General features: G+C 47.6%; 99 protein-coding genes and 1 pseudogene (2 of these 100 only partly in view). 64 read left to right on the top strand and 36 right to left on the bottom strand.

The window, feature by feature from the left end; translation table 11 throughout:
• Positions 1–922 carry the 3' portion of a thioesterase gene (locus tag MJO46_RS10535; RefSeq protein ID WP_253989270.1) on the top strand. Its footprint begins 446 nt before the window's first position, so 922 of the gene's 1,368 nt are visible here — the last part of the coding sequence; its start codon lies off the left edge, out of view; its stop codon occupies positions 920–922.
• Between the two features lie 141 nt (positions 923–1,063).
• On the opposite strand, the gene MJO46_RS10530 is transcribed toward MJO46_RS10535, so the two are convergent.
• The 4 genes from MJO46_RS10530 to MJO46_RS10515 form a co-directional block, all read right to left on the bottom strand.
• Positions 1,064–2,692 (bottom strand): methyl-accepting chemotaxis protein, encoded by a 1,629-nt coding sequence (locus MJO46_RS10530; protein ID WP_253989269.1) that lies wholly within the window; start codon positions 2,690–2,692, stop codon positions 1,064–1,066.
• A gap of 202 nt (positions 2,693–2,894) precedes the next feature.
• Positions 2,895–3,509, bottom strand: a complete 615-nt coding sequence (locus tag MJO46_RS10525; protein WP_253989268.1) for a DedA family protein — start codon at positions 3,507–3,509, stop codon at positions 2,895–2,897.
• 181 nt (positions 3,510–3,690) lie between these two features.
• Positions 3,691–4,611, bottom strand: a complete 921-nt coding sequence (locus tag MJO46_RS10520) for a manganese-dependent inorganic pyrophosphatase (protein WP_253989267.1) — start codon at positions 4,609–4,611, stop codon at positions 3,691–3,693.
• A 143-nt stretch (positions 4,612–4,754) separates the two neighbouring features.
• Positions 4,755–5,216, bottom strand: a complete 462-nt coding sequence (locus tag MJO46_RS10515) for a YhcH/YjgK/YiaL family protein (RefSeq protein WP_253989266.1) — start codon at positions 5,214–5,216, stop codon at positions 4,755–4,757.
• A 227-nt stretch (positions 5,217–5,443) separates the two neighbouring features.
• Between MJO46_RS10515 and MJO46_RS10510 the strand changes: the two are divergent.
• From MJO46_RS10510 to MJO46_RS10500, 3 genes and pseudogenes are all read left to right on the top strand, one after another.
• Positions 5,444–6,412: pseudogene (locus MJO46_RS10510) on the top strand (alpha/beta hydrolase); the annotation flags it as partial.
• A gap of 144 nt (positions 6,413–6,556) precedes the next feature.
• Entirely contained in the window at positions 6,557–7,132 is a 576-nt protein-coding gene (locus tag MJO46_RS10505) for an LON peptidase substrate-binding domain-containing protein (RefSeq protein WP_253989264.1), read from the top strand.
• 52 nt (positions 7,133–7,184) lie between these two features.
• Entirely contained in the window at positions 7,185–8,105 is a 921-nt protein-coding gene (locus tag MJO46_RS10500) for a pseudouridine synthase (protein ID WP_253989263.1), read from the top strand.
• Here MJO46_RS10500 and MJO46_RS10495 read toward each other — a convergent pair.
• Positions 8,092–9,954 carry an alkaline phosphatase D family protein gene (locus MJO46_RS10495; RefSeq protein ID WP_253989295.1) on the bottom strand — a complete coding sequence of 621 codons (1,863 nt, stop codon included), beginning with the start codon at positions 9,952–9,954 and terminating at the stop codon, positions 8,092–8,094. The genes MJO46_RS10500 and MJO46_RS10495 overlap by 14 nt on opposite strands.
• A 164-nt stretch (positions 9,955–10,118) precedes the next feature.
• Here MJO46_RS10495 and MJO46_RS10490 point away from each other — a divergent pair, with 164 nt between their 5' ends.
• From MJO46_RS10490 to MJO46_RS10475, 4 genes are all read left to right on the top strand, one after another.
• Positions 10,119–11,033, top strand: coding sequence for an SDR family oxidoreductase (locus MJO46_RS10490; protein ID WP_253989262.1), 915 nt, complete (start codon positions 10,119–10,121; stop codon positions 11,031–11,033).
• Between the two features lie 8 nt (positions 11,034–11,041).
• Positions 11,042–12,331 (top strand): sensor histidine kinase KdpD, encoded by a 1,290-nt coding sequence (locus MJO46_RS10485; RefSeq protein ID WP_253989261.1) that lies wholly within the window; start codon positions 11,042–11,044, stop codon positions 12,329–12,331.
• Entirely contained in the window at positions 12,328–12,879 is a 552-nt protein-coding gene (locus tag MJO46_RS10480) for a response regulator transcription factor (RefSeq protein ID WP_253989260.1), read from the top strand. The genes MJO46_RS10485 and MJO46_RS10480 overlap by 4 nt, the downstream gene beginning before the upstream one ends.
• Before the next feature lie 103 nt (positions 12,880–12,982).
• Positions 12,983–13,459 carry a hypothetical protein gene (locus tag MJO46_RS10475; RefSeq protein WP_253989259.1) on the top strand — a complete coding sequence of 159 codons (477 nt, stop codon included), beginning with the start codon at positions 12,983–12,985 and terminating at the stop codon, positions 13,457–13,459.
• A gap of 53 nt (positions 13,460–13,512) precedes the next feature.
• On the opposite strand, the gene fliB is transcribed toward MJO46_RS10475, so the two are convergent.
• The 4 genes from fliB to MJO46_RS10455 form a co-directional block, all read right to left on the bottom strand.
• On the bottom strand, positions 13,513–14,694 hold the full coding sequence (fliB, locus tag MJO46_RS10470; protein WP_253989258.1) for a flagellin lysine-N-methylase: 1,182 nt from the start codon (positions 14,692–14,694) through the stop codon (positions 13,513–13,515).
• Positions 14,695–14,870: 176 nt separating this feature from the next.
• Positions 14,871–16,448: a cryptochrome/photolyase family protein gene (locus tag MJO46_RS10465; RefSeq protein ID WP_253989257.1), complete on the bottom strand. Its 1,578-nt coding sequence runs from the start codon at positions 16,446–16,448 to the stop codon at positions 14,871–14,873.
• A gap of 715 nt (positions 16,449–17,163) precedes the next feature.
• Positions 17,164–18,306, bottom strand: a complete 1,143-nt coding sequence (locus tag MJO46_RS10460; RefSeq protein ID WP_253989256.1) for a RelA/SpoT domain-containing protein — start codon at positions 18,304–18,306, stop codon at positions 17,164–17,166.
• A gap of 624 nt (positions 18,307–18,930) precedes the next feature.
• Entirely contained in the window at positions 18,931–20,034 is a 1,104-nt protein-coding gene (locus MJO46_RS10455; RefSeq protein WP_253989255.1) for a phosphoribosylaminoimidazolesuccinocarboxamide synthase, read from the bottom strand.
• A gap of 520 nt (positions 20,035–20,554) precedes the next feature.
• Here MJO46_RS10455 and MJO46_RS10450 point away from each other — a divergent pair.
• From MJO46_RS10450 to nrfD, 4 genes are all read left to right on the top strand, one after another.
• A complete protein-coding gene (locus MJO46_RS10450; protein ID WP_253989254.1) occupies positions 20,555–21,172 on the top strand; it encodes a pentapeptide repeat-containing protein in 618 nt (205 codons plus the stop codon).
• Between the two features lie 379 nt (positions 21,173–21,551).
• Complete coding sequence (phsA, locus tag MJO46_RS10445) at positions 21,552–23,834, top strand: thiosulfate reductase PhsA (protein WP_253989253.1); 2,283 nt, start codon at positions 21,552–21,554, stop codon at positions 23,832–23,834.
• Positions 23,835–23,846: 12 nt separating this feature from the next.
• The gene (locus MJO46_RS10440) at positions 23,847–24,413 is read left to right on the top strand and encodes a 4Fe-4S dicluster domain-containing protein (RefSeq protein WP_253989252.1); all 567 of its coding nucleotides are present in this window, start codon (positions 23,847–23,849) and stop codon (positions 24,411–24,413) included.
• Positions 24,414–24,415: 2 nt separating this feature from the next.
• On the top strand, positions 24,416–25,363 hold the full coding sequence (gene nrfD / locus MJO46_RS10435) for an NrfD/PsrC family molybdoenzyme membrane anchor subunit (protein ID WP_253989251.1): 948 nt from the start codon (positions 24,416–24,418) through the stop codon (positions 25,361–25,363).
• 142 nt (positions 25,364–25,505) lie between these two features.
• On the opposite strand, the gene MJO46_RS10430 is transcribed toward nrfD, so the two are convergent.
• A complete protein-coding gene (locus tag MJO46_RS10430; protein WP_253989250.1) occupies positions 25,506–26,249 on the bottom strand; it encodes a sulfite exporter TauE/SafE family protein in 744 nt (247 codons plus the stop codon).
• A 107-nt stretch (positions 26,250–26,356) separates the two neighbouring features.
• On the bottom strand, positions 26,357–26,671 hold the full coding sequence (gene metJ, locus MJO46_RS10425; RefSeq protein ID WP_198782166.1) for a met regulon transcriptional regulator MetJ: 315 nt from the start codon (positions 26,669–26,671) through the stop codon (positions 26,357–26,359).
• Between the two features lie 212 nt (positions 26,672–26,883).
• Between metJ and metB the strand changes: the two genes are divergently transcribed.
• The 3 genes from metB (at position 26,884) to metF (ending at position 31,582) form a co-directional block, all read left to right on the top strand.
• The gene (gene metB, locus MJO46_RS10420; protein ID WP_253989249.1) at positions 26,884–28,047 is read left to right on the top strand and encodes a cystathionine gamma-synthase; all 1,164 of its coding nucleotides are present in this window, start codon (positions 26,884–26,886) and stop codon (positions 28,045–28,047) included.
• 11 nt (positions 28,048–28,058) lie between these two features.
• On the top strand, positions 28,059–30,452 hold the full coding sequence (locus MJO46_RS10415; RefSeq protein WP_253989248.1) for a bifunctional aspartate kinase/homoserine dehydrogenase II: 2,394 nt from the start codon (positions 28,059–28,061) through the stop codon (positions 30,450–30,452).
• Between the two features lie 236 nt (positions 30,453–30,688).
• Entirely contained in the window at positions 30,689–31,582 is an 894-nt protein-coding gene (gene metF / locus MJO46_RS10410) for a methylenetetrahydrofolate reductase (protein WP_099457419.1), read from the top strand.
• 103 nt (positions 31,583–31,685) lie between these two features.
• Here metF and MJO46_RS10405 read toward each other — a convergent pair whose 3' ends face one another.
• Entirely contained in the window at positions 31,686–33,590 is a 1,905-nt protein-coding gene (locus MJO46_RS10405) for a methyl-accepting chemotaxis protein (RefSeq protein WP_253989247.1), read from the bottom strand.
• A 219-nt stretch (positions 33,591–33,809) separates the two neighbouring features.
• On the opposite strand from MJO46_RS10405, the gene slyA reads away from it, so the two are divergent.
• The 6 genes from slyA to MJO46_RS10375 all read left to right on the top strand — a co-directional run bounded on the left by slyA (position 33,810) and on the right by MJO46_RS10375 (position 39,984).
• Positions 33,810–34,289 carry a transcriptional regulator SlyA gene (gene slyA, locus MJO46_RS10400; RefSeq protein ID WP_253989246.1) on the top strand — a complete coding sequence of 160 codons (480 nt, stop codon included), beginning with the start codon at positions 33,810–33,812 and terminating at the stop codon, positions 34,287–34,289.
• Between the two features lies 1 nt (position 34,290).
• Complete coding sequence (locus MJO46_RS10395) at positions 34,291–35,349, top strand: HlyD family secretion protein (RefSeq protein WP_253989245.1); 1,059 nt, start codon at positions 34,291–34,293, stop codon at positions 35,347–35,349.
• Between the two features lie 15 nt (positions 35,350–35,364).
• Entirely contained in the window at positions 35,365–36,393 is a 1,029-nt protein-coding gene (locus MJO46_RS10390; protein ID WP_253989244.1) for a DUF2955 domain-containing protein, read from the top strand.
• Positions 36,394–36,548: 155 nt separating this feature from the next.
• Positions 36,549–37,169 (top strand): c-type cytochrome, encoded by a 621-nt coding sequence (locus tag MJO46_RS10385; protein ID WP_253989294.1) that lies wholly within the window; start codon positions 36,549–36,551, stop codon positions 37,167–37,169.
• A 10-nt stretch (positions 37,170–37,179) separates the two neighbouring features.
• Positions 37,180–38,247: a c-type cytochrome gene (locus tag MJO46_RS10380; protein WP_253989243.1), complete on the top strand. Its 1,068-nt coding sequence runs from the start codon at positions 37,180–37,182 to the stop codon at positions 38,245–38,247.
• Between the two features lie 1,107 nt (positions 38,248–39,354).
• Positions 39,355–39,984 (top strand): hypothetical protein, encoded by a 630-nt coding sequence (locus MJO46_RS10375; protein ID WP_253989242.1) that lies wholly within the window; start codon positions 39,355–39,357, stop codon positions 39,982–39,984.
• A 253-nt stretch (positions 39,985–40,237) separates the two neighbouring features.
• Here MJO46_RS10375 and MJO46_RS10370 read toward each other — a convergent pair whose 3' ends face one another.
• The gene (locus MJO46_RS10370; RefSeq protein ID WP_253987747.1) at positions 40,238–41,323 is read right to left on the bottom strand and encodes an IS91 family transposase; all 1,086 of its coding nucleotides are present in this window, start codon (positions 41,321–41,323) and stop codon (positions 40,238–40,240) included.
• Positions 41,320–42,210: a site-specific integrase gene (locus tag MJO46_RS10365; RefSeq protein WP_253987748.1), complete on the bottom strand. Its 891-nt coding sequence runs from the start codon at positions 42,208–42,210 to the stop codon at positions 41,320–41,322. Before MJO46_RS10365 ends, MJO46_RS10370 begins: the two co-directional genes overlap by 4 nt.
• A gap of 222 nt (positions 42,211–42,432) precedes the next feature.
• Between MJO46_RS10365 and MJO46_RS10360 the strand changes: the two genes are divergently transcribed.
• From MJO46_RS10360 to MJO46_RS10345, 4 genes are all read left to right on the top strand, one after another.
• Positions 42,433–43,380 carry an RDD family protein gene (locus MJO46_RS10360; protein WP_253989241.1) on the top strand — a complete coding sequence of 316 codons (948 nt, stop codon included), beginning with the start codon at positions 42,433–42,435 and terminating at the stop codon, positions 43,378–43,380.
• A gap of 437 nt (positions 43,381–43,817) precedes the next feature.
• Positions 43,818–44,174: a hypothetical protein gene (locus MJO46_RS10355; RefSeq protein ID WP_253989240.1), complete on the top strand. Its 357-nt coding sequence runs from the start codon at positions 43,818–43,820 to the stop codon at positions 44,172–44,174.
• A gap of 483 nt (positions 44,175–44,657) precedes the next feature.
• Entirely contained in the window at positions 44,658–45,875 is a 1,218-nt protein-coding gene (locus tag MJO46_RS10350) for a class I SAM-dependent methyltransferase (RefSeq protein WP_253989239.1), read from the top strand.
• 29 nt (positions 45,876–45,904) lie between these two features.
• Entirely contained in the window at positions 45,905–46,201 is a 297-nt protein-coding gene (locus MJO46_RS10345) for a cysteine-rich CWC family protein (RefSeq protein ID WP_253989238.1), read from the top strand.
• Positions 46,202–46,208: 7 nt separating this feature from the next.
• Here the strand turns inward: MJO46_RS10345 and MJO46_RS10340 are convergent, their stop codons facing one another.
• Together MJO46_RS10340 and MJO46_RS10335 are read right to left on the bottom strand one after the other, a co-directional pair.
• Complete coding sequence (locus MJO46_RS10340; protein WP_253989237.1) at positions 46,209–47,318, bottom strand: energy transducer TonB; 1,110 nt, start codon at positions 47,316–47,318, stop codon at positions 46,209–46,211.
• 178 nt (positions 47,319–47,496) lie between these two features.
• Entirely contained in the window at positions 47,497–48,318 is an 822-nt protein-coding gene (locus MJO46_RS10335; protein WP_253989236.1) for a hydratase, read from the bottom strand.
• 270 nt (positions 48,319–48,588) lie between these two features.
• Between MJO46_RS10335 and MJO46_RS10330 the strand changes: the two genes are divergently transcribed.
• Both MJO46_RS10330 and MJO46_RS10325 read left to right on the top strand, forming a co-directional pair.
• Positions 48,589–49,563 (top strand): DMT family transporter, encoded by a 975-nt coding sequence (locus MJO46_RS10330; protein WP_253989235.1) that lies wholly within the window; start codon positions 48,589–48,591, stop codon positions 49,561–49,563.
• Positions 49,564–49,593: 30 nt separating this feature from the next.
• Positions 49,594–50,202, top strand: coding sequence for an HAD family hydrolase (locus MJO46_RS10325; protein WP_253989234.1), 609 nt, complete (start codon positions 49,594–49,596; stop codon positions 50,200–50,202).
• 56 nt (positions 50,203–50,258) lie between these two features.
• On the opposite strand, the gene MJO46_RS10320 is transcribed toward MJO46_RS10325, so the two are convergent.
• The 5 genes from MJO46_RS10320 to uvrA all read right to left on the bottom strand — a co-directional run bounded on the left by MJO46_RS10320 (position 50,259) and on the right by uvrA (position 57,535).
• Positions 50,259–50,783, bottom strand: a complete 525-nt coding sequence (locus MJO46_RS10320) for a hypothetical protein (protein WP_253989233.1) — start codon at positions 50,781–50,783, stop codon at positions 50,259–50,261.
• A gap of 129 nt (positions 50,784–50,912) precedes the next feature.
• Positions 50,913–51,281 (bottom strand): hypothetical protein, encoded by a 369-nt coding sequence (locus tag MJO46_RS10315; RefSeq protein ID WP_253989232.1) that lies wholly within the window; start codon positions 51,279–51,281, stop codon positions 50,913–50,915.
• A gap of 159 nt (positions 51,282–51,440) precedes the next feature.
• Complete coding sequence (locus tag MJO46_RS10310; RefSeq protein WP_253989231.1) at positions 51,441–53,345, bottom strand: DEAD/DEAH box helicase; 1,905 nt, start codon at positions 53,343–53,345, stop codon at positions 51,441–51,443.
• A gap of 191 nt (positions 53,346–53,536) precedes the next feature.
• Entirely contained in the window at positions 53,537–54,595 is a 1,059-nt protein-coding gene (locus MJO46_RS10305; RefSeq protein WP_253989230.1) for a M28 family peptidase, read from the bottom strand.
• Between the two features lie 69 nt (positions 54,596–54,664).
• The gene (gene uvrA / locus MJO46_RS10300; protein WP_253989229.1) at positions 54,665–57,535 is read right to left on the bottom strand and encodes an excinuclease ABC subunit UvrA; all 2,871 of its coding nucleotides are present in this window, start codon (positions 57,533–57,535) and stop codon (positions 54,665–54,667) included.
• Between the two features lie 359 nt (positions 57,536–57,894).
• Here uvrA and MJO46_RS10295 point away from each other — a divergent pair, with 359 nt between their 5' ends.
• The 3 genes from MJO46_RS10295 (at position 57,895) to MJO46_RS10285 (ending at position 60,742) form a co-directional block, all read left to right on the top strand.
• On the top strand, positions 57,895–59,262 hold the full coding sequence (locus MJO46_RS10295; protein ID WP_253989228.1) for an MFS transporter: 1,368 nt from the start codon (positions 57,895–57,897) through the stop codon (positions 59,260–59,262).
• Between the two features lie 108 nt (positions 59,263–59,370).
• Positions 59,371–60,081, top strand: a complete 711-nt coding sequence (gene ssb, locus MJO46_RS10290; RefSeq protein WP_253989227.1) for a single-stranded DNA-binding protein — start codon at positions 59,371–59,373, stop codon at positions 60,079–60,081.
• Positions 60,082–60,202: 121 nt separating this feature from the next.
• Positions 60,203–60,742: a DUF1629 domain-containing protein gene (locus MJO46_RS10285; protein ID WP_253989226.1), complete on the top strand. Its 540-nt coding sequence runs from the start codon at positions 60,203–60,205 to the stop codon at positions 60,740–60,742.
• 576 nt (positions 60,743–61,318) lie between these two features.
• On the opposite strand, the gene MJO46_RS10280 is transcribed toward MJO46_RS10285, so the two are convergent.
• From MJO46_RS10280 to MJO46_RS10255, 6 genes are all read right to left on the bottom strand, one after another.
• Positions 61,319–61,705, bottom strand: a complete 387-nt coding sequence (locus tag MJO46_RS10280; protein WP_253989225.1) for a gamma-butyrobetaine hydroxylase-like domain-containing protein — start codon at positions 61,703–61,705, stop codon at positions 61,319–61,321.
• 228 nt (positions 61,706–61,933) lie between these two features.
• A complete protein-coding gene (gene hslU / locus MJO46_RS10275) occupies positions 61,934–63,262 on the bottom strand; it encodes an ATP-dependent protease ATPase subunit HslU (RefSeq protein ID WP_253989224.1) in 1,329 nt (442 codons plus the stop codon).
• 18 nt (positions 63,263–63,280) lie between these two features.
• The gene (gene hslV, locus MJO46_RS10270) at positions 63,281–63,805 is read right to left on the bottom strand and encodes an ATP-dependent protease subunit HslV (RefSeq protein ID WP_198782096.1); all 525 of its coding nucleotides are present in this window, start codon (positions 63,803–63,805) and stop codon (positions 63,281–63,283) included.
• A 151-nt stretch (positions 63,806–63,956) separates the two neighbouring features.
• Positions 63,957–64,538, bottom strand: coding sequence for a type II secretion system protein (locus MJO46_RS10265; protein ID WP_253989223.1), 582 nt, complete (start codon positions 64,536–64,538; stop codon positions 63,957–63,959).
• A gap of 191 nt (positions 64,539–64,729) precedes the next feature.
• The gene (locus tag MJO46_RS10260) at positions 64,730–65,011 is read right to left on the bottom strand and encodes a hypothetical protein (protein WP_253989222.1); all 282 of its coding nucleotides are present in this window, start codon (positions 65,009–65,011) and stop codon (positions 64,730–64,732) included.
• 388 nt (positions 65,012–65,399) lie between these two features.
• Positions 65,400–66,002, bottom strand: a complete 603-nt coding sequence (locus tag MJO46_RS10255) for a response regulator transcription factor (RefSeq protein WP_253989221.1) — start codon at positions 66,000–66,002, stop codon at positions 65,400–65,402.
• Between the two features lie 219 nt (positions 66,003–66,221).
• Between MJO46_RS10255 and MJO46_RS10250 the strand changes: the two genes are divergently transcribed.
• Entirely contained in the window at positions 66,222–68,030 is a 1,809-nt protein-coding gene (locus MJO46_RS10250) for a PhnD/SsuA/transferrin family substrate-binding protein (protein ID WP_253989220.1), read from the top strand.
• A 28-nt stretch (positions 68,031–68,058) separates the two neighbouring features.
• Here the strand turns inward: MJO46_RS10250 and MJO46_RS10245 are convergent, their stop codons facing one another.
• The 3 genes from MJO46_RS10245 to MJO46_RS10235 all read right to left on the bottom strand — a co-directional run bounded on the left by MJO46_RS10245 (position 68,059) and on the right by MJO46_RS10235 (position 71,931).
• A complete protein-coding gene (locus tag MJO46_RS10245) occupies positions 68,059–69,219 on the bottom strand; it encodes a putative sulfate/molybdate transporter (protein WP_253989219.1) in 1,161 nt (386 codons plus the stop codon).
• Between the two features lie 219 nt (positions 69,220–69,438).
• Positions 69,439–70,977, bottom strand: a complete 1,539-nt coding sequence (locus tag MJO46_RS10240; protein WP_253989218.1) for a tetratricopeptide repeat protein — start codon at positions 70,975–70,977, stop codon at positions 69,439–69,441.
• A 117-nt stretch (positions 70,978–71,094) separates the two neighbouring features.
• A complete protein-coding gene (locus MJO46_RS10235) occupies positions 71,095–71,931 on the bottom strand; it encodes a mechanosensitive ion channel family protein (RefSeq protein ID WP_253989217.1) in 837 nt (278 codons plus the stop codon).
• Positions 71,932–72,101: 170 nt separating this feature from the next.
• Here MJO46_RS10235 and MJO46_RS10230 point away from each other — a divergent pair, with 170 nt between their 5' ends.
• Positions 72,102–72,581: a hypothetical protein gene (locus MJO46_RS10230; protein WP_253989216.1), complete on the top strand. Its 480-nt coding sequence runs from the start codon at positions 72,102–72,104 to the stop codon at positions 72,579–72,581.
• Positions 72,582–72,917: 336 nt separating this feature from the next.
• Complete coding sequence (locus tag MJO46_RS10225; protein ID WP_253989215.1) at positions 72,918–74,093, top strand: type III PLP-dependent enzyme; 1,176 nt, start codon at positions 72,918–72,920, stop codon at positions 74,091–74,093.
• Positions 74,094–74,136: 43 nt separating this feature from the next.
• Here the strand turns inward: MJO46_RS10225 and MJO46_RS10220 are convergent, their stop codons facing one another.
• Positions 74,137–74,355 carry a YdcH family protein gene (locus tag MJO46_RS10220; RefSeq protein WP_198782110.1) on the bottom strand — a complete coding sequence of 73 codons (219 nt, stop codon included), beginning with the start codon at positions 74,353–74,355 and terminating at the stop codon, positions 74,137–74,139.
• Positions 74,356–74,768: 413 nt separating this feature from the next.
• On the opposite strand from MJO46_RS10220, the gene udp reads away from it, so the two are divergent.
• Positions 74,769–75,527 (top strand): uridine phosphorylase, encoded by a 759-nt coding sequence (gene udp / locus MJO46_RS10215; protein ID WP_253989214.1) that lies wholly within the window; start codon positions 74,769–74,771, stop codon positions 75,525–75,527.
• A gap of 99 nt (positions 75,528–75,626) precedes the next feature.
• Here udp and MJO46_RS10210 read toward each other — a convergent pair whose 3' ends face one another.
• Positions 75,627–76,379, bottom strand: a complete 753-nt coding sequence (locus MJO46_RS10210) for an outer membrane protein OmpK (protein WP_198782112.1) — start codon at positions 76,377–76,379, stop codon at positions 75,627–75,629.
• Positions 76,380–76,843: 464 nt separating this feature from the next.
• On the opposite strand from MJO46_RS10210, the gene MJO46_RS10205 reads away from it, so the two are divergent.
• The 3 genes from MJO46_RS10205 to MJO46_RS10195 are packed head-to-tail and all read left to right on the top strand — an operon-like array spanning position 76,844 to position 79,214.
• Complete coding sequence (locus MJO46_RS10205; RefSeq protein WP_253989213.1) at positions 76,844–77,314, top strand: NfeD family protein; 471 nt, start codon at positions 76,844–76,846, stop codon at positions 77,312–77,314.
• 11 nt (positions 77,315–77,325) lie between these two features.
• On the top strand, positions 77,326–78,261 hold the full coding sequence (locus tag MJO46_RS10200) for a slipin family protein (protein ID WP_253989212.1): 936 nt from the start codon (positions 77,326–77,328) through the stop codon (positions 78,259–78,261).
• Positions 78,261–79,214 carry an SPFH domain-containing protein gene (locus tag MJO46_RS10195; RefSeq protein WP_253989211.1) on the top strand — a complete coding sequence of 318 codons (954 nt, stop codon included), beginning with the start codon at positions 78,261–78,263 and terminating at the stop codon, positions 79,212–79,214. The genes MJO46_RS10200 and MJO46_RS10195 overlap by 1 nt, the downstream gene beginning before the upstream one ends.
• A gap of 192 nt (positions 79,215–79,406) precedes the next feature.
• Here MJO46_RS10195 and MJO46_RS10190 read toward each other — a convergent pair whose 3' ends face one another.
• The 4 genes from MJO46_RS10190 to priA form a co-directional block, all read right to left on the bottom strand.
• Entirely contained in the window at positions 79,407–79,631 is a 225-nt protein-coding gene (locus MJO46_RS10190) for a hypothetical protein (protein ID WP_253989210.1), read from the bottom strand.
• Positions 79,632–79,932: 301 nt separating this feature from the next.
• A complete protein-coding gene (locus MJO46_RS10185) occupies positions 79,933–80,640 on the bottom strand; it encodes an SPOR domain-containing protein (protein WP_253989209.1) in 708 nt (235 codons plus the stop codon).
• 3 nt (positions 80,641–80,643) lie between these two features.
• Complete coding sequence (argS, locus tag MJO46_RS10180) at positions 80,644–82,389, bottom strand: arginine--tRNA ligase (RefSeq protein ID WP_253989208.1); 1,746 nt, start codon at positions 82,387–82,389, stop codon at positions 80,644–80,646.
• Positions 82,390–82,522: 133 nt separating this feature from the next.
• Positions 82,523–84,718: a primosomal protein N' gene (gene priA / locus MJO46_RS10175; protein WP_253989293.1), complete on the bottom strand. Its 2,196-nt coding sequence runs from the start codon at positions 84,716–84,718 to the stop codon at positions 82,523–82,525.
• Positions 84,719–84,822: 104 nt separating this feature from the next.
• Between priA and MJO46_RS10170 the strand changes: the two genes are divergently transcribed.
• From MJO46_RS10170 to MJO46_RS10040, 27 genes are all read left to right on the top strand, one after another.
• A complete protein-coding gene (locus MJO46_RS10170; RefSeq protein ID WP_253989207.1) occupies positions 84,823–85,662 on the top strand; it encodes a FimV/HubP family polar landmark protein in 840 nt (279 codons plus the stop codon).
• 158 nt (positions 85,663–85,820) lie between these two features.
• Complete coding sequence (gene rpmE / locus MJO46_RS10165; RefSeq protein ID WP_063883331.1) at positions 85,821–86,033, top strand: 50S ribosomal protein L31; 213 nt, start codon at positions 85,821–85,823, stop codon at positions 86,031–86,033.
• A gap of 489 nt (positions 86,034–86,522) precedes the next feature.
• Positions 86,523–87,767 (top strand): malic enzyme-like NAD(P)-binding protein, encoded by a 1,245-nt coding sequence (locus MJO46_RS10160; protein ID WP_253989206.1) that lies wholly within the window; start codon positions 86,523–86,525, stop codon positions 87,765–87,767.
• A gap of 175 nt (positions 87,768–87,942) precedes the next feature.
• Positions 87,943–89,850: an RNase E specificity factor CsrD gene (gene csrD, locus MJO46_RS10155; RefSeq protein WP_253989205.1), complete on the top strand. Its 1,908-nt coding sequence runs from the start codon at positions 87,943–87,945 to the stop codon at positions 89,848–89,850.
• A 246-nt stretch (positions 89,851–90,096) separates the two neighbouring features.
• The gene (locus tag MJO46_RS10150; protein ID WP_253989204.1) at positions 90,097–90,975 is read left to right on the top strand and encodes an MSHA biogenesis protein MshI; all 879 of its coding nucleotides are present in this window, start codon (positions 90,097–90,099) and stop codon (positions 90,973–90,975) included.
• Entirely contained in the window at positions 90,975–91,574 is a 600-nt protein-coding gene (locus tag MJO46_RS10145) for a PilN domain-containing protein (RefSeq protein ID WP_253989203.1), read from the top strand. The genes MJO46_RS10150 and MJO46_RS10145 overlap by 1 nt, the downstream gene beginning before the upstream one ends.
• Entirely contained in the window at positions 91,571–92,221 is a 651-nt protein-coding gene (locus MJO46_RS10140; protein WP_253989202.1) for a type 4a pilus biogenesis protein PilO, read from the top strand. Before MJO46_RS10145 ends, MJO46_RS10140 begins: the two co-directional genes overlap by 4 nt.
• Positions 92,208–92,525 (top strand): general secretion pathway protein GspB, encoded by a 318-nt coding sequence (locus MJO46_RS10135; RefSeq protein ID WP_253989201.1) that lies wholly within the window; start codon positions 92,208–92,210, stop codon positions 92,523–92,525. The genes MJO46_RS10140 and MJO46_RS10135 overlap by 14 nt, the downstream gene beginning before the upstream one ends.
• Positions 92,526–92,539: 14 nt before the next feature.
• Entirely contained in the window at positions 92,540–94,222 is a 1,683-nt protein-coding gene (mshL, locus tag MJO46_RS10130) for a pilus (MSHA type) biogenesis protein MshL (RefSeq protein ID WP_253989200.1), read from the top strand.
• A 6-nt stretch (positions 94,223–94,228) separates the two neighbouring features.
• Positions 94,229–95,167, top strand: a complete 939-nt coding sequence (locus MJO46_RS10125; RefSeq protein ID WP_253989199.1) for an ExeA family protein — start codon at positions 94,229–94,231, stop codon at positions 95,165–95,167.
• Entirely contained in the window at positions 95,164–96,249 is a 1,086-nt protein-coding gene (locus MJO46_RS10120) for a tetratricopeptide repeat protein (protein WP_253989198.1), read from the top strand. The genes MJO46_RS10125 and MJO46_RS10120 overlap by 4 nt, the downstream gene beginning before the upstream one ends.
• Entirely contained in the window at positions 96,246–98,006 is a 1,761-nt protein-coding gene (locus MJO46_RS10115) for a GspE/PulE family protein (RefSeq protein ID WP_253989197.1), read from the top strand. The genes MJO46_RS10120 and MJO46_RS10115 overlap by 4 nt, the downstream gene beginning before the upstream one ends.
• A 2-nt stretch (positions 98,007–98,008) precedes the next feature.
• The gene (locus MJO46_RS10110) at positions 98,009–99,229 is read left to right on the top strand and encodes a type II secretion system F family protein (RefSeq protein ID WP_253989196.1); all 1,221 of its coding nucleotides are present in this window, start codon (positions 98,009–98,011) and stop codon (positions 99,227–99,229) included.
• A 42-nt stretch (positions 99,230–99,271) separates the two neighbouring features.
• The gene (locus MJO46_RS10105; protein ID WP_253989195.1) at positions 99,272–99,766 is read left to right on the top strand and encodes an MSHA biogenesis protein MshF; all 495 of its coding nucleotides are present in this window, start codon (positions 99,272–99,274) and stop codon (positions 99,764–99,766) included.
• Positions 99,767–99,842: 76 nt separating this feature from the next.
• Positions 99,843–100,460 carry a prepilin-type N-terminal cleavage/methylation domain-containing protein gene (locus MJO46_RS10100; RefSeq protein WP_253989194.1) on the top strand — a complete coding sequence of 206 codons (618 nt, stop codon included), beginning with the start codon at positions 99,843–99,845 and terminating at the stop codon, positions 100,458–100,460.
• 108 nt (positions 100,461–100,568) lie between these two features.
• Entirely contained in the window at positions 100,569–101,096 is a 528-nt protein-coding gene (locus tag MJO46_RS10095; RefSeq protein ID WP_253989193.1) for a type II secretion system protein, read from the top strand.
• A gap of 185 nt (positions 101,097–101,281) precedes the next feature.
• Positions 101,282–101,770: a type II secretion system protein gene (locus MJO46_RS10090; protein ID WP_253989192.1), complete on the top strand. Its 489-nt coding sequence runs from the start codon at positions 101,282–101,284 to the stop codon at positions 101,768–101,770.
• The gene (locus MJO46_RS10085; protein WP_253989191.1) at positions 101,760–102,308 is read left to right on the top strand and encodes a type II secretion system protein; all 549 of its coding nucleotides are present in this window, start codon (positions 101,760–101,762) and stop codon (positions 102,306–102,308) included. The genes MJO46_RS10090 and MJO46_RS10085 overlap by 11 nt, the downstream gene beginning before the upstream one ends.
• Positions 102,308–103,162 carry a PilW family protein gene (locus MJO46_RS10080; protein WP_253989190.1) on the top strand — a complete coding sequence of 285 codons (855 nt, stop codon included), beginning with the start codon at positions 102,308–102,310 and terminating at the stop codon, positions 103,160–103,162. The genes MJO46_RS10085 and MJO46_RS10080 overlap by 1 nt, the downstream gene beginning before the upstream one ends.
• The gene (locus MJO46_RS10075) at positions 103,152–103,601 is read left to right on the top strand and encodes an MSHA biogenesis protein MshP (RefSeq protein WP_253989189.1); all 450 of its coding nucleotides are present in this window, start codon (positions 103,152–103,154) and stop codon (positions 103,599–103,601) included. The genes MJO46_RS10080 and MJO46_RS10075 overlap by 11 nt, the downstream gene beginning before the upstream one ends.
• On the top strand, positions 103,591–107,325 hold the full coding sequence (locus MJO46_RS10070) for a DUF6701 domain-containing protein (protein ID WP_253989188.1): 3,735 nt from the start codon (positions 103,591–103,593) through the stop codon (positions 107,323–107,325). The genes MJO46_RS10075 and MJO46_RS10070 overlap by 11 nt, the downstream gene beginning before the upstream one ends.
• 343 nt (positions 107,326–107,668) lie before the next feature.
• Positions 107,669–108,718, top strand: coding sequence for a rod shape-determining protein (locus MJO46_RS10065; protein WP_007651015.1), 1,050 nt, complete (start codon positions 107,669–107,671; stop codon positions 108,716–108,718).
• 44 nt (positions 108,719–108,762) lie between these two features.
• Positions 108,763–109,797, top strand: a complete 1,035-nt coding sequence (mreC, locus tag MJO46_RS10060; protein WP_253989187.1) for a rod shape-determining protein MreC — start codon at positions 108,763–108,765, stop codon at positions 109,795–109,797.
• A complete protein-coding gene (gene mreD, locus MJO46_RS10055) occupies positions 109,797–110,285 on the top strand; it encodes a rod shape-determining protein MreD (RefSeq protein ID WP_253989186.1) in 489 nt (162 codons plus the stop codon). The genes mreC and mreD overlap by 1 nt, the downstream gene beginning before the upstream one ends.
• Before the next feature lie 2 nt (positions 110,286–110,287).
• Positions 110,288–110,872: a nucleoside triphosphate pyrophosphatase gene (locus MJO46_RS10050; RefSeq protein ID WP_253989185.1), complete on the top strand. Its 585-nt coding sequence runs from the start codon at positions 110,288–110,290 to the stop codon at positions 110,870–110,872.
• 143 nt (positions 110,873–111,015) lie between these two features.
• Positions 111,016–112,482: a ribonuclease G gene (rng, locus tag MJO46_RS10045; protein ID WP_253989292.1), complete on the top strand. Its 1,467-nt coding sequence runs from the start codon at positions 111,016–111,018 to the stop codon at positions 112,480–112,482.
• A protein-coding gene (locus MJO46_RS10040) for a YhdP family protein (RefSeq protein WP_253989184.1) crosses the window boundary here: on the top strand, positions 112,482–115,343 show its 5' portion. 1,155 nt of this gene lie beyond the right edge of the window; only the first 2,862 of its 4,017 coding nucleotides appear in the window; its start codon is at positions 112,482–112,484; its stop codon lies off the right edge, out of view. The genes rng and MJO46_RS10040 overlap by 1 nt, the downstream gene beginning before the upstream one ends.

The following is a 115,343-nucleotide window of genomic DNA, read 5'->3' as shown; positions in this document are numbered from 1 at the left end:
CATTTTGCAGCGTAAACGGGTCGCTAAACGTATAGGTCAGTTAGGTTTATCCCAACTATTGGATAAGCTCGATACGTTAGTTGCGCAGCATAAATTGCTGCGTTATACCGTGATAGGCCATAGCCTTGGCGGGGCTGTCGTTTTGCATGCGAGTAAAGATCGCATTAAAACGGCTATTGATAATCAACAGGATAACCCGAATTTATTCTTGTTGTTAAACCCTGCTGTCCCGGCGAAGGAGTACCGGCCATTAGATACGCTGGTGAGTGTTGATAGGCAAAAACCGAGCATGGTGGTATTGCAGTCTAAGGGGGATTTTGCGGTAAAAGAAGCCTTTAACTATATCAAAGACGGTGAGCGTGCCGTGGGCAACTCCTGGGCCATTACCCACGATATTGATAAATGTTCTGCAGGAAACTGTGATACTCCCATTAAGGTGCCATCGGCTTTAATGGCCCACGATCAAATCCCCGGTTGTATGATGACCTTGCCCCATTCGGGTTGGAAAATTCGTGCGCGCCTGCAGGCTCGCCGCAGTGTGCAAACTTGTCCCGATGCCAATATGCAGGCCGTGTGGGTGCTGGCCGTGTCCGATGAAATTGTCTCCGGGCACAATGGTATCTTGACGCCGGATCACGCTAAAGCCTTGTCCGAGGTGATGGGGATGATTGATTTGTATCGAAATCAATTACCTAAACATGCGGTGGAAAGTCCCGCTAACCAAGATCTCGGCGCCTTAGCACCGGAGTCTGATGCAGCAACATCTGCTGAAGGTGAAACGGCAGTGCCAGAAGAGCCCGTTGTTATTGTCGAGCCTTTACCGAATGAGCAAAATTCAGACTCTAAGCAAGGTGAGTCATCTATCTCCAAAGAACCACCAGCACCAATTGATCCTGAACCACGGCCACAGCCTGAGATTTAGCTAAAGGACAATCTTGAATCTCAACCAGAGGCTAAAGACATTTAAGTTATCTAGGAGAGGACTTAATCATTTAAAGATAGGGCGAATACCACCAGATTGAACTTGACGTTATCTGCCAATCTGGTGGTTGTTTTAACGAGATTATGCCGTTTTAAACTGTTTAACATTTTGCTCTAAGGTTTTTGCCAGTACCTCAAGCTTTTCACTTGCCATGGTAATTTTACTGGCTTGTTCCTCTGCGAGCGAAGCTGAATGGGTTATCTCGCTAAAGTTATGATTGATTTCTGAGGCTACAACGGATTGTTCTTCCGCTGCTGTAGCAATCTGGGTGTTCATATCACTTATTTTAGTGACTGATAGATTGATTGCATACAAGGAGTCTCCTGCAGATTTGGCTTGTTGGACGCTGATATCAGCCTGAACTTTACCTTCATTCATCACTGCTACTGCGTTCATTGAGTTGCCTTGCATCTTCCCGATAACCGTTTGTATTTGCCCTGTGGATTCCTGAGTGCGGCGGGCTAGATTGCGAACCTCATCGGCAACAACAGCAAAACCACGACCTTGTTCGCCGGCTCTTGCCGCTTCAATTGCGGCATTGAGTGCAAGCAAATTAGTTTGCTCTGCAATGCTTTGGATAACTTCCAATACTGAACCAATTTGACGGCTATCTTCCGACAGATTATTGATAACCTCAGCCGCTTCGCTGACTTTATCCGCGAGCTGATTAATGCTTGCTTGGGTTTTAGCGACTTCATTCTGCCCAGCCGTGAATTCATTCATGGCGGTTTGCGCTAACACAGCCGCATCGCTGGTGTGGTTTGCGACCTCGGAAACAGTCGAAGACATTTGATTAATTGCCGTTGCGCCTTGTTCTGTGGCAGCTTTTTGATTACCTATCAACTCCTCGTTGTACTGTGCGGTGAGTAATAATTCATTTGATGCGGCAAGTAACTCGCTGGCCGCTTTGATCGAATTTTTAGTGATCCCCGACATATGGTCAGTTAAATCTTTAAGTGCACTTAAAATACTTTCCGAAGTATGGAATTTGACTTGTGTGGTTAAATCACCAGATGCGATTTCTTTTATCACAGCAGCCGCATATTCAAGCTCGCCACCAACGAGTTTTTTTAATCGATTAACGGTACTCATAGCCACAAGGGAGCCGATAATAATCGCAATAGTGGTCACAACGAGCATAATCCACTGAAAACTGTTTGTTTGCTCACGGGCGGAGGCAACTTGATGTTGTATTGCTTCCTCTTGATAATCGATTAACTTATTAATTCGCTTAAGCCATTCGCTGTATGCAGGTGAAACTGTGGTAATTAAATAATCGGTTGCTTCGGCTTGGCGGCCATTGTTGACCATAGCCAGTAAGTTCTCAGTCAAAGATAAAGTTGAAGCCTCGGTTTCTTTAATTGACCGTAACAGGTTTTGTTCTTCTTGACTGTGCTTCACTCTGGCGTACATGTTATCTAATACAAGTGCCGCTTTCTGGTAGTACTCATTCAGACGAATAATGTCATTTTGGTGTAATTTTGATTTATCGCTATCTTTGGCTAGAACGACATCCCTAATAGAAATAGCCCTATCATGGACGCTACCACGGAAGTTGATGGCTTGGCGTTGTTCTACGGCGGTTTGCTCGGACAGTTCTGTCAAATTTTGATCTGCTATGCTGATTTTGAACAGGCCAAAGAGTGTGATACCAAGCATGATCAATAGCAGCACTGCGAAGCCCGAATACAAACGTTTTATTACATTCATTTATAACACCTTATTTTGATATTAGGTTTCTTGCTATTTGATGTTTAGTGTACGTTAACGTGACGATTTTAGATCACTCAACAACCATATTAATAGATTGATGTTTGCCGCTTCTGGTGAAACCTTCGCCACGTGCTCAAGCAGATTGGTTGTTACAATGCCAGTTCATGCTAGTCGTGCATTAAAATGCCTAATAAACAAGTTATTGCGAATTTTTTGTCTGCCACTTTCGCCAAGTGAGGATAAGCAAAAAGGCAATTAGCAGGCTCACTATCGCCCATGTGGGATATTTATGTTGATGATAAAACGCCAGCATTGGGGCGATTTCATCGCGGATTAACACTGGGCCTAAACCAAACAATGTGACCCAAATGCTGGTGGCGAGGATATTACCAACTACAAATTGCCGAAAGGGCATTTTCGCTAGGCCACAGCCGATAAACATAAATTGTTTTAATCCTTCAATAAAACGGCTAAGCACTAAGGCCACAATGCCATATTGGCCGATAATGCCGTGGATTTTGTCTTCGAGTTGCGGCTTTATCCAGCCTTTTTTAAGCAGCACATCGCCAAAACGCCAGCCGATCAAATACCCCAAACTATTGCCGGTTAAGGCGCCACAGGCCGCAATCATCAATACCAGCGGCAGTGACATTTGCCCTGTAGCGGCTAATAGGCTGGCGACAATCAGCAGAGACTGCCCCGGTGCAGGAATACCAAATCCTTCAAGAGCGATGGCGATAAATAGCAGCAGATAACCGTATTGCTGCAACCAAGGTGTCATTTCGGTGATGAGATGTTGTAGAACTTCGGGCATGGGATAAAGACAATATTGACGCTAGATTGGGCAATCATACTCGCCACACTAAACCTCTGGATAGGTTTATGGGCAAAGTTTCATCTAGGATTTTTAGCGCTAAAGCGGCAAGCCTAATGGTGAATATGGCGGGAATAAAAAAGGGCGAACTGAGTTCGGCCCTCAATATTTATTATCGTGCTTAAGCGAATGCGGCTTGCAGTTGTGGCACAACTTGTTTCTTACGACTTAATACGCCGTCTAACCACACTTTGCCATCGACAGGAGTCTTGCCATAGGCGCGATTGATCAAGTCGGCATCGTCAGAAACCACTAACAGTTCTGAGCCTTCTTTCATGATGTCAGTCAGCAGTAGCAATACGCTGTGGCGGTTACCTTCCACTTTTAGTGCTTTGATATCGGCTTCTAATCCAGCTTTGATATCATCAAATACTGACAGATCAATGACTTCTAACTGGCCGATACCCACTAAGTTACCGTTCATATTGAAGTCTTTAAAGTCGCGCATAACCAGATCGCGTGCTGGTGTGCCTTCAACGGCAGATTTGACTTTGAACATTTCCATGCCCAGCGCTTTAAAATCCTCAATACCGGCGATTTCGGCTAAGGCTTCAACGCAGCGAATGTCGGCTGTGGTGCAAGTCGGTGATTTGAAAATCACGGTATCGCTGAGGATGGCGCACATCATAATGCCAGCGATGTTTTTAGGGATAGCCACTTGGTAGAAGTCATACATCATCTTGATAACAGTGTTGCTGCAACCGACTGGGCGGATCCAACATTCTAATGGTGTATCTGTGGTCAGATCGCCAAGTTTGTGGTGATCGACAATCCCGACGATCGTTGCCTTAGCGATATCGTCCGGCGCTTGGGTCAGCTCTGAATGGTCAACGATATACACTTGCTCGCCAGCGTAGCTGGTTTTGTATTCTGGCGCTTCAAAGCCGAAACGCTCTAAAATAAAAGCAGTTTCTGGCGATAACTCACCTAAACGTGCGGCAATGGCTTCTTCACCGATTTGGTTTTTTAAATAGGCTAACGCGATAGCACCGCAGATTGAATCAGAATCGGGGATCTTGTGACCGACAACGTAAATAGGCATTTCAGGGACTCTCCTTTAAATTTATGGCAATTTTAACAATATTTGACCCGATTCGGAAATAGCCAAAGCGCATATCACTGCGCCCTTAAGTCGCTATTAGGCTAAAAATACTGAGCTTAGGTTCGGCAAGTATTGTTTCAGGCTTAAATCTTGACTTTTATGACGACTTTACGCACCGCAGTGGCAATATCGCCCGTGCCCGGCATATGCATATCGCCGGGGAAAAAGATCGCAAACATGCCTGCTTTGAGTTTGATATACGAGGCATTGGCTCTGTTTGACTCATAATCGAACTCGGCGTAGTCGTGTTTTTCAAAGTAGGGTTTTGATGGCGTCTGGCCGGCTAAGGGTAGATAACCAAACTCTTCCTCACCGCTGAACACATATTGTACATCGATATATTTCTGATGAACTTCAAAGGGTTCTGTCGATCTGTGTTTAGTGTGGTAGTCATTGACTATCACAAAAATATTGTCGCCATCGAGGGGATAATTACCCACGGGCAATTGGCTAAAATCTGTGGTCGCTAGGTGCGTTAAGGCTGTGGCTAGGCGTGGGTTTAAGGATTGATAAATATCACGATTAGCTAAAGTGTCGACGATCATAGGTTACTCAATATGAAGACGTGAACGGTGAGAATAGACAAGATTATAAGCAGATCTCGATCGTTTACACACGGGAATTAGCGATAAACCCCCGCAGCGACTAAGCATCGGCTTATGCCTGAAGGCGGTTCTGCGGTTTATGGGTGGCGGTTGTCGTGGTTTAATGGGGTATTTTCATCGAGATTGGACTCGTTTAAAGGACTGCAGATTTGTCAGCATTACGCTTTCTCGCCGCATCCGGTGGCCCTAAATGGCTGGGTATCGCAGGGCTTGATAAGTATCTTTTTACGGAATTTTTTAAAGACAGACAAACGCCGCTATACACCTTTGGGGCATCCTCCGGCGCCTGGCGTTTAGCCTGTTTGGCACAGCAAGATCCACTAAAAGCCTACGCGCGTTTAGAGGATTATTATATTGGTCAGCGTTATGAAACCATGCCGACTCCGCAGGAGGTAAGCGAGCAGGTTAAGGGGATAGTTCGAGGCATTCTTGGCGAAACGGGTGGGCGCGAGATAGTCAACCATGCTTATATTCACAGTCACTTAATTGCATGCCGTGCTAAGCACATAAATTGTTTTAGCCATAAACTGCCACTGGCGACAGGTCTTGCTATCGCGGCGGCAACTAATTTATTCAGCCGCAAAACCTTAGGCTGGCATTTTGAGCGTGTGGTGTTTAGCCAACAAGTTGCGGCATCGCCTTTTTTACAACTTAAGGATTTACCTAGTCAGCAAGCGCAACTCACCGAGACTAATATGGATGCGGTGATGTTGGCTACGGGGTCAATTCCACTGGTGCTTGCGCCTGTATCTCAGATTGATGGCGTGGCCGCTGGGCAATACTACGATGGCGGCATTACCGACTATCACTTCGATTTGCCGCTATCCCATGCCACCGGATTAACCCTGTATCCGCATTTTTATCCCCATATGAGCCCAGGATGGTTTGATAAGTCGTTAACTTGGCGCCATGCTCACGCCAATTATCATAACGCCTTAGTGCTGGCGCCAACGGCGGAGTTTGTCGCGTCGCTACCCTTTGGCAAAATCCCCGACCGCGAGGACTTTAAGCAATTAGATACGGCGCAGCGCATCAAATATTGGCGAACCTCAGTCGCCTTGAGTGAGCGCCTAGCCGAGGAGTTTGCCGAAGTGTTCGCGAAGGGGAATTTGATGGAAAGGCTAGAGCATTTTTAGGCCTGCGAGCGGACAGTACACAAAATTCTTTTTTGTACTCAGCGGCTTTAGGAAGGAAATAATTTCTCCTGCTACACTCTAAGTTAATAGGGAATACGAGCGAGCGGATGGCCGTTTCCTTCTATTTGAGGGCAGGAGGTTGCTATGCAAACACGAGAAATGGCGTTACTTATGCGCGATGCCTTGTTACTGCCACAGGGAAGGATTGAAGTCCGCGTGGTCGAACCTGGGCATCTACGAATGGTCGCGGATGTGTTAAAAGGTCGATACGATTTGGCCTTTGCGGCAATGAGGCCGCGGGGCAGCCCTCCCTGTTATCCCACCGCCACCCAATGCGATATTATCGATTTTAACCAGCTTGAAGATGACTCCCTCAGCATAGTGCTCGAAGGGCGGCAGCGCGTCAGTATACTTTCGGCGGCACAGGCTAAGGATAAACTGTGGATGGCGCGCACTTTACCTTGTCGTAACTGGCAGGAAGAGCCCATTCAAGGCGAGTTCGAATTGATCAGCGCTGCACTGGAGCAATTCTATGAAGTAAACCCGGATTTGCTCGAACTCTACTCCCAAGTGCATTTAGAGGATGCCGCTTGGGTTAGTCAGCGCTGGCTAGAGGTTTTACCTATGTATAACAAGGATAAACTCTTACTCGTAAACCAACCCGACTGTCATAAAACCATGGATTTTGTGCTGCAACTGATCAAGTCCCATGTGGACTGAAAAACCGCATAGGGGCTAGAATAGCGGCTATATTTGGCCGCTATTTTTCTATATGACTCAAACCGCCCGCGCAGCTCAGCCTTCCTATGTGGTCCTTCCTCGGGAAATCACCGATAAATCAACCGTGTTTGCCTTTCTCGCGAGCCATTTTGCCCGTATGGGAGAAGAGGTATGGCGGCAACGGATCCTCGATGGCAAAGTGCATTGGCAGGATGGCAGTGTGATTACATTAGACACGGCATATCGGCCTACGGCGCGGGTCTATTATTACCGTGAAGTGCCAGTGGAAACTCAGGTCCCCTTCGAAGAGCAGATCCTCTTTCAGGATGAAAATGTCATCTTGGCCTACAAACCCCATTTTTTACCTGTGACCCCAAGCGGTAACTATGTCAATGAGTGCCTAGTGCACAGATTAAGATTACGCACAGGTATCGAGACGATCGCGCCAGCCCACAGATTAGATCGTGAAACCGCAGGAGTGATCCTGATGACCACGCGGCCACAAACCCGGCATCTATACCACCAACTCTTTGTCGACGATGCTATCCGTAAAGACTATCAAGCGATGGCCAAACTGACCCCCGATATTATCGAGCGATATCGAAAGGGCTGTCTGTCGTTGCCACTGCATTGGACGGTGAAAAACCGTATGCAGCCGAGTGAACCGAGTTTTATTATGCAAGTGGTTGAAGGGGAAGCGAATACCCACTCTGAGATCAGTTTGGTGGCAATCGAGGGGGATGTAGGCTTATTCCACCTAAGCCCGATTACGGGAAAGACCCACCAGTTGCGCGTGCATATGCTCAGTCTCGGTATGCCATTATTAAATGACAGATTTTATCCAACTTTATTACCTAAAGGGCCGGATAACTTTGCCACACCCCTGAAGCTGATGGCGCAGCGTTTACGTTTTATCGACCCTGTGAGCGGGATTCACCATGATATTCAATGTGAAGGATTTACGCTTGTTTAGGAGGCTCGAATAGGGTTTCACTCATATCGCCATGTAAAACGGCGATTTTTGTCGGCGCACCATTGTCTGCCAAGGTCAAGATGCCGATACCACTTCGATTGACTAGACGTTGGCTTCGCTCGCCATTGGGGCGTCTCCCCCGGATCAACAGGCGTTTGCGTTTCGTCAGTAGGTTTAACGGTGAAAAATGGCCATAAAACCAACCGTTGAGCTTGTCGAAAAGTGGCAGTAACTTTTCAGGAAATTGGTTTTTAATCCCGCTGCAGGTAATTTGATAAATATTTGGGCTGCTACGGCGAAAGCGAATGCTGATGTCGTAGGCAAAGGAGTAGTGCACATCCCCCGAGAGGATCACAAATTCCTCTGGGGTTTTACGGTGCATAAAAATACTCAGTAGGCTGTTAGCGGCGCCCGGGTGGGCCATCCAGTTTTCGGCATCCACTAATAGGGATGCTCCCATCAACGTGGCTGTGCGCTGCACCGCTTCAATTAATTTGACCCCAAACATAGGTGCCGGTGAGACAATAATGACCTTAGACTGGCCGAGCAACTCCTGTTGTAAATCCATTAGGGCTTCCCAATCCATTAGCCCAGAGGGTTTAGCCAAATTGGATTCACTGCGCCAGCGGCGGGTGCGGATATCGAGCACGACGAGTTTGGGAGAGGTGTCTAGGGTGTAATGCCATTGCTCAAATTGCAGCAGTTTATCGATAAGTTCATCCTGTAGTTTGGCCTGCGGCTGCTTAAAAAAAGCATCCAATAGAGGCCTTACCTCTTTAGAAAACTTATCCGGTGCATTGCCTAGTCCTTGAAATAAAACATAGCCAATCAAAGCATTGCCAATAATACGCTTCGAAAATGCATGCTCGTATGCGGCTTGCTCCCATTTGGCGGTGAGGTTCCAATCGTCCGTGATGTCATGGTCGTCAAACATCATATAAACCGGAATGTGCGCCATAAAACGCCTGACTTGTTTCAGCCCCGCTTTAAAGGCGAGTAAGTGTTGCCATTCCTTGCGCCAGCGTGCGCTATTGGCGGGTGTTAAACCTTCGATATCCTTGGGCAGTTCGACTAAATCCCATAGCTCGGGTGACCAAGTAAGTAAATACAGGGCGATCATTTCACTCAGGCTGACTAAGTGATTTTCGGCGATGGATGAAGTGAAAATCGGATGATTGCGATACCAACGCCAGAGTGCGGTTTTGGCAGGATACTGGGTATGGGGCAGCAGGTTTTTATGCCGCTGATATAGTTCCATCGGTTGGTAGCGAATGTCTTGGCTGCCTTGGATATTCGCCCCTTCAAATAACTCATGGTTAAGACCGAGTAGTGTGATCACTTGGCCGATCGCACATAGCATGGGGCCTGCAACATCATCCACATAGACCTGATCGCCACTGAGCATAATCAAGGCTGGGCGCTCGTCTAAATTGCTGTCATCTAAATTGCTGTCGATTATCTGTGATAATCGTGCATCTGCGGCGACTAAGGCATCGTCACTATGGTGATGGGGATTACGGCAAGAGCCATGGTAAATATGGGTTAATTGGGGCGTGAAACGCAGGTTTGGCGTATCGGCTTGGCCGTAGTTCAGCTCGCTTAGGTGGGCAAAAATATCCCCATGCTGGCTGGCCAACACTCGGTAGCTTGTGACGCTATTGGGCGTGAGCAACTCGGAGCGCGACAGGGTAATAAGGTATTGATGGGCATGCTGTCCGAGTGGCACATAATGCAAATCAGTATCTTGCAACGGATATTCTTGCTCACCTAAGTGTAATTTAAGCTCAGTCAAAGGCTCGCTGCTAACAAACCACAGGGTAAAATGCGAGGCATCGCAGTGGCGCAGCATTGGCCCCGCCAATATTAAGGGAAGTGTTGAACTCAAATTCAGCCTTTCTTATATGGGATTAACTTTTATGGGATTAACTTCGGCAAACAAGAGTAAACAAGTGCGTTGAATATGAAAAGCTTTTAGAATCATAAGCCAAATTTCAGCGCGAATGGTGATGGCATATGGCGAAGATCATGGTAACGGGGGCGACTGGGCTACTCGGCAGGGCTGTCATAAAACAGCTTGAATTAACAGGGCATGAGGTTGTCGCCACGGGTTTTAGTCGCGCCAGTGATAGCGTGCATAGGCTCGATCTTACCCTCCCTAATGCAGTCGCCGACTTTGTCTCCCACCACAGTCCTCAAGTGATTGTCCACTGTGCCGCAGAACGCCGCCCCGATGTCTCGGAGCAAAATCCGCAGGCGGCCTTGGCGCTGAATTTATCCGCCAGTCAAGCTTTAGCTCAGGCTGCCAAAGCTAATCATGCGTGGCTTATTTATATTTCCACCGACTATGTTTTTGATGGCACACAACCAAAATATGCCGAAGATGCCGCGACCCACCCCGTTAATTTTTACGGCGAGTCAAAGCGTAGGGGCGAAGAAATAGTGTTAAATACTAGCCCCGATTTTGCGGTGCTGCGCTTGCCAATCCTCTATGGCCAAGTCGAAAAACTCAGTGAGTCTGCGGTGTTAGTACTGATCCAGCTGCTGATGGATAAGCGCCCGCAGGGGATCGATAATTGGGCGGTGCGCAGCCCGACCTCAACCGCCGATATTGCCAATGCCATAGATAAACTGATTGCACAGCATATTGAGCGCTCAATTGTTCAGGGGATTTATCACTTTAGCGCCGCAGAGACTATGACTAAGTATCAAATGCTGCTGACCCTAGGGGAGATTTTACAACTCAGTACGGCGCACCTAACGCCTGAATCTACGCCGACGGATAGCGCCAAAAGGCCGAGGGATTGTACTTTAAGTTGTGCTCGTTTAGCGGCGCTCGGTATTCGCTCTGACATTCATTTCGCCACTGGCGTGCGCCAAGCATTAACGCAATCGAGTGGTGCACTTGCCGCACTTGGACTCACTCTGTAGGAATGGCTATGACTAAGATATTAGGCACCAGTCTGCAGGCCGCCGACCAAGTTGCATTGTTACGAACCTTAGGCCTATTGCTGCAAATTGGCTTGACTACGTTTGCCGCCGATACCTTTGGCCTTAGCCTGCAAATGGAGCCATTAGTCCATGTGCTTGTGCTGGAAATCCTATTCCTATCACTCACACTGGCATTGCGTAAACCTTTGTTTGCCAAAGAGAGTGGCCTCTTTATTGCCCTCAGTCTAGACACTTTATTTTGGATATCTTGGTTGCACTTTTCCGGTGGCGCCACCAATGCGTTTATCTCGTTACTATTGCTGCCCATCGCGCTTGCTGCAGTGACTTTACCTATATGGGCTCCTTGGGCGCTGACGGCTATTTCAACCTTAGCCTACAGTCTGATGATCTTTACCGTGCCCGAATCGCCGATGCAGCACCATGGCATGGACATGAGTTCCCACTATTTGGGCATGTGGTTTAATTTTGTGATTTCAGCTTTGGTGATGACAACCAGCGTGGCGTTAATCACTAAACGTATGCGCCGGCAGGATGCGCAATTGGCATTTATGCGCGAGGGGCAATTGCGGCAGGAACAACTGTTGGCATTGGGTACCGCCTCGGCGCAAATGGCGCATCAATTGGCCACGCCGCTATCCACCTTAAGGCTATTACTCGATGAAGTGAAAGAGGAAAGTGGCGATGCTTCAGCGTTAGTAGAAGAGATGGAAACTGCCCTAGGGCGCTGCGAGCATACGCTTGCCGAATTGCGTTTAGCCACCGAATCGATTCGTGATCGCCGCCAACGCCCATTGTTATTCGGTGAGTTGATTGATGGGCTTAAGCAGAAAACACTGCTGTTGATGCCGCAAACTGAGATCCAGTGGTTGATGACCTGCACTGCCGAAAAACTCGCCGAGCGCAGCATTTTAACCGATATGAGCTTAACCCCAGCGATCATGGCGTTGATTGAGAATGCTGCCCGCGCGAGCACCGAAACCCTAGGGACGGCGCAGGTGGATATCAGTGTGGATATAGCACCAAGTGAAGATCAGATCTATCTGCAGATCCGCGATTATGGCGCCGGTATCGCCCCCGCTTTATTGCCGCAACTGGGCACGTTATTAATCGAGAGTCCCAAGGGTCTAGGCATAGCCCTGTTGCTCAGCCATGCGAGTTTAAACCGACTGGGCGCGGAGCTTATCTTGGCTAATCATCCCCAAGGAGGCACAGTGGCACAGATCCGTTTTTCAGTGTTAGGGCCGCAGAGTCAGACTACCGATGAGGCAAGCGTATGAAAGGGCTACTGATTATCGAAGATGACCAAGCACTGGCAAATATCTTGGCGCGAAGGCTGAGTCGCCACGGCTTTGAATGTCGTTTAATCCACGATGCCAGTGATGCTCTGCTGGTGGCGCGGGAATTTCGCCCAAGCCATATTTTGCTCGATATGAAACTTGCCGAGGCGAATGGGCTAGGGCTCATTGTGCCACTGCGTAATCTGTTGCCCAAGGTGACTATGGTCTTGCTCACAGGTTACGCCAGTATTGCCACTGCGGTAGAAGCCATTCGCCTGGGCGCCGATAACTATTTGGCTAAGCCCGTGGATACCCAAACTCTGCTTGCAGCATTGGATATGGATAGTCATTCCCATACACTTCAAGAAGATGAAGTCGATGACTCGCCACTTAACCCTAAGCGTTTAGAGTGGGAACATATTCAGCAAGTGCTCAATGCCAATCAAGGCAATGTGTCGGCCACCGCCCGCCAACTCGGTATGCACCGCCGCACCTTGCAGCGTAAGTTATTAAAGAAACCTGTGGGTGAAGGCGGGCTGGTAAAATAAAGCCGTTTGGCGGCAATTTTTATAACTCATTAAATAATCTATTTTTTATCATTAGAATGACGATAGTGTTAAGAGTCACCAAAGGGCTACAGGAGTCAGTAGTATGCGAAAGTATGATGGAATCGAAGTGCGTTATCGAAGCCCTGAAACCGATTTGGCCAAAAGTTTACAAGTGATTGATAATCTATTGGGATTTGCGCCCGAGCCGCAGCAGTTAGATTTTGATTTATCCTTTTGGGCGGGCGGATCTGGGGTATACGATAAGTTGGTGATCTCATGCTCCGCGACACCCGAACAGTGGCAAATACTAAAACAAAAACTGGATTTATATTCCCCCGAAGATGCTTTAGCACGGGACGATTGGCGTGATGACTTTATCTGGTTAGTCGCCGACGATGAGGTATGCAGCGATATTTTGGCCGCATCGGCGCAGTTTATTAACGACAATAAAGCGCCCTTCCAAGATGCATGCCTTGACTCCCATACCCTCTATTTTAGCGACATGAGCGATGTGAACGGTTGGACCGCGGTATGGGGCCAAGGGAGTCGATTAAATTATGCGTATTTTTGCCAGGGTTAGCGCTTATCAAGAGACCATGTCAATCCAGCGATAATACACTCTATGTTATGGCCCTAATTTGCCGTTTTTAACAAGCTCATTGCGGCCGGAATACTGTCAATACCGCACTCTTGTAGCGTTTCATTTATACCTTCTGAAAATTTTACTTGGTGTTGTCGTACAACATGGTAAATCTGAAAACACATAACGATATCGCTTTCTGATAATCCTTTGTTTTTATAGGCAACGGCAGATAGATAGCAGCGGACCATAAAACAGTCTAGTACGAGTAAGCGGAATGCTACCCAAGGTTGCTGAGTATCTATAAATGGAAAGTGATTATGATAAATCGAGTATAAAATGTATCGGTCAAAGAGATCGGGATGATTAACAAGAGCAGGCATAGCATACTCATCCCATGCATTATTTAATGCGTCAATTTGATAGTCATTTTGTTCATTGCACAATAAGGCAATCGCTTCATTTAGTGACGTAAATCGAGGTCTTAAACTTCTAGAATGGGACTTGCATAATTGGTCGTGTACCGAGAGAAAAGCCCGCATTTGAGGTTGCGGTGTGTAGGGAATTTTTTGATATTGCTCCGTTATCAATTTTGACTCTGCAAATAATTTGAGTTGTTGAAAGCGTTTATCTATCTCTGATATTGGCAGTTCATCTTGGCGAACTTGGTCACTGACTTTAATTAAAAAACCAATTGCCATTAGTGCCTGTTGCCAATCTAGCCCCAAATTAATTAACAGATCTAGGCTGTATTCATAGGTCTTTTCTAACCAAAGGGGACTTGGCGATGACTGTCGTTTTATTCCACTTGTGTTTACATCAAATTGAAAAGCATCTTGGTTAAATAACACTAAGCGAGCGACTTCAGGGCACGATAGCGATAGGCTCTCATATTTAGTCCCGCCAAAAATATTATGGGTCCGTGGATAGGTTCGGCAGGTGTCACTAAGGGCTTTTTCCCCCGCTTTTGCATGAATATTACAAAGCTTATGCTCATTGACAAATGGGCATGTTCCTTGGGGATTGAGTTTTATTTGTGCCCAACGATCGGCATCTGTTTTTATTTCAACAAACGCTATTTTTGCAATTGCCGCCAGTTGAGGATTTTTAATGGTATTTTTATAGCTCTTTTTATCGAAAGTGATCGTCCAATCGCTACAGCAACTGTCTTCGCATGCAGCACCTATGCAATTGAACAGCGTTACATAGCTTGGTTTTATGATGAGGTTATCCATTGGGCTATTGATTCTTTCTAATGTTCACTAAACATAAAGGTAACAAATCAATGTAGTTTGCGCCATTTGAGATTAAGCGTTTTGGAATTTAACTCGCTAAATAATAGAGATTAATTATCTGGTCATCAGCGCTAAATTGCCGTTGTGACTCTCGAATATTGGGAGTCGCTAAGTCGTTATAGCCGTTCAAGGTGGGCTAAATGCTGCTCCGCCGTGGCCAATATCGCCTGTTTAACCGAATCCTCGGTTTTATCCCAAGTGCGGTAAAGCATGGCGATGCGCGGATTGTGGGACAGCTGTGCGCGGTGTTTATCCATAAAGCGCCAATATAGGCTATTTAACGGGCAGGCTGATTCGCCGCTGCGGGCGTTAATCTGATAATGGCATCCGGAGCAATAGTCGCTCATTTTATTGATATAACTGCCGCTCGCGGCATAGGGTTTAGTGCCGACAATACCGCCATCGGCAAATAGCGCCATGCCGCGAGTATTGGGCATTTCGACCCATTCAATCGCATCCACATACACGCCTAAGTACCATTTATCCACCTCATCGGGGGCGATTTCGGTCAATAGACAAAAGTTGCCAATCACCATCAAGCGTTGAATATGATGGGCATAGGCAAAATCCAGTGATTGAGATAAAGCATGATGCAGGCAATTCATGGAAGTTTTGCCATCCCAAAAGTAGTTGGGCAGCCTGCGTGCGGCCTCGAGGGCATTAATGCCGGCGTATCCGGGCATATTCGCCCAATAGATGCCTCGCACATATTCACGCCAGCCGAGGATTTGCCGAACAAAACCTTCGACTTGGGCTATCTCGATTTTTGGGTTGGCATGATAGTGCTCAATCACCGCATTAATCACTTCTAATGGGCTGATAAGTTTTGCGTTTAGGCTAAAGGAAAGCCGACTATGGTACAGACTCCACTGCGCCGGATGTTGCTGGGTCATCGCATCTTGAAAACGGCCAAAGGCGGGTAGGCAATATTCACAAAAATGCCTAAGCAGCTCTAGGCTTTGTGCGCGGTTTATCGGCCAAAGTAAATGCGTATCCGCCTTCCCCATAGTATTAATCCCATGGCGTTTAAGGCGGGTGAGAATCTCTTCCACATTGTGGCCAAATATCAAGGGTGTAGGTAATGATTTAATATCTTGGGATTTAAGCTTTTGCCTATTGCTTGCATCAAAATTCCATTGTCCACCGGCAGGTTTTCCATCCTCCATTAAGATATTGAATCTTTTGCGCATTCGCCGATAAAAATGCTCCATCAGCCTGTGCTGCCCCTGGGGAAACTCCCTATCAATCTCACCAAAGGGTAATAAAAAGTGCTCGGTATCGACGCAGTTCACTACGGCATTAGCCAACTTTAGCTGGCTTAATTGCGCGAGTAGTCGATATTCGTCAGGCCGTTGATATTCAAACTTCATCGCACCCGTTTCGGCGATATAGTGTTGGAGCAAGGCATTAAGATCGGCAAAGTCTTGGGTATCGTCGAGGGTGAGGTAACGCACTTGATGCCCAGCAGCGCAAAGCTCGCTGGCAAACTGCGCCATGGCGCTGAAAAACGCACAAATTTTTTGCACATGGTGCGTCACATAAGTGTTTTCTTGATGCAATTCTGCGATTAAATACAGCACCTTAGGATCGACTTGCTGATACCAAGTATGCTCGGCGTTAAGCTGATCGCCTAAAATTAGCCTAACCGTATGGAAGTGCTGTAATTGCCGCTGTGATTGCTGCCGTAATTGCATTAGGTGGACTCTGGTGAATGATCTTTGCAATTGGGATTACGATGATATGGGGTGGTGGGATCAGCTAAAAGGGTATTTTAGCTGTCGTTACTGCAATGCGTTGAGCGCAAACCATGCTTAGGTTATCTACAGTTTGGCGATTTAGAGCCACTCATAATTTTGAGGGATAAAACCCCGACCCTTATCTTTAATCGGGAGATTTATTAAAGCAAAGTCGTGGGGCTTCACCCCACACCCGACCAAGGAGGACTGCTCGTCCTATCAAAAACGTCCATGTTAAACTACCAGCTCGATATCCCTATCTCGCGCTCAAAACGGCCGTTGGCCTTCGCCCTTGGATGCTCCAAGACGCCCCTAACGGAGTTGAAAGCCCCTTGGGCATTTAGCGTCCTTATGCTATCGCGTCAGACGCTCGTCCCTGATTCGACTGACGCTATCTCGGCATCTGATAGGCAGGATGCCTGAATGTCGTGAAGTGCATGGTCAATGATGTTCCATACATCATTCTGACATTTCCCATTTCCCTATGGGTCTGATGCACGAGAACGACCATGCCTCGCTCACGCAACGAACACAAATGCCCAGCGGCAACTCCGAGGGGGGTGAACTTCTGTAGGGGCAGTGTCGGCTGTTAATCCCATAAGAGTTATGCCTGTCTCATCTTTTCTTGAGATGACCATATGTCCGATCTTTTCAATTTTTCATGTTATCTGTTTTATTCCTTTTTCCCCGTAAACCCAGCTAATGCCAGCCAACGTGAAAACCAGTTTGGTTGCATTTCTTGATAACGTATATATTTTTGTTCAATTTCCTTAAGATTCTTAATAAAAATACCAGAGTCTGCAAAATAGTTAGGAAAGGCTTCTTTTAGATTATTTATGGAAGACGATGATACTAAAGCGACAACAAAGCTTGGATTTTTTGCTGCTTCTTTTTCAAGAATTAAATAATTTTTCGCTGCCTCAGAGAATAAATCATCAGGGTAGTTCCATACATTTACTGTACTCTTTGAAAAGTCAACTCTTATCAAGTTATAACTATCATCAACGATTTCCATTTGCTCTTCTATTGTTTTTAATGAGTTAGCAAAAGCATGGAATTTTTTATAAATATCCAATTTTTTTATATAAGAAACAGTCAACATCAATGACTCAAAAACATCTTCTTGAGTTCTTTCTTCTATTTTGCTGAACTCATTGCTTGCAAGCTTAAAGAATTCTAACCATTCTTTTTCACCTTTATTACTTTTTAAGCTTTGGTTAGTGAAAAGGTCTACAATTTCAATCGCTGTTGCCCATGAATGTTGAATAGTACTTCTTAACTGGATTTCGACTGGATAGTCAACACCATTATCTTCGTCTTTATATTTTCCGATTAGATGAATACCTCTATAGCCATCCTCTTTGGGGTTTTCAATATAATCAGTAACCTTAAACATTCTATTTTTATTTAACTCCCTACGTAATTTATAGACATTTTTTGTAGTTGCTAATATTGCTCGGCAACCTGCAATATCCTGCATATTTCTCAGTTTCATTCCATCGAAACGTTTTAGCTTATTTATAATTGATGGTGTTCGTTTTAATCTGGATACAACAATATGCTTTTTATCAATTTTATCACAAGCTAATTGAATAACATTTGACATGTGCTTGAGCGCATTTACATGACTGGATCTCCAGTTTGAAAGGATCTCCATGCTTTCCTTGTATCCATTAGGATCATCATTAATGATGTTATCAATAATTAGCTTTTCACCTGCTCTTTGAACCGCTTTCTTTGAATAAATCAACTTACAATGTTCCATTTGGTCAGCCTCTTTCTCAAGGTAAGCCATACTTCTTTTAAGTGTATTCAAATTTACTCCATCTATATTTTTAATGCTTAAATTTACTGAAAAGCAACTAAAAGTACATTACCCGAACTTCTTATGAAACCTAAACCGTAATTGGCTGGGAACTTGAACGAAATAAGTAAATAATTATTACATATCAGTATTTTAGTGTCCATTGTGATGAGTTTTCAACAATTTTCCATGCAGTAAAAGTGAGACTTTACCGAAAGTTCGGGATAACACCAAATCCTAAGGAATGCACCATCCCCTCGGAGTTGCCGCAGGGCATTTGCGTTCGTTGCGTGAGCGAGGCATGGATGCCGAGATAGCGTCAGTCGAATCAGGGACGAGCGTCTGACGCGGTAGCATAAGAACGCTTAATGCCCAAGGGGCTTTCAACTCCGTTAGGGGCGTCTTGGAGCATCCAAGGAGGATAGGACGAGCAGTCCTCCTTGGTCGGGTGTGGGGTGAAGCCCCACGACTTTGATCCAAACGAAGTTTGGACAATTGTTAGTCTTGCCTCCTAAGACTTATTCTTAAGAAAATAACTACTCAATTCAAACACAGTTTTCGAAGCAAACAAAAAAGGCGCCTAAGCGCCTTTTTCAATTTAGGTTGAGGGTAACCCCCTAACCACAGCAGAGCTGATTAAACAATCAGATCATACTCATCTTTGAGTATCTTAATAATATCTGCCTTTGGATTCGCTGGCAGCGGGATCGCCGCGCCAGTCACCTTCTCGGCGATGCCGGTATAAGTGCGTGACACTTGCATCATGGCCTCAAGTGGTAGGTCATTATCGCGGGCTAGGGCCTCACGCTCTGGCATTCTGTCTTTGTTGAGCAGAATATCAGGATCTGGGAAATGATTTAACAGGAACTGACGGAAGCCTTCCTTAGAGTTTTCAAGGATTTTACCATCGCGGTAGGCGGCGCCGTCCCAAATGCGGGATGAATCTGGGGTGCCCACTTCATCCATATAAATCAGTTTTGAATTGCCATCTTTGTCGGTGACATAACCAAACTCAAATTTAGTGTCCACAAACACTTGGTCAATGTCGGCCAGCGCTTTTGAAATCACTTTAAAGCCATCTTTTAATAGCTTTTCGTACAGATCGATATCTTCTAACTTTTCAAAGCCAAAGGCTTGGTAGTTGGCTTCGATATCGCTGCGGCTGATGTTGACGTCGTCCTGCGCCGGCACACCCGGAATACCGGTTAAAATACCCTTAGTCGATGGGGTGATTAACAAATCAGGCAGCTTTTGATCTTTCTCTAAGCCTTCTGGCAGTGTGATACCACAGAATACGCGCTCGCCCTTAGAGTAGGCGCGCCACATGGAGCCGGTAATGTATTGGCGGCAAATGGCCTCGACTTTAATCGGGCGGGCTTTTTGGACTATCCAAACAAACGGATGCGGAATATCTAAAATATGGCTGTCGGCTAGGCCGTTTTCAGCAAATAACTTAAACCAATGATTAGAAATGGCATTTAATGCCGCGCCTTTACCGGGAATGCCTTTGAGACCACCTTCACCGTGGAAGATGCAATCGAAGGCGGAGATGCGATCGCTAATCACCATAATGGCGAGTGGCGTATCTTCGGGCACATTGTAGCCCTTGGTTTTGATTAAACGGCGGCTGTCGGCGTCGGTTAGCCAGTAAACGCTACGTACCTTGCCGCTATGGACTGGGCTGTCGGTGCGGATAGGCAAATCGTTGTTTACGGCTAATACGGAATCAGCAAGACTCATGACGAGTATTCCTTAGGATAGAGAGTGTAGGGATAAGGTTTTTATAGGTATCGGTTTGCACTAGGGCCATGCTTCGAGCGAGCGCCTTGTTTAGTACAACCTTTTTATTATTTACCAAAGGCTTACCATTTAACAGGGAAAGTCCATTGGTAGGGTTTGATGTTAAATCTTGAACAGCAAAAATTTTGTTTTCGGGCGGTGTTTGAATGGTGTTTGTTGGAGATAAGGCAAGGGATGAAACAAACGCAGGGCAAGGTTGGCACCACAGTGAAAGTGGTCTGCTAAAGCGGGCTGGGCCCGTGCCATTTTGCTCGAAAATGCTAACCATTAATCCGAGAGAACCTTGTTCTAGACTGCCGCGAAAAAGTGCCGACATTCTACCGTTTTTGACGAAATTTACCATGGCTATTTGTGCGACGCAGTGGACAAAATTCTAAGGTTTATTGATGATGGCGCAATTGGCCGTTGAATAATGTCTGTGGAATTATGGCATTGGGATCATTTTATCAAGGGGTAGGTAATGGCATTTAGGATTGGCCAAAGGGCGGCACCACAGGGTAGCCATTTTTTATCTGAACAGTTTAGTGGCTTATCCGAGAATGCGCAGGAGTGGCAGGGCATCGAGTTTGAGGATTGCGAGTTTGTCGATTGTCATTTTAGCGAGAGCACTTTCCGTAAGTGTCAGTTTATCGAGTGCCGCTTTGTGCGTTGTAACTTGAGCTTAGTGAAAGTGCCCCAATGCCAGTTTAACGCCGTTGAATTTGCCGAATGTAAGTTAGTCGGTATCGACTGGACCCGCGCCGCATGGCCGCGTTTATCCTTTGCCGCGCCCTTTTCTTTTAAGCAATGCATACTCAATGACAGCTCATTTATGGGCCTGTTGCTCGATGAAATTATCATCGAAGAGTGCAAGGCCCATGATGTCGATTTTCGCGAGGGCAGCTTTAATCGAGCCAATTTCACCTACACGGATTTTAGCCATAGTCTGTTTGGCCGAACGCAGTTATTAGGAGCAGATTTCAGCGAGGCCACCAATTACGATATCGACATTTTTAACAATAAAATCAAAGGTGCTAAGTTTAGCCGTGACGAAGCGATTAGTTTGCTTAACGGCTTAGAGATCACGCTAGTCGATTAAGCTGCGATATGGCCAACCTCTCTTTGATAACTTTTTAGATTTTTTTAAGATCGTTTTTTATCTCAAAATTCAGGCGGGTTTATCCCCAAATGGCTCGCCAATTCTATTGATCCTATTCACGATTTTTTAGAACATTTTTAACTTTTAGTTGCCGCAGATCACACTCAACTTGCCTATGTGGTTTACCACAATATCCGCCTACTCATTAAGAGATAACAATCACTCCGGAACAGCAAAATGCCAGCGTTTCTTTAGGCATTGGCATTAATAACTAAAAACCTGTGAGCAAATTTAGTGTTTCACCGCAGTGGTGACCCAAAGCCTAAGTTTGCGTGTGCCAATTGGCGCATAAGGGTGGATGAGCGTGATGGAGGTAACCATGATTGAGCTTAATAGGCGAACCTTTTTAAAGGGAGCAGGGGCGAGCGGGGCAACCTGCGCTTTAGCCAGTCTGCTGCCGGGCAGCTTAGCGGCATTAGAGAATAAGCAGCTAAAGGGTATGGGCAAAGACATTGCCAGTATTTGCGAGATGTGTTCGACCCGTTGCCCGATTTCGGCGCGGGTGATTGAGGGTAAAAACGTCTTCATTAGTGGCAACAAGGCCGCTAAATCCTTTGGCGGTAAAGTGTGCGCCCGTGGCGGTGCAGGCCATAGTTTATTGTACGATCCACAGCGTATTGTTAAACCCTTAAAGCGGGTCGGTGAGCGCGGCGAGGGCAAATGGGCAGAGATTAGCTGGGATGAAGCTTATCAACTGATTGCTGATAATCTCACTAAAATCAAGCAAGCTCACGGCCCAGAGGCCGTGGCATTCTCGTCAAAATCGGGCTCACAGGAAAAGCATCTATTCCATCTAGCGACCGCCTTTGGTAGCCCAAATACCTTTACCCACGCGTCGACGTGCCCCGGTGGTTATGAAATTGCCGCAAAAGCCATTTTTGGCACTAAGGTGAAACGCGATTTAAGTAACTCTAAATACATCATTAACTTCGGCCATAACCTGTACGAAGGCATTAACATGTCTGAAACTCGCGGCATGATGACGGCGCAAATGGATAAAGGCGCCAAGCTGGTGGTGTTCGAGCCAAGATTCTCTGTGGTTGCCGATAAAGCCGATGAATGGTACGCGATTCGTCCTGGCACCGATGTAGCCGTCGCCTTGGCGTTATGCCATGTATTGATTGAAGATAATCTTTACGACAAGGCCTTTGTCGCGCGTTATGTGGAAGGTTTTGAAGCCTTTGCCGCCGAAGTGAAAGCCTATACCCCTGAATGGGCTGAAACCATCTCCGATGTACCTGCCAAGGACATTCGCCGCATCGCCCACGAATATGCCGCGAAAGCGCCCCATGCCGTGGTCGATTTTGGTCACAGAGCCACCTTTACCACCGAAGAGTTTGAGATGCGCCGCGCCCTGTACGCCGCCAACGTCTTGATTGGTAACATTGAGCGTAAGGGCGGGATTTATATCGGCCAGAAACCCGGTGATTATAACAAGCTCGCCGGTGAAAATGTGGCCCCCGTGCTGGGTAAGCCCGGCGTAAAAGATATGCCAAAGCCTGCGGCAAAACGTATCGACCAAGTGGAAGAGCAATACGCCATGATGTGGTCTGCGGGAGGGGTTTACCAAACCATTCTCGATGCCACCTTAAGCGCTGTGCCCTACCAGTTACACGGCTGGGTGATGTCCCGCACTAACCCAATGCAAACCATGACCGACAGGGCGCGCGTTGTTGAAGCGATGAAAAAGCTCGACTTTATCGCCGTGTGTGATGTGTATATCAGCGAAACCGCCGCCTATGCCGACGTGATTTTACCTGAGTCGACTTATCTTGAACGTGATGAAGAAATCGCTGACAAGTCAGGTAAAAACCCTGCCTACTATGTGCGCCAACGGGTCGTTGAAACCTTAGGTGATACACGTCCTTCATGGCAAATCTTTAAAGATATCGGCCATAAACTAGGGCTAAGTGAATTCTACCCTTGGGATAACATGGAAACCCTGCAAATGCTGCAGGTAAACCGCGACACAGAGCTGCTGCGCCGCATCAAAGACGAAGGTTTTGTCAGCTTCGGTAAGCCGATTATGTTGCGCGAACCTAAGATGGTGGCCGAATTTACCAAGGCCTATGCCAGTGCCAAACCTGCGGATGAAGACGGCACCTACGGTAGCTTACTCAGCTTTAAAACCCCGAGCGGCAAGATTGAATTGACCTCCGCGAAAGTGGAAGCCATGGCACCGGGCCGTGGGGTGATCAAGTTCCGCGAAGTGAATCTTAAAAAAGCAGATGAGCTGTACTTTATCCAAGGCAAAGTGGCGGTGCACACCAATGGCGCCACCCACAATGTGCCTATGCTCGCTAACCTGATGTCGGATAACGCTGTGTGGGTTCACCCCGTCACTGCGGGCAAATTAGGGATCAGTAATGGCGACCCAATCCGCCTCACCAGCAGTGTTGGCACAGAAGAAGGCCATGCCTTAGTCACGCCGGGCATTCGCCAAGATACTGTGTTTGCTTATATGGGCTTTGGTTCTAAAAACAAAGAGTTGGTTAGAGCGACAGGCAAAGGTATCCACTGCGGAAACTTACTGCCCCACGTTACCGCACCTGTGTGTGGCATGACGGTACACACCACTGGCGTCACGCTGGCAAAACGCTAATTGGAGGCTCAAATGACGAAAAGATATGTGATGGTGCACGATGAGAACAAGTGCATCGGCTGCCAAGCTTGTAACGTGGCGTGTCGCAGTGAAAATGGCGTACCAGAAGGGGTGACCCGTTTGCAGGTGAGAGTCGAAGGGCCCTATGGCGAAATGCCCAATCTGCACTTTAAATACCACAGGGTATCTTGTCAGCAGTGTGAAGATGCGCCTTGCGTTAAGGTGTGCCCAACGGGCGCAGCCTATGTGGGTGAAGATGGCATTATCTCTATCCATACCGAGAAGTGTGTCGGCTGTATGTACTGCGTGGCGGCATGTCCCTACAAAGTGCGCTTTATGAACCCAGAAACCAAGGCGGCGGATAAGTGTAACTTCTGTAAGGATACGCGTTTAGCACGGGGCGAAGAGCCTGCCTGTGTGACTGTGTGTCCAACCGATGCGCTTGTGTTTGGCGATGCCAATGATCCTAAGAGTGAAGTGGCCATCATGCTCAATACCAAAATCACTTACCAAGATAAAACCCATTTGGGCACTAAACCTAGGGTGTATCGCGTTCCTACCAAAAGAGGGGGGATTTGATTATGAACAATACTTGGGGCGATATGGCGCAATATGATCCCGTCACTTGGCACTGGGTCATCGCCGTTTACCTGTTTATGGCGGGGTTATCCGCGGGCAGTTTATTAATTGGCATTGGTTTGCGCTGGGCGAATAAGGAGCTCAGCGCGGGAGCCGAAAGCAGTATTCTTAAGGCGGCAGCCATTATTGGGCCTGTGGCAATTAGCTTAGGTCTAGTTTGTTTAGTGTTTGACTTAACTAAGCCATTCCATTTCTGGTTAATCTTGATTAACTATAACTTCCAGTCTGTGATGGCAATCGGGGTGTTGGCGCTGCTGGCGTATTCTCCCTTGGCCTTTGCATACGCCATTATTGTGCTGCGGGATGACTTACCAAAATGGGGTTTGGGTTTCTTAACGCCTATCGCTAAGTTACTTATGCCATTTAGAAAGCTAATGGAAGTATTGTTGTTTGTCCTCGCCATTGGCGTAGGGGCTTACACTGGCTTCTTAATTTCGGCGATGAATGCTTATCCTATGCTCAACACTGCGGTACTGCCTGCGCTGTTTTTAGTGTCAGGTCTATCGGCGGGCGCTGCGGCAAATGCGGTACTGGCACTCTTGTTGTTTAAGACCGATAGCCACGACAAGACCTTAGCCAAAATGCATGGCTTAGAATTGCCAGTGATGGCAATCGAAATCATGTTCCTGTTTATGTTGTTCTGCGCCTTGTACTTTAAGGGCGGCGCGGCGGCTGCGGCCTTAGCATCGTTAACTTCTGGGTTATGGGCAAGCGTGTTCTGGATAGGCGTTGTCGGAATTGGCTTTGGTATTCCGTTGCTGTTTATGCTACTACCCGCCGCGACTCGCCACACTAAGGGCGCGATGATTATGGTGGCCTGTGCGAGCTTAACGGGCGTACTCGCCTTAAGACACTTTATTGTGTATGCGGGCCAAAGCTACTTAAGCTAACGTATTGATGCTAGAGCAATAAGTATCACTTAAATGCGATTAAGTGATGCTCGAATGGATGACAGCTCGTATCCACAGCAACAAAAAGCACCGTTAAACGGTGCTTTTTTTATGGCTGCGATTGGTTGCAATTGGCAGGAGGTTATTGCGGTAATAACTCAATCACTGATTTGACCGTGAGCACTAAGGCGCTGATAGCGCAGAGGGCTAAGGTCGCCATCTTGGTCTTATGTTTATCCACATTTCCCACCAGTTTGCCCGCCACGAGATAGCCTAAAAAGACCGAGGGCAATAGCATTAGCGACAGCCAAAAGTGCTTGATTTCGAGTAGGCCCGTCACCCCAAGAATCGCCAAGGCAATGGTCGAACTAAAGATAAAGAAGGCCGATAGTGCGGCACGAAATTGCGAGGCATCTTTACCCGATAATAAAATTGCCATCGGCGGCCCACCAATAGCGGCAATATTGCCAAAAATCCCCGAGACGACACCCGCGCCGAAGAGGGTTTTCTTATTTACCGGCAGGCTGAATTTATACAGGCTGAGGATAACTGCGACAGTCACAATGGCGGCAATCGCAAGGCCAAGGATAGCTTGAGGTGCAAATAGCAATAGGCTTGCGCCGATAAAACCGCCGGGCACGCGACCTAGGAGCGCATATTGCAAGCCATTGAATTCTAAGTGGCCGCGCTCACGCAATAGGGTGAGTAGCGCGATGGAAAATCCCATCACAATTACGGGGGCGGGCACTAATTGGGGATCGACAATATAGAGTAAAGGGCTGGCAACCACGGCAAGGCCAAAGCCAATCAGACTCTGGGTGAGGGCCCCTAAAAACACAATCACAGACGCGATGGCAAGCGTTTGTGGATCTATCAAGGAAAACATAGGATTCCATCAAAACAAAATAGGGATCGTTACTTTAGCCCACCACAGTGGATGAGCATTAACGATCCCTAATAATTAGTTACGGCAGGATTATGGACGCCTGAGCGTTACTCCATGTCTTCCCACTCTATTCCCATTTCGTCCATCAGGCGTTTAGCTTCTGCTGGAATACTGTCGGGGCAGTCCTTTGAGAGGTCGGCATCATCAGGCAATGGCTGGCCTGTATAGGCATGCAAGAATGCCTCACACAACAGCTCGCTGTTGGTGGCGTGACGCAAATTATTGACCTGACGACGAGTACGTTCGTCCGTGAGGACCTTAAGCACCTTGAGCGGAATAGACACAGTAATTTTTTTTACTTGTTCATTCTTCTTGCCATGTTCAGCATAGGGGCTGATGTATTCCCCATTCCATTCAGTCATTGACTCACCTGTTATAACGCTAAATTCGGGGCAGATTTTAAACCCTTACAAACAACAGTCAAATTATTGCTACTATTTCTTGGGGATTGCAAACAGATTTCTTTATGTTTAGACGTCTAAACGTCTTAACGCCTATTGACGATAGGGTTGGGCTTAGGTACATTTAGACGTCCAGACATCTCTATCAGTCTACCGAATTTAGGAGTCCACCCATGGCAGAGCGTCAATTAGCCACACTGGCAGTGCGTCAGGGTATCGAAAGCGATACTCAATATGGCGCAGTTGTGCCACCGATTTATTTGTCGACTAATTACGCCTTCGATGGTCATAAAAATCCCCGCGAATTTGATTACAGCCGTTCAGGCAATCCAACTCGCTGCATTTTAGGTGAAGCATTAGCCCAATTAGAAAAGGGCGCGACTGGCATAGTGACCTGCACTGGCATGGCGGCCATTACCTTAGTGGCGACTTTGCTTGGCCCCGATGATCTATTGGTCGTGCCCCACGATTGTTACGGCGGTTCCTACCGTTTATTTACCAACTTGGCGAAGAAAGGCCAGTTTAAGCTGATTGTGGTCGATCAAACCGACAGCCAAGCGTTAGCCGCCGCTATCGCGCAGAATCCTAAGATGGTGTGGCTCGAAACCCCATCGAACCCGTTATTGCGTGTGGTGGATATCGAAGCCATTGCCAAGGCGAGCCATGAGGTCGGCGCACTGGTGGTGGTTGATAACACCTTTTTATCGCCGATATTGCAACAACCCCTATTGTTAGGCGCGGATATCGTTATCCACTCCACTACTAAATATATCAATGGTCACAGCGATGTGGTTGGCGGCGCTGTGGTCGCCAAAGATGCACAAATCGGTGAAAGCTTACATTGGTGGTCGAACACTCTAGGTTTAACGGGCTCAGCATTTGATAGTTACTTAACCCTGCGCGGCCTACGCACTCTCGCTGTGCGCATTCGCGAGCATCAAGCCAATGCCCAGCGCATTGTTGAGGTATTAACCCAAAGCCCTGTGGTGAGTAAAGTTTATTACCCAGGGCTTGCGGATCATCCAGGTCACGCGATTGCCGCCAAGCAACAGAAGGGCTTTGGCGCTATGCTGAGTTTTGAGCTTAAGGGCGGCGAGGCCGAAGTGGTGGCCTTTTTAGGTGCACTCAGCTTATTTAGCGTGGCGGAAAGTTTAGGTGGCGTCGAAAGTTTAGTGGCCGTGCCCGCCACTATGACCCACAGAGCCATGGAGCCGCAGGCGCGCTTCGAGGCGGGCATTAAGGACACCCTATTACGTTTATCGGTGGGTATTGAAGATGCCGCCGATTTAGTTGCAGATATTCAAGCAGGATTAGCCGCCGCTGCGGCTTGTCAGTAGAGGAATAATAGATGGCACGTTGTCACTTACATAAATTTGGTGGCTCCAGTTTAGCGGATGCCGATTGTTATCGTCGAGTCGCCCATATCCTGTTAACCCACGGTCATAGTGATGATCTTGTGGTGGTCTCTGCGGCAGGTAAAAGCACGAATTTCCTGTATAAATTATTAGCGCTGCGTGATGCGGGTCAGCTATGGCAAGAAGAATTACAAGTGCTGATCAGTTACCAACAGGGGTTGATTGAGCAGTTGTTATCAAATGAACAAGCCCGGGATCTGCGTGAGCGTTTGGCCACTGATAAAGCGCAACTTATCAGCTTATTATCCTTAGATACCCGCAATGATTACCAAATCAACCATGTGGTGAGCTTTGGCGAACGTTGGTCGGCACGTTTAATGGCGGCGCTACTGCGTGAATCGGGCGTGGCGGCAAGCCATGTGGATGCCTGTTCAATTTTAGTGGCCGATGAAGCCGCTGTGCCACAAATTCGGGTACAAGAATCCCGTGCTAAAGTACAAGCCCTATTAGCCGCCCATCCAAATGAGCGCTTAGTGATCACAGGTTTTATCTGCGCTAACGAGCGCGGCGATACCTTGTTACTCGGTCGAAATGGTTCCGATTTTAGCGCCAGCCTTATTGCCAGCCTTGCCGATATCGAGCGCGTGACCATTTGGACCGATGTGGAAGGGGTGTTCAACGCCGATCCTAATAAAATCAACGATGCCAAGTTACTGAAAAGCATGTCACTTGCCGAAGCCGATCGCCTAGCGCGTTTAGGCTCGCCAGTATTGCATTCGCGCACTCTACAGCCGCTATTCAATACCGAAGTGAGTTTAGCGGTGCGCTCAAGTTATGCGTCGCACACTGACTTTACCTTAATTGCGCCCCATAGCTCCTCAGCGAGTGCGCCCGTGGTGACTAACCTCAATGCAGTCGTATTATTCGGCTTTAAGCTTACGGGCGAATTAAGCCGTTTATTAGATCTATTGATTGCCGCAGGTTTAACGCCATTGGCCCACTGGGTATCGGCCCATCAAAGGGTTGAGCTTGCCTATACCGCTGAAAATCAAAAACAAGTGCAAAGATTGCTCGATGCCGAGGCACAAGCGTTAGGGATCAGCGATCAGCAGATCAATACCGATCTCGGCTTAGTGGCGTTAGTCAGCGCTGACGCCGAACACTACCGCCGCGGCTTTGCCCGTTTACTAAGCCGCGATGCTAAACCTTTGTTTAGTGGCGATTTAAGTTTAGTAACTTTAGTGCCCCAGTCACAGGTGAATCTGTTAACCCAAAAGGTGCACCGTCGCTGCGCGGGTCCGCGTAAACGCATTGGCGTCCTGCTGCTCGGTGTGGGCAATATTGGTGAGGCTTGGGTCAATCTCTTTAAGTCAGTGTCGCCATCACTGAACCATGAACTCGAAGCCAGTGTCGAGTTAGTCGGTTTAGTCAGTTCGAGTAAAGCCTTGATTAAACCCACAGGCATTAATCTTGCCGCGTGGCAAACAGAGTTTAATACCGAGGCTACGCCTTGGCAGTATGAGCATTTATTCGAGCAGTTAGAGCAAGTTAACTGTGATGAGCTGGTGGCCTTAGATATCAGTGCCAGCGCCAGTTTAACGCTGCAATATCCAGAGTTGTTCGAGCGCGGCATCCATATGGTGAGCGCGAATAAACTCGCAGGCTCGGGTCCACTGCCTTTCTACCGTGAGCTAAAACAGCAACTGGGTAATCGTCGTTTATTTTGGCGTTACAATGCTAGCTGCGGCGCGGGTTTACCTATCCAACATGCGCTAAATGATCTGCGTAACAGCGGTGATAGCGTTGAGGCCGTGGGCGGGATTTTCTCTGGCACCTTGTGTTGGTTATTTGAGAAATACGATACCAGTAAGCCTTTTTCTGAATTAGTGATTGAAGCCAGAGGCTTAGGTATTACCGAACCCGATCCCCGCGACGATCTTTCCGGTCGCGATATGCAGCGTAAGTTGCTCATTTTGGCCCGTGAAATAGGTCTTGAAATCGAGCTTGAAGATATTGAACTGCGCTCTTTAGTACCTGCACATTTGGCGGATATTCCATTAGAGCAATTTCTTGGGCGGATCGCTGAATTAGACGATGAATTACAGCAGCAATATGGCGCGGCGGCGGAGCAAAATAAGGTGCTCAGGTACGTAGCATCCTTAGACAACAGCGGCCCAGAGCTTAAGGCCGAGGTGGGTTTGCAGTGGATTGATACCGATCATCCCTATGCCAATTTAACCCCGGGGGATAACGTGTTTGTGATCCGCTCTGCCTTCTATCAAGGCAATCCGTTGATCATCCGTGGACCGGGCGCCGGACGCGAAGTGACTGCGGCGGCGGTGCAGTCGGATCTGACGCAGATCTGCCGCGATCTATTACAAGAATAGATTTAAATTCAAAAGCTTAAAGGACTCATTCGAGTCCTTTTTTATTGTCTAGAATAAATAGACTCATCTATGGGGCAGAAATTACCATAAATGGGGATTTTTTGGCTTGACTTACACCTCAGTTTCTCTAGTATATGGACATATAGACGTCCAAACGTCCATTTGATTAGAACCACTGAACTATAGAGTCGTGCCATGGGCGGTTAGTCGTGCCAAGGGCGGTTGAGGAAATACACATGGCTTTTCATCACGCACAACATTCACATTCGCTAAACCAGAGCTTGTCTGAGCTTAATGGCGATATTAATGTTTCTTTTGAGTTTTTCCCGCCATCGACCCCCGAAATGGAACAGATCCTGTGGAACTCTATTCGTCGTTTAGAGCCGCTGAATCCTAAGTTTGTGTCTGTGACCTATGGTGCTAACTCGGGCGTACGAGACCGTACCCACGGTGTGATTGAGCGTATTCAACAGGAAACCGATCTAGTCGCTGCGCCGCATTTAACCTTAGTGGATGCCAGCGATGAAGAGCTGTTAGAGCTGGCAAAGCATTACTGGAAATCGGGTATTCGCGACATAGTGGCGCTGCGTGGCGACTTGCCTGCGGGTAGCCCAAAACCGACTCGATTTGCGGTGGATTTAGTACGCCTGCTGCGCTCAGTGGCCGACTTTGATATTTCGGTAGCGGCCTATCCCGAAGTGCACCCAGATGCGGCTAACGCTCAGGCCGATTTGATCAACCTTAAGCGTAAAATCGATGCGGGCGCGAGCCGTGCCATTACCCAGTTTTTCTTCGATGTGGAATCTTACCTGCGTTTCCGCGACCGCTGTGTTGCCGCTGGTATCGACGTTGAAATCGTGCCGGGCATCTTACCCGTAACTAACTTTACCCAGTTAAAACGCTTCGCGGGCATGACCAATGTGAGTCTACCAAGCTGGCTACATAAGCAATTCGATGGCCTAGAAAACGATGCCGGAACCCGTCAGCTGGTGGGGGCTAACGTGGCGATCGATATGGTGAAAGTGCTGTCCCGCGAAGGGGTAAAGGATTTCCACTTCTACACCCTAAATCGCGCCGAATTGACCTATGCGATTTGCCACACTTTAGGGGTTCGCCCAAAGGCAGTATAACGTTAACAGCATAAAAAACGCCGCTAAGATAGCGGCGTTTTGTTTTGCTTAACCCTCAACCCTCAACCCTCAACCCTCAACCCTCAACTCTCAACCTTAATTCCTAAATCCTAAATTGAGCGAGGAGTGTGGTTAAGCGCATCGACAGCTGTGCTAACTCGTCTCCCGCCCGCGCCGTTTGCACGGCACTCTCGGTAGAATTGGTCGTAATATCATTAATATTATTGATGTTTTTATTAATTTCCGCCGAGACAGCGCACTGCTCGTTGGCGGCGCTGGCGATTTGAATGTTCATTTGGCTAATGGTGGACACTGCATGGGTAATGGTCTCGAGCGCTTTACCTGCCTCGTGTACCAGCGAAACACAGTTTTGCGTGGTGGCGGTACTGGTATTCATGGTGCTGACGGTCGATTTGGCGCTATGTTGCAGCGTTTCAATCATCTGCTGAATTTCGCTGGTTGAAGTTTGAGTACGACTCGCGAGAGTCCGCACTTCATCCGCCACCACCGCAAAACCTCGGCCTTGTTCACCCGCACGGGCGGCCTCAATGGCTGCATTGAGGGCGAGTAAGTTAGTTTGGTCGGCAATATTGCGGATCACTACTAATACCGAGTCAATCTGCGCGGTATTGCGCTCAAGTTCGTTGATAGCCGTGGCGGCATGGGCTATTTCATCCGCCAGCAGACTAATGGTCGAAATGACCTTTTCAACCAGCAACTTGCCATGCTCAGTTGACTCACTGGCGTGGGTTGCTGCGTCGGCCGCATCGGTCGCGTTATGGGCAACTTCTTGCACCGTTGCCGCCATTTCATTCATCGCGGTGGCGACTTGTTCGGTCTCAAGGTGTTGCCGTTTTGCCATTTGCTGGGTTTCATGGGTAATGGCGGACATTTCTTCGGCCGATGTCGCCAGTAAGCTAGTTGAGTCAGATACTTGAGCGACAGTCGCGTGGATTTTCTCAGCAAAGCGATTAAAGGCGAGTGCAAGTTGGGCTATTTCATCTTTGCTCTTCACTTCAATCCGGCGTGTTAAATCGCCTTCACCCTCGGCAATGTCATTGAGCACATTAGTTGTTTCGGCAATAGGGCGGGTAATGCTCTTGGCGATAAACCAGGCAATGGCGGTACCGATTAAGAAGGCAATAAAGCCTATTAAAATGAGTTTAAAGCGAATATCGGACATCGCTTGTTCGGAGTGGCTTCTGTCCAGTGCAATATCCAGTACACCAAAGGTTTTGCCCGAGTAGTCTTTCATCCCGTGGCGATACAGGGCGTAGCTTTTGCCGTCTAAATCGATGGTGCGAATCACTTCAGTACCTTGCATCACCTTATTGAGTTCGCTTGAGGCGTTGGTGTCTGTGGTAAAGGTGCCGCCAAAGGGAACAAAGTTGCCATCTTTAGGCAGCAATAGGGTTATCTCTGCTTGGTAGGCATTTTTAAAGTTATCGAAGAAGGGCTGGCCAAATGACATGCCAAACTCTACCGAACCCGTATGTTGTCCTTGGTAATTCATGGGCACGAGACCGCGGATGCCTAAGCCTTCAACCCCATATTCTAAGCCGCTGAGGGGGTGTTTTTGGGTGTTAGTTTCGACAATGGTTTTACGGATTGCGGTGAGGTCATCACCAAATTTTTCAGGGCGATGCAGGCGCAAAAATGAGGTGGCGGGAGGGGTGTGAAACTGAAATTGCTGCACGGCAAAATCTTGTTTTAGGCGCGTAAATAGCGGTTGGGTGCGTTGTTGTAGTGCTTCACGGTTGCGTTCGGCAAAATTGCTTTGGATCTCAGGTGTGAGTGAGATTAAGGTTGCCATCGCCTGCGCTCTTTGTCCCGATGAGACGATATTCGCCACCGCAGTTTCGTATAGCTTATGTAATTCCCGTTGTTCAGATTCCCTTATTTGGCGACTAAATTCCGATAGTACCAGCGGCATGATAAAGCTCATCACCGCAAATAGTAGTAGGCTGATGCCTAACACTATCCGAGTGCTAATGTTTAAATTCTTCACAGCGAACCTCCCAGTATCCGTATGTCTGCCTGATTATCTTTTTGAATATTATAGAGATACAGTTTTTTATATTTGCGAGCGGGCGAACCTTTTTCAGTTGTTTTTCAGTTTTTTGCGGATTTCGTGGCAGCGTGCACAGATCTTTTCTGTGCAGAAAATATTTACTTAGCCTGCTAACCAAGTATAATGCTTAGCAGGCTAAGTAAACTGGTGGGCGTGATGCAAACAGAATTAGAGCGTTTAAAGGAATTATCCCTCGCGGAGCATTTAGGGCGTCTGCATCGGCTGTGGCGTACGGTCGCAGATACTGAGCTTGCGCCTCTGGGATTGACCCATCCGAGGTGGACGGCACTGTGGAAGTTGCTGCGCCTTGGCGACAATATCAGCCAGAAAGTGTTGGCCGATGCGTTAGAAATTGAACTGGCTTCCCTTATGCGCACCTTAGGGCAACTTGAGGAGCAAGGCTTGGTCGAGCGTCATTGCTGCAACAAAGATAAGCGGGCAAGGATTGTGAGCCTGACGCCAGCGGGATTAGACGTTTTAAAGCAAATGGAAGCGCGGATTATTCATGTGCGGCGTGAGTTACTTTCGGGGATCAGTGCCCGCGAACTCAGCGAATTCGAGCGCATTATTAGCCTGATAAGCGACAACGCCTTAGCCAAACTGACCAAGACTACCGAAACCTTTAAAGAGAAATAATATGACACCGGATCAACAATTTGCCCGCTTAGTCAAAATTGCCATACTCGGTTTTGTGCTGATATTTGGCTATTTCATGTTTGCAGACACTGTGATGCCATTAACGCCGCAAGCCATGGCGACACGGGTTGTCACTAAAGTGACGCCGCAGATCAGCGGGAAAATCCAGACCATAGCGGTGACGAATAACCAAGCCGTTGCTAAGGGAGACTTGCTGTTTCAAGTCGATCCAACCCCCTATGAGTTGGCCGTATCACAGGCTAAATTGGCCCTAGAGCAAGTTCGCCAAGACAATGCCGAGTTAGATGCTTCACTCTTAGCGGCCAAGGCGGATGTGAATGCCAGCCGAACTACGGCGGAACAAAAACGCCGAGAAGCAAAGCGCCTCGATGCCTTATATGCCACCCATGGCGTATCGCTGCAACAGCGGGATCAGGCCGATAGTGATGCCGATGCGGCAGAAGCGAATCTGCTCGCCGCCAATGCCCGCCTAGAAAAACTTAAGGTGAGTCGTGGCGTTTATGGTGAAGATAACCTCAAGGTGCGTCAGGCACAAAATCATCTAGCCCAAGCCGAGCTCAATCTGTCCTATACCCAAATTCGTGCCGATCAGGATGGGATAGTGACTAACCTGCAGCTCGAAGTTGGAAGTTTTGCGGCTGTCGGCCAACCTTTGCTCGCATTAGTCTCTGATAAAGTTGATATTATTGCCGATTTTCGCGAGAAAAGTCTGCGTGGTGTCAATGCCTCTTCAACCGCGTTGATCGCCTTCGATGGTGAACCCGGCCGTTTATACCGGGCAACGGTGAGCAGTGTCGATGCGGGGGTGAGTGCGGGGCAATTTGATGCCAATGGTCGTTTAGCGGCGCCGCAGGAGTCTGATCGTTGGGTCCGAGATGCCCAAAGACTCAGATTGCACTTAATTTTGGATGGAAATGGGATGAAAGATCTGCCCGCGGGGGCGCGCGCTACAGTGCAATTGCTGCCAGAGAATGGCCTATTTGGTTTGCTCGCTAAGGTGCAGATTAAGGTGATTAGCCTGCTTCACTATATCTATTAATATAGGGCGAAGAGTATGTTACTACGCCATAGCCCATTGACGGCCAATGATTTACGCCAGTGCTTGCGCATTGCGACGGGGGGGACGATTGGTTTTACCCTGTGTAAGATATTTGGCTGGAGTAATGGGGTATTTTTCACTGTCACCCCTATGTTATTACTGGGTTTAGTGCCTGTGATAAGCGGTCACGCCATGCGCCAATTACTGGCCTCATCTGTGATGGCAGGGATTGAAGTTGGATTACTCGGCGGTCTGTTTGGCAGCCATCCCGGTTTGATGACTCCCATAGTGTTTTTGCTGTTTTTATATCGGTTTGCGGCCATGTCCCGCGGTAGTTTGTTCCTCTTTGGGGCCAACGGCGTGTTGAGCTTAAGTATCATGCTGCACTTTGCCAGTTATCCCGGCGTTGATTTAAACGATTTAATCTTCAGTAATTTTTGGGCGACCGTACTGTCGGTGGTTATCGCCTACGCCATGACGGTACTCTGGCCCGATGTCGAGCCAAGGGCCGCATACAAACCTGGACCTAAGGCGCCACATAGAATGCGCCACGAAGCCTTGCTCGGTGCCAGTATTGCGACTTTATCCTTCTTAGTATTTCAAATATTTGATCTGCGGGATTCGATGTCGGCGCAGGCAACGACCCTGCTGTTGCTATTCCCAATGCACTGGAATGGCGCACTTGATTACGCCCGTAAGCGTGCCATAGGGACTCTGCTGGGCGTGGCGTTTGGGGTATTAGTGCAGTTGTTCCTCTATGATTGGTCAGGCTTATTGATATTAATTGTGCCTCTGCTGTGGATTGGACTGATGATCTTTAGTCAAGCCCATGTTAGGGAGGCCAGTGGTTCTGGCGTCGGTTTTGGGGCTATGACCACACTCGGTATCCTATTTGGCCAATATCTGACTCCGGGTAATGACCTAATTTTCAGTGCACTCTATCGGGTGAGCAGTATTTTTGTGGCGATAGTCGGCACCTTATTCCTCTGTTACTTGATCCATAAGTTATTGAATAGTTTTGAATCGACAAGGTTTGGTTATTAATAAACTAATATTAGATTTTTTTAATGCTTGTCCCTCGGCCCTTCGAGTAGTAAGGTACTCGGAATTCGTTTAGCGTCAGCTAGGCGTGTGAGCACTTAACTTAATAAAACCTCCTATGCTTAGAGCCTAACTCTCTTCAAGGATAGAAAATGAATATTAAAATTAAAACATTAGCCACAGGCTTAACACTATTAAGCGGTTGCGCCATGGCTTCGGTTGCCCTCGCTGCAGAAGCAACCGCAATCCCACAACCGGCACAAATCTGTGTGACTTGCCATGGAGTGGAGGGGCAGGGAATTGAACCTCTCGGCCCTCGATTAGCTGGGTTATCAAAAGACTATATCACGACGCAATTACAGCATTTTCAGGCTGGCGTTCGCCAAAATGCGACCATGATGCCGATGGCGATGATGCTTCAAGGTGATGGTATCGAACAAGTCGCCAGTTATTTCTCCGCTAAGCCAACCGCTGACGTCAAGCCTGTAATCCGTGGTGAGCAGGTTACTTTTAACGATGATACCGCCCGTTTAGCCTACCAAGGTGATTGGTCCCGTGGTTTACCCGCCTGTGTGACCTGCCATGGTCCTTCGGCGCTGGGTGGCGGCTTATTTCCCCGCTTAGCGGGTCAACAGGCGAGTTACATCAAAACGCAATTATTGGCATGGCAGGCTGGCACTCGTAAGGGTGATGTCGATGGCATGATGGCCAGTGTTGCCAACAAGCTGACCGCCGCCGAGGTTGATGCCTTAGCTAACTACTTTGCTAATTTGAAATAAGGAGCTGGCCATGAAATATTCCGCAATGTTATTACTGGCCGCGCTGGGGTCGTTAACTGTGCAGGCACAAGCCGAAACGGATCCGGTGCAAGAGCGCCCAGATAAACAAGCCCCGCTGCCTGCTTTCCCTAAGGTAGCTGATCAAACCTATCTAACCCCTAGGCCTTTGAGTGCTATTCCCGAAGGTGCCTTTGGTGACAAAGTGCGTTTAGGTTATCAACTGTTTGTGAATACCCAGCAGTTGCGTGATAAGTATGTGGGTAACGAGCTTAACTGCGCTAACTGCCATATGGATGCGGGCCGTAAAGCCAATGCATCCCCCCTCTGGGGCGCGTATTTTGCTTATCCGGCCTTTCGCAAAAAAGACAATAAAGTCAGCAGCTTTGAAGAACGCATCCAGGGTTGCTTTAACTATTCGATGAATGGTAAAGCCCCAGCATCAGGTAGCCCTGAGTTAGTGGCGCTTTCTGCCTATGCTTATTGGTTAGGTATGGGTGGCTTGATGGATGAAGCCAATCTTAATGGTCCAGTACCAGAATTAAGCGATGCTGAACTGGTCAAAGGTGGCAAACGGGAGGATTTTCCACTCCCAGAAACCTTGGCTAAGGCGATGACAGTTGAGCAACGTGCTAACCTGCCAGGTCGAGCTTATCCTGAGATCCCTAAACCCGAACAAGCCTATTCACCCGAGCGTGGTAAAGTCGTGTATGTCGCCCATTGCCAAACTTGCCACGGTGTTGATGGTCAAGGTCAAGCCATTGCGGGTGTGTATGCTCTGCCGCCGCTGTGGGGACCTCAAAGTTATAACTGGGGAGCGGGAATGCATAGGGTCAATACTGCCGCATTCTTTATCTATGAAAACATGCCCTTTGGTAAGAGTATGCAGCTAACGAACCAACAGGCTTGGGATGTAGCGGCTTACATCAACTCCCACGAGCGTCCACAGGACCCACGTAACAAGGGTGATGTGAAGCAAGCGCAGGAAAAATACCATAACGACAATGACTACTACGGTGTCGAGGTCGATGGCAAAGCGCTAGGTACTCAGGCCTATCCGATTTTCCCTAAGAAGTCATAGTTGAGTCGCTTTGATTAAGTGCTCGCGGTGAAATAAAGCGAGTTAATAAGTTAGACAGAAAAGCCAGTAAGCCTATAGCCTTGCTGGCTTTTTTATTGGTTAAACATGTGTTGGTCAATTCTACTGAGCGCTCTGTGATTTCAGGGTATTAGTACTTAGTGGTTTAGCCCCCTAGTATCGGCTTGTCATGGCATTCGCTCGTCGACTCGCAGCCAGTCCATCCTTGGATGCAGGGCCGCCCCGTCTGATGTGAAAGGATTCACAAATGCCGTGATGGCATGGATGCCAAAAAGCGGCCATGGGGCGGTCGTCTTGTATAAGATCAATACGGCCTTACGGTCGAGGTAAATCAAAGTCTTGGAGCTTTGCCCCATACCTGATTATGTATATGTTTAGTCATTGCGGCCTTACGGCCGAGGTGAATCAAGGTCGTGGGGCTTCACCCCACACCCGACCAAGGAGGACTGCTCGTCCTATCAAAAACGTCCATGTTAAATAGCCAGCTCGATATCCATATCTCGCGCTCAAAGCGGCCGTAGGCCTTCGCCCTTGGATGCTCCAAGACGCCCCTAACGGAGTTGAAAGCCCCTTGGGCATTTAGCGTCCTTATGCTATCGCGTCAGACGCTCGTCCCTGATTCGACTGACGCTATCTCGGCATCTGATAGGCAGGATGCCTGAATGTCGTGAAGTGCATGGATGCACGAGAACGACCATGCCTCGATCACGCAACGAACACAAATGCCCAGCGGCAACTCCGAGGGGAGGATGAACTTCTGTAGTCTCGGTATTGACTGTTAATCCCAAAAGAGTTGTGTCTGTCCCATATTTCTAGCCTAAAAAGGTATCGGTTTTTGCTTAGGTTTTTATGCAATCAACTGAAATTATTACTCTTTTACTTTGCCCAATACTATTTACCGCGCCAAAATGTTTCTCGGTAAATAAGGTCTCGATTTTTCTGGATGAAAAATGTTGATAGCCCGCTGAGGATGATGCTAACTTATTGGCATAATTAAATTATTTACTCGTTTATTCCCATATCTAACTCTATTCGGGTTGGGTTTTATTAGAAGAGCGGGTAATACACTGTTAGCCATCTAGGAGAATCATGAGAAAAGCCCTGTCATTGTTGTTTGGCCTCGCACTTCTTATTGGAATCGTTTGGGGGACGTATTGGCTGCTTTCTCAAATCTGGGGCCAATTCAAGTCCTTGGATTCTACAGTTGCGCTAGCTGCGATAACTGCCTTTACGACTGTGTCTGTTTCAACCTTGACGGTTGTATTGGGTAAGTACTATGAGCGGAAAAAAGATATAGAGGCACATTATCGCCAGACTAAAACGGAAATATACGACGAGTTTCTGAAAGAGTTTTTCAAGATTTTCTACTCAGAGCATGATGAAGATGATGCTGAAGCTAAGAGCCTTGTAGATTTTCTACGAGAATGGCAACGTAAAATGGTTCTGTGGGGCGGTCAAGAAGTTTTACTCAAATACATAAAGTGGATGACTCATCTGAAAAAGGGGAATCCTGATGCTGATTCAATATTCTTAATGGAAGACTTTTTCAGAGAGATTCGGAAAGATCTTGGTCACAAAAATAGTAAGCTTGAAAAGGGCACTTTTGCCCATCTCATTTTGCAGAATTCTGAGCTTTTCCTTTCGATGGCAAAGGCTAACCCAAAGGTTACGTTGGCAGACTTGGCGGTAGCAGAGAAGGCACTAAAAGGCGATGGCTAACAAATAAGGATAGGCCGCGCGTAGCCGCGACCTTATCCCAAGTGTTGAACAAGCCCGATGCTGGTTGTTGGCACTTTATTATGCAAATAGCTGATTGAGAATTTGTGCTGGCGAAGGTCTTATTTTCAAAGAAACTTTTGTGCAGATATGACCCGCCCTTAGCGAACGAGCTAATATTTTTATCGCTTGTTCATCAAACCGTTATCTAGTCCTCATTCAGAGTGATTGACCCGTTATTCTTATACTTCTCGCTTTAAGCGGTGATGTTAGCGCCTGTCGGTCGATGACGCATATGAACGCTCATAAAATGCATAGCTTGATGGCAACAAGGGCAATAGCGCACGGCTAAGGCACGTTTGACCTCTGGTAATGCGGGGAAAGTGGCTCCTGCGACAGCCAACATCAGTTGGATTTGTTGCCGTAGCTTTTTGGCATTGCCTTGCAGTAAGCCATAGTCTCGTACTCGCCGTAATCCTTTGGGTAACACATGTTGTAATATCAACCACAGAAATTCGACCGCGGGCAAGCTGCGTACTTGTTGGCAGCGGCTCTGACTGTCTTGATAGCTAAAACTCACCTGATTATCGACATGACGACAAATACTGCTGTCGGGTAAAACGCCCCGATAAAGGTAGCGCGATAGATATTGCAGTGCAGGTTCGCCTTTACCTACGAACTGACAATCGACCACCCATTTCGACTGGGATTGATGTGGTAGGGTGAGTTGAAGCGTGTCACTCAGATAAGCCAGTAAACGTGCTCGCCACACCTTGGCAAGATTAAAGGCGTTAAATAAGTAATGGGTTTGACACTTACGCCATTGCCGCTTGCCTGAGTGGTAGCTCCCTGCTGGGATAATGAAGTGCAGATGTGGATGGTAGTCTCTGCGTCGACTGTGAGTATGCAGTACGCCGGTGAAGCCGATGTCACCACTGAGCTTAGGGGAGCGTGCGGCAAAGTCTTTGAGTACACTCGCTGCCACGGTAAACATGGCGTGATAGAACGGCTCGGGTTGCGATTTCGCTATGGCTCTTAATTCAAACGGCAAGGTAAAGGTCACCATAAAATAATTCACCGGTAATAACTTAGCTTGTTGTTTACTCAGCCAGTCACATGTGGTGCCGTGTTGACACTGTGGGCAACTGCGATGACCGCAAGAGAGCGGAAACTCAAGCTGTTGCTCGCAGGTTTGACAACCCCAGCAGCTAACCCTCGCCGTGTTGCAACGACAGCTGAGCATGGCATGGATAGCAGCATGTATTTCTGGGGTGATTTGATGGGCATAACGCCGCCGAAAATCCGCCAGATGTTGGCGTAAAATATTGATAAACTGGCTCATAACCCACACTCCCACCTCAAGGCCAAGTCGTTGGTCAGTTGGTTAATTGCCTCACAGGTATTTTTACGGGTGATATCAGTGAGCCGCGTGTAACGGGCGGTGGTATTCAGGCTGTGATGGCCAAGCAGTGTTTGCACTGAGCGCAAATCGAGTCCTTGCTCCAGTAAATGGGTGGCATAACTGTGGCGTAGACTGTGCGGACTGATGGCTTTATGAATGTTGCACTCGGAAATGACTTGCTTCATGGCTTTTTGGAGCCCGCCTCTGTCCATGAGTGAATCAGGTTGATTATCTTTACCCGGAAATAGCCAACGAGGATGACGGTGGGTGCGCCAATAATAGCGTAAGGCTAACAAGGTGCGTTGAGGTAAAGGCACCAGTCTATCCTTGCCACCTTTAGCATCACGGATATGCACCTGCATGAGTCCTGCATCAATATCCCCGACCTGCAATGAAATCGCTTCACCAAGGCGCAATCCCATGCTGTACAGGGTTAAGAAACAAACCTGATAACGCAGTTGACGCGTGAGGCTGATAACTATCGCGACTTCGCAGGGCGTCAGGATATCGGGCAGGTGTTTCACCTGTGGAGGCTTAACAATATTAAGCCACTGCCAAGATTTATTGAGGACGTGAAAGTAGAAAAACTGCAAGCCGTTGCGGTCGAGTTTGACGGTGCTCCATGAATGTGAGGCAATTAAGTCGGCAAAATAGCGCTTTAAATCATCGGAGGTCAGGGTATCGGGGCAGCAGTCAAAATATGCCGCAATACGGCGTATAGCTCGGCTATAGGCATCAATGGTTGCAGGCCGCTTGCCTTGCAAGGTTAAGTTGGTAAGATGTTGTTCATAAAGTAAATCAAAGCGTTGTTGTTCGTGAATGTCCATGATGATACTCCTAGGTTTGCGACCGAAGCAGGTCGCGTCTAGCAAGTATTTAGGATGAGGGGTAAAAGGATGGCTTTATCTTGTTCCTGCCGCAAAGCGGCTTCGTTCAACAAGCTGCTCAAATACGTTCCGGCCACAAAAAGCGTGGCCTCCACCGGACTCGCTGACGCTCGCCGTTTAGCGGGGCGTTAGATTACTTTAAACATCCAGCAAGGAATAAGAATGACTGAAGAACTAGAACTGAAATGGATTTCCGGTTTCTGGAGAAGAATAGGTGCCCTATTCATAGACACATTAATACTCGGAGTGGTCGGCTTAGCGCTCGGCTTAGTTCTTGAAAGCCTGTTTGTCCAAATTGGAGGATGGGGGCGTCTGGTTGGCTTCTCAATAGCTCTCATTTACTTTGGTGTCATGAACAGCTCTATCGTCGGAGGTCAAACGATAGGTAAGAAGGCCTTAAAGATCAGAGTAGTTGATTCTAATAACTCTCCAGTAAACCTTGGGAAATCAATACTCCGTTACTTCATTCTGGCAATTCCGTTCTTTCTAAATGGGGCGCAACTTTCTAATGAGGTGATGCTTTCCTTTCTTATGTATCCACTTTCATTGATAATATTTGGTGGTCTTTTCTCAATCTTATACTTATACATATTCAATAGAGTTACTCGTCAGTCACTGCATGATCTAGTGGTTGGCACCTTTGTCGTTAATGCGAATGTAGAAAAGCAAGAAACAGGAAAGGTGTGGAATCTTCATCTTATAATAGTTGTATTACTATTTCTGGCTGCTGCCGTAGTTCCGGCTTTCACAACTCAGCTAGCTCAGAGTGGGCCATTTAAGGATATGCTGTCCGTTCAATCTGCACTATCAAATGATCAAGATGTTGCTTACGCAACCATATCCACTGGCTCATCAGCTTTCAGTTCAACCAATGAAGTAACAAAAACAACGACATATGTAAGCAGCCAGGTATTTCTAAAAACAAACAATGTTAGTGATGCTGAGCTGGCCCGTCGGCTGGCAATTATCGTTGTCGCTAATTACCCTGAAGCTCTGCAAAAAGATACAATTCTCATTAACCTAACGTATGGTTATGACATAGGTATCGCCTCCAGTTGGTCTAACCATGCGTATAATTTCAACCCTCTGGAGCTTCAAAGTGTGGAGTAGGCGTAATCTAACAAGGCCAGTCAATCTGACCTCCGTAAACCGTCTTCTTTTTTGCAAAAAGACGAAAAAAAGCAGCCGATTCACTCCGGCATTTGCTGGCGGCGTTAAAGCATTCCTCTAAATAAATACTTTATCTATTCAACCTTCGGATTAAAAACAAGCCGAGCTCATCATGTATGCATCTGTAACACACTTGCTATAACGCAGGAATGCGGCTTACTGAGCCAAATGAATACACCAAAATATCATTTACGTTAGATAACTTGATGAATACAACCAATTGAACTTTATTGAAACATCCATAGTTAAATTTAGTGACAGGTATACTCGGGAATCAACGAGATCAAGTACTTGCATAGAAGAAAGATCGGGCAGGCATAAATTTCTTCTGGGGTGGGCTAAAGCCCGCAGCTTAACTAAACGTTAGGAGTTAAAAAATGGATGAGCTCCGATATTACCAGGAAGCCTTGAGTAAACAAGGTAGCAGCACAGAGACTGTTGACCGTCTCGTGGCTCAAATAGCCTTGTCTAGTACTATTGAGAATACACAAGCTCTGCTCGATGAGCTTGAACTAGAGGCCAATAATTTAGGTTGGCCTCTAGATCGTGATTATGCAGCTGTCGCTTTGCAGTACTTCGTAGACCAAGCAGTTCCAGAGGTTGGTAAGGCAATGCTTCAGTTCGCTCTCAGCCGTGCAGAGTGGTGCGCATCTTGTGCTACAGCAGGCGGCGAAGGCATAGCTAGGTCACGGCATGTACAAGAGCTAGAGGCGCTGATTCGTGCACACACCTAACAGTCTGCGCCATCCATAACTTTATTGAGACATCCATTGTTAAATTGGATAAATACCATAATGACAGCGATGACTATGATGTCGAGGTCTATGGTAAAGCACCATGGCTTACCTTTCGAGCATTAGCGCAAATTGTAGGTTCAAAGATAACAGCTAACAGCCAGCAATGGTGGCTCGTGAAGTTCCGCTCTCGTGAATTTCCTAATGACTGGCCGATTTTGGTTTCAAAAGAAGTGTATCCAAATAGGTTGGGCGGTATCTACTGTAAGCTTTTATAATTGTTAATATTATGTTTGATAGACAGGTGCAGGTCTAACCGTTATCTTGTAGCCACCAAGCAGAATGTTAGCTAGTAGTATGCAAACCTAGGTTAGTAACTGGGTAGCAGCTTTTAACCCTAGAAATGAATGTCGCATCTAAGCTTAAATCCAATCCAAGGGTAAGCGTAGACTACAGAGTATGCCAAATAGAAGGAGAGGCCGAATGGATCCTGTGACTCAAAGTGTGCAGCAGATGTATGAGCAATACCCTTATCCATCGGGGTTACCCAATATGACGGCGGGATTCGATATTCGCCTGCTGCTCAGTTATGTCGAGCAAGGCCCTAGTCATAGTCGGCCATATCATGTTCTTGAAGCCGGTTGTGGTCGGGGGCCTGCGGTATTGGCCGCCGCAACCTTGCAACCCGAAGTGACCTTTACTGCTATTGATATCAATACAGTGGGCCTGAAAGAGGCGAGCCTCAATGCCGAGCAGAGGGGGCTGAACAATCTCACGTTTCGTCAGGCTGATTTAATGAATCTTACGGATATCCCTGTGCCTGAGGGTGGTTTCGATGTAATTCATTCTGCGGGGGTGTTGCACCACACGGCGGATCCACAGCGGGGGCTCAATAACTTGGCTGGGATATTGGCCCCCCATGGGGTTATGTCAATCATGCTCTATGGCACCTATGGCAGACAGGCACTCTATCGATTGATTGATTGCATCGATATTTTAAGTCCCAGACAGACACAGATTTCTGAGCGAATAGCGCCGGGGCGGTTACTGGCCGAGGCCGCAGAAGACAGTCTCTTTAAGAATAATTACTGGTCATCCACTCACCTAAACCGAGACGTCGAGTTTGTCGATACTTGCTTAAATGTCAAAGAGACCAGTTTCGATGTGGCTGGTTTATGGCAGTTTATTGAAAACGCAGGCATGAAGTTTGTCCGCTGGGTCGAGCCCGATGTCTGGTCTGTAGATAAGCGCATTAAAAATCCTGAATTAAGGGCTAGGCTCAAAGCATTAAGTGAGTTTGAGCAATACCAGATAATAGAACGTCTATTTGAAATACCTAAACTCGAATTTATTCTCTGTAACAATACCAATCAGCCGCGCGCTCCCATAGCCGCTGCCGCGATTGAGGCGAGTGAATTTGCGGTCAATCCTGAGGTTTCATTTCAGGTCACCAAACGGAATTTAAACAACGCCCAGCGTATCGAGTCTGTCACCTATAAGGTGAGGGGGCGTGAAGCCGTTATGGAAACGGATCCTATTCTAGGCGCTGTACTTCTACTGCTTAGTGAGCAAAGTAGCCATTTTAGTGGGGCCGATATGCTTAATGTGTTGGAGCAGCATGGCGCCAGCAGGGAGCATGCCTATGCGTTAATCGACAGCTTGCTACAAAAAGAAGTTATCTTCATTCCCCATCGCACTTAAGTGCGATTAACTGTACGAGGCAAGGTTTGATGGAGCAAATTTGCCCCCTATGCCAAGGCGCGAATCAATGTGCGGTGATTGTTGGTAAGGGTATTGAGGATTGTTGGTGCGCGCAGCAAACATTTCCGCCTTTGGCGACCTTGCAAGCACAAGCGTCAGGTTCGCAACAAGGGGCGAGCTGCGCCATTGTACCGTCTAGCGACGCGTGTATTTGCCAAGCCTGCTTAAGCCAACTCAAGCAGAGTTTAAGTCAGGACCAGCTTACTACGCAGGATGAAAAAAGCCCATCGAGTGTAAGCGATGGGCTAGGTTATGAGGCGAAATAGCGGGCTATTAGTTTATGGTGTAATCCAGTTGCACTGTGGTTTGCGCCTCAACAGCTTTACCATTTTCAAACTTAGGTGCGTAACGCCATTTATCTAAGGTTTTAATACTTTCTTTTTCAAATAAAGCGCCGCCCTTAGAGGCAATAATTTCAGGATTTTTCACAAAACCATGTTCATCGACGGTAAATTTAAGCTGAACCCAGCCACTTTTACGTTGTTGTACGTAGGACATTGGGTAGTTTGGTACGATACGGAAAATCGGTTGTTGCTCTTGTTCGTCGGTCCATGGGCGCATTTTGCCGATAGCAATACAGTGGGCGGTGGACTCGTCACGCTTTCCTTGACGCTCATAGAGTTCCACTAAATAAGCGTGGGCACTCAAGGCATAGGGGTGACTGTAATTAAGTACTTCGAACTGCTTCACTACTTCTTGTAGTAAAGGTTCGGCTTTTTTATCATGTTTTTCAGCAAATTCAACGGCGCCCACAATATAGGTTGCCTTGACTCTGTCTATGGCGTTTTCTGGCAAAATCTCTTTATAAATGTCATAGGCATCAAAGGCATAATTTCTTACACTTCGAGTGTATAGCTCTGTATTAGATAAGCGATTAAAGGCGGCCATTTTTACATCGGCGATTAGTTTCTTTTTATCGGATTTTTCTGCGATATCAATTGCTGCTTGCAGGTAATCTTTTGCAACCTTAGCTTTGCTCTCGGTTATAGCAGATCCTAGTAAGGGATCGATAAGCTCCAGTGCCTCTTTTCCGTAATGGACGTTATAGTTTGCTAATGCGAGTTGATATAGCTCATTCGCTTTGGCAGTTTGTGCTAGGTTTTTTTCTCTAAATGGGTAGGGTGCAACTTGCTTTTCTATCGCCGCGGCCCAGTTTATGGCGAGATTTGCTAGGTCGATACTGTCTTTGGCATATTGAGCTTCGCCGAGTTGATACGCGGCTTTTGCGCTCGCTTCAATATTTGCTGCATCGCCTTTTTCTACGGCGGCTTGATAGTCGCTATAGGCTTTGGCAAAGCTATTTTCTGAGGCGTGCACATTAAGAGAAGAGCCTAAGGTGAGGACAAAAAGACAGGCGATGGGCAGCATTTTTCCGTGTGACATTCTATATATCCTTATTATTAACGAGCTTAGATGATACATAGATGTCAGTTATGAGACAAGTTTGCTGGACTTTTGTTAATGATGCAAAAGGGATGCTGAGCACTTAGAGTGAAAAACAAGTGAGCCCAGCCGTAACTGGGTCGCTTACTTTGTTGGTTTTTATCGCTTAATGACCGGATTATTTGGCAATAAAAGTCACGTCAAACTGCCCTAGTGCGCCGTATTCAAAATGGCAATTTTGTGCCAATGGCAGGTCGAGCACCCCCGCATAGGAGCCTGTGATCACATATTGACCTTGCGTTAGGCCAATGCCTTGGGCGGATAAAAAGTTAACTAACCAGTAGAGCCCAGCTTTGGGGAAACCGTTGGGATGAATAGCGGATTTTTGTAGTGTGTCGCTTTGCTGGTGCTCGCCATTGGCAATATCAACGCTGAGTTCAAAACGGCTCGTCTCTAAATCTTCCTGCGGATTAAGCACTGGCCCTAACCAGAGCCCTTGATTCACTAAACCATCGGCGAGGGCATCGAAGTGGTTGGCTTCGCTTGGGTTTTGATAACGGCTTTTGATAAGTTCTAAGGCGAGGCGGGTTTTACCTAGGGCGGCGTCGATTTCTGCCTCTGAATAGGGCGTGGCTCGTGGTGGTAAATCGTTGCCAATTTCAAAGGCGAGCTCTGGCTCGACACGGGCAAGCCCTTTGCTTGAAGGATAAAGCGGGCACTCGGCGGTTTCGATATGCACATCGTGTTGATAGATAGGTGCTACCACGGTTTTTTCTGCCGTGGGGAGCAGGCACTTCCACCCCGCAATCGGGTTGTTATGGGTCGTCTTAAATATTTCAGCCACAGCTTGTTGGATAGCAAATGCCTGCTCAAAGCACTTGGGTCTTAATGTTTCATCCAGTAAATCTCCCGCTGCGCCCGAGGCACGTCTTTCGGCTAACGCTTTGGCAGCAGCATTAATAATAGATTGATCTTGTTCAAGATTCATTGAGTGAGGCATGGTTTATCCTACAAAAATGGCGACTCAAAATGGCCTTAGGGGCGAAGTAGGCTAAATATACCGTTTTGTCTTAAAAATGGCTTTATAAAACTGGCGCTATAAAACTGAGTTGTAGGCATATCTGCGCTGCGCCTATGCCGAGTGAGTGGTTATTAGGTGTCAGTTAAAGTATCCAATCTATCAAAGGCTTTAATCACCGCCTAGGCTAGATCTTGGCCTTACTCAGTGCCAGAATGGCGATCCTTTCTGCAGTATTACTGGGACTTATCCGTGAACCAGAGCCATAACGGCCACTTGGCAAATAACCATGCTCAACTTGGTCTGCTATTTATTTCTGTTGCCGTGTTATTTTGGGGGATGTTGCCCATAGCGCTTAAGCTGTCGGGCGCGTTTATCGATCCCGTGACGCTAACTTGGTTTCGTTTTCTGGTCGCGCTAGTGGTCAGCATACTGATCCAATGGAGTGCGGGCAGCCTTAAACAATTTGCGGCGCTCGATGCCAAGGTTTGGCTAAGGCTTTGTCTTGCAGGGTTATTTTTGATGCTTAATTATGTGTCATTCGTATATTCCCTCGATTATCTTGCCCCTGGTGCCGCCCAGCTTAACTTCCAAACCTCGCCTTTTTTCCTCGCCTTTGGTGGCGTGCTGTTTTTTAAGGAACGGCTTAATGCGGTGCAGCTCAGTTGTTTTGCGACTTTGGCCTTAGGTATGTTGATGTTCTTCCATCCTTATTTGGACTTTTCGGCTGCTAGCAATCATCAAGTTTGGATTGGGGTGATGATTATTCAGTTCTCGGCCCTGTCATGGACCACTTATGCGCTGTTGCAAAAGTCACTGTTGAACCGTTTGTCCCCCGCCAACGTACTTTTGGTTATCTATGCCTTAGGTATTTTTGCGATGGCGCCCTTTAGTGATTTTAGCCAGTTTGCGCAAATGGATAGCTTTGACTGGCAGGTGGCGCTGTTTTGTGCCGCCAATACCTTAATTGCCTATGGCTGTTTTGGCCAATCGATGAAGTATTGGCCTACGGCGCAGGTGAGTGCCATGTTAGCGTTAACGCCGGTATTTAGTTTTAGTGCCACCGCACTGGTAGTAAGCCTTGGCTGGTGGCCTGAAGTGTTCCATGCCGATGAATTAGATGGATTATCTCTGCTGGGGATTGGCGTGATTATTGTGTCTGTGATGGTGGTGCAATTGCTGCCTATGTACCGTAATCGTCAGGCGAAGCGCTTACAGGCTATCTAAAACCGCTATTTTTACCTATGGGAATGGTCAGTGATCACTCGATTAACCAATATCAAACTGAGCGATATTCGTGGCGTGATCTTCGATCTCGACGGCACGCTTGCACATTCCAATCCTGATTTTGCAGGGCTGCGGCGTGAGTTAGGGATTAGCTCTGGCACGGATATCTTGGCCCATGTCGATAGCCTCTGTGCGGGTGAAGCACAGGCTCAGGCATTAGATACCGTCCATGAATATGAGATACAAAGCTCGCTTAATGCCCGTTGGATCGATGGCGCGAGGGAGCTTGTCGAATGCCTACGGGCTAAGTCACTACCCTTGGCGATTTTGACCCGCAATATGCCGGAGGCGGCAAAGATCACTATCGATAAGCTCGGCATAGATATCGAACTGGTGCTGACACGTTACGATGCCGAACCTAAGCCGCATCCCGAAGGTATTCACCTTATTTGCCAGCAATGGCAGTTGAGTCCAGCGGATATCCTGTATGTGGGGGATTATCTATTCGATCTGCAAACCGCGCGTAATGCGGGTAGCCGCTGCGCACTCTATTGTCCTGAAATCATTCCCGATTATGCCAAGGGCGCCGATATGCTAGTCACTTGCTACCACAGCCTGATTCAAGCATGGCCTAAATAATTTATGCCTTGGCGGTTAACCTGTTTGGCCGCCTATATCTCAATTAATTCAAGTGACTATTTAGGTAATTGCTTACAAAGGTCATCAAATAGTGCAAAACTTTCTGTTAGCACCGTCTGTAATTGATCTTCGTTATAGCACCATGGCTGGTGTTGTGTACGCCAGTCGTTATCCCAGTCAATCTCTTCACCTCGTGCTAACCGCTCCGCCACGGCAATCTGTTGATAGGAGCCACCACCGATTCGCTTATCTTCACGCCATAGGTTAAAACGGAAGGTAACCCACTGCCGCATCTCCATCATCAGCCGCATATGAGGGTAGGCGAACTTTTTCGCATTTAGCATGTAATATCCCCCCTCGCTTGTATAGAAACGGATCGGGTAAGGGAACTGGGCAACCAATGCTTGTTGACGCTCCGTCGGCACCTTAGGATTAAAATCGCCAGGGAGTTTAGGAAAGCGCGCTAACATGGAGGCATAGCGCTTGGCAAAATTAACCTCGCGGGCAATGGTAATCACGGGTTGCGATACTTCGCTCAGGATAAAATTGTGCTGTTGCTCAGTTAACATATTATCACTCATCTTGACTGTTTATGGTGTTATTACCGCAGCCGTTAAAAGCTAATATCCAATATTTCAATTGATTAAAAATGTTCGGTCAATATCAAAGTCGCTTTTATCGCTACGGCCTCGCTAAGAGTCAGAAGATATTTAGTGGTTGCTTTGTGTATCCAGTTTATCTTGCTTATCTTGTTTTAGTCCTAAGCGTACGCTGTCTAATAGGGCCACTAACCAGCAGAGTAAAAAGCCATAGAGCAGCTCATTGGCATTGGCAATTGTGGTTTGGGTTTGTTGGGTGATTTCGGCAGAAATTACGCCGATATCTAGGGGTAATATGCCGTTTTGAATATCTAAGGCGATCACTTGCGCCACTTGATAGATTTGCGATAGCAATAGCACAAGACTGACGACCGCTAAGGCAAAAAAGACCAGCGCCGTGCGTTTATATTTGAGGTAAAAATGGCCGCTGCCGGGGGCGATAAAGGCGGATAACAGTCCGGCGGTGAAGGCTTTTTTCATTGTATTGTGTTTAATGGGTTAAACCGTCAGGGGATTAGACACTAAGCCTTATCCTGAGTAAAGGCAAACAAACTGAGGTCAACAAAGGCAAATTTGAGCCAACAAAAAAGGAGCCTAGGCTCCTTTTTTAGTGTCTAGCTAAGCTAGAAGATCGTCAGATTACTCTTCACGTGGTTTACGTGGCTTACGCTCACCGGCAGGTTTGTCTGCACGAGGTTTGCGATCGGCAAATGGCTTGTCACCAGAGGCAGCGCGAGGCTTACGATCACCAGCAGGGCGGTCGCCACGTGGCTTGCGGTCACCCGATGGACGCTCTGAGCGAGCACCACGGCCTGAGTCAACAAACACTTGATCGCCAGCTTCGCGGATATTCAATGGCTTACCACAAACACGAACTTTCTTCAGGTGCTGCAACACGTCTTTTGGCATGCCGTCTGGCAGGTCAACAGTGGTCACTGAGTCATAAAGTTGGATCGCGCCAATGTAACGGCTGTCGATGTTGGCTTCGTTCGCGATAGCACCAACGATATTACCTACACCCACACCATTTTCACGACCTACGTCGATAACATAACGGCACATTTTTAAGTCTGGGTTGTCTTTTAACGCTTCTGCAGAGCCTAAGCTTGCTGGCATTGGACGCGGTTCGCGACTTCTGCGTTCACCACGCTCACCGCCACGTTCGCCACGTTCACTTCCACGGTCGCTACGTTCAGTGCGCTCACTGCGTTCATCACGAACACGTTCTTGAATCGCTGGCAATTGCAGTGGACGCTCTTGCTGAACTTGCTGCAGTAATGCTGCGGCCAGAAGATCGGTATCGACTTCTAACTGTTGGCATAATTGCGCAACAGCTTCTTTCATAAAATCTAAATCGCCGTTGATGGTTTCAGCCAATTGTTCACCTAAGCGTGACAGACGACGTTCTGCAACTGTCTCTGGGCTTGGGATCTTCATTGGTGAAATGCGGCTGTTGGTTGAGCGCTCGATCGTGCGCAGCATGCGCATTTCACGGCTAGTCACAAACAGAATCGCCATACCAGTACGACCGGCGCGGCCTGTACGGCCAATACGGTGTACATAGGCTTCGGCATCATACGGAATATCGTAGTTAACGACGTGGCCAATACGCTCAACGTCAAGACCACGGGCCGCAACATCAGTTGCGATCAGAATGTCTAACTTGCCACGTTTAAGTTGCTCAACCGCGCGCTCACGGGCCTGCTGGTTCATATCACCGTGCAGTGGTGATGATGCATAACCGCGGGCTTCGAGTTTCTCGGCTAACTCAACACATGAGTTACGAGTACGTACGAAGATGATAATACCTTCAGTATTTTCAACTTCTAACACGCGAACTAGGGCTTCTAGTTTATTGTGTTGTGATACTTGTACGAAACGCTGCTCAATTGACTCAACCGTCGTTTGGCTAGACTCAATACGCACATGCACTGGGCTACGTAAATGCTGGTTTGCAACGCGCTTAATTTGCTCTGGCATAGTGGCAGAGAATAACGCCAGTTGGCGCTCGCTTGGCGTGTGCTCAAGGATCCATTCGATATCATCGATGAAGCCCATTTTTAACATTTCATCGGCTTCATCGAGCACGAGTGCTTTTAATGAGTCGAGTTTCAAGGTGCCGCGACGCATATGGTCCATAACACGACCTGGCGTACCTACGATAACCTGTGGACCACGTTTCAGGGCATTCAACTGTTGTTGCATGCTTTGACCGCCATAAATGGGCAGTACGTGGAAATTCTTCATAAATTTGGCATAGCTACTGAATGCTTCAGCAACCTGAACCGCTAGTTCACGCGTTGGCGCTAATACTAAAATTTGCGGAGTTGTTTGGCTGGTGACTTTGTTTAGCAGCGGCAGCGCGAAGGCGCCAGTTTTACCTGTACCTGTTTGCGCTTGACCTAAAATATCTTTGCCAGCCATAAGTGGATCGATACTGGCTGATTGGATTGGCGTTGGTTTTTCATAACCTAGCTCGTCAAGAGCACGCAACAAATTCTCGGATAGGCCGAGTTCACGGAAAGTTCTTTCATCGGATGACATTGAGTTGTAGCCTTGTGGATGCGCGCGGATTGGCGCTTAAGTTTCACAGACAGAAAATCAACCCCGTGTCGATTTCCCGCGAACGACGGATTATAGCAGCATATAAGCCGCTTTACCAATCGATGTGAAGATAAATGCCCTATTTTAGGTGGTTTTTTTACAAAAACTGAGCAAGAAACGCGCCACTTCGGCTAATTTTTCAAAAAGTTGCCATTTAATCGTATTAATTCAAAGGCTGATTCAGTCACCGCCGCGAGAAACATAAAGTCCACTGTGTCGGCGGTATCTTGGGGAGTGTGGTATTGCGGATGGGTCGGCACCCCAAAATACAACCAAGGGATGTTTGCCTTGTGGAAGGGGTAATGATCTGAGGCTCTTAGCCAATCTGTATGTTGGATACTGCGGCCTACAGGCCTTGGGTGGCTGAGTTTGATACACAGGCGATTGTGTGCATTCAGTTGCGGTTTAAAGGCTTGAAATTGATTGAAGTTGCGACTGCCCTCGAGGTAAATGCCGTAGGGGCGTCCGGGGTGGCTTACCATATCCAAATTGAGCATCAATTGAATATTGGCCTCGGGCATACGTGTTTTCAGCTGTTCCACTAGGGCTATGCTGCCATAGAGCCCTGGCTCCTCGGCATCGGTTGCCACAAACATCAGATTGATATTGGGCAGGGTGATAGTTGCATCCTTTGCTTGTTGCGTTAACTGCGCCTGCCAATATTGGGCGATGGCGAGCATAGCGGCGACCCCAGAGGCATTATCATCGGCGCCGTGGTAAATCTTGCCGCCACTTATCCCCAAATGATCATAGTGGGCCACGATAATACGCCATTCATTGGTGGGGCTCTGGGTGGGGGCGATAGCTACCATATTCGCCCCGGTTTCCCGAGTGAATAGCGTTTGGTACTCGAAGGGAATTTCAAAGCGTTCCCCCCAAGGAGTGAGGCCTAGGTGTTTAAATTGCTGATTAAGATAGTCGCGGCTTTTGGCGGCCCCTTGGCTTTGGGTTTTGCGGCCTTCAAATTCAGCGGAGCTTAGCACTCTTACTGTTTGTTCCAATGCCACAGGATTGGCCCAATTTAGGTGAATATCTTGGCGCGAACAGGATTCGGGGGGGTGGGTGGCGCAGCCATTTAGGCCAGCAAATAAAACAGTCAACAAGCCTATCGCCCAGAGTCGGCGAGGCTCAACACGCAAGGTGGGTGCCCGCAGGCAAAGGAATGTGAAGGCTAGTGCCAGTTTATCCATCCTTATCCTTATCGATGTTGAATTAACGCCCTGAGGGATCCCTGCGGATCACTCAGGACGTATTGCTAGCTACTGCTTGGCTGCATTTGCAAGCTGGGCATCTCGCTCCAGTAGCGGCTTTAGGAAGCGCGCCGTGTGGGAGCTTGGATGCTGGGCAACTTCTTCGGGAGTGCCTGTGGCTAAAATCATCCCGCCGCCACCGCCGCCCTCTGGGCCTAAGTCGATAATCCAGTCTGCCGTTTTGATCACATCCAGATTATGCTCAATCACTACTATAGTATTGCCGTGGGATTTCAGGCGATGTAATACGTCGAGCAGCAGTTGAATATCGGCAAAGTGTAAGCCCGTTGTCGGTTCATCCAAGATATACAAGGTTTTACCCGTATCCCGTTTGGAGAGCTCCTTGGCGAGTTTGACTCTTTGAGCCTCACCGCCCGACAGTGTGGTCGCGCTTTGACCTAAACGCACATAGGATAAACCCACATCCATCAGGGTTTGCAATTTACGGGCAATCGCAGGCACTGCATCGAAAAACTCCCGCGCGTCTTCAACCGTCATTTGCAGCACTTCGTGGATATTTTTACCTTTATAGCGTACTTCTAAGGTTTCACGGTTATAGCGTTTCCCCTTACAGGCATCGCAGGGCACATACACATCGGGGAGGAAGTGCATTTCGACCTTGATTAAGCCATCGCCCTGACACGCCTCGCAGCGGCCACCTTTGACGTTAAAGGAGAAGCGACCGACCTGATAACCGCGGGTACGCGATTCTTGGGTGCCGGCAAAAATTTCACGGATCGGGGTGAATATGCCCGTGTAGGTTGCCGGGTTTGAGCGTGGCGTGCGGCCAATCGGGCTCTGGTCGATATCGACGACTTTATCGCATTGATCCATACCGACAATACGGTCATAGGGGGAGGGCTCATCTATGGTCGCGCCGTTTAATTCCCTGTGGGCGATTTTAAAGAAGGTGTCGTTGATTAGCGTCGATTTCCCCGAGCCTGACACGCCCGTCACGCAGGTGAATAGGCCAATGGGAATGGTTAAATCCACATTGCGTAGGTTATTGCCGCGGGCGCCAAAGAGTTCGATCACTTGACTAGCATCGAAGGGCGTGCGGGGGATATCGATGTGAATATTGCGTTTACCAGAAATATATTGCCCTGTAACCGATTCTTCACAGGCGATAATTTTTTCAATCGGACCGTCACAAATGACTTCGCCGCCATGCACACCGGCGCCGGGGCCGATATCGATGACATGGTCCGCCATGCGGATTGCATCTTCATCGTGCTCGACTACAATCACAGTGTTGCCCAAATCCCGCAGGTGGATCAGGGTTTGCAGCAGACGTTCGTTATCCCTTTGGTGTAGACCAATGGAAGGCTCATCGAGCACATACATTACTCCGACGAGCCCCGCGCCAATTTGACTGGCGAGGCGAATACGCTGGGCCTCACCGCCAGAAAGGGTTTCGGCGGAGCGTGACAGGCTTAAATAATTGAGCCCGACATTGACCAAGAACCCTAAACGGTCGCGCACTTCCTTAAGGATTTTTTCGGCAATTTGTGCCCTTTGGCCGCTAAATTCGAGCTTATCGAAATAGTCTAGGGCTTCACCAATCGACCAAGTGGTCAATTTAGGTAGATTAAGATCGCCAATAAACACATGACGCGCTTCTTCTCGCAGACGCGAACCCCCACAGCTTTGACAGGCTTGGGTATTGATAAACTTGGCTAATTCATCCCGAACCGAGTTACTTTCGGTCTCGCGGTAGCGCCGGTCCATATTATTTAATATGCCCTCGAAGGGATGGTTACGCACCACCACATCGCCGCGGTCATTCATATATTTAAAGGCAATGCTGTCTTTCCCCGAGCCGTAGAGGACGATTTTGCGGACTTTTTCACTCAGTTGCTCGTAGGGGACTTCGACGTCGAACTTATAGTGTTCGGCGAGGGAGCTTAACATCTGGAAGTAATAGAAGTTACGTCTATCCCAGCCGCGAATCGCGCCGCCCGCCAGTGACAGTTCAGTGTTGGTAATGACACGTTCCGGGTCGAAAAATTGCTGCACCCCTAAACCATCACAGGTTGGGCAGGCACCGGCGGGATTATTGAAGGAGAAAATCCGTGGTTCTAGCTCTGCCATCGAATAACCACAGTGGGGGCAGGCAAAGTTGGCGGAGAAGATCAGTTCCTCCGGCTTAGCCCCATTGTTGGCGTCGTCCATACTGGCGACGACCGCAATCCCGCCGGAAAGCTCGAGTGCGGTTTCAAAGGATTCGGCGAGTCGCTGGGCAATATCGTCGCGCACCTTAAAGCGATCGACCACAACTTCAATCGTGTGTTTTACGTGCAGATCTAAGGTGGGTGGATCGGTTAAATCGCACACTTCCCCATCGATGCGAGCGCGGATATAGCCCTGTGCGGCTAAACCTTCGAGCAATTTAACGTGCTCACCCTTACGACCATTGACGACCGGAGCCAATAGCATCAAACGGCTGTCTTGGGGCATTTCGAGTACTTTGTCCACCATCTGGCTAACCGTTTGTGCCGCTAGCGGTTGGCCGTGGGTGGGACAACGTGGCTCGCCGACGCGGGCAAACAGTAAGCGCAGGTAGTCGTAGATTTCGGTAATAGTGCCCACGGTTGAGCGTGGGTTATGGGAGGTGGATTTTTGTTCGATGGAGATGGCGGGGCTTAAGCCTTCGATATGGTCCACATCGGGCTTTTCCATCAAACTTAAAAATTGGCGAGCATAGGCTGACAGGGACTCGACATAACGTCGCTGGCCTTCGGCGTATAAAGTATCAAATGCAAGGGAAGATTTGCCTGAACCTGATAACCCTGTGATAACAATCAGTTTATCCCTTGGGATAGTCAGGTTGATATTTTTGAGATTGTGGGTGCGTGCGCCGCGTATTTCAATCTTATCCATCTATCGCTCAAGTCTTATGCTTAAAAAAAATGAGCACAAGTATCGCACAGTTCCGCCGCTGAGTTTAGTTGATTCTGTGATCTCAACCCGAGTCCGATAAGTGTTCCTCGGTGCGCCTCAATTGGCGCAAGCTTATCCCAATGGCTTGGCACTTTGCGACATGGGCTTTTTGCATGTGAGCCCTTGGGCTTAGTTCGGTTTGATATATTTGGCGCGACATATATAGCCGACGATCGCAGATTTTTAGAAATTAATAACCAGTGTCAACACTGTGGCTTAGGCCACGATTTCCTTTTGAGCAAATCCTTTGGGGTGTGGTAACATGCGCACCTTAAAAGACTTTAATTCAGGGCAAAAACATGGGTAACAACGGACTTTCGAGTACTGAGACAAAAGTCGCGTTTTCTTTAGCCAGTGTATTTGGTTTACGCATGATGGGCTTGTTTATGATCATGCCCGTCTTTGCGCTTTATGGTCAGCACCTAGAAGGCTTTTCGCCCCTGTGGGTGGGGATTGCGATTGGCGCCTACGGCCTGACTCAAGCCTTGCTGCAAATCCCCATGGGGATTTTATCTGACAAATATGGTCGTAAGCCGATTATTCTCGGTGGCTTAGTGTTGTTTGCTATTGGCAGTGTTATCGCTGCGAACGCAGAGACTATCTATGGTGTTGTCTTTGGCCGTGCCGTGCAGGGTATGGGAGCCATAGCCGCCGCTGTGCTGGCGCTTGCCGCGGATTTAACCCGCGACGAACAGCGCACTAAGGTGATGGCAATTATCGGCATGTGTATCGGGTTATCTTTTGCCCTGTCTTTGCTAATGGGGCCGATAGTCGCGCAGCATCTTGGGTTGACAGGACTTTTTTGGTTAACGGCGGTATTTGCCATTGTCGGTATGCTGTTGATCCAGTTTTTAGTGCCTAATCCCATCACTCAGGCGCCGAAGGGAGACACTCTAGCGACGCCCGCTAAGCTCAAACGTATGTTCCTCGAGCCGCAATTATTTAGGCTCAATGCGGGGATTTTTATCCTGCATTTAGTGCTCACCGCGGTATTTGTGGCACTGCCGCTGGATCTGGTGGATGCGGGACTAGTGAAAGAAAAACATTGGATGCTGTATTTCCCCGCCTTTGTGGGCGCATTTATTTTGATGGTGCCGTTAATCATCATCGGAGTTAAGCGCAAAAATACTAAGGCGATGTTCCAAATTGCTTTAGTGATCATGATAGTGTCATTGCTGGCGATGACTGTATTTGCGAGCAATCTCTGGGTATTGAGTTTTGCCATAGTGCTGTTCTTCACAGGGTTTAACTATTTAGAAGCTTCACTGCCCAGCTTGATTGCCAAATTTTGTCCCGTCGGTGAAAAGGGCTCGGCTATGGGCGTGTATTCTACCAGCCAGTTTTTAGGGGCTTTTTGTGGTGGTATGCTCGGTGGTGGCGCATTCCAGCTTGTGGGCGCAGTGGGGGTATTTATTGTTGCCGTGATCTTAATGTCTATTTGGTTATTCCTGACATTAGGCATGCAAAACCCAGTGCTGTTAAAGAGTTACACCTTAGAAGCCGAAGTGAAAGACAAGGCGCAAGCGCGGGATATGGCGACTCAGCTATCGCAATTGATGGGCGTTGTTGAAGCCATCGTCGTGCTGGACGAGAAAGTCGCTTATCTTAAGGTGGACGAGCATTTCGATTTAAGAGAAGCACGAGCTGTGTTAGGCTCTGCTCAATAATATCTGGTCTGCCGTGTGGGTTTTGGGGAAGCTGATTTTCCTCTATGGCGATAAAGATAAACAACATACTGAATTAATAGATTATTTAAAGAATCGCAGGAGATTTCAATGGCCAGTCGTGGTGTTAACAAGGTAATTTTGGTTGGCAATTTGGGACAAGATCCAGAAGTACGTTATATGCCAAACGGTAACGCGGTCGCAAACATCACAGTGGCGACTAGCGAATCGTGGAAAGACCAACAGGGTCAACAGCAGGAGCGTACTGAATGGCACCGTGTGGTTCTGTTCGGTAAATTAGCTGAAATTACCGGCGAATATTTACGCAAAGGTTCACAGGTTTACCTCGAAGGTAAATTGCAAACCCGTAAGTGGAAAGACCAAAGCGGTCAAGACCGTTATAGCACTGAAGTGGTTATCGATCAAAGCGGTAGCATGCAAATGCTAGGTAGCCGTGGTCAAGGTGGCCAAGCACAAGGCGCGCCAATGGGCGGCGGCATGCCACAAAACGCAGGTTACCAATCTGCACCACAACAGGCGGCTCTAGCACACAATCAATATGCACCAGCGCCTCAAGCCGCACCTGCTTATCAAGCGCCAGCTCAGCAACAATATGCTGCGCCAGCACCTGCCCAACAAACCTATGGTCAGCAACAGGCACAGCCACACGCTCAGCCACAGCAGGGTGGTTATGCGCCTAAGCCACAGGCTGCACCCGCTTATCAAGCGCCAGCAGCTCCAGCACAACGTCCAGCACCACAGCCACAGCAAAACTTTACTCCAGATTTGGATGATGGCTGGGATGATGATATCCCGTTCTAGCCGTAACTTTAGAATCATTTTGAGATTCAAAAACACAGCCCCGTTTACGGGGCTTTGTTTTAGCCTCACTTCGCAAATGAGTGCAACATAATTGATTTTGCGGGATTTACAGGACGTAAAGATGGAACGATTTTATAAGTTGCAGAGTTTTTACCATCGGGATGTGTATTTTCTGTATGGTGAGCGAAATGTGCAGTCATATGCTGATGCTTTGACTCAGCCCTCGAATGGCATTGCCACCTTTTACTACGAAGTGGATGTCCTTGATGATGAAATAATGCAATACGATATCTTACCCACCCTTGGACCTGAGCTGGTGAGCGCAGCATTTGTTGAGCAATTTCTAGATGTTATAGGTCAAGCGGTTCAATTTATTCCCGCCGAAATTTGTGATGCACAGGGGAATATCAATCGGCAGTTTTATGGGATGCAAGTGCTTAATCGTTATGCCTGCTTGGATTTAACTCGATCGCAGGTAAGCTATCGCACCTATGGACAACACCGCTTTTTGGAGATCCATTCCTTAGTGATTGACGCCAGTCAAGTGATTGAACCATCGATATTTTCTCTACAGGAAAAGTTGGGCTATATCCTAGTGAACCAAGCTCGCTATCACTTGTGTCAGTCGTTACGGGGCGTGGAGTGTGTTGCGCTGGGTTAAGGAATCAATAAAAAAGCCCTGCAATAGTCAAATTGCTGGGCTTACATGAGTTAGCTTAATTTAAAGATTTTTCTCGAGACACCCATTGTTAAATTTTGCAATGCTGATGACTATTGGTATTAACAGCCAAAGCCGAAGTGACAGAATATACCTCCCCTCGGAGTTGCCGCAGGGTATTTGTGTTCGTTGCGTGAGCGAGGCATGGTCGTTCTCGTGCATCAGACCCATAGGGAAATGGGAAATGTCAGAATGATGTATGGAACATCATTGACCATGCACTTCACGACATTCAGGCATCCTGCTTATCAGGTGCCGAGATAGTGTCAGTCGAATCAGGGACGGGCGTCTGACGCGATAGCATAAGGACGCTAAATGCACTCCGTTGAGGGAGTCTTGGAGCATCCAAGGGCGAAGGCCTACGGCCGCTTTGAGCGCGAGATATGGATATCGAGCTGGCTATTTAACATGGACGTTTTTGATAGGACGAGTAGTCCTCCTTGGTCGACTCTTTATTAAAAATCAGGGGGTGAAGCCCCACGACGTTAATTCGAAATAGCGCCAGCTAACCTTAATGCATTAGTTGTACTTAATATTCATCGCGATCAGTGGTTCGCGGGAGGCCTTTTCGGCGCGCAGGCGTGCTAGGTATTTTTCCCATAAATCCACTTGATGGGTGGCGAGGTCGTAGAGCACTTTCCATGAGAACAGTCCGGTATCGTGGCCATCGTCGAAGACGATTTTTACGGCGTAATTGCCTACGGGTTCGATGCTGGTGATATTGACGTTTTTCTTGTGGGTGACCAGTTTGGGATTGCCGTGACCATGTACTTCGGCGGAGGGCGAGTAGACTCTGAGCATCTCGCAGCTGAGTTGATACTGCTCACCATTGTCGAAGCTGATTTCTAAAATGCGCGATTTACGTTTTAATTTGAGGTCGATGACATTGGGGCTTGCAGTGGTCATAGGTTGGCTACCAAAAAATGCTAAGGATAAGATAACGGCTCACTAAAATAACGCTTGGTTAATGTAGCCATTCGCGGCCAAGGATACAAAGGGTATGCCTTAGCCCTGATCACAGTTTTACACTTAGGTGGCTGGTTTGGCATCAACAGTATGCCAAACCAGCTTAAGGGCTAAGCCCAATCAACTTTGATCTATTACGAACTTTGACCGTTTACGAGCTTTGCGTGCTTAGAGGATAAAGCGGCTTAAGTCTTCGTCTTGGACTAAGTTATCTAAGTGGGCGCTGACATAGTCGGCGTCGATAACAAAGGCGGAGCCTGATTTTTCCGATGCCTCGTAGGAGATATCTTCCATTAGCCTTTCCATCACAGTGTGCAGGCGACGGGCACCGATATTTTCGGTGCGCTCGTTGACTTGCCATGCGGCCTTGGCGATGCTCTCAATGCCCGATTCGGTAAACTCGACTTTAACGCCTTCTGTGCCCATTAGCGCCACATATTGCTCGGTGAGCGAGGCATGTGGTTCGGTCAGAATACGTTTAAAATCATCGGCTGAGAGTGCATCTAACTCAACGCGGATCGGCAGGCGGCCTTGCAACTCAGGGATTAAATCCGATGGCTTAGACATCTGGAATGCACCCGAGGCAATAAACAGAATATGGTCGGTTTTGACCATGCCGTGTTTAGTGGTCACTGTGCAACCTTCAACCAGCGGCAGCAGGTCGCGCTGCACCCCTTCGCGGGATACGTCAGGGCCTGAAGTTTCGCCACGTTTACAGATTTTATCGATTTCATCGAGGAACACTATGCCGTGTTGCTCAACCAATTCAATGGCTTGCTCTTTCAAATCTTCCTGATTCACCAGTTTAGCCGCTTCTTCTTCGATCAGCAGCTTAAAGGCTTCTTTGATCTTCATCTTGCGGCGTTTTGCCGGTGCTTGGCCCATATTTTTAAACAGGCTTTGCAGTTGGTTGGTCATCTCTTCCATGCCGGGTGGCGACATGATTTCAATACCAATTTGTGGCTGAGCCACGTCGATATCGATTTCTTTGTCGTCCAATTGGCCTTCACGTAGCTTTTTGCGGAAGATCTGACGAGTGTTTGAACTCGAGTCGGTTTCAGTATTGTCCCAGTCGTTTTTCGGCTTAGGCAACAGGGCATCGAGAATACGTTCTTCGGCGTGTTCTTCGGCGCGTTGGCGACACTTACCCATTTGTTGCTCGCGGGTCAGCTTGATGGCGATGTCAGTTAAATCACGGATGATTTGCTCGACTTCTTTACCCACATAACCGACTTCGGTGAACTTGGTCGCTTCAACCTTGATAAATGGCGCGTTAGCCAGCTTAGCTAAACGGCGGGCGATTTCGGTTTTACCCACGCCGGTTGGGCCAATCATCAGAATATTTTTTGGGGTGACTTCTTGACGGAAGTCGGCATCCAATTGCATGCGGCGCCAGCGGTTACGCAGGGCGACGGCGACAGAGCGTTTGGCCTTTTTCTGGCCAATGATATGTGCATCTAGCTCGTGGACAATCTCACGGGGGGTCATTTCAGACATAATATTTCTCGCGCCCTGTTAGTAATTGAGTTCTTCAATTGTCTTGAATTGATTGGTAAATACGCAGATATCGCCTGCAATAGTCAGCGACTTTTCGGCAATTTCCAGCGCCGACAATTCGGTATTTTGTAACAGCGCCAGCGCCGCCGCTTGGGCATAATTACCACCCGAGCCGATAGCGACTAAGTCGTGTTCTGGCTGCACTACATCGCCATTACCAGTGATGATAAGTGATGCTTCTGCATCCGCCACGACCAGCATAGCTTCGAGTTTGCGTAGTATTCGGTCGGTACGCCAATCTTTAGCCAGTTCGACGGCCGAGCGCAGTAAATGACCTTGGTGCATTTCGAGTTTGGACTCGAAACGCTCGAATAGGGTAAAAGCGTCGGCGGTGCCGCCTGCAAAACCGGCCAACACTTTGTTGTGATACAAGCGACGCACTTTCTTGGCGTTACCTTTCATCACGGTATTGCCTAGGGAGACTTGGCCATCGCCGGCGATGACAACTTGATTATTACGGCGTACTGATACGATAGTGGTCACAATGAATCCTCTTCTCTGGCCCGAGGGTTAAATCACTCGGTGGATGATGGAGTAGATATGGGGATAGATGGCAAGAATTCAAGTTATTGCGGAAAAAGCCACAGGGAGTGGGGGATGTTATGCCCTGTGGCGAATATTGATGTGCTGTATGTTAAGGCGCTGATAAGGTGGAGCGACCGACAACAGTACGACCATCTATGGGATAATATTTAAGATCCCAATTCTCACTGTCTAAACGGCGATCATCTGATACATAGTTGAAATAGCAGTAGGTGTTTGGATCGCTTATAGCCCCTCCACTATACCAATAGACTATGTCTACCTTGGGAGTCTGTTGCCAATCAAAGTGGGTTGCTAGTACAAAGTCCTGATTATCTAACAGTGACTGCCAAAGCTCACCACAGAAAGCGCCTTGTAGTTGGGTGCCTTGATTGCCGCCATTGTCAGTGTCTTTACCTAAGGGGAAACCAGTGGTGGTTGAGTCTAGAGTGCCATCACCATAACAGGCGAGATCTTGGGTGTAGCCCGAGTGACCGCCCGCAAGCCAGCAACTGTGATACAGTTTTACGCCAGAGGTAAAAGCAGCGAAGGCGGCTTTGGCTCTGGCATCGTGAGCATCTTGACTCAGGTTTAAAAACCGTGGTGCCGCGACCACAGCAAGTATTCCTAAGATGATGATAACGACCACGAGTTCGATTAAGGTAAATCCCTTGGATGTGTGTAGACGGCTCATATTAGTTACCTGCTGCTAAGATAGCCGCATTTTAACTTAAATTGAGGAAGTGGTCATTAAGCTATTGATAGTGCTTGATTTTGTTAATGATATGTTGTGTTGCTAGTGTGAGGGCATACTGCAAAAGATCAATTACAGCCTTAATCTTGTTTACATGCTTGCCGTATCCCTCTTGAAACGCTCGCTGAATGCTATTTATGAGTATGTTTTTCTAATGACTCTTTCAGTGCCTGTTGCTGTGCAAGGCAATCTTGCTTAGCTTTGCCCGACATATCATTACAACTTTGGCCCTTATCTATACCTTCTAACATAGCCGCAGCAACATAAACTGCTGCGTCAGTTTTATCACAGTCCTGCTCGCCAGCAGGATATGTTTTATTGCACTTACCACTTACCAGAGTGCTTGTAAGGCATCCGCTCAGGGAGCTAACAATAAAGAGACTAAAAAAAATAGTGATAAATATTTTAGACATAAATTCTTCCTTGATTGTGTTTGCATTCTGCTAGTGACATCCACAAAGCATTATGGGTGGCTTCATATAGGAATGTACTTTGTTTTTGAAGAGCTAGCCTGATGGGCAACACTAAAGCAATAAAAAATCCCCGAGGGAACTGGCGCCCTCGGGGGAAGGTTCAAAAGCAGTGGATCTTTAATGCCTGCGGCATAAAGGAGAGAACCTAAAGTGAGTGTGGCAGTTTATGTTTAGGCGGGCAAAGCGAAAGACACAAACTGCGACAGCTTGTCGCAGGTAGGATGACTGTTGCGCCGTTACAGCATCATAAATGGTCTAGGGAAAATGGGTTTAGTGATTAAATTATTATGGTTGGCAAAGGCGCCGCCCATATTTAGCTGACATAGTGTTATAAGACAGAACTCAGATTGCCTAAATGCTGCACTAGCTCTGCCATATTATTCACTTCGAGTTTTTTCATGATTTTCGCGCGGTGCACTTCAATCGTACGCAGGGATAAAAACATCGCCTCGGAGATTTGCTTGTTGGTCATACCTTGGAGCACATGGGCTAATACCTGATGTTCACGCTCGGTCAGTTGATTAAATTTATGCTGTAGGTTTTGCTGTTCGAAGGCTGCTTGGCTTTCTTTGTGGGCTTTATCTATAGCCTGCACCAGTGCTTTACCCGACACAGGTTTTTGAAAAAAGTCGCAGGCTCCTTTACGGAAGGCGCTCAGCGCCATGGGTAAATCCCCGTGGCCAGTTAAAAATATCACCCCCAGTGGACTGTGGGTTTCTAGCAGTTTTTGCTGCACTTCTTGGCCGCTGATCTCCGGCATTCGGCTATCTAAAATCACACATCCCGCTTGGGTTAAGGGGCATTGCGCCAAAAAATCGCGACCACTGCTAAAGGTTTGCACTGGGTAGCCAAATTGCCCGAGCATAAAACCCAGCGAGTCTAAAATCGCGTCATCGTCATCGACTAAATACAGTGGCAAGTTGGTAGACATGGATTTCCTTATGGGCCGCAGAGCACTCTATCAGCTTAAGCTGGGGGCAACATGGGCTCAATTTTAAGCCTAGGTCTTGGGAGATGTATCACTAAATTAGCCTATTTCCCTTGGGTATAAACCGGAGTTTAGCGGCATTTCACAGCTTGTTTTTTATCTGCGAGCTAAAGTCGCTTAAGTGCAAGGGCATAATAAAACTGAGCAATCGAGGCGATGACAATGGGTTTCTGCGGTAAAGCGATAGTGATGGGATTGCTGCTCTTAAGTGTTCTTGGTGCCAATCTATCCTATGCCGATGAACCGCCACAGGTGCACCATTTTAGGGTTGGCGTGCTTGCCAATCATGGCGTATTGCAGGCCAAACAGCGTTGGCAACCTATGATGGATTATCTGACTGAACAAGTGCCCAATAGCCATTTTGAAGTGGTCCCCGTCGATTTTAATGGCATGAGCAGCCAGCTACTGAATCACGAGCTGCAGTTTATCGTGACCAACCCTGGACAATATCTGCATTTAAGCAATAACTTTCCATTGTCTTGGCTCGCAACGATGAAGAGCCGTAAGCATCAGGGCAGCACTTTCACTATAGGTGCGACCATTATTGTGCGTGCCGACAGCCCTATCCGAACTCTGCAGGATCTGCGGGGAAAGAATGTGGTTGCTAGCGATCCTCAGGCGCTAGGTGGGTATCAAGCCGCCATGGGCCTATTACATAAGATGGGGTTTATACCGGAACAATTTTTTGGACAAGTGCGTTTTTTAGGTTTTCCGCTAGAACCACTTATTTATCAGGTTCGTGATGGTAGTGCCGATGCCGCGATAGCACCGTTTTGCACCCTAGAGGAAATGATTGAAACTGGCCTAGTCAATCAGGCCGATTATCGGGTTATCCATCCGATTACGCCCCCAGGATGTGATTGCGATGTCAGCACTCAACTCTATCCTAATTGGTCATTCGCAGCGGCGGATACGGTTTCCCCTCGGCTGACGATGGCGATTACCCGTGCCTTATTCGATTTACCCGCCGACCATGTGGCGGCCATTACCGCCGATACCTTAGGCTGGACTGCGCCGGTGAGCCAATTAAAGGTGATTGAATTATTTAAGGAGTTGCAACTGCAAGGGGCATCGCCGCCACTCTATCAAACTGTCTATAAATGGATGGAGAAAAACAAAGAATGGGGCGGGGTATTACTGCTGATCTTTATCGTTTCCACTATCTATCATCTCTGGCTTGAATATAAATTTCGCCAAAAGAGCGAGTTTTTAGTTAGCACTGAACGGCAATTAAAAGACAAGGCGTTGCAGCTTGAGCGGCTACAGAGTGCGGCTATTCTAGGGGAAATTGGCGCTGGCCTTGCCCATGAGCTCAATCAACCCATAGCGGCCATTACCCAATACAGCGAAGGCACCATGCTCCAACTGGAAAGACTTGGGCAAGATAATCCCGAACTCTATGATGTACTAGGTAAAATTAATGCGCAGTCGATTCGCGCGGGGGCGGTCGTGCACCGCATTCGCGGTTTACTTAAGCGCCGTCAAGCTAAGGCCGAGCCGCTTAATGTGACCTTAGTTGTGGAGGAAGCCTTAGCCCTGCTGCGGCGCGAGTTAGATAGGGCCAAGGTACAAGTGAGTATGCGGGTACAGGGCGAGCCGTTCGAACTGATGGGCGATAGCGTTGGTTTAAGCCAAATGTGGGTTAATCTAGTGAAAAATAGCTTAGATGCACTCGAAACCTGTGGCGATAATAATGGGCGGCAACTGCGGATCGATATCTATTATTTAGCGGATAAAATCAAAGTATTGGTGATTGATAATGGCGAAGGCCTACAGGGGCAGGCGAGTGAACTAATGGCATCATTTGCCTCAACCAAGGATGCGGGTTTAGGCCTAGGCTTAGCGATTTGTAAGGATGTAGTCAGTCGCCACCATGGCAGCATTCAAATCGAAAACTGCCAGCAATCCACCGAAATGTTATTGCCGTGGCAACAGGGCTGTGTGGTGACTGTCATATTACCTCGGGAATAACACCAAATGTTAGGAGGAGCATGCCATGTTAGCGCGTGGCCAACATAGCCCAAGTGCGGCGACCCTGTTCGAGAATAATCCCCATCGCAAGCCCTGCGGCGGCGTTGATGGCAAGGCAAGTGACAGCGGTTGATAAAATTACAAAGATACAGAAGGGCTTACCATCAATTAAGCGTTTTGACCAGGCGAGTTGCAGCCCAGCTGTGGTGAGTAAGCTGCCAAGAATAGCCATAGGGATAAGGCTTAACAGCCAAGCGATATTGGTGCCCCAGCATAGGGCTATCACTACGCACGTACTGCCAAAAATTAACGGCGCCAGATAAGTGCGGGCGCCAAAATGGTATTGCACTGCCAATCCGCCTGCGCCGTGGCACATGGCCGAGGCGCCAAAGGGCGCGAGCAGTAAGTTGGCAAGGCCTGAGCTTATGGCGAAGTTTTTGGGCGTGAGTTTGGCTGCATCTTCGGGGAATTTTTCCTGCGCCATTACAGAGGTGGCAATCACCGCATTAGTTAAGGTTAATGCCAGTTGTGGCAACACTAATAAAATGGCGGCGGAAGTCCACTCAACAGCGGTCGGCCAAGCTAACTGAAATGGCGCTGTCATGGCTTGGATATCAAAGTTAGTGGCTAAATTAGTTTGTGTATTGGCCTGCCAAATCATCCCCGCCGCTATGACTAATGGCATGGCAAGGTAACGCAGTGGTAAAAACTTACTGATAAATAACAGGCTAAAAGCGCCCACGCCAAGCAGCCAAAATTCACTCATCATCTTAGCGCCCATCCACATTAGTTGCAGACCAATCGCTAATTGAATGCCGACACTCACGGCTTGGGATAACTGTTTGGATAACCAAGTAATGGCACCGCTAAAGGCCAAAACTAACAGAATTATGCCCATTAACATCGCACTCGCCTGCAACATGCCTGGGGTTAAGCCTTGGGCTATGACGAGGGCGGCGATGACTTTCATCGGTTGTATGGGAATGGGGCGGCGGTAAAACAACGCACTCATTATCGCGAAGACGCCAAAGCCGAAAAATATTCCTTGGGGCGAAAATTGATTGAGGGCAATCAGCCCTAATACTAAAGGCAAAAAAGTACCTAGGTCGGCGAAGGCGCCACTGGTTTCACCGAGTAAACGATTGATAGGTTGAGTGATGAGATTTGTTGGGGTTTTGCCCGGGATCATAAAGGTTGCCGCAATTGAACATATACTCACTACGCAAAATAAATGCCATAAAAATCAGAGAATTTGGGTGATAGACTGAGTCAAACTACCGTTTAGCGGTGCGCAGTGAGACAAACTGGGACAAGGCAGAGAAATGGCTGTGTCTAATTGTCTTTCAATTACAAAAGGCTGGACAGTTAACCTAGCCAACCTTTTTTGGGAAACTCTCAAGACATCAATCTAAGAGACTTGGTTTAAGAAAGGAGCCAATTGGCTGTCTATGGTTTCGATTTGGCTCTCGGCATAGGCTAACTCAGCTTCAGTTAAACAGGATAGTGCCCTAGTTTGGTAGAGCCGTTGGATGCTATTCATCCCGTATTTACCAAAATGACGCAGCAATAAACTAGACCAAATAAACATTTGTATAGGTTTATTTAATTGTTCCACGCCGTAAATATTGACCAGTTCCCGCATAGCAATTTCATTACCTAGCTCTGCCGATTTGATGTACCAGGCTTCTGCCGCTTGTAGAGCCTCTTGAGTGGGGTTTTCAGCACTTAAAAATGATTCAGCCTTATAGGAATAAAAATATTGTTGTTGCTCAGCGGGGATTGGATGCTGATGCAGGAAACTGTCACGCAGACGCTCGGCTTCCCTTATCTCTAAGGTGCCAAGTTGCTGGCTGAATCTGGTTAATTCTTTTTGATGGTCGTCTCTATTGCTCATCGCTGCGAGCTGGTAATACATTAACGCTTTAATCGGTTGACGGCTCACGCCTAAACCTTGCTCATAAATTTTACCTAAACCTAGCAGGGCGTCTTCGTTCCACTGAAGTGCGAATTCTTCAAGGTCAATTTTAGCCTGTTGGTAATCGTGTTCATTTTGTGGCGCTTTTAACAAAAGATGAGCAAATTCAACCTTAGCGAAGTCATTACCTCTAGCGACAGATTGGCTTAACCAATGGCGAGCCTTGTCATAGTCGACAGCAAAATCTTCACCGTAGAGGAAACGCTTACCGAGGTAATACTGGCGAAAATCATCGTCTGCGGCGCTCTCGCTAAGTAATGCCTCTGCGCGAGCTAAATCTTTAGGCCCGCCTTGGCCTGCGGCAAGCATATGCCCTAAATCATCTTTTGCTAATTCATCACCAGAGGCGACGGCTTTCTCAAAGTATTCCCGTGCTTTGGAATAGTCCGAAGTGACGCGCTCATCATGCCAGTAGAGTGTGGCTAAATGATAATAGGCTCTTGGGTCTTCTTGCGCGGCGGCTTTTTCAAACCAGTAAATCGCTTGGCTCGCATCGGTATCGAGAAAGGGCTGCCTTAGATACAAGTAAGCGAGCTCATATTGAAATTCGGCTTGTCCTGCTTCGGCATTAGGTTTGAGTTGTTCTACCTGCGCGATTAACTCATCGGCTGTTTGCGACCCAGAAGAGAGCAAACTAGGTAGGGTGAGCATGGGTAAATATTGCGGGTCTAATTCGGCGGCTTTTTTATACCAATCATTGGACGCCTTGGCATCGGCGGGCACCTGTGGGAATCGACCCGAATAAAGCTCGGCCATTGCAATGGCCGCAATGGCAAAGCCTTTATCGACGGCTTGCTGAATAAAATCTAAGCCCGAGTTGACTTCACCTTGATTGATTAGCGTGAGCCCATGGTTAAGTAGTGCAGTAGGCTCACCCGCGGCAAGCGCCTTGGCTTGCGCTTGCTTTTTTTGATATTTTGCGAATAAAACAAAGAGTATAACGAAGGCTATAATTATAAGTATCAACAACATAGTAATCCATCACTATTGATATAAGGGTGTTTAGTAAACTTGGGTTTTGGCTAAATTGCAAGTTTACCCTAAGTTATGGGCCCACCGAGAGTCGCGGTTGGCCCAAGGTTATGGGGATTATTTCTCCCGCAAATGGATTTCTCTTACCGGGCAAGCCATCTCAATACCGGCCTGCTTAAGGGTGTTATACATGGCGAGATTGATCTTATATTTATGTTGAAAGTAGCTTTGGGTCGGCACCCAGTAACGCACACCAATCTCAATGCCGATGGCATTAAAACCGTTGATACCAATATTGGGTGTAGTGTCCTGACTGACATTGGGATTTTTGCTTAAAAGTTCAGTGATTAAGGTAATCGCGGCTTCTGGGTCGTTGTTGTAGCTTAGGTTAAATTGGGCCTCGACCAGCTTATTACTGAAGGAGTTATGCAGAATTTCACCAACGATATGTTTATTGGGGATGCTAATTTGCTCGCCTTCCTCGTTGGTCAGTATGGTCATGCCTAAGTTAATACGCTTAACCACACCACTTTCGCCTTTGATTTCAATCGTATTACCCACCACAAAAGGTCGAGTCACAATAATCGTAATGCCAGCCGCATAATTAGATAGCATGCCCTGTAGGGCGAGGCCTGCGCCGAGGGATGCAGCCCCTATTGCCGCCACCATAGGGGTAACGCTGATGCCGATTTTGCCAAGGGCGATGATCCCGACCATCACTACGATCAGAATGCGGATAAGGTTACTGACGAAGTTACTGAGGGTAATATCGATATGGTGTTTTTCGAACTGTTTAGCGACTAAGCGGGAGACTTTACTGGCGATCCATAAACCCAATAAAAAGATCAGTAAAGCGCCGACTAACTGGAAGCTGTAGGTTACTAAAAATTCCGTGATGAGTTGATAAACGCCCTGTAGCTGTTGTAATTCCTGATCGAGTCCCGGTGTTATCATAATGATATCCTTGTAATAAATTTAACTGTGTGAGTATAACGCAGAAATCCCAGTCAATAATTGTTTGCTATTTACCTGTGAAGCGTATCATGTAATCGCGGTTGATTTGATGAGCCGAATGCCTGACTCAGGTATGCTGTCGATCTATCCAACAATGGAGTTGAGTGTTGATGAAAACACGGTTGTTTTGTCTGTCTTTGCTGTTTACCCCCATCTTGGCGTTTGCTGCTAGCTATGTCGCCGGCGATGCGATTAATCCCATTTCATTACTCGATCAGCATGATAAAGCGATAAATGTCACCGATGAAACCCGGGTTGTGCTCTTTAGCCGTAGTATGAAAGGCGGTGATATTATTAAAGACACTTTGCAGCCTTTAAGTGCGTCGCAGTTTCCACCCCATCTGGTTTATGTTGCTGATATTAGTGGTATGCCATCACTCATCGCTAAGTTTGTGGCTATCCCCCAAATGCAGGAACTGCCCTTTGCGATTGGTCTGGATAGGGAAGGTGAGGTGAGCCATTTATTACCCGATGCTAAAGATATGGCGACCATGATACTGCTCGATAAACGCAATATTTTGGATATCGCTTACTTTGATTCGAGTGAATCCTTAGGTCAGGCCCTTAAGAAACTCCAAGGGGCGCAGTAGGCGCTCATTTAAGTTTGATATTGAGTTCATTCCTGTCGATATAGGATGGATAGGCTAGCTTATGCTCGTCTATTCGTCTTATACCTGCGTGTCGTAAAAAATTCACTGGATATTCCTGATAATCACCACAAATTTACCTTGGGATTTGTGTGCATAATTATTTGTTTTATAGAGGCTTTTTTAAATAGAGTCGCTCCTTAAAACCTTGTGGAATAAAAAGTTAGTAATTCAGCATAAAAATTCGTTGCGTAAAGTGAAAAAATATCGTTTACTGCGCACGTTTTTAACACAGACACTCACTTTTTAACGACCTGACCCAAAGGAGACTCTGGCCCAATGAGCCAATTTCAATCTATTGATGTTGCTGATTATTATGACATGGACACATTCAAGCGTATTGAAGCGTTTGCCAAAGACAAAGCAACCCCATTCGTAGTGATCGATACCAGTATCATTGCGAAACAATACGATGACATGGTTAATAGTTTTCCTTATGCCAACGTTTATTATGCAGTTAAGGCGAACCCAGCGGCCGAGATCTTGACCTTATTAAAAGATAAAGGGTCAAACTTTGATATTGCCTCGATTTATGAGCTAGATATGGTCACTAAGGTGGGCGTGACAGCCGACCGTGTGAGCTATGGCAATACCATTAAGAAGCGTCAAGATGTGCGTGCATTTTATGAGCGCGGTGTGCGTATGTATGCATCCGACTCCGAAGCCGATCTGCGTATGATTGCCGAAGAAGCCCCCGGTTCGCGCATCTATGTCCGCATATTGACCGAAGGCACAGATACCGCCGATTGGCCATTGTCACGCAAGTTCGGCTGCCAGAATGAAATGGCCTATGAACTGTTAGTCTTAGCCCAGGAACTAGGCTTAGAACCCTATGGTATTTCATTCCACGTGGGTTCACAGCAGCGTGATATCGGTGCTTGGGATGCGGCGATTGGCAAAGTGAAAAGCATTTTCGATCGTTTGCGTGATGAGCACAATATCACTTTGAAAATGATCAATATGGGCGGCGGTTTCCCGGCTAACTATATTGATAAAACCAATCAATTGGGCGTATATGCCGAGCAAATTACCCATTTCTTGAAGGAGGATTTCGGTGACGATTTACCGCAAATTATCCTTGAGCCGGGCCGTTCATTGATTTCTAACGCGGGCATTTTAGTGTCTGAAGTAGTGTTGATTAGCAAGAAGTCTTACACGGCCTTAGAACGTTGGGTATTTACCGATGTGGGTAAATTCTCGGGTCTGATTGAAACTATGGATGAGGCGATCAAGTTCCCTATCTACACCGAGAAGAAAGGTGAATTGGATAAATGCGTGATTGCGGGCCCGACCTGCGACAGTGCCGATATTATGTATGAACACTATAGCTATGGTCTGCCGAATGATCTTGCTATCGGTGACAGAATGTATTGGTTAACTGCGGGAGCATATACAACAACCTACTCGGCTGTTTGCTTTAACGGTTTCCCACCGCTCAAAGATTACTATTTGTAGGATTTGGGTTGGCAGTAAAAAGGGCGCTTAGGCGCCCTTAGTTTTAGTTTTGTTCGTGGGATTTAAGGATCTGATAGATCTCTTCTTTTAAATGTAGCTTTTTACTCTTGAGCTCTTTCACCGCAGGATTGAAATCGCTACCGACTCGTTTTTCCAGTTGTTTTATTTCCTCGTCTAGCTGGTTGTGCTCGCTGAATTTGCGTTGAAAATGAGCATCTTGGGATTTGAGGGTGGAAATTAACTCTCTGTACTCTGGAAACATTGGCGTTCTCCTTGTCGTTACTTACTACACTGCTGATTTCACGTTAACCCTAACCTTATGCATTAGGAGGAAACGTGATTGAGATCAATATTTGTGCTCCTTCAGATTAGTCGTAAAAAAGACTTAGATCTAATTGCTTTTAAATCAGTCAATTAAATAATCATAAATTTGGCCCATGGCGTGCGAGTCGATCTGGCTCACACTTTCTCCTGCAGAATGCAGACTGTCATCCCGAACCGTAGAAGATTTGCTATCTTTGTGATCAGACGGTAATAGTTTTGGTAATTACATTACGATAGAACAATTACTTCTTGCCGATAATTCTGTGATCAAGTTAACCTTCACCGCTTCGATACTAGGTTAAAGTCGATTTTATAAGAATTTAATTATCAAAAATGAAAGGGGTTTTCATAATGGCTGATGTATTTCATTTAGGTTTGACCAAAGCGATGCTCGATGGCGCAACCTTGGCAATTGTGCCGGGCGATCCTGAGCGTGTAAAACGTATTGCCGAGTTAATGGATAATGCGACTTTCCTTGCGAGCCACCGCGAGTATACGAGCTATTTAGCCTATGCCGATGGTAAGCCAGTAGTGGTTTGTTCAACGGGGATTGGTGGTCCATCAACGTCTATTGCCGTTGAAGAGTTAGCGCAATTAGGTGTGAATACCTTCCTGCGTGTTGGGACAACTGGTGCGATTCAGCCTCAAGTGAATGTGGGCGATGTGATTGTGACTCAAGCGTCAGTGCGTTTAGATGGTGCTAGCCTACACTTTGCACCAATGGAGTTCCCTGCGGTTGCTAACTTCGAATGTACCACGGCTATGGTTGCCGCGTGCCGCGATGCGGGTGTAGAGCCACACATTGGTGTGACTGCATCTTCAGATACCTTCTATCCTGGCCAAGAGCGCTATGACACTGTTACAGGCCGTGTGACACGTCGTTTTGCTGGCTCAATGAAAGAATGGCAAGAAATGGGCGTGCTGAACTATGAAATGGAATCAGCGACACTCTTCACTATGTGTGCGACTCAAGGTTGGCGTGCTGCCTGTGTTGCCGGTGTGATTGTGAACCGTACCCAGCAAGAAATCCCCGATGAAGCGACAATGAAGAAAACCGAAGTCAGTGCGGTTTCTATTGTGGTTGCTGCGGCTAAGAAATTACTCGCGTAATTTAGGTTTGATATCACTCCCCTGCAAAGCGAGTGCTTAAATATAACAAAGGTGCCTTAGGGCACCTTTTTTGTGGCTTTAAAACTGCGCCGATACCGATTAGAAATGGTATTGGGCGATCACAGAGTAAGTGTCTTGATCTACGCCTTTCACGCCATATTTGTTGGTCCACAGATCGTATTCGATACCGACCAACAGTTTATTGGCTTTGTGCTCACCAAATAGGCTCTTGCCTAGGTCATATTTTAACTGTGGGTTGAAGTGGAAGTTCTCTTCATAGCCGTCATTATCGCTGGCAAATACCCAATCGATAAAGCCATCGAGGACGATATTGGCTGAACCCACGGGAATATCAATTCTAAAGACTGGGGTAAACTGCCAGCCGTCACTGATATTGCCTGAACTCATTGCATCGCGGCGATAGGTATTAAAGTTCAGATAGGTAAAGTAAGGTACAGCGACATCCACACCTAAGCCATAGAGTAAGCTATGCACAGGACCTTCACCTTCTTCATAGGTGAGTGCTAATGAAAGATCGGTAATGGGGCCGAAGGCAATCTTCTCACCCAGGATTTTGCTGGCGCTAAAGCGTGGTGAAATTTCGCCATAGGTGGTGCTATCCATGCCCGTGTGGTCGCCCTTGAAATAGATAAAATCTTGGAAGGCAAACCAATCACCGTATTTCCATGCGCCAGCGGTTTCGAGTGTCACAGTGGCTTGTTTGTCCGAAGGTGCCAAATCGTAGTCTTCACCATAGAGGGCAGTTGCACTGAAATCCCACCACTGTACTAAGTCATCTGCAAATGCTTGAGGTGAAAGCATTAATGCTAGACATAGGCATGTTTTTTTCATTGTTATTTCCTGTTGTAGGGTTGACGCTAAAGAGTGTATTACTCAATCCTCGCACTGACGTGGCGCAGTCTGATCGGTAAGTTCAAACCGAGCAATGGTTATATTGTCAAAGGGCCAGGTAAAAAGTGCGGGCAATATATGCAAAAATTCACATTTATTCAAAGTTTTTATCGAATGTTGTTGTCAAAATCACATAATAAACCCTTGCGATGTAAGTTATCTAATTCATTGATTTTAAGTTTATTTTTTGTTTTTGATTTTTTAGACTGAAAGCTGTTCCGCTAACTTTTTGAATTGATTGTGCTTAATTTTAGAACAACTGAAGCCTTTAACTTAAACCGCCATGGTATCCCTGTTGAAGGATTAATTTTAAGATGCGATATAAATTGATGACATATTATGTCGCATGTTAATAATACTGCTGCTATAGTGCAGCAACGGACACTCTCATTTCAGGGGGGAATATGGAGTTTTCAAATCCAATTATAGTGTGGGCGATCATTGGGCTGATCCTGATGCTTGCCGAACTCGTGGTACCGGGTGGTATAGTCGTGTTACTGGGAGCGGCTTGCTTAGTCGTTGCTGGTTCATTAGGTATCGGGTTAGTTGAAGGTGTAGTGCAGAGCATGACCCTGTGGTTTATTTCGGCCATTGTTTTGCTGTTAACCTTCAGGCAAGTGACTCAAAAACTCGTCGGTGGTGATTCCCATGTGGATAACACCGATGAAGAGCTCGATATCTATAATCAAATCGCCCGTGTAAAACAAACCATAGGCCCAGGACAAACTACGGGCCGAGTCGAGTTTCAAGGGAGCGAATGGCCCGCACTCGGCGATGGCAGTATTATTGCGGTGGGCACTGAAGTTCGAATTATTTGTCGTGAAAACATTGCCCTCGTGGTTGAGCCTGTTAATCAGGCAACTTCTCAAAACTAAAGGATGAGTCTATGTTTGTGTTTACCTTAGTTATTCTGTTTGTCCTCTTTATTCTCTATAAATTGATGCTGATAGTGCCTATGCGTGAGGTGCATGTTATCGAGCGTTTAGGGAAGTTTCGGACTGTATTGCAACCGGGGTTTCATTTCTTAATCCCTTTCTTCGATCGCGTTGCCTATCGACACGATACCCGCGAACAAGTGCTCGATGTGCCGCCACAGAGTTGTATTTCCAAGGATAATACCCAGCTTGAAGTGGATGGCTTGGTGTACCTCAAAGTGATGGACGGCAAGTTAGCCAGTTACGGTATTGAGAATTACCGTAAGGCCGCAGTTAATTTAGCTCAAACCACTATGCGCTCTGAAATTGGTAAATTGACTTTAAGTGAAACCTTCTCCGAGCGTGACAGTTTAAACGAATCCATAGTGCGCGAGATTGATAAAGCCTCCGAACCTTGGGGGATCAAAGTCCTGCGTTATGAAATTCGTAATATTACGCCATCACGCCATGTGATCCACACCCTAGAGAAGCAAATGGAAGCCGAGCGCCGCAAGCGTGCGGAAATCACCTTAGCCAATGCGGAAAAAGCGGCCATGATCAATATGTCCGAGGGTGAGCGTCAAGAGGCGATCAATATTTCAGAGGGGCAAAAACAGAAGCGGATTAACGAAGCCAAAGGCACGGGGCAGGAAATCGCCATCATTGCCAAGGCTAAGTCGGAGGGGATGGCGATGCTCTCCCAAGCCTTAGCGGTTAATGGGGGAAATGATGCGATGAATATGCTGCTAAAAGAGCAGTTTATCGCCCAAGTCGGCAAGATCCTCAGCGATGCGCAAGTGTCAGTCGTTCCCGCTGAGATGGCGAAGCTCGAAGGTTTCTTCGAAGGCATGGAGCAAGTCACCCACACAGTGAGCGGCCAACATTCTGTTAATAAAGGAGCTCGTTAATGAATATCCCTCTCGATACCGATTTAGCTGTGATGGCGATTTGGGGACTGATTTTTGCGATTTTTGTGATCAAACTGTTCCAGTCGATCCGTTTAGTGCCAACTAAGTCTGCCTATATTGTTGAACGTTTAGGTAAGTATCACAGCACCTTAGATGCGGGTTTCCATACGCTGATCCCCTTTGTGGATAAAGTTGCTTATATCCATGACTTAAAAGAGGAAACAATTGACGTACCTCCCCAGGAGTGTTTTTCTAGCGACGAAGTGAATGTGGAGGTAGACGGTGTTATTTATATCTCTGTCACCGATCCAGTTAAGGCGAGTTACGGTATTACCGACTATCGTTATGCGGCCATTCAATTAGCGCAGACTACGACCCGCTCTGTGATTGGTACCTTAGATTTAGACAGAACCTTTGAGGAGCGTGATGTGATCTCCGCCAAGGTGGTCGAAGTGCTGGATCAGGCGGGAGCTATGTGGGGGATCCGCGTGCATCGCTATGAGATTAAAAATATCACTCCACCCGAAACCGTTAAAAATGCGATGGAAATGCAAGTCAACGCCGAACGTGAGCGCCGCGCATTATTGGCTAAGAGTGAGGGCGATAAGCAGAGTAAAATTAACCGCTCCGAAGGGATAAAGGCTGAAACCGTCAACCGCTCCGAGGGGGAAATGCAGCGCCGAATTAACGAAGCCGAAGGTAAGGCGGAGGAGATTTTAACCCTATCGCGGGCAACGGCAGAGTCTATTGAGCGTTTAGCGACAGTGATTGCCGCGCCTGGTGGCCATAATGCCCTGCGTATGCAGCTGGGTGAGCAGTATATGAAGCAGCTCGATGGATTAAGCCATAAGAGCAGCCGAGTGGTGCTACCCGGTAATATGGTCGATTTCGACTACTGGATGAATAGCATTGGCTTAAAAGGAGAAAGTGTAAAAGAGAGCAAAACGAGTTAGTGCATCGATATATTACAAGTACATATAAACCTAAGGCCAAATAATCATATTTGGCCTTATTTTTTTGTGGTTTAGCATGTTTATTTATAATAAAAAAGTTTTAAGACAAGAGCTTGAGTGATGAGCTTTATTATTTTAACGGCTCGCACAGATGCTAAAATAATGTCGCATCACTGAATATACGCGTCAGCTTTAATAGGCTAAACGTTCGGAAATCAAGGAATGGGAATGGGTTTCAATGAGACGTGCAATTGTGTCTTGTTCGAGATCAGTGAGCGCTGAAATCTCATGGAATAGCTTATCTTGTACATCTAAAGGCATGCGTACATGCTCCATAAACATTCTGATACTTAAGGCATCGCCGCTTTTGAACAGTTGGCTGAATTCAGTGGCTTCAATCTCTATTAATGCATTCATAATACGTCACCCTGAGGTTGGTTTTTGATGAGTCGACAACAGGTATTGCTGTTATTTAAGAGATACGCCTAAGTTTGATCTGGGTCAATTAAATACCATGTTAATCTTTCTTAATAAAGAAATTTATTGTTTAAAAATAGTTGGTTGCAAATTTCGTAAAATAAAACTGTGAACTAGATCAATATTGAAATGGATATGATGAGGGCGATTTTTACGACCTTATTGCTGGACAAAAGATAAAAAATCGCGGCGAATGATGACTCACTCGCCGCGATTTTTTATCTTGCTTTAGGTGGGAGACTTACTTGGCAATCGCCAATATTTGGCAGCCATTGATCCCGGCATTTTGCAGCGTATGGCGTTTACGCTCCGCTTCACGCTTAGTTTCGTAGGGGCCTAAGGCCACTTTATACCAAGTGCCTGTGGTGCCTTCGATTTGCCTTACCTGCGCCTCTAAACCTTGAAAGGCAATGACAGCTTTCATCTGATTGGCTTGGGATTCCTGACGGAACGAGGCGCACTGCAATTGATATTGCTGTGGTGTGCGGGTTGCCACAACATCGGGAATATCCACCTCAACGTGCTTGTTTTCAAGCTCGTCCAAATAGGTCCACTCTTCCTTTGGTTGTGGTGGCAGAGCATTGGGATCTTTTTTAGGGACCACAGCAACTGCGGGTTCATCAACGGGAACGCTCACTGGAACACTAGTCGCTTGTCGTTCGGTTTCCTTTACCTTAGGCGTTAGTGTGGCCGCGGGTTCCTGTGCCTTAGGGCGAGGCTCAGTTTTTACGGTCACCGCCTGTGGTGTGGTCTGTTTGGCGGTGTCCTTGATACTCCAAAGAAAATAGCCAAAACAGCCCACAGCGATAAAGGCAAACAGGATTAACGCTATAGGCAGCTTTCTGTGCGGCGCAGCCTTCTTCTGGGCTGGCCGTGCTCGCGTTGCGCGAATAGGGCGCGGTTTAGCGCCCGATTGCGGTCTTCTGTTGGCGTAGTCGCGATTACTCATGGCTTACATCCGTTCTAGGGTTTCGATACCTAGTAGATTTAGGCCCTTTTGCAGGGTGCGAGCCGTCAGTTGTGACAGCTGCAAGCGGCTATCGCGTTGTGCATCATTATCGGCGGCAAGCACAGGACAAGCCTCGTAGAAGCTGGAGAATGCGCCCGCTAATTCATAGAGATAACCACATAATACGTGTGGCTGGCCTTTATCCACTACGCGATTAAGGATTTCACCAAACTGCGCCAGTTTATTACCTAGGTCCTTCTCTTTTTCATGCTCGAGCACGATAGTCGCTTGGCTTAAATCCACGTCGGTGGCCCGTTTGAATATGCCTGCTACACGGGTGTAGGCGTAGAGTAAGTAAGGCGCGGTATTGCCTTCAAAACTGAGCATTTGTTCGAAGCTGAAAATGTAATCGCTGGTACGATTTTTAGATAAATCGGCGTATTTCACTGCGCTAATACCGACGACACGGGCGATTTCGGCTAAGGTAGCTTCATCCATATCGGGGTTTTTGCTGCGAACGAGATCCAGTGCGCGCACATTGGCTTCTTCTAACAAATCCACCAACTTGACTACGCCGCCCGTGCGGGTCTTGAATGGGCGACCATCTTCACCATTCATAGTGCCGAAGCCTAAGTGCTCCAGTGACATATCTTCACGGACAAATTTAGCTAATTTTGCTAGGCTAAAAACCTGTTGGAAATGCAGCGCTTGGCGCAAATCTACAAAGTACAGCACGCGGTCTGCCTTGAGCACGCTTGAGCGGTAACGCATTGCTGCTAGGTCGGTCGTGGCATATAAGTAACCCCCATCGGCCTTTTGAATGATCACGGGCAGGGCTTCACCTTCCTTATTGCGGAAGGCTTCTTGGAATACCACTTTAGCGCCGTTGCTTTCGGTCAATAAACCTTGGGCATCTAAATCTTTTACGACTTGCTCTAAATCGGCGTTATAGGCACTTTCACCGTGCACATCGGCGCGGGTCAGACTCACACCTAAACGGGCGTAGACTTCATGGCAATGGCTTAAGGAAATGTCGTTAAATTCGCGCCATAGTTTGTTGCAATACTCGTCGCCCGATTGTAGCTCTACGACCAATTGGCGAGCGCGGGTGGCAAACTCTGCCGACTCGTCGAAGCGGAGCTTGGCAGCGCGGTAAAATGTTTCTAAATCAGAGAGTTCAAGCTGTGCCTGTTCGCCATTCTGTGCGCGTAGTTCTTCCATATAGGCCAGCAGCATACCAAATTGCGTACCCCAGTCACCCACGTGGTTTTGACGGATCACCTTATGACCTAAAAACTCGAGGGCGCGCACTACGCTGTCGCCAATGATGGTCGAACGTAGGTGACCTACGTGCATCTCCTTGGCAAGGTTGGGTGAAGAGTAATCCACCACTATGGTTTGTGGCGTTGGTAATTTAATCCCTAAATGTTCGTCCTGGATCGCTGCCTGCAATTGGTTAGCAAGCGCGCTGTCATCGATGAAGAAGTTGATAAATCCAGGACCGGCAATTTCGACTTTAGCGACATAGGCTGAAGTGGGCAGGTTGTCGATGATCAACTGGGCTAACTCACGGGGATTTTTACCCGCCGCTTTAGTTAGCATCATGGCTAAGTTGGTTGCTAGGTCGCCATGGCTCTTATCCTTGGTTCGATCTACTTGAATGCGCGCTTCAAAATCAGCCGGCAAAATGCCTTGTTGTTTAAAGGATTCGAGTGTTTGTTCAAGTAATGATTGGATATGTGATTTCATGGATTAATTAGCTACTAACTTTAAGAGTGAATACAGGGAATAACCGCATATTTTAGCCGTTTGTAGTGCTTAATTGCTATCTTCCCAAGGACTTTTTATTAAATGGCGCTGAAATATTTATCAAATAACCGAGCTACAACAGATCCTGCGGATCCCGATCGAGACTCCAGCGACAACGTTTAGCTTCGGGGAGTTGGTCGATAAGGGGATGAATGCGTTCAAATTCCTGTTGCAAGCGGTGGCGATTTTTGGCTTGAAACATTAACTGGCGGCGGAATTTCCCCGCTTTTTTATCGAGTGGTGCGGGCAGCGGGCCTATGACCTCAAACTCTTTATCCTGGGGCAATAGGGCGGCAAAGGCGTTGAGAAAGTTATCTGCATCTAAGGCGGAATGGGCCTCGGCGCGCACTAACACCATATGCCAAGCCGGTGGCAGTAATGCCTGTTGCCGTTCTTTGAGTTGGCTGCGGGCAAACTCACCGTAACCTCGATGCAGCAAATCCCTTAAAATAGGATTGTCACTTTGGTGGGTCTGCAGTAATACAGTACCGGGTTTACTGGCGCGGCCAGCTCGCCCTGCAACTTGGGTATAGAGCTGACCAAAGCGTTCCGGTGCCCTAAAGTCGGCGCTAAACAGTGCCCCATCTACATCCAGTAACCCCACTAAGGTGACGTCGGGGAAATGGTGCCCTTTGGCAAGCATTTGAGTGCCGACGAGGATCTTATATTCCCCCTTATGAATGGCAGTTAAATGTTTTTCAAGGGAACCTTTTAGCCGAGTGGTGTCCCTATCGATGCGCACTACGGGATATTGGGGAAACTCTTGCTCTAATGCCTGTGCTAACTGTTCAGTGCCTATGCCTTGGCCCATCAGCATAGTGCTGCCGCACTTATGGCACTGTTTAGGGATCGCATATTGGTTGCCGCAGTGGTGGCAGCGAATTTCTCCAAGGGATTGATGCACAGTGAAAAAGGCGTCACAGCGGTCGCATTCGTGTAGATGACCACACTCGTGGCAAAGCAGGGCGGGGGCAAAACCACGGCGATTTAAAAACAGCAATACCTGATTCCCCGCATCTAAATGGGCGCGGATTTCATTGATCAGTGGTGCCGACATGCCCGCCTTCAAGGGTAAATTTTTAATATCTATGATCCCTTGCCGGACTTTTTTGGCGGCGCCCGCCCGCTCACCAAGCTGTAAGTGCTGATAGCGACCGCTTAAGGCATTTTGTAGACTTTCGAGTGAGGGGGTGGCCGAGCCTAAAATCACGGGGATAGCTTCTAAATGTCCGCGCATGACGGCTAAGTCGCGGGCGTGGTAGCCGATACCTTCCTGCTGTTTAAAGCTGCTGTCGTGTTCTTCATCGAGAATGATCACCCCAGGAAACGCCATAGGGGTGAAGAGGGCCGAGCGAGTGCCAATGATGATTGCCGCTTGGCCACAGCGGGCTTGTCGCCAGGCTTCTAGGCGTTGGTTATCGGTTAAACCTGAGTGTAACACCGCGACATTGACCTTAAATCGGCGCTTAAAGCGATTAATAGTCTGTGGTGTCAGGCCGATCTCTGGCACTAAGATCAATGCCTGTTTACCCTGTTTGAGTATTTCTTCGAGCACAGCTAAGTAGACTTCGGTTTTACCCGAACCGGTAATGCCCTCTAGCAGGGTGCAGTGGTATCCTTGTTGCTGATTGAGGATAGTGACGGCTACCGCTTGCTCTTTATTAAGCCTGTGGGGCGTTTCATCTAGTTCCAGCTCGGTGCGCCAATCAAGATTAAGCTCGGCGAGTTTTTCGTGACGTTCAATCCAGCCTTTTTCTTCTAAGGCTTTTAAGGCGGTTTTACTGATCTCTAAACTGATGAGATCCTCCTGAGTTAAACTGGCCAACTTGAGGGCGTCGAGCAGTTTCTTTTGGGCGGGCGCGCGTTTAATGGTCTCGGGCGCGATATTTTTCCCAACCTCGGTGAGTTGCCAGTAGTGGATGGTTTGCGGCGCGGCATCTATCCCTTTACGTAGGGCGACGGGCAGCGCCTGTGTGAGCATTTGTCCCTGGCTGCAAAAGTAGTATCTTGCTGCCCATAGGGTTAATTTATAAAGGGATTCTGGCAGTAAAGGCGTATCGTCAATAAACTCGATAACAGATTTAATTTGCTTGGGTTCTAGGTTGCAGCTATCTGTTATTGCTGTGACTAGACCGATAAGTTGCTGGCGACCAAAAGGCACCTTAACACGCACGCCGATTTGGGGAGCTTGTTGGTAGGTCGCAGGAACGCGGTAACTGAAATTTTGCCGCATAGGCACAGGTAAGGCAACTTCAACAAACAGTGACATATGCTGGGCGAGTCTTAAGTGGGAATGGGGTTTAGTGTACTCAGCACGGCTGGCGAGGGCTAGTCCTAATGACGGTTTATCCATGGATAGTTGAGAGTAAGTAAATGACTAAAATAGCGAGATTATTAGGACTGCTTGCCTTAATGTGCAGTGCCACAGCTGTGGCGCAGGTCTCCCATGTGAGTATCAATAGCCGTATGTTTGAGTTGGGGGCTTACCCTAAGATGCGGCTGAATGTGATCACCGATAACCAGGATATGACGCGTTTAGAGTTTGTGGTGCACCAGTCCACGGGGGAAGAAAAATTAATGGCGCAGCAGCTGAATCGTTTCCTGATTTTGCTGACTGGGGTGGAGGATGTTACCGATCCTAAGGCGCTGTTATTAGTGCGGGAATATCGCGTCGATCGTTGGTTTGAGGTGAAGAGTCTGCCCGTATTTGGGGCAGATAAAACGCCTGCGCCCGAAGTGGTAGAGTCTAAACCTGCTACCACTCAAATAACTAAGCCTGTGGTCGGTAGCACGGCTAAAACTACTCTTGCTGGTGCAGAATCTACAGCAATGGCTCCCATCGCCGCTGCCGCTACTGATACGGCCAATACCGACCCAAGCCCTAAGGGGCAAAGTACATTAATGGATGCGCCACTCACTCCCAATGATAAACCGAGTCCGTCTACTGCGCTGGCATCGGAGGAATGTGTGCTTAATTATGCCGCCAATGAAACCCTGTGGCGCATTGCTAATCGTTACGCCGCCCAATGGGAAGTGAATATGTATGGCGCTATGTTGGCGATTTATGATGCGAATCCTAAGGCCTTTGCTAAAAATAAAATTAATGCCTTAAAGAAAAATGCGACGCTTTATTGCCCCTCTAAGGAGATGTTGACGCGCTATGCTGACGCCGGGGAAGCCAAGACAATATTTGAAGATAAAAGCGGTGGCTAGGGCGTGAATAATCCGTGAAACGCTCAGATAATCTACTTGTATCTGCCGTAGTGATACTGTACCATTCTGCGCCCTAAACATATTGTTATTAACATGCATGTGGTGTCCGACTACGGGTTGGAAGAGCGACATGGCCTTACACTTTTGAGGTAACCCCAATGAAACCAGGTATCCACCCAACATACGCTATCATCACTGCAAACTGTACTTGTGGTAACGTTATCAAAGTAAACTCTACTGCTGGTAAAGATCTGCACTTAGACGTATGTGGTGCTTGTCACCCATTCTACACTGGTACACAAAAAGTTGTTGATACTGGCGGTCGTATCGACAAATTCAACAAGCGCTTCGCAGTGCTTGCAAAGAAATAATTGCGACAGCAATATTTCTAGAAAAGGCGCCCTCGGCGCCTTTTTGCTTTTTGATTCCCAATGGTGCGCACAGCCTCCAGCCTAAAAAACCTAAAAGTGCTATGGTTCACATCTTTAAAACGGGAAATAGACTTATTTATAGCAATTAACTATAAGATAAGGGCGACTCTCCTCAGATATTGTAATTTCACCAATATTTCTAACATTAATCCGCTTTAAACCGCATTATTTATATAAAATTTATGTTTGTTTCCTACAAATTTAAATGGGCAATCGTGCCTTATCCGCTAAGGTAAGTTTATAAAACTCGGCTTAGGGGTGTCATTTAGGTACAAAACCGAAATTTCTCAATCTTTTATTTAAAAATTTACCCGATTGGCGTATCTTACCCCAACCTGCCGCACCGTTTAAATCACCCATTGATGAGGTGATATTGAGTAGGCAGACCTTACTCCCATACCTATAAATGTCGCATTTCAGGATTTTAAAATGTCGGATATTCGTCAACAAGCGCTCGATTATCATGAATTCCCCGTTCCAGGCAAAACCGCAGTTTGCCTTACCAAACCTGCCGAAACGAGCCACGATCTCGCCCTTGCTTATAGCCCAGGAGTGGCTGAGCCTGTGCGCGAAATCGCTGCTAATCCTGACAATGCATACCGTTACACCAATAAGGGCAACACAGTCGCAGTGATCACTAATGGTACGGCGATTCTGGGTTTAGGCAATTTAGGCCCCTTGGCATCTAAACCTGTGATGGAAGGCAAGGCGTTACTGTTTAAGCATTTTGCCAATATCGATTCGACGGATATTGAAATCACCCACAATACGCCCGAAGAGTTTATTAACACGGTTGCGGCGATTGCCGACACCTTCGGCGGTATTAACCTCGAAGATATTAAATCCCCCGAATGCTTTGTGATTGAGCGTGAGTTGATTGAACGCTGCAAGGTGCCCGTATTCCATGATGATCAACACGGCACGGCAATAGTTACCGCGGCGGGTATGATCAACGCCTTAGAAATTCAAGGCAAACTAATTAGCGATGCCATATTTGTCTGTATGGGCGCCGGTGCTGCAGCTATCGCCTGTATGACTATGCTAGTGAAATGTGGTGCCAATCGCGCCAACATTTATATGTTAGACACTAAGGGCGTTATTCATTCTGGCCGTACCGATCTGAATGAATATAAAGCTCTTTTTGCTAATGATACCGATAAACGTACGTTGCAGGATGTGATTAAAGGCGCGGATGTGTTTTTAGGTCTCTCTGGCCCTAATGTTATTGGCGCCGACGAAGTCGCTATGATGGCCGATAAGCCAGTGATTTTTGCCTGTTCTAACCCAGATCCTGAGATCAAGCCAGCGCTGGCACATGCAACCCGCAGTGACTTAATTATGGGAACTGGCCGCAGCGATTATCCTAACCAAGTCAATAATGTGCTGTGCTTCCCGTTTATTTTCCGCGGCGCCTTAGATGTGCGAGCCTCTTGCATCAATGATGAAATGAAGATCGCCGCCGTACACGCCATTGCCGCATTAGCGAAAGAGCCCGTTCCTGAGAGTGTGCTTAAAGCCTATCCTAATGTCAGTTCATTAAGCTTTGGTCCAGAATATGTGCTGCCAAAGCCAATGGATCCACGCCTATTACCTCAAGTTGCCCGCGCCGTAGCGCAGGCGGCTATCGACTCTGGCGTTGCGGCCATTCCAACCCTGCCGCAATACGCCGACTAGGCTAAAACAGCTAAAAACATCAAAAGAGGCTAAATAGCCTCTTTTTGTTTTTTACAGGTATGAAAACCCTTGGTTGCCTTTTAGGTTATGCTACTGAATAATCAAGGGCAGAATTTGTTGAACTCGTGTTAAGAGTGCACCGATAATTATAATAATTCTGCAGGATAGCGGATCGATGAAATTCACTCGAATATTAACTACAAAATTAACCAGTTTTTGGTTGATGTCATTGGCTGCTATCGCCTTTGTATTCTTACTCAGCGCCATGATGGGTTTTGTACAGCTGACCTATAAGTTTCAGCAGCAAAAAGTGTCTGAACTCGAATCCATGCTCGTTAACCATTACCATACCCAGCCCGATTGGGAGTTAGAGTCTTGGTTGCCGCCGCTGTTATTGGCCTATAATGCCGTTGACTTCCGTTTAACCTTGAACGACGAAGTATTATTTGCCTATAAAGGCAATGTGTTAGCTCAAAATGCCATGGTGTATAACCATCTTCTCGACCCCAGTGCAGGGCTGAGAATGACACTCACCTTGCCGCAACCTTTTGCGCATTACAGTGTGAGCTGGTATGAATTCTTGATCCTAGGGATTGGCCTATTAGCCGTAATAGCTTTGGTCCGCTTGGGTTATTCTTGGTTTTCCCAACAATTGGATGGCATAGAGGAGCTTGCCGAGCGCAGTCGTTTAATTCTGCTGGGTAAACACGAACAGGCTCTTGCAACGCCGGGAAAGGGTAGGCCTAGGCTGATTAATCGCGCGTTGACGAAACTGCTTGAAGAATTGCAAGACGCTCAAAAAGAACGTGGCCGTTTCGATAAGTTTATTCGTTCCAATACCTTCCTCGATGCCGAAACTCGTATAGGTAATCGGCTCTTCCTAAATAATCGCCTCGATGCCTTAAGTCATGATCAAGGCATGGTTGCCCACGGCGTCATTTATCTGTTGGAGATGGATGATTTAGATCTGTTGCAGCAGGCTAAGGGTGAACAAGTGGCAAAGGATCTGCTAAGCGCCACAGTCAACGGTATTAATCAGATCCTACAAAGCCAACCAAACAGTATTTTTGCCCGCCGCTCCCACAATCAGTTTGCCATAGTCGTGCCGCAAATCTCGTTAATAGAGGCCGATCAACTCGCCAGTAAGCTGCTGAAGGTTTGCCTAAGCCAACCCCTGCCCGATGTGGAAAATAGCGATAATTTCTTCCACTTAGGCTGCGCCTATTTTACGGCGGGTGACAATGCTGCCCAGTTGATCGACGAGGCCGACATGGCACTGCGTGCCGCACAATTACAGGGGAACAGTAATTGGTTTATGTACGACAAGGGGGCCATAGATGAAGAGTTTGCCAAGGGCTCTGTTCGCTGGCGTAGCTTTTTAGAAAATGCCTTAGTGCAACGGCGTTTTTATCCCTTTAGCCAGCCGATTATCGATTCCGACGGGATTGAACACCATAGGGAAATCTTTACCCGTGCGCGGGATAATCAAGGTGCATTAATCCGTGCCACGCTCTTTATCCCAATGGCAAATAAATGTGGATTAATGCCGCAGATTGAGCGGCAGATGATGGAGCGGGTCTTGGTCCTCTTGAGCCGCGCACAGCATGCAAACCAAGTTTATAGCGTGAATTTGAGCTTAGACTCCCTAATGAGCCGCGCTTTTACCCAATGGCTAAAAACCACTTTGCTGGAATATCGCCACCTTACACCACAGCTGATTTTTGAAGTCTCTGAAGACATAGTTATCCATCATCAAGAAAAGCTGCAACCTAAGCTCGATATGATACGTAAGATGGGGGCTCGCCTCTGTGTTGACCATGTGGGCCAACAGGTCGTTGGGACTTACTATATTAGAGAATGTCACTTCGATATGATTAAGTTGCACAGATCCATAGTACGCCATATTCATTTGCGCCCAGAAAATCAATTATTTATACGTAGCTTAATCGGTGGTTTATATCGCACTGAAGTGCAAGTATGCGCCGAAGGGGTCGAAGTATTTGAAGAGTGGCAAACCCTGCAGATCCTCGGTGTAGGTATGGCCCAAGGCATGTATTTTAGTGATCCTATTGAGGCGCAGTAATGGGAGATGATTTTGACTAACTCTTGTGATCCTAGTGGAAGATTAGGCTAGATTTGGCGTATTTTTCTATAAAATTCACAGATTAGCGGCTAGACTAGCCTGTGCCAAAATTATGACGGTGGATTTGATGAGCTCCCCATTTGCATTACAACGTCTCATTAACCAGCGTTTTTTAGGTAACTAAACAGTAAACAATAGCGAACTCGTGATTCTAGCTTTTCAATTCATCAGGTTATAGGCATTTTTATGGATAAAAGACTCATTAGTCGATTAGCCTTTTGGCAGAAGAAAGCGACATCAATAGATCTCGGTGTCTATGTCTGTACTGATAAGTTGTGGGTATACGCCCCCGCCACAGACGAACAGGCGGAAAAATGGTTATCATTTGAGCTGCAAAATGAGCAATGGCAAACGGCCTTTGCTGCCCTGGCCCATACCTTCCCAAATGCTCGGCTGCAAATTGTACTCGTGAGTAGCTGTTACCAATTATTGGTCGCCGATAAACCCAATGTGAATGCCGAAGAACTGCCCCAAGCACTGCTGTGGTCAATCAAAGATATGGTGACTATTCCTGTGCCACAGATCCACTTAGATTATTTTGAACCTCCGCTACCAAGCAATAAAATCAGTGTAGTAGTGGTGACAAAAGACTATTTAGTCAACCTAGTACAAGCTATTCATGGACAAGGGCTTAGCGTCGCGGGGATCAGTATTGAAGAGTTAGCTATGACTAACTTATTTATCGATGATAACCAAGCGCGCCTCATTGTCAGCCACCATACTGGCCAGGAATTGCTCCTGACCGTGGTTAAGCAGGGGCAACTCTATATGCAGCGCCGGGTCCGCGGTTTTATGCAGTTGGATAAAACCGATGTCGATCAACTCCATTATGGCCTTGCCGATAATCTCAGTTTAGAAATTCAACGTTCGATGGATTATTTTGAGAGCCAGCTCAGGCAAGCGCCAGTGGCCTCTATCGAGTTATTAGCCGATGGTGCCGTTGATGTGTTAGCTAAGTTAGTTTCGGCAAACTTTAATCAAGCGGTCAATGTTATCGATAAAAGCTCAGTTGGAGCTCGAATGGCGGGATTAGCCTTCAGCGAATTTTCCCGAGGTGCCGAGTAATGAAATCCAGAGTCAATTTATATTCTGCAACATTACTACCGCCTGAGCAGAGGCTCACCTTCGCAAGATTAATGGCCTATGCCACAGGGTTGATTTTGCTCTGCCTGCTTGTGGGCGCCTATAGCTACTGGCAATTGAGTCAATCCGAATTTGCTTTGCAGCAAGCCAGCAGTCAAAAACAACAGCTCGATCAACAAAAGCTTGAACTCGAAGCGCAAATTGCCGCCCGTAAACCCGATCCCGCCCTAGTGGCACGGGTCGATTTGGAATCTCAGCAATTAGAGTTAAAACAATTATTAATGAGTGAACTTGCGGTGCGCACATCCCTCACTAGCCGAGGTTTTGGCCCGGTGCTTAAGGATCTCGCGCGGGTTTCCGATGCCAGTGTTTGGTTAAGTCGCATCGCCATTAATGAGCAGCACTTTATGTTTGAGGGGTTTGCCGATCATCCACAGAGTATTCCCCTGTGGGTTGGTAAATTAAAAACGACCAGTACATTGAAAGGACAAGCATTTTCTTCTATGACAATGGATCGCGGTGAGGATAAGCCTTTAGCGTTCACGCTAACGAGCGAGACGCCTGTGGAGCCCACTCGATGAAAGAGATATTCAAGAGCTTAGGCCAGAAGTTTGATGTATTGAGTCAGCGTGAGCGGGTATTGATCGCCGTCGCGGTATTCGTATTGTTGGGAATGCTGGGCTTTATGCCATTAGAATCACTGTGGAAAAATCACAGCAGCATAAGCCAGCAACTCAAGACCCTTGAACAGGAAAATAGCATATCAGTACAACAGCTTGAGTTGTACCAGCAGCGTTTAGCTATGGATCCCAATCAAGATTATCAACAGCGACTCAATTTGCTATTACAGCAAAATCAAGATATCGATGCCCAGCTCAATGAGCAGATGGTCGACATGGTACCCGCAGATTATATGCCAGAGTTATTGAGCAACTTACTCGGACAGATCCAAGGGATAAAGCTACTGAAATTTACCTCGATCGCCCCTGTGCCGCTTTTGGCCGTAGGGGAAGAGAAAAAACTGAATTTATACAGCCATGGGATCCGCATGAGCCTCGAAGGAGACTACTTCTCTGTGCTGCGTTTCGTTGAAGCGGTTGAGGCTATGCCGGACAAGCTTTACTGGAAACGACTCGACTACAAGGTCGCCGATTATCCAAAGGGAAGCATAGATATCGAACTCTATACCTTGAGTATTAATAAGGACTTTATCAGTGTTGCTAAATAAGCCTTATATTTTCATTGCATTAGCAGGTCTCGCCTCCAGCGTTTCTGCTGAGGCATTGCGCGATCCAACTTTACCGGGTAAAGGATTTTCCAGCGCTGGCCATGGGGGACAAACCCATCATCAAGCCTTAGTGCTAAATAGTATCGTCAGCTCAGGCAAGACGGCCTACGCAGTGATCAATAATAAAATATTGTCCGTCGGTGACAGCATTCAAGGGGTGACTGTCGTACGCATCACGCCTTCGGCTGTATCACTTTCCGATGGACGAAAATTGGCATTGTTCCAAGCAATAACAGAGAGATAGGGAATACAACTCAGATGACAGCGATTAAATACTTCACACCTCTACTCTCACTTTGTCTGTTGGCATGCCAAACCACAGATAGGCCACAGCCTGAAGCCTCAAAGGCTGAACTAGAGGCGTCCATGGTGGCTGCGGATAAACCTGCAACGCCGCCTCCACCGGCAACTATGCCTGATGCGGTGCAACGTGAGCTTAATTCGGGCGCGCTGATGGCGGGGTTAACTCCACCGATGGAAACCGAGCGGCGCTTCGATGTGTCGGCCCATGATGTGGACGCAAAAGTGTTTTTCCCGAGTTTAGTACAAGGCACGCCCCTGAGCGTCGCCGTGCACCCAGATGTACAAGGTACGATTTCTCTTTCCCTTAAAGGCGTTACCTTAAGTGAAGCTATTCAAGTTGTTGAAGATATTTACGGCTATGAAGTGAGTCGTGAAGGCCGAGTCCTAAGGGTATTTCCTGCGGGAATGCGTACCGAAACCTTCCCGCTGAATTACTTGTATATGGAGCGTGATGGCCTGTCGTTGACTTCGGTTAGCTCGGGGCGGATCTCTGACAATAATAATTCGAACAACGGCAACTCGAATAGCAACTCGAACAACAGTAATTTCAACGATAGCTCGAACAATAATTCGAATAATGGCAGCAACTCGAGCAGCAATAACAGTGACAGTACCAACGGTACTTTTATTCGTTCCCGCACTAAGACTGACTTTTGGGGGGAATTGAAGGAGACGCTAACGGCGATTATCGGCGACACGGGTAATGGCCGCCAAGTGGTCGTGACGCCACAGGCCGGTTTAGTGACAATCCGCGCCTATCCAAATGAGCTACGTCAGGTGCGTACGTTTTTAAGTTCGGCCGAAAGTCACCTGCAGCGCCAGGTGATCCTCGAGGCTAAAATTTTAGAAGTGACCCTGTCCGATGGTTATCAGCAGGGGATCCAATGGGAAAACGTCTTGGGCCATGTGGGCAATACCAATATCAATTTTGGCACCTCGGCGGGCCCCGGTCTAAGCGATAAGATCACTTCCGCTATTGGTGGCGTTACCTCAATTAGCATCAAAGGTTCAGATTTCGCAACTATGATCAACTTGTTAGATACCCAAGGGGATGTGGATGTGCTCTCCAGCCCAAGGGTAACGGCGTCTAATAATCAAAAAGCGGTGATTAAAGTCGGCACCGATGAGTATTTTGTCACCGATGTATCCTCAACCACAGTCGCAGGTACAACGCCAGTTACGACGCCACAGGTTGAATTAACGCCGTTTTTCTCGGGTATCGCCCTCGATGTCACTCCGCAAATTGATAAAGACGGTAACGTGTTGCTACATGTGCATCCATCGGTTATCGATGTTAAAGAGCAGACAAAGGAAATTAAAGTCAGCTCAGACTCGTTAGAACTGCCATTGGCGCAGAGTGAAATCCGTGAATCCGATACAGTGATCCGCGCCTCCTCTGGCGATGTGGTGGTGATCGGTGGTTTGATGAAGAGTGAAAATATCGAAGTCGTCTCACAGGTGCCCTTGCTGGGGGATATCCCATTTATGGGTGAACTCTTTAAAAATCGCAGTAAACAAAAGAAGAAAACTGAACTGATTATTTTACTCAAGCCGACAGTGGTTGGCGGCGACACTTGGAAGAATGAGTTACAGCGGTCTAAGACTTTGCTCGATCGTTGGTATCCGGAGAATAAGTAAGCTTCTATGTATTTGAAGCATTTTGGCCTAAGCCAAACTCCCTTTTCCTTAACACCTAATACCGGATTTTTTTTCGGGTTATCGCCACACGTGGAGGCCTTGCAAGTGCTGCAAATGGCGCTGCAAACGGGCGAGGGTTTTATTAAAGTCACCGGTGAAGTGGGTACAGGTAAAACCTTAATTTGTCGGAAGTTAATTAATGAACTGCCGACGGGGTTCCATTGTGCTTATTTGCCGAATCCCTATCTCTCGCCCGCCGAACTGCGCTGGGCGGTCGCCAATGAACTCGGTCTAAAATACACTGCCGATATGGATCAACAGCAGCTGACGGGGCTTATCCAGCAGCAGTTGCTTGCCTTAAGTGCCCATGGACACTCGATCGTATTAGTGCTCGATGAGGCCCAAGCATTGCCCGATGAAAGCCTCGAAGCTCTACGCTTATTCACTAACCTTGAAACCGAGAGTCGTAAATTGCTCCAAGTGGTGTTGTTTGGGCAGCCGGAGCTGGATGATAGGCTCAAACGACAAGAATTTAGACAGCTACGCCAACGTATTACCTTCAGCTATAACCTGCGCCCACTGACATGGGATGAAGTCGATGCCTATATTCGCCATCGATTAGCGATAGCAGGGCGGGCGGGTGAACCCTTGTTTAACGCCAAACTCACCCGGAAAATCGCCTATGCATCCCGAGGTATTCCTAGATTGATCAATATATTAGCTCACAAGTCTTTATTGTTAAGCTTCGGTGAGGGCGCAACCAAAGTACAGGCTTCCCACGTGCGTGGTGCCATTTTAGACACCGAAGATGCGAGCCGAGATACATTCAGAGCGTGGAAATGGCGAACTTATTTCGCACTGGTCTTTGTTGCCCTATCGGCCTTAATTTTTGCTATCACTGTCTCGGGTGTGGATCTCCTGCAAATCTGGGGGGATTGGGTATGAGCGTGATTAACAAGATGCTGCAGGACCTCGATAAGCGCCAGCAGGGACATCAACTTTCCAATATTATGTCGCCACAAATGCAATATGTGGGGCGCGCGGGGCATTCTAGAAAAGGCTGGTTGATCGGTGTGGTTTGTTTGCTTCTCGGGGCTTTGTCGGTTTATGTCTTTCAAGGGATAAACAAACAGACTAATGTTGTTTCGCAACCGCAACCGCAATTAGAGCAGCAGCCACAGCCACAATTGCAAGCATCACAATTACAGCCGCAAGCACAAGCATCATTGCCAACAGCGACAACAGAACCCGCGTCAACAGCAGTGCCCGCCGTTGATATTGTGGCTCAGGTTCCTGTATCGGACACGGCTCTTGGCATAGAAATCGAAACAGAAACAGAAAACCATCCTCAATCCGTTGCCGAATATAAACCCACCCCAATGCCCGAGCCTATTGTTGAACCAGTGCAAGCCGCTGGCAAAATGGCGGTGACGGAAGTCAAGCTCACACCGTCTCAATTAGCCCAAAAACAACTTCTTATGGCGACCGATGCAGATAAGCGAGCAGATTGGAGTAAGGCGATAGAGCACTATAGTAAAGCGTTAAATTTTGATCCCAGCCTACACGAAGCGCGCAAACAGCTGGCTGCACTGTATTATGGGCAGGGGCAATTATCCGATGCGGCGCAAGTATTACAGCAAGGCTGGCTCTTATATCCACAAGAATTTGAATTCACGCTGTTATTAGCCCGTGTGCAGCTGGCGATGGGAGACACAGAATCAGCCTTAACTAGCCTAGCGAATATTCCCGATAGCCATGTGTTAGCGCGGCAGAAATGGTTAGCGCAGAGCGATTTAGCTCAAAAACAAGGTCAATTTACCTTGGCAGAACAGGCCTATCGGCAGTTATTGCAGCTTGAGCCACAGCAGGGGAAATGGTGGATGGGCTTAGGCTATGCACTGGATTCACAACAGCAATTTGCTCAAGCCAGCCAAGCCTATCGCAGCGCATTAAGCCATCCAGGGCTCTCAATGCAGGCCACCGCTTTTATAGAACAACGATTAAACCAACTAGGAGATAGCCAATGAAACCCAGATTAAAGATGCGTTTGGGCGATCTGTTAGTTCAAGAATCCATTATTACCGAGGAACAGCTACAGCAGGCACTCTCCGAGCAGCGCAATACCGGCCATAAACTGGGCCGAACCCTTATTGACCTGCGCTCAATTACCGAGCATCAGTTGTTGCAGTTTCTGTCGCAGCAGTTGAATTTGCCGCTACTGGATATTAGTAAGCGACCTATTCCCGCAGAGGTGGTGCAGTTAATTCCCGAAGTGCAGGCGCGGCGTTTCCGCGCACTGGCGGTGGAAGATCGGGGTGACAGCGTGCTAGTCGCGATGAGCGATCCGGCTGATCTGCAGGCACTCGATCACTTAGAAATTCTAGTTGCGCCGAAAAAGCTCAGTGTTGCGGTCGCACCCGAGCAACAGTTGCTGCAAGCCTTTGATAATTTATACCGCCGCACGGATCAGATTGCGCAAATTGCGGGCAAGCTCGAAGAGGAATACGCCGCCGATCAAATGTTTGATTTGGCAAGCTTAACCTCGGGCGACAGCGATAATGAAACCACAGTTGTTAAGTTGCTACAGTCGATTTTTGAGGATGCGGTACAGATGCGCGCCTCGGATATCCATATCGAGCCCGGTGATAAAGCCCTACGCATTCGCCAGCGTATCGATGGTCAGTTGCATGAAACGATACTGAACGAAGTGAATATTGCCGCCGCCTTAGTCCTGCGGCTTAAGTTAATGGCAGGTCTCGATATTTCTGAAAAACGTTTGCCACAGGATGGCCGTTTCCATATGGAAATTAAGGGCCACCAAATTGACGTCCGTATGTCGACTATGCCGATTTATCACGGCGAGTCTGTGGTGATGCGTCTACTCGACCAATCGGCGGGTTTGCTGACCTTAAACGAAACGGGGATGCCAGCGCATATTTTGGCGCGTATTCGTAAGCAGATTAAGCGCCCCCACGGCATGTTGCTCGTGACTGGGCCTACGGGTAGCGGCAAAACCACCACGCTATACGGTATTTTAAGCGAGCTTAACACCGCCGACCGTAAGATCATTACGGTGGAAGATCCGGTCGAATATCAATTACCGCGTATTAACCAAGTTCAAGTTAACCATAAGATTGGACTCGATTTTTCTAACGTACTGCGCACCACATTACGTCAAGATCCAGACATTATCATGGTTGGGGAAATGCGTGATCAAGAAACCGTCGAGATTGGTTTGCGCGGTGCCTTAACGGGTCACTTTGTATTATCCACCCTGCACACTAACGATGCGGTCACCAGTGCGCTGCGTTTGCTTGATATGGGCGCCGCCAGTTATTTAGTGGCAAGTGCCTTAAGGGTGATTATTGCCCAGCGTTTAGTGCGCCGTGTTTGCCATAACTGTGGCGTCGACTATCAGCCCAGTGCGCAGGAAAAGGCTTGGCTTAGCAGTGTGAGCCGTAAAGATTTTTCGGCGGCAAACTTTAGGATCGGCACAGGTTGCCAAAGTTGTAACGGTAGCGGTTATCGTGGCCGGATCGGGATTTTTGAAATCCTCGAACTGGATGAAAATATGATTGATGCGATGCGCTCGGGCAATCCACAGGATTTTGCTCACGCAGCCCTGCAGAGCCCTAACTTTACCCCGCTTGCCGAATCGGCACTACAATATTTGAGTGAAGGCATGACCACCATTGAAGAGGTGGCGAAGCTGGTGGAGGATGTGAGCGAGTCACAGATCCCCCTATCTAAGGATATGATGAGCCAACAAGGCGTTGAGGCGTAATTATGCCTGTATATCAATATCGTGGACGCAGTGGACAGGGGCAGCCGGTGACCGGACAGCTCGATGCGACCTCGGAAAGCGCCGCCGCAGATATGCTCTTAGCCCGTGGCATTATCCCCCTCGAGGTGAAAGTCGCTAAGGCCGTGCGATCATTTTCATTGGCTCAGCTGGTTGGCAGCAAAGTCGGTTTAGATGAACTGCAAATTTTTACCCGGCAGATGTATTCCCTGACTCGCTCCGGCATTCCTATTCTACGGGCCATTGCGGGATTATCGGAAACCGCCCATTCGCAGCGGATGAAAGATGCCCTCAATGATATTTCCGAGCAGCTTACTGCGGGGCGCCCTTTATCATCGGCGATGAATCAACATCCCGATGTCTTTGATTCTCTGTTTGTTTCTATGGTTCATGTGGGGGAAAATACCGGTAAGTTAGAGGATGCCTTTATCCAGCTCTCTGGTTATATTGAGCGCGAGCAGGAAACTCGCCGCCGCATTAAGGCGGCCATGCGATATCCGATATTTGTGCTGATCGCCATCACTATCGCTATGGTGATCTTAAATATTATGGTGATCCCTAAGTTTGCCGAAATGTTTGCCCGTTTCGGTGCCGATTTACCTTGGGCAACTAAGGTGTTGATTGGAACATCGAATCTTTTTGTTAATTATTGGCCCTTGATGCTAGTGGCGTTGGTGGGAACCATAGTCGGTATTCGTTATTGGCACCATACGGAAAAAGGCGAGAAGCAGTGGGATAAGTGGAAGCTGCATATTCCCGCGGTCGGTTCCATTATTGAGCGCTCGACACTGTCGCGTTATTGCCGCAGTTTTTCCATGATGCTCAGTGCTGGCGTACCTATGACGCAGGCGCTGAGTTTAGTGGCCGATGCCGTGGATAATGCCTATATGCATGACAAAATTGTCGGCATGCGCCGCGGAATTGAGTCTGGCGATTCCATGCTTAGGGTGTCGAACCAGAGTAAATTATTTACTCCCTTAGTATTGCAAATGGTTGCCGTAGGTGAAGAAACCGGGCAGATAGACCAACTGTTAAACGATGCCGCCGATTTCTATGAGGGAGAGGTGGACTATGATCTTAAAAACCTCACCGCTAAATTAGAACCTATTCTTATTGGGATTGTTGCCGCGATAGTGTTGGTGTTGGCGCTCGGGATCTACCTGCCGATGTGGGATATGCTCAATGTGGTTAAAGGGGGCAAATAAGACTGATGCGCTCAAGTTTGCCACGAGAAGGATTATAAATAGATGCACAGCCAGCAGAAGGCAGAAAGCGATCTATTACGGGTTTACGGACGTATGATTACTATCATCTTAGTGTTAGTGATGATGGCGGTGATTGGCATTAAGTATTTTTCCAGTATGCCCCAGGTCGCGGCCAGAAGCGTGGAACTGGAGCATACGCGTTTTCTGAATGTCCTCGCTATGGTGCGCTCCCAGTGGTTATCCCTTGGCAAGCCAGCGCAATTACGACTAGATTGGGAAGTGTTTACCGAACAAAACCAAGCCGTGGGGCAGAGTGTGGTTAAGATGAGCGCCTTAGGTTGGCCGCAGCCTAAGCAGTTAGATCATTTAGGTTGCCAGGAGTTATGGCTGCAGTTAATGGGAAGTGAGCTGCAGGAAGACACCTTAATGGGTGAGTTTTTCCCTAAGGATACGAGTTGCCGTTACCAGTCGCAAAATGGTGATAGTATCGGTTATCAACTGAATTCTGGCAGGGTCATTTTTTTGACGCGAAAATAAAATATTGTTAAGTAACAGGCTTTTTTAAACTGATTTAGCTGTTAGAATGGATTTCGTTAAAAAATAGGGGAAGCTGATGAAAACTAAGCAAAATGGTTTTTCACTCATCGAATTGGTCATAGTGATAGTGATTTTAGGTCTGTTGGCTGCAACGGCCATTCCACGTTTTTTAAATGTGACTGATGACGCCCAGGATGCGAGTGTTGATGGTGTCGCGGGTGGTTTATCGACGGCGGTGAGCTTTGTGCGCTCACAGTGGGAAGTCGATGGACGCCAAAATAGCACGGTTATTCTCGACGGCACGTCAGTGTCACTCGATCCTCGTTTTGGTTATCCAACTGGGACCTCTGTGACGGATGTGACTACCATGACGGATGCCAGCTGCCAAGAAGTCTTTAATACCGTGTTGCAGAGTGCGCCACGTAATGTGCTTTACACTCAGGATGCCCGCAATCAACGTTACACGGTACGGGTTATTGATGGCGCGGGTGGCAGTGCCAATGCGATTACCGGTGCGGTTGTCACAGGTTTAGATATATGTGTTTACCATCAAGTGGCATCGTTAGTACTAAATCAAACGACGGGTGTACCAACACCGGCTCCGGACTTATCGACCGCAGGTGCTAAGGGTGTGGTATATAACCCAGGCACAGGCACAGTATTAAGCTTTACCCAAACCCCATTTGCACCTTAATCGCAATTTAAGATATTAATTTGTTTTGTATTTTTAGTCGCTTGGTTTATAAGTAGCTTAGTTTAAAAATTGTGTAATTTATTCGTCCTTAAGGAAAGGTAGTTTTATATGAAAAGACAACAAGGTTTTACCTTAATTGAATTAGTCGTTGTAATCATTATCTTAGGTATTCTTGCTGTCACAGCGGCACCTAAGTTTATTAATCTGCAATCAGATGCACGCGTTTCTGCGCTACAAGGAGCGAAAGCTGCGATTCAAGGTGCAAATAGCTTAGTTTATTCTAAGGCTGCTTTAGCTGGTCATGAAAAAAAGGCTGTTACTGATTGGTCTACTGGTCAAGGAGTGGATATTGGTGCAGCAAATAAAGCCATTACTAATTATGGTTATTTACAAGCTAAACAAAGTGAGCTTGAAAATGCTGTTGATATGAAATTTGATGTTGGCACAAGTGCTACAGACCCAACATCAACAGGAACAAACGAATGGATTATTTTTCCTGGTAGTGCGACAGCGGGCACAATGGTTACAATTTGGCAGCGTGGTGCTCCTGCTGCATGTAAATTTACATATACACAAGCAACTAGCTTGACAGTTCCCCCTGCTTTTTCTGTTTTGCCAGCAGCTTCAGCTTGCTAATGTGAGTTCACAAAAAGGCCTGCCTAGCAGGCCTTTTTTTTAGGTAAAATAGCTGGGTGATATCGGCTGCAACAAAATGAATTTACTTAGAATTTGTATCCAAATTTATAGCGATTTATTTGCCTTAATAAAGCGGTTGGCAGAAACTGAACCTAGAACCTAGAACCTAGAACCTAATATGGACAATGGTTAATTTTCCCATGGCGAAACAGACTGGATTTACCTTAGTTGAGTTAGTAACGACCATTATCTTGATTTCGATTTTGGCTGTGACTGTCTTGCCGCGTCTGTTTACTCAATCATCCTATAGCGCCTATAGCTTGCGTAATGAATTTATCGCCGAACTGCGTCAAGTGCAGCAAAAGGCCCTCAATAATACCGATAGATGTTATCGCCTCGCCGTATCGAGTTCAGGTTATCGGGTAAGTCAATTTGCGGGCCGTAGTAGCACAGGTTGCACGGGGGCGGCGATTTCACCCGATCCACTCTATGTCCAAGCATTCGAAGGTGGAGCGAGCCTTGCGTTAGTGAGTAATGGTGCCAGTGGCTTTAATATTGATTTTGATACCAATGGCCGGCCTTCGTTAGGTTGCAATGGCCACTGTATTAAAGTCACCGCCAATGAGACTGTGATCATCAATATCTCTAGCGAGGGTTATATCTATGCCAATTAGCGCTAGAGGTATTCGATTAAGCCCGGTTCACCCTCGGGGATTTACTCTCATTGAGTTAGTGGTAGGCATGTTAGTGATCGCCATTGCCATAGTGATGCTCAGCAGCATGTTATTTCCCCAGGCGGATCGCGCGGCGAAGACCTTACATAGGGTGCAAAGCGCCGAACTGGCCCATTCGGTGATGAATGAGATATGGGGTAAAAGATACGATCAAAATACCAATGCCAATGGCGGTGTGCCCGCCTGTGGTAGTCCGCAAGGGATGAGTTGTACCCCTGCCGATAAGTTAGGTAAAGATGCCGTTTCTGGAATAGTGGAAAGCCGCAATAATTTTAATGATGTGGATGATTACCACGGTCTAAATGAAACCGCAGCTATGCTTAACTCCAGCCAAACCTATGCTGATGCTTATCCTAACTATCGTTTAAGTGTCACTGTTGCTTATGGGGCCGTGCCCAATACTAAGTTAGTGACGATTAATGTGACAACGCCCGATGGCGAAGTGATTACTTACAATATGGTGAGGAGTAATTACTAATGGGCTCTTTATCTGCAAAGCGTGTGCAAACATCCACACGAGGTTTTACCTTAGTTGAGATGGTTACGGTTATCTTGATCCTTGGCATTCTTGTGGTTGGGGTCAGTAGCTTTATTATTTTTGGCACGCGAATTTTTGTCGAATCGAGCTCGGTCGATCAAGTGTTAAGTCAGAGCCGTTTTGCTGTGGAGCGTATGACCCGTGAGCTGCGCAGCGCCCTGCCGAGCAGTGTGCGTATTACTAGCGATTCGTTAACCTATCAATGTGTTGAATTTGTGCCTATTGAAGCCAGCACGACTTATCTTTCTATGCCGATAGCACCGAATGCAACTGCCTTAACGGGAACTGTAATTCTCAATACGACCGATAAAATTAAGGAAAACCAATATATTTGGATTTATCCTTTGACCGATAGTGATGTCTATAACAGCGCCAGACAAAAACGGGCACAGATAAAAGCCATTACCCCCTCTGACACCATAGATAATCAAGTCACTCTCACCTTTATTGCGTCAACTCGTTTTGCCGAGGCATCGCCGCGGCAACGGATTTATTTTGCTTCGGCCCCTGTGAGCTATTGTTTTCAAAAGGCCGCTGCGAGTAATGAGCTTATATTGCAGCGCTATACTGGGTATCAGTTTAATAACAGTCAGCCTCGCCCTATCGATATGGGGACTGGGGTGTTGATGGCGCAAAATATGGTTAATAGTTTCACCAATAGCAGTGATTTACCGATGATACTAACGCCATCCACCTTAGTGAATAATGCCATGGTGCATTTGCAGCCTAGGTTTACGGTTAATGGTGAGACCTTCCAATATCGACATCAAGTGCAGGTGATCAATGTCCCCTAACTTTTTTAGCCCGCAGCACCCAAGAGCATATGGGGTGACATTGCCCACGCACCAAGGTGGAAGCGCACTCATTATTGGCATTTTTGTGATTACGGTGATGTTCCTATTGGCCGCATCTTTAATCAACATAGTTGAAGATGCGGATACGGGATTGACTCAGGAAGTGTGGGGCACCCGTGCATTAGCCGCGGCCAATAGCGGCGCCGATACGGCGTTAGCACAGTTATTTCCGCTAGATGGTGCCGTGGGCGTTTGTTCGGCAAATAGCACTTGGACGCCACCCGATGTGGTTGGATTTCATGCCTGTAACGTGACGTTAAGTTGCACTAAGTATTCGGTGGGATCTGTCACCCAGTACCGTATTACCAGCCAAGCGGTATGTGAGAGTGGTGATATCCGTGTGAGCCGACAAGTCGAGGTTGAAGCCCGTGGCAATTAAGCATTTTTATCACGCAGTCATGGCTATTTTAATGTTGATATTTTCAACATCTTCAATGGCATTCGATCCTATAGATCAGAACGTGATTTTTGCCAAAGTGGCGCAAGGACACCATGGTGATAATTCAAATCTGTGTCATCAGATATCATCACCACAATTAATGATAAACGGTAATGGCATCATTAATGGTACGGGTGGTGCAGCATTAGATTATTGTTCGAGTAACGATGGCAGCGGGCTTTCCAATAACAGTTGTGATAATGGTGTTGGCGGAGTGCGTAAATGCACTGTCGATGGTAGTGATATTCGTGGATTAAACTTAACTGGGAATAATGCTTTTTTACCGAGTAGTGGTGCTGGTGGCGGTTATAGTTATTGTAATAATGGTGAGCAATTAACGTTGGGGGGGAATGGGCAAAGTCAGTTTGACACTGTTTCGCTTTATTCCGCTTGTACTTTGACCTTATCTGCCACTCAAAAAGAATATAGATTCAAAACCATCGCTATTGGGGGTGGTGCGACCCTCATCTTACCTGAAGGGGACTATTGGGTAGATAGTTTCACCTTGAACCAAAATGCTAAGGTGATTTTGCAAGGCAATGTGCGTATTTTTACTAAGCAGAAATTTAGCCTAACGGGCAGTAAATTTAACGAAAATAATACTGCTACTGGCCTTATTATTGGTTACGGTGATATTCAGCTTAATAGTGGTGCCTTGCTTAATGGGCGAGTGTTTAGCGATGCTACATTAACTCTAAATGATAACTCGACTATCAATGGTCGTGTCACTAGTCGTTATCTAGTCATGAGCAGTGGTAGCATTAATGAGGATATCGCAGCTTTACAATGCTTTAACGATACTTTCTCCCAAAGTGCCTTAAGTAATGATTGGGTGGTATCCCGTAGTAGCGGGACTTTTACGCCTGCCATTGTCAGCGGTCGTATGCGTTTAACCGAGGCAAAATCGAACCAATCGACTGCCTCGACCTATCAAAGGCTCTTTCCTGCCGCAGATAACCTAGTGGAGATCCAGTTTGATCATTATGCCTACGGTGGTAATGGTGCCGACGGTATTGCCTTAGTCTTGTCGGACGCCGCTATCACTCCGCAGCCCGGCGCCTTTGGTGGTCCCTTAGGTTATGGCTATAAACCCGGTATTAGCGGATTTGCTGGTGGTTGGCTTGGGGTTGGGATCGATGAGTTTGGTAATTTCTCCGGTGAGGGTGGCAGTTATAATATTGGTCAGCGGCGCCAGTCGGTCGCGGTTCGCGGTTCTGGCGCTGGCACCTCTGGATATCGCTATTTGTGGGGGACGTGTAATAACGGCACGACCAATACCAGTGGTAGCTGTTTATCACCAATAGTCGATGGCAATAATGTGTCGCCCGCCCATAGGTATAAAATCACTATTGATTCCCAATCTGCGGGCCAGTCTATAGTAAAAATTGAGCGCAATACAGGGTCAGGATTTGTGACCTTAGTGCCAGCGTTTGATGCGGCTGCAGAAGCTTATCAGGCAAGTATACCCAATGATTTTCTGCTGTCGCTAACCGGTTCTACCGGTGGCTCGAACAATAATCATGAGATTGATAATGTGCAGATTTGTGCACTTAAGTCGAATCCTATTGGTGCGCAAATTGATCACTTCGAATTTGATCATACGGGTCAGGGATTAACCTGTAATTCCGAGACTGTCACCATCAGAGCCTGTGCGAATGCGAGTTGCAGCCAGCTTTTCACCGATCCCATTACGGCGACCTTACTGCCCGATTCTACGGCCGATGGCGTGTGGATTGGGGGGAATCAAGTCAGTTTCACCAATGGTTCGACGCAATTACAGCTGAGGCGTAATACGCCCGGGGTCGTGACTCTGGGCGTAAAAGGTTCTAGTCCGACAACTAAACCTTTAAGTAAAACCCTGTGCCGTATTGGCAGTGGTGGCTTGAGTGAAAATAATTGCTCACTCACCTTTGCCGATAGTGGTTTTATTTTCGATGTCCCCGATAAGCGCGCTAATCGCCCCGAACAGGTATTAGTCAAAGCGGTGAAAAAATCCGATGTGACGAAGCAGTGTGTGCCGAGTTTTCAAAATCAGACTAAGACTTTAAATTTTTGGAGTAGCTATGTGGAACCGAACGCACTAGTTTCTCCCCAAGTCGTCACTATTAATAACTCTGCGATCGGCGCCTCGAGCGCTGCGCCCACGGCATTTAACCTAGTGTTTGATGCCGAAGGGCAGTCAAGCATCTCAGTCAATTACCCCGATGCAGGCAAGTTGCAATTAGAGGCTAAATACACTGGGACAGGGGATGAGCAAGATTTAGTGATGACAGGCTCCGATCAATTTGTGAGCGTGCCAGCGGGATTATGTGTCAAACCCGTCGATACCAGTGCCCTTTGCTCAAGTGCCAATATGAGCTGCAATGCCTATCGCAAGGCGGGGCAAGATTTTGCCATGACAGTGCAAGCTGTGGCTTGGCAGGCCGATAGTGACGCCGATTTTTGCAGCGGTAACCTGCCAACTGCTAACTTTAGCGACGCGCAGATGAAGCTTACAACTAGGGTCATAGCGCCAAGCATAGCCAATGGTGGCCATGATGGGGCGTTAGGCGTGGCATCCTACAGTCACACGGCACAAACCAATAATCTCAATACCATCAGTAATCAGAGTATTAGCGAAGTCGGCGTATTCCAAATTGCGGTGCAGGCGACTCCTAACTATTTAGGGACGGCAAGTAACCTCAATATTCCGATTGGGTATTCTGCCAATATTGGCCGCTTTGTACCCGACAGGTTTTTAGTTGGGGATATTTCCGTCTTGCCCGCCTGTGGTGGCTTTAGCTATATGGATCAACCGTTCCCAATGTCGATGAGCATTAAAGCCTTAAATATTGGCGGCGCGGTTACGCAGAACTATTTTCCGCCGTTTTCACTCGCGACCGCCAAACTGGTGGGGGAAAATAATAATAACGGGATCGATCTGCAGAGCCGTTTAAGCGCCTTGCCCATCAATGCCGCAAGTTGGAGTCAAGGTGTGGCGACTGTCGATGCTACTTATCGCGCTAACGTTAGCCGAGTCACTCCTAATGTATTGAGTAATCTGTATCAGGACGGCCCCTTCGAGTCGCTCGATATCGGGGTGCAAGCGCTGGATAACGATCCCCGTCCCAATGGTATTTTCAGTTATGTAGCCTCACCGGATATGGATGCGGCATCTACGGGCACTTGTACTAACTGTAATGCCAAAAAAATCACTACTCAGATCCTACGTCATGGCCGCGTGGTGATGGATAACACCTATGGCCCTGAAACAGAAGTCCTCAAAATGCCAACCAGATCTGAGTATTGGAATGGGGCTAATTGGGTATTAAATGGGGATGATAGCTGTACTACCGCCACATATGATTTAGGTTCACAGGTGGATAATGCGAGCCTTGGTTATCTTTTTGACCCAGATTTAGCCGCAGGACAGAGTATCTCTCGAACTGGCGCATCTTTGGTATTTCAAGCGGGGCAATTTGATTTATTGTGGCGAGCCATGACCTCCAGCGGCAATTTATATCGCGGCCAAGTAACAGCGCCTTTAGATGTGCCCGCTTGGTTAGAATGGTATTGGAACTGGAATGGCGTAACGCCAACGGCCTTATCCGATCCCCGTGCGAGTGCGTATTTTGGACGTTATCGTGGCCATGACAGAATCATCTACTGGCGGGAGGTTAATTAATTAGTTTTAGTAATCTATCCCACTAAATTTTGACCTCGCTTTAGTGGGAAATCACAGGTCGGGTATTTTTTAAACGTTTAAGTGTGGATGAGGTAGGCGCTGTAAATACAAAAGGGATGTCTTATTTATGTTGCTACCTTGTGTGTCTTTTCGTTTTTCGTTGTCGTAAATTTAGCCAATAAAGCGTGTTTTCCGCTTAAATACTGTTTTTGAGAGTCCTAATTAAAAAAAAATCACTCCATTAGCGATTGTTAACCTCATCGGTCTTGTGGAATCAGGGTGGCATTGATAAAGTTAGCTGATTTTTCTTTTCTTCTGACTCCACAGAATACAGGCTAGTTACATGTTCAAGAAGCTGCGTGGCATTTTTTCTAATGATCTATCGATCGATTTGGGTACAGCTAACACATTAATTTATGTTCGTGACGAAGGCATAGTCCTCAATGAGCCTTCTGTTGTTGCTATACGTGGTGAGCGTAATAGCTCTGGTCAGAAATCTGTTGCCGCAGTCGGCACAGAAGCCAAACAAATGCTAGGGCGAACACCCGGCAATATTCAAGCTATCCGCCCAATGAAAGACGGTGTGATTGCTGACTTTTATGTGACTGAAAAAATGCTGCAGCACTTTATCAAACAAGTGCACAACAATAGCTTTTTTCGCCCAAGCCCACGGGTTTTAGTCTGTGTTCCTGTTGGTGCGACACAGGTTGAGCGTCGTGCCATTCGTGAGTCAGCCATGGGCGCGGGTGCCCGTGAAGTGTATTTAATTGAAGAACCAATGGCCGCGGCGATTGGTGCAGGTTTACCTGTTTCTGAAGCGACGGGTTCTATGGTGGTCGATATCGGTGGTGGTACCACTGAAGTCGCGATTATCTCCCTGAACGGTGTGGTGTATTCATCTTCCGTGCGCATCGGTGGTGATAAGTTTGATGATGCTATTATCAACTATGTTCGCCGTAACTATGGCAGCTTAATTGGTGAAGCCACAGCTGAGCGCATTAAACATACTATCGGCACCGCATACCCAGGTGATGAAGTATTAGAAATCGAAGTCCGTGGTCGTAACTTGGCCGAAGGCGTACCCCGTAGCTTTACCTTAAACAGCAATGAGATTTTAGAAGCGCTGCAAGAGCCGTTATCGGGCATCGTTAGTGCGGTTATGGTGGCATTAGAGCAATCACCACCGGAATTAGCCTCTGATATTTCTGAGCGCGGCATGGTATTAACTGGCGGCGGCGCCTTACTGCGCGATTTAGACCGTTTATTAATGCAAGAAACCGGTATTCCGGTCATGGTGGCGGACGATCCTCTGACCTGCGTAGCCCGCGGCGGTGGTAAAGCCCTCGAAATGATTGATATGCACGGCGGCGATCTGTTCTCCGAAGAAACCTAATCTAACTTCGGTATAGGGCGGTTAATCACCGCCTTAGCTTTCCTATGAAGCCAATTTTTGTTCGTGGTATTTCGAACCAATTCCGTTTAACACTGGCAATTATTTTGTCGGTGATCTTGCTCGTTGCTAATCACCGCCTCGATCCTGCCCGTGAATCCCTATCATCAGCCCTAAGCCCCATTCAGTATCTCGCCAGTCTTCCCGGCGTTATGCTCGACTGGTCGTCTGAGAGTTTTGCGACCCGTAATATGCTAGCGTTGCAAAATAAAGAGCTGTTAAGACAACAGTTATTAATGAGTGAGCGCCTGCAGCGTTTCGAACACCTGCGTCAAGAAAACGAGCGTTTGCGCGCCTTACTGGGATCGCCAGCCTATCAGGACTCTCGCAAGATGGTGGCCGAGGTGATGGAGGTGGCCAGTGATCCTTCCCATCACTATGTGGTATTGAACCGCGGTTCTCGCAGTGGTGTTTTTGTGGGGCAGCCCGTGGTGGATGCACAGGGGGTGGTTGGGCAAGTTGTGCAGGTCAGTGAGATGACTAGCCGTGTATTATTGCTCTCCGATGTGTCCCATGGCTTACCCGTGCGCATTACCCGTAACGATGTGCGTTTAGTTGCCAATGGTGCGGGTGAACCCGATGAGATTGAGTTGCGTCATGTGGCTAAGAGTACCGATATTCGAGTCGGCGATCTGTTAGTGACCTCTGGCCTTGGTAATCGCTTCCCTGAAGGTTATCCCGTCGCTCGAGTAATGGATGTGCAGACCGAAGATGGACAGAGTTATGCCAGGGTGACGGCCCAACCTTTAGCCGCCCTCGACCGTATTCGTTATCTATTGTTGATTTGGCCATCACCTGACTCGGGGGTGACTTTGCCGCATCAAGTGCCTGTGCCTGCGGCGGATCATCCGCCTGAAGAGGCTAAGCCGGAACCCAATACGCCGACTGTTACCCCAAGCTCCCAAGGTGCGGCGAACACTGCGCAGGGCGCTGTAACCAATACGAATGGCGGCACTAATGTGAATGGTGCAAATGCTGCAACGGGCGCTGCGACCACTCCACCGCCAGCAGAGGTGCATTAATGAGTTTACAAGCCGCCAATGGTCGACTCATTGTTTGGGTGACCCTATTTATCGGGCTATTGAGCCAGATCATGCCTCTTCCTTCGATTGTCGAGGCTTGGCGTCCCGATTGGTTATTGATGGTCATTATTTATTGGTCTATCGCTTTACCCCACAGATACAACATACTGACAGCTTGGGTGCTAGGGCTCGCATTGGATATTTTGCTTGGCGCGACCTTAGGGGTGCGTTCCCTTGCGATGTCGCTCGTGATCTACATTGCGATTTTGCATTGTCAGCGCCTGCGAAACTTTCCTAAGTGGCAACAGTCACTGGTGGTGATGTTGTTGATTTGTATTTATCACTTAGTCGTCTACTGGGTTGAATTTGTGATGGATGGCGCTGTATTTCATACGGATCTCTTCCTACCCGCGATTTCTGGTTTAGTGATTTGGCCTTGGATTTTTTGGATTTTACGTCGGGTTCGACGTCATTATAAGGTTCGTTAACGGTGAATTTAGTTTTAGCTTCAACGTCTCCCCGCCGTAAAGAATTGCTGGCCAATATTGCTTTGGGACGCGCTGATTTTAGTTTTGCTCAAGTGGCTCCCGACATTGATGAAACTCCACTCGAAGGTGAAACGCCACGGGATTATGTGCAACGTCTCGCCGCCGAAAAAGCCCAGGCTGGGCGCGCATTATGTCATGGTATGTCACAGCCAGCTGTATTAGGTTCTGATACTATCGTAGTGCTTGAAAACGAGATTTTAGGTAAGCCTATCGATGAAGCCGATGCAAAACGTGTACTGAGTGCATTATCGGGTAAGACACACACAGTGATGACCGCGGTTGCTTTGGCCTGCGGCGAGCAGACCCAAGTGCGATTAGTCGAGACCCAAGTGCGTTTTTGTACTTTAACCGATGCGGATATCGAGGCTTATGTCGCCTCGAAGGAGCCCATGGATAAGGCCGGCAGTTATGGCATTCAGGGGTTAGGGGGTTGTTTTGTCGAAGCTATTGAAGGCAGCTATTCCTGCGTTGTAGGTTTACCTTTGGTCGAAACCCGCGAATTGTTGGCCAATGCTGGGTTAGTGTAACTTTGAGCATTGCAGTTGCCTAAAAATGCGTATATCGGTTTTCATGCTTAGAGAATGTACTGTTTCGATTAATTAATTTAATTTCCCGAATGGGGTGAGTCGTGAATACCAGTCGCTTAAATCCACATAAAATACAGCGCAAGATGGGTTCAGAATTACTGATCAACGTAACCCCATCCGAGGCACGCGTGGCGCTAGTCGAACACGGTGTGCTGCAAGAAGTGCATATTGAACGCCGCATGAAGCGGGGGTTAGTCGGCAATATTTACAAAGGTAAAATCAGCCGTGTGTTGCCCGGGATGCAAGCCGCCTTTGTGGATATAGGCTTAGATAAAGCCGCTTTTTTACATGCCTCCGACATAGTGCCGCATACCGAATGCGTTGCCGATGTGGAGAAGGGCCATTTTGTTGTCCGTGATATCGCCGAGCTTGTGCGTCAGGGGCAAGATATTATGGTGCAAGTGGTGAAAGATCCGCTGGGCACTAAAGGTGCCCGCCTGACGACGGATATCACCTTGCCTTCCCGTTACTTAGTCTTTATGCCCGGCTCCAGCCATGTGGGCGTTTCCCAGCGTATCGAGCTTGAAGAAGAGCGCAGCCGCCTCAAGAAAATCACTTTGCCCTATGTGGATGAAGATGGTGGCTTTATTATTCGCACCGCCGCCGAAGGTGTCGGGGAAGATGAACTTGCCCAGGACGCGGCTTTTTTGCGTCGAGTCTGGTCCAAGGTGAGTGAGCGGCGTCAGCGCCGTGGCGTGGCACTCTTATACCAAGATTTAGCGCTACCAGTGCGGATTATACGTGATTTTGTTGGTACTGAGCTCGATCGGATCCAAGTGGATTCGCGCCGCACCTTTGCCGAGTTACAATCCTTCGCCCAAGAATTTATGCCGGAAATTGCCGAGAAAATTGAGCACTATTCCGGGCCAGCGCCTATTTTCGATCTCTACGATGTCGAGAATGAAATCCAACGTGCCCTTGGGCGCAAGGTTGAGCTGAAATCAGGCGGTTATCTGATTATCGATCAGACCGAAGCCATGACCACGGTCGATATCAATACCGGCGCCTTTGTCGGCCACCGCAATCTTGAAGAAACCATCTTTAATACCAACCTTGAGGCGACTCAGGCCATCGCGCGACAACTGCGCCTGCGTAATCTTGGTGGCATCATCATAATCGATTTTATTGATATGCAGAGTGATGACCACAAGGCTCGTGTACTCAATAGCTTAAATAGCGCCTTAGCCAAGGATAGGGTGAAAACTAATGTGAGCGGTTTCTCGGGCTTAGGCCTAGTCGAAATGACCCGTAAACGCACCCGTGAGAGCTTAGAGCATGTGGTGTGTGGCGAGTGCCCTGCCTGCCAAGGCACGGGCAGCATGAAGACGGTTGAGACTGTGTCCTATGAAATATTCCGTGAAATTATTCGCTTAAATCGTGCATACGATGCCGATGAGTTCTTACTCTATTGCTCGCCCGCCGTGTACCACAGCTTAAGCGGCGATGAGAGTCATTTAGTGGCCGAACTCGAGGTTTACATGGGTAAGCGCATTCGTTTGCAGAACGAACCCATGTATTCCCAGCATAAATACGATGTGGTGATGATGTAGTGGCAACGCTTTTTACCGCTAAAAAACTGAGCCGCTTCTGCTGGCAGCTGCTAGCGATATTTTTAGTTCTGTGTGCGCTCGCCGTTAGCCTGATCCGCGGATTATTGCCTCAGGTTGATGAGGTGCGCCAACGGCTCGTCGATTATGTCAAAAGCGAATATCAAATCGAGGTACGAGTCGAGGAGTTATCCGCCCAGTGGCAAGCCTTTGGGCCTGCGGTGAATATCGATCATCTGATCATCCCGCCCCAGGACAAGTTACCTGTCACTGTGATAGTCAAAAATGTCCAAATCAAACTCGATTTTTGGCAATCCGTATTGGCGCGCAGCCCAAGGATTGAAGATGTGAATTTTGACGGGGTGAGTGTCGCCCTCGATATGGATAAATTAACCGATACCACGCCCAATAGCGTCCCCAGCGAAGCCGCGCAAATCGACTGGCTCTACAAATTACTCCTAAAACAACTCGACCGTTTTTCCCTGAGTAATGCCACTGTGCAGCTGTTAAGTCAGCAGCATGAATATCGTCCCATCCATATTCGGCGTTTAAATTGGCACAATAGTGGTGAGCGCCATCGCGGTGCCGGTGAGATTTACCTCGATAATAATGCCTCCGATAATGAGTCCCTTGGCCTGCAATTGGATATTAAGGGGGACGGCGCGGCGCCGGACACCTTAAGCGGGCAAATTTACCTTGTCGCCCAATCCTTAGATTTAGGCGAATGGGCATCGCGCCAGCAAAATCCCTACAATCCTAAACAAAAGTTACCCTTAGAAGGGGTGGTGAACCTTAAGGCATGGTTTGATTTTGCCCATCGCAGTTTAAGCTCAGGTGTGGTGCAGTTTGAACCTAGCTGGTTACAGTGGTCTATGGAGGATAAGCCGCAGAAATTTGAGATCCAATCGGGCAGTATTGCCTGGGTACCCGAACCTAAAGGCTGGAAGCTAATTAGCTCGGATCTGGATTTTATCACCAATGGTGAGCATTGGCCTGCGTTAAAACTCGGTCTAAAACAGCAAGACAAAGCGTTATTTGGCTATATTAATCGGCTCGATGTGCAGACGTTCTTGCCACTTTTGCCTCTAGTTCCGGGTGTCGATTTGGCCACCCTCAAACAGTGGTCTCATCTATCGCCTGAGGGCAGTATTGGCCCGATCCGTTTATACCAAGATGAGCAACAACCTTTGCTCGCCAGCGCGGATATTCAGCAACTCCATTGGCAAAAACGTGACGGCATCCCTAATACCAGCCCCTTGGATATTCACTTAGCTTGGCAGGATAATACCTTAATCTTTTCATTGCCTAAGCAAGCCTACACCGTAGATTTCGGTGATGAGTTTAATGCGCCGTTAAGCTTCAATAGTGGCCAATTAATCGGCCTATTTGATACCGAGCAGTCAAGCCTTAGCCTGCCTAAGGTGCAGTTTGACAACCCAGATATAGGTATCGATGCGGCCTTGAAATTGGATTTCAGTGCGACCATGTCGATGTCACTGGCCGCCAATGTGGCGGTGAAAAACGCCGCCAATGCCGACAGGTATTTCCCCGTTAAGGCAATGGGGAGCGCCTTAGCCGAATATCTCGATGGGGCGATCAAGGCGGGGCAAAGCCAGAATGCGCAGGTACTATGGCAGGGACCGCTGGCAAATTTCCCCTTCGATGACAACACTGGGGTGTTTCAGGCCGCTTTTACCCTCACAGATGCCGAATATCTGTTTCAACCCGATTGGCCGGCCGTGACTGACTTATCCCTCGATGCGCTATTTGAGAATGCTCGCATGGATATTTGGGTCAATCAGGGCAAGTTAATGGATGTGGTCGCCGATGGCGCACATGTATTTATTCCCGAGTTGGGTGAGCACTCGCTATTGAAAATCCAGGCGGAACTCGCTACCCAAGGCCCCGCCGCGACTCAAGTGCTGCAGGCATCGCCCCTGGCTGATTCTATCGGTAACACCCTAAAGTTAGTGCAAGTTAAAGGCGCCGTGAGTGGCAATTTAGATATCAGTATTCCCCTCTATGAGGGTGAAGAGGAAGATATTCGCGGCCAAATTGGTTTTGAGAATACCCCTGTTTATATTGCAGAGCCCGGCATTGCGCTTGCGGGTGTGACGGGGACGGTACAATTTGCCAATGACAAACTTGAGGGTAAAGGCATTAAGGCCAAACTCTTCGAACAGCCCTTAGAACTCAGTTTTAATACTCAGCCTGTGGGTAAAGATTATGGCCTGAATGTGAAGCTGAAAAGCCGCTGGGATCTAAACCGTTTACCCGCCGCGCTTCATAATCCACTGAGCGGCTTCTACCAAGGTAAATTCGCATGGAATGGCACTCTAAATATGCTGTTCAATGACCAAGGTTATCAGATAGAGGCCAAGGTTGCTTCGGACCTAGTGGGCACCTCTTTAACATTACCGGGCGCTTTTGCTAAACCTATCGATGAGCCTCGGCCGCTCTTGGCCGAGTTTATTGGCGACCAACAAAGCACCACGTTGACGGTTAGGCTCGATAAACAGGCTGAGTTTGTGGGCGGTTTTGAGGCCAATACGGGCGCCCGTTTTAGTTATTTTGATCTACTGCTCGGGCGGTTATTTGCTGAAGATGAGGCCCGTATTGCCGAGCTTGGGCATATCCAAATTGATGTGACCAGTGGCAAATTAGCCAATTGGTTACCCGTGATTAACGCCTTCGTTGCTGAGGATACTCAGCCTAAAAGCTTAGGGATCTTAACCGATAACGCCCCTTCGCAGAATCTATTCCCACCCGTGGTGGGGATAGATGCCAATATCGGCAAATTTGATTTATTGGGCCAAGGTCTGACTGGGCTGGTATTGCGCGCTAAACCTAATGATACGGGCTGG

It is taken from the genome of Shewanella sp. KJ2020, from assembly GCF_024197625.1.
Taxonomy (GTDB): domain Bacteria; phylum Pseudomonadota; class Gammaproteobacteria; order Enterobacterales; family Shewanellaceae; genus Shewanella.
Note: the sequence above shows the minus strand (reverse complement) of the source record. Positions and strands in the feature narration are given on the sequence as shown.

Bases quoted from the DNA above. Each gene is read 5' to 3' on its own strand.
- MJO46_RS10150 (WP_253989204.1), top strand. From the start codon at position 90,097: ATGGATAAAAGACTCATTAGTCGATTAGCCTTTTGGCAGAAGAAAGCG.
- MJO46_RS10315 (WP_253989232.1), bottom strand. From the start codon at position 51,281: ATGAAAAAAGCCTTCACCGCCGGACTGTTATCCGCCTTTATCGCCCCC.
- MJO46_RS10340 (WP_253989237.1), bottom strand. From the start codon at position 47,318: ATGTCACACGGAAAAATGCTGCCCATCGCCTGTCTTTTTGTCCTCACC.
- MJO46_RS10255 (WP_253989221.1), bottom strand. From the start codon at position 66,002: ATGTCTACCAACTTGCCACTGTATTTAGTCGATGACGATGACGCGATT.
- slyA (WP_253989246.1), top strand. From the start codon at position 33,810: ATGCAAACAGAATTAGAGCGTTTAAAGGAATTATCCCTCGCGGAGCAT.
- MJO46_RS10090 (WP_253989192.1), top strand. From the start codon at position 101,282: ATGGTTAATTTTCCCATGGCGAAACAGACTGGATTTACCTTAGTTGAG.
- MJO46_RS10350 (WP_253989239.1), top strand. From the start codon at position 44,658: ATGGATCCTGTGACTCAAAGTGTGCAGCAGATGTATGAGCAATACCCT.
- priA (WP_253989293.1), bottom strand. From the start codon at position 84,718: ATGTCACTGTTTGTTGAAGTTGCCTTACCTGTGCCTATGCGGCAAAAT.
- MJO46_RS10375 (WP_253989242.1), top strand. From the start codon at position 39,355: ATGAGAAAAGCCCTGTCATTGTTGTTTGGCCTCGCACTTCTTATTGGA.
- MJO46_RS10295 (WP_253989228.1), top strand. From the start codon at position 57,895: ATGGGTAACAACGGACTTTCGAGTACTGAGACAAAAGTCGCGTTTTCT.
- MJO46_RS10220 (WP_198782110.1), bottom strand. From the start codon at position 74,355: ATGTTTCCAGAGTACAGAGAGTTAATTTCCACCCTCAAATCCCAAGAT.
- MJO46_RS10360 (WP_253989241.1), top strand. From the start codon at position 42,433: ATGACTGAAGAACTAGAACTGAAATGGATTTCCGGTTTCTGGAGAAGA.
- MJO46_RS10395 (WP_253989245.1), top strand. From the start codon at position 34,291: ATGACACCGGATCAACAATTTGCCCGCTTAGTCAAAATTGCCATACTC.
- hslU (WP_253989224.1), bottom strand. From the start codon at position 63,262: ATGTCTGAAATGACCCCCCGTGAGATTGTCCACGAGCTAGATGCACAT.
- MJO46_RS10115 (WP_253989197.1), top strand. From the start codon at position 96,246: ATGAAACCCAGATTAAAGATGCGTTTGGGCGATCTGTTAGTTCAAGAA.
- MJO46_RS10120 (WP_253989198.1), top strand. From the start codon at position 95,164: ATGAGCGTGATTAACAAGATGCTGCAGGACCTCGATAAGCGCCAGCAG.
- MJO46_RS10235 (WP_253989217.1), bottom strand. From the start codon at position 71,931: ATGATAACACCGGGACTCGATCAGGAATTACAACAGCTACAGGGCGTT.
- rng (WP_253989292.1), top strand. From the start codon at position 111,016: ATGGGTTCAGAATTACTGATCAACGTAACCCCATCCGAGGCACGCGTG.
- MJO46_RS10285 (WP_253989226.1), top strand. From the start codon at position 60,203: ATGGAACGATTTTATAAGTTGCAGAGTTTTTACCATCGGGATGTGTAT.
- MJO46_RS10380 (WP_253989243.1), top strand. From the start codon at position 37,180: ATGAAATATTCCGCAATGTTATTACTGGCCGCGCTGGGGTCGTTAACT.
- MJO46_RS10245 (WP_253989219.1), bottom strand. From the start codon at position 69,219: ATGATCCCGGGCAAAACCCCAACAAATCTCATCACTCAACCTATCAAT.
- MJO46_RS10125 (WP_253989199.1), top strand. From the start codon at position 94,229: ATGTATTTGAAGCATTTTGGCCTAAGCCAAACTCCCTTTTCCTTAACA.
- MJO46_RS10250 (WP_253989220.1), top strand. From the start codon at position 66,222: ATGGGTTTCTGCGGTAAAGCGATAGTGATGGGATTGCTGCTCTTAAGT.
- MJO46_RS10140 (WP_253989202.1), top strand. From the start codon at position 91,571: ATGAAAGAGATATTCAAGAGCTTAGGCCAGAAGTTTGATGTATTGAGT.
- MJO46_RS10265 (WP_253989223.1), bottom strand. From the start codon at position 64,538: ATGAGCCGTCTACACACATCCAAGGGATTTACCTTAATCGAACTCGTG.
- MJO46_RS10095 (WP_253989193.1), top strand. From the start codon at position 100,569: ATGAAAAGACAACAAGGTTTTACCTTAATTGAATTAGTCGTTGTAATC.
- MJO46_RS10260 (WP_253989222.1), bottom strand. From the start codon at position 65,011: ATGTCTAAAATATTTATCACTATTTTTTTTAGTCTCTTTATTGTTAGC.
- MJO46_RS10310 (WP_253989231.1), bottom strand. From the start codon at position 53,345: ATGTCATCCGATGAAAGAACTTTCCGTGAACTCGGCCTATCCGAGAAT.
- MJO46_RS10195 (WP_253989211.1), top strand. From the start codon at position 78,261: ATGAATATCCCTCTCGATACCGATTTAGCTGTGATGGCGATTTGGGGA.
- csrD (WP_253989205.1), top strand. From the start codon at position 87,943: ATGAAATTCACTCGAATATTAACTACAAAATTAACCAGTTTTTGGTTG.
- MJO46_RS10160 (WP_253989206.1), top strand. From the start codon at position 86,523: ATGTCGGATATTCGTCAACAAGCGCTCGATTATCATGAATTCCCCGTT.
- MJO46_RS10490 (WP_253989262.1), top strand. From the start codon at position 10,119: ATGGCGAAGATCATGGTAACGGGGGCGACTGGGCTACTCGGCAGGGCT.
- MJO46_RS10065 (WP_007651015.1), top strand. From the start codon at position 107,669: ATGTTCAAGAAGCTGCGTGGCATTTTTTCTAATGATCTATCGATCGAT.
- MJO46_RS10110 (WP_253989196.1), top strand. From the start codon at position 98,009: ATGCCTGTATATCAATATCGTGGACGCAGTGGACAGGGGCAGCCGGTG.
- mreC (WP_253989187.1), top strand. From the start codon at position 108,763: ATGAAGCCAATTTTTGTTCGTGGTATTTCGAACCAATTCCGTTTAACA.
- mreD (WP_253989186.1), top strand. From the start codon at position 109,797: ATGAGTTTACAAGCCGCCAATGGTCGACTCATTGTTTGGGTGACCCTA.
- mshL (WP_253989200.1), top strand. From the start codon at position 92,540: ATGACAGCGATTAAATACTTCACACCTCTACTCTCACTTTGTCTGTTG.
- metB (WP_253989249.1), top strand. From the start codon at position 26,884: ATGGCAGAGCGTCAATTAGCCACACTGGCAGTGCGTCAGGGTATCGAA.
- MJO46_RS10450 (WP_253989254.1), top strand. From the start codon at position 20,555: ATGGCATTTAGGATTGGCCAAAGGGCGGCACCACAGGGTAGCCATTTT.
- metJ (WP_198782166.1), bottom strand. From the start codon at position 26,671: ATGACTGAATGGAATGGGGAATACATCAGCCCCTATGCTGAACATGGC.
- MJO46_RS10440 (WP_253989252.1), top strand. From the start codon at position 23,847: ATGACGAAAAGATATGTGATGGTGCACGATGAGAACAAGTGCATCGGC.
- uvrA (WP_253989229.1), bottom strand. From the start codon at position 57,535: ATGGATAAGATTGAAATACGCGGCGCACGCACCCACAATCTCAAAAAT.
- phsA (WP_253989253.1), top strand. From the start codon at position 21,552: ATGATTGAGCTTAATAGGCGAACCTTTTTAAAGGGAGCAGGGGCGAGC.
- MJO46_RS10080 (WP_253989190.1), top strand. From the start codon at position 102,308: ATGGGCTCTTTATCTGCAAAGCGTGTGCAAACATCCACACGAGGTTTT.
- MJO46_RS10515 (WP_253989266.1), bottom strand. From the start codon at position 5,216: ATGATCGTCGACACTTTAGCTAATCGTGATATTTATCAATCCTTAAAC.
- MJO46_RS10085 (WP_253989191.1), top strand. From the start codon at position 101,760: ATGCCAATTAGCGCTAGAGGTATTCGATTAAGCCCGGTTCACCCTCGG.
- nrfD (WP_253989251.1), top strand. From the start codon at position 24,416: ATGAACAATACTTGGGGCGATATGGCGCAATATGATCCCGTCACTTGG.
- MJO46_RS10365 (WP_253987748.1), bottom strand. From the start codon at position 42,210: ATGGACATTCACGAACAACAACGCTTTGATTTACTTTATGAACAACAT.
- MJO46_RS10145 (WP_253989203.1), top strand. From the start codon at position 90,975: ATGAAATCCAGAGTCAATTTATATTCTGCAACATTACTACCGCCTGAG.
- fliB (WP_253989258.1), bottom strand. From the start codon at position 14,694: ATGGATAACCTCATCATAAAACCAAGCTATGTAACGCTGTTCAATTGC.
- MJO46_RS10530 (WP_253989269.1), bottom strand. From the start codon at position 2,692: ATGAATGTAATAAAACGTTTGTATTCGGGCTTCGCAGTGCTGCTATTG.
- MJO46_RS10475 (WP_253989259.1), top strand. From the start codon at position 12,983: ATGCGAAAGTATGATGGAATCGAAGTGCGTTATCGAAGCCCTGAAACC.
- MJO46_RS10185 (WP_253989209.1), bottom strand. From the start codon at position 80,640: ATGAGTAATCGCGACTACGCCAACAGAAGACCGCAATCGGGCGCTAAA.
- MJO46_RS10170 (WP_253989207.1), top strand. From the start codon at position 84,823: ATGACTAAAATAGCGAGATTATTAGGACTGCTTGCCTTAATGTGCAGT.
- MJO46_RS10480 (WP_253989260.1), top strand. From the start codon at position 12,328: ATGAAAGGGCTACTGATTATCGAAGATGACCAAGCACTGGCAAATATC.
- MJO46_RS10335 (WP_253989236.1), bottom strand. From the start codon at position 48,318: ATGCCTCACTCAATGAATCTTGAACAAGATCAATCTATTATTAATGCT.
- MJO46_RS10100 (WP_253989194.1), top strand. From the start codon at position 99,843: ATGAAAACTAAGCAAAATGGTTTTTCACTCATCGAATTGGTCATAGTG.
- ssb (WP_253989227.1), top strand. From the start codon at position 59,371: ATGGCCAGTCGTGGTGTTAACAAGGTAATTTTGGTTGGCAATTTGGGA.
- MJO46_RS10370 (WP_253987747.1), bottom strand. From the start codon at position 41,323: ATGAGCCAGTTTATCAATATTTTACGCCAACATCTGGCGGATTTTCGG.
- MJO46_RS10465 (WP_253989257.1), bottom strand. From the start codon at position 16,448: ATGCAATTACGGCAGCAATCACAGCGGCAATTACAGCACTTCCATACG.
- MJO46_RS10210 (WP_198782112.1), bottom strand. From the start codon at position 76,379: ATGAAAAAAACATGCCTATGTCTAGCATTAATGCTTTCACCTCAAGCA.
- udp (WP_253989214.1), top strand. From the start codon at position 74,769: ATGGCTGATGTATTTCATTTAGGTTTGACCAAAGCGATGCTCGATGGC.
- MJO46_RS10205 (WP_253989213.1), top strand. From the start codon at position 76,844: ATGGAGTTTTCAAATCCAATTATAGTGTGGGCGATCATTGGGCTGATC.
- MJO46_RS10305 (WP_253989230.1), bottom strand. From the start codon at position 54,595: ATGGATAAACTGGCACTAGCCTTCACATTCCTTTGCCTGCGGGCACCC.
- MJO46_RS10280 (WP_253989225.1), bottom strand. From the start codon at position 61,705: ATGACCACTGCAAGCCCCAATGTCATCGACCTCAAATTAAAACGTAAA.
- MJO46_RS10225 (WP_253989215.1), top strand. From the start codon at position 72,918: ATGAGCCAATTTCAATCTATTGATGTTGCTGATTATTATGACATGGAC.
- MJO46_RS10415 (WP_253989248.1), top strand. From the start codon at position 28,059: ATGGCACGTTGTCACTTACATAAATTTGGTGGCTCCAGTTTAGCGGAT.
- MJO46_RS10430 (WP_253989250.1), bottom strand. From the start codon at position 26,249: ATGTTTTCCTTGATAGATCCACAAACGCTTGCCATCGCGTCTGTGATT.
- MJO46_RS10190 (WP_253989210.1), bottom strand. From the start codon at position 79,631: ATGAATGCATTAATAGAGATTGAAGCCACTGAATTCAGCCAACTGTTC.
- metF (WP_099457419.1), top strand. From the start codon at position 30,689: ATGGCTTTTCATCACGCACAACATTCACATTCGCTAAACCAGAGCTTG.
- MJO46_RS10105 (WP_253989195.1), top strand. From the start codon at position 99,272: ATGCACAGCCAGCAGAAGGCAGAAAGCGATCTATTACGGGTTTACGGA.
- MJO46_RS10200 (WP_253989212.1), top strand. From the start codon at position 77,326: ATGTTTGTGTTTACCTTAGTTATTCTGTTTGTCCTCTTTATTCTCTAT.
- MJO46_RS10320 (WP_253989233.1), bottom strand. From the start codon at position 50,783: ATGAGTGATAATATGTTAACTGAGCAACAGCACAATTTTATCCTGAGC.
- MJO46_RS10230 (WP_253989216.1), top strand. From the start codon at position 72,102: ATGAAAACACGGTTGTTTTGTCTGTCTTTGCTGTTTACCCCCATCTTG.
- MJO46_RS10345 (WP_253989238.1), top strand. From the start codon at position 45,905: ATGGAGCAAATTTGCCCCCTATGCCAAGGCGCGAATCAATGTGCGGTG.
- MJO46_RS10525 (WP_253989268.1), bottom strand. From the start codon at position 3,509: ATGCCCGAAGTTCTACAACATCTCATCACCGAAATGACACCTTGGTTG.
- rpmE (WP_063883331.1), top strand. From the start codon at position 85,821: ATGAAACCAGGTATCCACCCAACATACGCTATCATCACTGCAAACTGT.
- MJO46_RS10390 (WP_253989244.1), top strand. From the start codon at position 35,365: ATGTTACTACGCCATAGCCCATTGACGGCCAATGATTTACGCCAGTGC.
- MJO46_RS10495 (WP_253989295.1), bottom strand. From the start codon at position 9,954: ATGCTGCGCCACTGCGATGCCTCGCATTTTACCCTGTGGTTTGTTAGC.
- MJO46_RS10500 (WP_253989263.1), top strand. From the start codon at position 7,185: ATGACTCAAACCGCCCGCGCAGCTCAGCCTTCCTATGTGGTCCTTCCT.
- MJO46_RS10355 (WP_253989240.1), top strand. From the start codon at position 43,818: ATGGATGAGCTCCGATATTACCAGGAAGCCTTGAGTAAACAAGGTAGC.
- MJO46_RS10520 (WP_253989267.1), bottom strand. From the start codon at position 4,611: ATGCCTATTTACGTTGTCGGTCACAAGATCCCCGATTCTGATTCAATC.
- MJO46_RS10485 (WP_253989261.1), top strand. From the start codon at position 11,042: ATGACTAAGATATTAGGCACCAGTCTGCAGGCCGCCGACCAAGTTGCA.
- MJO46_RS10075 (WP_253989189.1), top strand. From the start codon at position 103,152: ATGTCCCCTAACTTTTTTAGCCCGCAGCACCCAAGAGCATATGGGGTG.
- argS (WP_253989208.1), bottom strand. From the start codon at position 82,389: ATGAAATCACATATCCAATCATTACTTGAACAAACACTCGAATCCTTT.
- MJO46_RS10455 (WP_253989255.1), bottom strand. From the start codon at position 20,034: ATGAGTCTTGCTGATTCCGTATTAGCCGTAAACAACGATTTGCCTATC.
- MJO46_RS10505 (WP_253989264.1), top strand. From the start codon at position 6,557: ATGCAAACACGAGAAATGGCGTTACTTATGCGCGATGCCTTGTTACTG.
- MJO46_RS10240 (WP_253989218.1), bottom strand. From the start codon at position 70,977: ATGTTGTTGATACTTATAATTATAGCCTTCGTTATACTCTTTGTTTTA.